The sequence below is a fragment of the Undibacterium parvum genome (assembly GCF_003955735.1).
Lineage (GTDB): Bacteria > Pseudomonadota > Gammaproteobacteria > Burkholderiales > Burkholderiaceae_D > Undibacterium > Undibacterium parvum.
Genome location: NZ_CP034464.1, coordinates 57,672 through 173,014, shown reverse-complemented (window position 1 = coordinate 173,014; position 115,343 = coordinate 57,672). Strand labels below are relative to the sequence as shown.

Sequence of the window (115,343 nt, the reverse complement as noted above, 5' to 3'; positions counted from 1 at the left end):
GTAATAGCCGCAACAATAGCCAGAACAAAAACCATTTTATGGCGGAGTTTTTAAGCAGCTGGCGTTTGACTTGGCGTTATTTGCGGCGCGACAGTGGTGCCTTGTTGTTGCTGGTCGCGGCTGGCGCTTTCTATGCGTTTTTCTATCCTTTGCCGTATTCCACCGAGCAGATCAGACGGGTGCCCGTGGCGGTGGTGGATGGTGACCAGAGTAGTTTGTCACGCCAGTTAGTGCGCTTTGCACAAGTCTCACCGGGGCTAGATGTGAAGCTCGTTGCGGCTAGCCAGATGCAGGCGCAGCAAGCCTTGTGGAGGCGCGAAGTGGAGGGCGTGCTGATCATACCCCCAGGTTTGGCGCGCCATGCCACGCAAGGGCAGGCCATGACTTTACCGGTGTTGGGCAATGGCAGTTATTTGCTCCTGAATAAAATGGTGTTGGAAGGCTTTGCCAAAAGCGTAGGGACACTCTCGGCTGGCATAGAGATCGCCAAACGGCAGGCGCGTGGTGCCAGCCCGCAGCAGGCCGCTGAGCAGCGCGCTCCCGTGCATTTAAAAATTGACGCGCTATTTAATGAGAGCGAAGGTTACGCCAGCTATATCGTGCCAGCGGTAGCGGTGATTATTGTGCAGCAAACCCTGTTGATCGGTGCCTCGATTATGGCCGGTAGCTGGTGTCAGCGTGGCCGCGCCCGGGCGCGCTGGTTGTTGCGACGACCATCGCGCGCACTCGCCGTTTGGCTGTTGTTGGCGCTGATAGGCATGCTTAATGGTCTGTTTTTCTTTGGTTTTGTGTTTTGGTTTTGGGATTACCCACGAGGTGGCGATTTCGTTTTGGCGGCACTGGTGTTGTTGCCGTTCGTGCTGACCAGTTCGGCACTTGGTATCGCCCTGGGGGCGTGGGCGCGTCAGCGCGAAGCGGTGTTTATGCTGGCGGTGGCAACTTCGATACCCTTACTGTTTTTAAGCGGCATCTCATGGCCTTTAGAAGCCGTGCCTCTGCCGCTACAATGGCTGGCTTCAACCCTGCCTACCAGTGCTGGGATACAAGCGCTGGTAGCAGTGAATCAAATGGGGGCTAGCTTAGCAGAGGTGTTGCCTCAGTTATCGCATCTATGGCTGCTCAGTTTTATCTGGATGGGCGTGGCAGTGTGGATGCTCAAGCGCGCAGCACAGAAGAGCTGATAAAGTCAAAAACAGATGCCGCCACAGCGCAATCAACATGCGCCTGCTGGCGGTATCTGGCCTGCAGGCCGCATGCCTATTGCGTGTTGGCAGGGCAGCTATTTAATAAAGTTCAGCACTAAATTCAGCACTAAATTCAGCACTAAACTCAGCCCTAAAAATCATATTTGATACCCATCGCCAAAGCTTGTCTGGCTTGCCCCGGATTGCCGGTGCCGCCCGCTTTGCCGAAACCGCCCAATACATAATCGGCACGGCTGCCGTTGCGCAAGTATAAAGCTTGCACCCATAGATCGGTTTGCTTAGAGAGTGCATGACGGGCACCCAGGCTAGTTAAACCCGAGGCACTGCCATCACCAATAAAGACGCCGGAAAATACCGGAGTCTGATCGCCCGAGCCGGCTCCCGCATGGTAGTAGCCCAGTTCAAAGCTGGTGGCGCCCTGGTACAGTTTTCCTATGATGCCGTAGCCCTGTTGGCTCAGCGCCCGCTTGCCTGGGTTAGCGTAGTGCAGATCCTGAAAGTAGGCACCAAGATAGGCGCGGCTGCCCAGCTTATAGCCGGCCGAGAATAAACTTAGATGATCGTGTAGATCCGGGCCGCGCGCATTGTGATGGTAGTTGTACGCCACGCCAGCTATAAAATCCTGATCAGCATATTGGAATTTACTCGATGAGGCGTAAGCGTTGCGACAGCCAGCTGCACTGCTTTCGGCTAATGAAATATGGCTGGCAAAACTAAGACCGTTGAAAACCGGGCTATCGTAGCGCAGCGAATTTCCGTAGCGATTATCGAAGGAAAAATTGTTGCCGCTATCGGTGCCAGCGACGCTGCCATTGCAGACTTTGCCTTCGCCATTATTGATGTTGCTATAGCCATTGCCCCAAAAACCATTCTGATTATCATTACTGACATTGGTGACCCAGCCGGGTCCGGCGACCGAGTGAAAATCATCTAAGGGAGTGAGCATATAACCTAGCCTAAGTTTGCCGAAATTACCCTGTAGACCCAGGCTGGTTTCCCGGCCGCCTATCGTGCCGCTGCCGGTGTCTGGGCTCAGCGAACTTTCGATGACAAAGGACGCGGTCAGGCCGTTACCGAGTTCTTCCATCCCTTTAAAGCCGATACGGCTAGCCAGATTGTTTTGTGATGTGAGAGTAGGGCTGGCTAAGCCATAGCCGCTGTAGTGAACCAGGCCAAGATTAAGCCGCCCATACACGCTTACTTTAGATTGTGCTTGCGCGGTGCTAGCTATGATTAAGCTCGCGAACAGCAGGGTTTGAATGGCAATTTTTGACATGGCGTTCTCGCTGAAATGCAATGCAGGAAATCGGAGGCTACTCTTGACATTCAGACTTGCGTGGGCACTAGCACCTACCAAATGCCGAGATTAACAATATACCTATTGTTATCGAATATCGATGTTAATTAAACCAATCTTGCTGCGAACGCTGAAACCCATCAGTTTTTCTTCATTACGCACATTTGGAACGCCAAATTTTAGAAGGAAGCTTCTATCCTGCTTTTGGTGGTTTTTTTCAGCCGATACCAGCCAGGTATTCGAAGCGTTCAGTTTCAAAGTCCGGTATTTTTTTCGCGGCGTCAGAGTGAAACAAGCTTGCAACTAAAGCCGCACACAAGCCGCAAACTAGCTTTAAACCAAATGCAAAACGCTAGTGTTTTATTGTTGTTAAATAACATTGCCATTCGGAAATGTAAATTTATGTTACAGATAATGTGGTAACTTAATAAGTACATCGCTGTACGTGGTGAAAAATATTTTTTCGATAATTGTCTGCAGATACAGGGAATTCGGCGTGAGAAATGCGATGTTACAGCGGTCCAAGGAAGAGACTATCCTTTTCATGCTCGGTGGTTCGACCATCGTGAGTGTGCTGCCCTTTGGTGTCGTCAGAATTTTGCAGGGCAATTGGGTGTTGGCGGCGGTCGATTTGTCTATCGTCTTTATGATCAGCGCCATCATCGTGTTTGTCTGGTTTACTCAGAAAATACGCGCCGCCAGCATACTGGCAACCATCTTTTATTCTATCGGCATGTTGGCCTCGGTGTATGTCAAAGGGCAGGTCATTGTGTATTGGGTGTATCCGACCATGATTGCGGCTTTCTTTATGCTCAATGCGCGCGAAGCTCTGCTGATCAATACGGTTTCTCTGAGCGTGCTGATGGAGATTTTGTTTGGGCGCATGAGTTTTCTCGACCTCTCTAGTGTTGCCATTACTCTGGTGCTGATTAATCTCTTTTCCTACATTTTTTCTTACCGTACCAATCTGCAGCATCTGGAACTCAATCATCAAGCGGAGTTGGATTTTTTGACCGGGGTCGGTAATCGACGTGCCTTTAATCGCAAAATGACCGAGTTGTTTCGGCCGCATAATGCGCGTATCGATGCCTGTTTATTTGTGCTTGATCTGGATCACTTTAAATACGTCAATGATCAGTTCGGGCATGCGGTTGGCGATCAGGTTTTGGTGAAATTTTGCGAGTTGATGCGCTCGCGCATCCGTGCCATCGATAGTATGTTTCGCTTTGGTGGCGAAGAATTTGTAATCGTCACCATGCGCACCGATCAAGAATCGGCCAAGACTCTTGCCGAGGAATTGCGCAGTTTGGTAGAGACTACCGTGCTGATCCCAAACTACCAGGTCACGGTGTCGATAGGTGTTGCCAAACGCTGCGAAGCTGAGTGTAGTGATGCCTGGTTTCAGCGTGCCGATGGCATGCTGTATGAGGCCAAACAATCTGGTCGCAATCAGGTCAGCATGGCAGACTGATTTGCTCCCCCCCACAAAAAAAATCACCCGCTAATTTGCTGATACAGGTTGGTGACTTTATCCATGATTTCCAGCAGGCGCTCGCTGGTGGTGGCGACGTTAGTTGCTGCCATATTGCGGCCTTTGCTGTCTTCGGTTTGTTTGATCGCGTTATCGAAAAATAGCCATTGTTGCTGCGCCATTTCTAATTCTTCCTTAATCCTGGTGTTATTGATGGGCGCCTTGCTGAGGGTGTTCATACTGGCGATAAATTCTTTGCGGGCCGCCTCTAACTTGGCGCTGCCATCGGCCGGCATCAGGCCCCACTGCGCGGCTTGATAATACTTGGCCATACGTTGCGACAGCATGCGCTGGCGACCGGCTAAGTTGACTAATTGACCGTTACTGGTGCCCGCATGTTTCTCTAGTTGAGTGGTAATGCTGTCGTTCATACGCAGCATCTCTTCACTCAGGGAGAGTATGGCTTTGGCATCTTGTTTATTCGCGACCTTACCGACCAGAAGTTCTTTATAACTACTCCAGGTTTTTTCCATTTCCAGCAGTGCTGATTTTATTTCCGGGGTAGGCGCAAATGCGCGTAACTCTACCGCCTGTCGATCAAAGTTAGACAAGGAAAGATCGAGAATTTTTTTCGATTTTTCAAGATCGACTTCCAGTCCGATTTGTAGATAGGCCTTGGCCATGCGTTGCGAGAGCATGCGTTGGCGACCTGATTTATTGATGGCCTCACCCATGCTGCTGACCTGCGCCTGTGCGCTAGTGATTGCAGAGAAGTTGCTCGCCAAGAGCAGGCCGACAGCCAGAAAATTTCTACGCTTCATAAGGGTCTCGTTAGATCATGGGGAAGCTTGCAGTCTAGGTAAGGTGTTGCAATGCCGCAATAGTTCTGACGAGCTAGGTCGTATGGGAGGTCTCAAGCTTAATTTATATACTCCACCCTAGTATTATTTTTTGCCCAATGTTTATGTGCGCAAGCGGCATGTTTTTATAAATTGATAGGGGAGTATGTGTTTTAAGCGAAATACTATGAGCGATTAGTCAGGCGTGCATTGCCAAACTGCTAGCAATTGCTTTAGCATGGTATTGATGCAGATCATGAAAAATGACACGGACATCTAAAATAATTGACACAGGAGACCAGTATGTCGCAGCAAAGTAGCGGTAGGGCAGGTGATAGCGCCGCGCCGGATATTAAAACCGTCATCGATGAAGAGTCGCCTTTTCCACCGATCCGCAGGGTAGGGATGTTTCGTGCGTTAGTTTGGTTGCAGTTGGGATGGAAAGATTTTCTGGCTGCGCCTAAGGTCAGTCTATTTTACGGCCTCTGTTTTGCCGCCATGGGCTGGCTATTAAACACGGTGCTGGCACATGCACCACAATATTTGTCTGCCATGTCGTGTGGCTTTCTATTGCTAGGACCTTTACTCTCACTCGGTTTGTACGATATCAGCCGCCGACTGGAACGCGAAAAAAGCGGCATGCTGGTAACGCTATTCTCGATGCGCGGGCGCTGGAGCAATATCGGTATCCTGGCGCTGGTGCTGGCGGTGATCATGCTGGTCTGGGCGCGTGCTTCTTTGGTGGTGTTTGCGCTGTTCTATAACAAGGGCATGCCGACCATGCACGGTTTTTTATCCCAGTTATTTTCGCTGGCTAATCTGGAGTTTATTGCCGTGTATTGCTGCATAGGCTTTGTGTTTGCCAGTCTGGTATTTGCCATCAGTTGGGTCTCGATACCTTTGATGTTGGATAGAGATACCGACGCAATTACTGCCATGATCATCAGTACGGTGTCGCTGTTTATCAACGTGCCTGCCACTCTAGTCTGGGCGGTGATGATCGTCGCTCTGGTGGTGTTGGGATTCTTTAGCTGGAACCTGGGATTAATCATCGCCATGCCTGTGGTTGGTCACGCTACCTGGCATGCCTACCGGGAAGTGGTGGGGCGACACGGCGAGACGCCTTAAACGTAATTGAGCCTGAAAAAAAAAGGGTGTTGATGCCGTGCGCATCAGCGCCCTTTTTTGAATTTACAGCCCTTGCTTCAGTTTTACTTTTCAGTTTTACTTCAGTACGGGTATTGCTTGCGGCAGCAAGGATTTTATCGCTTGCTCACTAATTTTTTTCTGCAGCATACTTAAGGCCACTTCCAATTGCCTATCTTCTCCCTTGAAGGTGGCGTTGGGCAGATTGTCGACTTCCACATCCGGTGTTACGCCTGTGCCTTCTACCAGCCAGCGGCCATCGCTGACGGCAAACTGGCCGTTTTCCGCGACCCGCGCCATGCCATTGTCGGCCAGGGTGTTTTGGTCATCCAGCCAAACCCCGGCACCGGCGGTGCGTTTGCCGACCAGTGGCGCCAGTTTGAGCTCCTTAATGCCGGCGGCAAAGGTTTCTCCATCCGAGTAAGTGAGCTCATCAATCAAGACCACCAGATGGCCGCGGAAGGTTTGCTGCATATTGGTGCCGATCACGCCTTTGGGTGAAGTCCAAAACGCCCAGGCCTTGCGCAAGAGTTTTTCTATGATAAAGCTATCGATATTGCCGCCATTATTGCGACGCACGTCGATGATGAGACCATCACGATTGATATTGGCATAAAACTCGCGGGCAAAATTGGCGATGTCATTCTTGCCCATGGCGCGCAGATGCAGATAGCCGATCTGACCTAGCGAGGCGCTATGTACGCGGCTGCTGCGGCCTTGTTCCCAGTCGCTATAGCGCAGGCTTGCGTGTTTTTCCATACTGACCGGGGTGACGATGAAGTTATTGGCCGCGGCCTTGCCACGCTTAACTTGCAATAGCACTTGCTGGTCGACCTGGTTAAGTAAGAGGTCAGAAATGTCGCGCGCTTCTAATACTGGGCGACCGTTGATGGCGGTGATCACATCGCCGTCCTGAATATCCAGATCGGGCTGCGCCAGAGGCGAAGTTTGTGATGGCAGTTCGGCCTCGCTGCGATAGATGTGCTCTATTCGATAGCCTTCAGCAGTGCGCGTCAAGACCGCACCCAGGCTGGCATTTTTCCCATCGGGTTCTGCTTTACGGATATCGCCGGGACGAAATTGCGAATGCAATGTGCTTACTTCACTGATCATCTGCGCCAACACATCATTGAGCTCGGCTCTATCGCTCACGCGCTCTACCAGTGGCGCATATTTGCTGCGCATTTGCTCCCAGTTGACACCGCGCATTTTATCATCAAACAGAAAATCTCTGTGCATGCGCCAGGCATCGAGAAATATTTGCTGCCATTCTAGTCGCGGAGTGGAACGGAAACTCCAGTCATCCATCTTCACTTTGGCTTTGCTGATGTCAGCTGGCTGTTTGGCACCCGCTTCGACGATCACAAATTCGCCGGTACCGGTCGTGCTGGCAGTTCTATAGGAGAGATGTTTCTTGGCGCTGGATAGTTGATAGCTTTGGATACCGCCGACAAATAAGTCCGGCTGGGGCGCTGCAGCGCTAATCGCCAAAGTTTTCAAGTTGAACTTGCGTTCTTCGTTACCCTCTCGCTCCATAAAATACAGACGTTTGTCATCGACCGCCAGATCCTGGTAATTGCCGGCCGCCAGCGGTACTTGGTATAGCCTTTGGCTTAGATCTGTGTAGTTGATAGACGGCGCAGATTTCTTTGTTTCGTCGCCAGATTTTTTGTCTTCCGGTTTTTTCTCGTCCGGGGTTTCTGGCTTGCTGGCTTTACTTAATTCATCTTCAGGCTTGAAGGGGAAACGCTGACCTGCTTGTAGCGCCAAGGCATACACGCCTCCGCGCTTGTCGAAATACGGGCCCATATTCCGATCGCCCCAAGGCGCCGGGTTGCTGGCCTGAAAATTGCGGTTGGAGATGAAATACAACCAGTGACCATCGGCAGAAAAAGCGGGTGAAAAACTATCGTAACGGTCGCTGGTGGCGAAGCTCAGTTGTTTGCTGTCTATGCTATAGAGACCAATTTGACGGCGGTCCAGATCTTTCAACGGGCGCGCGATGGCGATGGTTTTACTATCGGCCGACCAGCTTACTTCTTCATGTTTTTCTATGCCGAATTTACCGCCATCATCAATCAGGATATTTGCCTTGCTGAGCAGATCGAGTAGATACAGGCGGCCGCGCTTGTCGGTGTGTGCCAGCCATTTACCGTCTGGAGAAGGGTAGATGTTCCAGCGATGTACAGTGCCGTCGCTGGTGAGGGCATGCCCCTTGCCTGTGCCATCGGCGGCGAATTGCCAGATTTCGTTTTCGCCGCTGGCATCCAGCAAGGCGTACACCGATTTGTCATCATGCGAAAACACCGCCTCGCGCGCCCTAGAGCCCTCAGGGATGGCGATCTCTACCCGTCTTTGCGAATTATTCCCAGCAATTGCAAGATGGCCGCGTGCGGTGAATAGCAGGCGTTGCTGTTTGCCTGCCAGTTCCACATGGGTCAGATGCTCCAGCGGCGATTTGATTTGACGTTGGCGTTGCTGGTCGAAATCGGATAGCAGGGCAATTTCCAGCGTCTTATCAGCTAATGTAGCAAGGTCTAAGACATGCAAATCGGCGCCAAGCTGGTAGACGATTTTGCCATCGCCCAGGGAAGGATTACGCACTTCCCAGTCTTTGTGATGTGTAAGTTGGCGGCGTTCGCTGCCATCCGGATTGGCTGAGTAGAGGTTGTAGGCACCGTCTTCATCATTTAAGAAGTACAGACGATTATTCCACCACATAGGGCGTTTGTGATTGATGCTGCCGGTATCTGCAAATACTGGGGTGGCTTCGCCCTTGCCTTGTAATTCATAGCGCCATAGTTGGGCATAAGTACCGCCTCTATACTTCCTCGCGTTGTCGTTAGTCATCTGCAGACCATAGCGCGTGAAGTACAGATATTTGCCGCTGTCATCGAGGACCGCTTCGTTGGCGTCGGCCACTGCAAACACCTGGCTAAGCATGTTTTGTGGATTGATGCTCGACACGACTCTATGCCCGGAGGGGCCGCTACTGCGCTGCATGCTCACCAGCACTTGGCCCGTCGCAGTCCAGCCCAAGACGTTGACTGCGCTGTTTTCAAAGCTCAGACGCTTAGGTACGCCGCCGGCCGCTGGCATCACATAGGCTTCCAGTGCGCCTTCATACGAAGCCGAAAAAGCGATCCATTTGCCATCGTGCGAAATCGCTGGATTAATCTCGGCCGCCGGATGTGAGGTCAGTCTTTGTGCCTGGCCGCCAGTGGCGGCAACTTTCCACAGGTCGCCTTCAGATGTGAATACCACGCTGTCGCCCCGTATCGCCGGGAAGCGGCTGTAAGCTAAGGATGATGAAGATGAGGCGGCGGCAAAGGCGCTCGTACAAGAGATGGCGAGTAAGCCGCTCAGGCTGAGCGTCACGACTAAAGGGGATAGTTTGCTTATTTTCATATCGATGAGAGTCTCATTAGGAAATTTTTAGTTTTTAATTTTTATGGTAGGCACTTTTAGGCGAAGATTCTTACATAGTTTTTCGCTTAAAACTTACAGGAATGCGCTGGACTAGACACAAACATAGCTAATACCAGGATGAGCAAATTGAGCAGCATAAAATTTTGCTTAGTGCCAGGATAGATCTATGAAATTAGCCGGCTTGTGCTTTATTGCGTGGCAGTTTGTTGATTGAAATTGCATACCGCTTCAGTTAAGCTGCCAGCATGAATCCAGCACACACTCATCAAGACCAGCCGCAGACTAGGGCTAGGCCGCAGTCTTCAGACTTAGGTACCGAACAATTGCTCGATAAGCCCCTGGCTGGTTGGCGTTTGTCGCTCTACACGATCATCTTCGAGGCCGATACCCGGGCCGGACGTTACTTCGATATAGGATTGATCATCGCCATCCTGGTCAGTGTTTTGGTGGTGATGCTCGATAGTATGGCCAGCTTTAATGCCAGTCATGGCACTTTATTGACCTGGGTCGAGTATGGCTTGACCGCGATTTTTACACTCGAATATCTGGCGCGTCTGGTCTGTGTGCGCCGCCCCTGGCGTTACGCCCGCAGTTTTTTTGGTATCGTCGATTTACTGACCGTGCTGCCTAGTTACCTCACCCTATTTTTTCCAGAGTTGTATGTTTTGGTCGATGTGCGGGTGCTGCGCCTGTTGCGGGTGTTTCGAGTGTTTAAAATGACCGCCTATCTGGAAGAATTCAGCAGTTTGGGGCGCGCCTTACGTGCCAGTTCGCGCAAGATACTGGTGTTTCTGTGCGTGGTCTTGATGGTGGTGCTGATTATGGGTACCGTGATGTATTTGGTGGAAGGGCCAGAGCATGGCTATACCAGTATACCTATCAGTGTGTATTGGGCGATCACGACCATGACTACGGTGGGCTTTGGTGACATCACGCCTAAAACCGATTTAGGTCGTTTGATTGCCTCGATGATGATGCTGTTAGGCTGGGGCGTATTGGCGGTGCCGACCGGGATCGTGACGGCGGAGATGGGCGCGCAAAGGCGCGAGACTAAACCAGTTCAACCTACCACGCGCAGCTGCCACGAATGCCTGACCGAGGGGCATGTTAGCGAGGCCCTGTATTGCCTGCATTGCGGAGCCAGCTTGCCGCCGTATCAGCGCGAAGCTAATGAAAGCAGCTAAAGAGCAGCGATCAGTGTAGCGCTAAGCGCATCAGGAGTGCTCCCAGCATTCCCGGCACTTAAGATATTCATTCAAGTAAAGCATGATTAAATTATAATTGCTTTCATTTTTTAATTTTCCTTAGCGAAATCCTCCATGAGCCAACACAGTCAGTTTGCACTTCTCAAGCAACGTCGCTTCGCGCCTTTTTTCTGGACTCAGTTCCTAGGCGCTTTTAATGACAATGTGTTCAAGACCGCTTTGCTCACCATCCTCACTTACGATGCCCTGCATTGGACCAACATGGATGTGGGTTTATTAAATAATCTGATCCCCGGTCTCTTCATTTTGCCTTTCGTGCTGTTTTCTGCCACTTCTGGGCAGCTTGCCGATAAGTTTGAAAAAGCCGGTATGGCGCGCAAGGTAAAACTTTTAGAAATCATCATCATGTGTATCGCCGCTGGCGGTTGGATGACCCATCAATTATGGTTGCTGGTCGCTGCAGTGGCCGGTATGGGCATCCATTCAACCTTGTTTGGCCCGGTTAAATACGCGTATCTGCCGCAACATCTGAAGACCGATGAGCTCGTAGGCGGTAATGGCGTAATAGAAACCGGCACCTTCGTTGGCATCTTGATGGGCGAGATACTAGGTGCAGTCTTGGTCGTGCAAGAAGGCTGGGGCATACAATTGGTGGCCGGTGGGACCATCGCGATTGCTATTGTCGGTTGGTTAGCCAGCCTGCGGATACCGCATTCGCCAGCGCCTGAGCCTGAATTAAAAATTAACTGGAATCCGGTTACTGAAACTATCCGCAATATCAGTTTCAGCAAGCAAAATAAGCCGGTATTTTTGTCGCTGCTGGGTAATTCCTGGTTTTGGTTTTATGGCGCCATCATCCTGGCGCAATTCCCGCTGTTCGCCAAAGACTATCTGCATGGCGATCATTATGTGTTTGTCTTACTGTTGACCATATTCTCTTTTGGTATCGGTGCCGGTTCTTTATTATGCGAACGCCTCTCCGGCCATAAGGTAGAGATAGGTTTGGTGCCGTTTGGTTCTATAGGTTTGTCGGTATTCGGGGTAGATCTGTATCTGTCTAGTCTCACTTACACCAATACCGCTGCGGTCGATATGCTGGGTTTTATTCATCAGACCGGTAGCTGGCGCATCCTGTTTGATATCGCCATGATAGGTGTCTTTGGCGGTCTGTATATCGTGCCATTGTTTGCCCTGATACAGACGCGTTGCGATCCTAAACATCTGTCGCGCACCATTGCTGGCATGAATATCCTCAACGCCGTGTTTATGGTGGTAGCTGCCTTGGCAGCGATGCTGATGCTTAACGCTGGTTTCACTATTCCGCAATTATTCTTAGCTACGGCTATTTTGAACGCGATCGTCGCTATCTATATTTTTAGTCTGGTGCCAGAGTTCCTGATGCGCTTTCTTGCATGGTTGCTGCTGCATACCGTGCACAGAGTCAAAGGCGTGAATGTCGATCGTTTGCCGGAAGAGGGCGCTGCGGTGCTGGTTTGTAATCATGTTAGCTACATGGATGCAATCGTCATCGGTGCGTATAGCCCGCGTCCTATCCGTTTCGTGATGGATCACCGCATTTTCCAGATCCCGTTTTTATCCTGGATATTTAAGACAGCTAAGGCGATCCCGATAGCCTCAGCTAAGGAAGATCCGTGGCTGATGGAAAAAGCCTATATCGATATTGCCAAAGCACTGCATGAAGGCGAATTGGTGTGTATTTTCCCTGAAGGTAAGCTTACTACCACCGGTGATATGAATGAATTTAGGGGCGGCGTCATGAAGATCTTAGAGCGTAGCCCAGTACCGGTGTTTCCTATGGCCTTGCGGGGTCTGTGGGGCAGCTTTTTAACGCGTGGCAAGGGCAATGCTTTTGAGCGCGCCTTCCGCCGTGGACCCTTTTCTAAGCTGGAACTGGTGGTCGGTGAATCCTTATTGCCCACCGCTGTGAACCCCATCATGCTGCAAGAAAAAGTCAAACAATTACGTGGTGACTGGAAATAATCATGAAGAATTTATCCTTGGCCTCTGTGAGTAAGCTTAACAGTAAGCTTAAAGGCGTTGCGGCAGGTATTTCTGCTTTTGTGTTGCTAGCGCTGGCTGGCGCATCACATGCGCTGGCCGCGAATGTCGTCAAATTTTCACCGCAAGGAGAGGTTGCCCAGATCCGTCAGGTCAGAGCGACTTTTTCAGAATCAGCGGTGGCATTTGGTGACCCGAAAGCGGGCGCACCATTTGATGTTAAGTGCAGCGAAGCCGGTAGTTCACGCTGGGCCGATGATAAAAACTGGATTTTTGATTTTAACCGCGACCTGCCACCTGGTACTCAGTGTAGCTTCACGCTCAAGCCCGGCTTTAAGACGGTGGGCGGCAATCTCCTGACCGGCAAGGCAGCATTTCAATTCTCTACCGGCGGCCCGGCCGTGCTGCGTGTGCAGCCGTATGAGGGCGGCAGCATAGAAGAAGAGCAGGCGTTTATATTGACGCAAAACGGAGCGGCTACCGAGGCCAGCATACGCCAGCATCTGTATTGCGAAATTGAAGGCGTACACGAAAGAGTGCCGGTTAAGTTTGTCGAAAAAGACGCGCGCGCCGCCTTGTTAAAACATTTTGCACCAAATGAAGATGGCGCTCGTGTCACGATAGTCCAGTGCCAGCAACGCTTTCCGAATGAGGCGGCAGTCAAGCTGGTGTGGGATAAGGGCATCGCCACCGCCAGCGGTCTGGCCACGTCTAAGCCGCAAACCTTCAGCTTTAATACCCGTAAGGCTTTTAGCGCCAGTATGAGTTGCCAGCGCGAAAACGCGAATGCCGCTTGCACCCCGATCTCGCCAGTGACTCTGTATTTCAGCTCGCCCATCAGCCGCAAACTGGCGGAAGATATTCTCATCAAAGGCAGTAAGGGCAGCGTTAAACCTGAGTTTCAGCGTGACGACAAAGAAGCCATGGTGCAATCGATTAGCTTTAAACCACCATTTGCCGAAAAGACCGAATATGCGATCGTGCTGCCGTCCAAACTGGTCGATGAGAGTGGCCGCACTTTATCCAATGCAGCACAGTTTCCTCTGAAATTTGCGACTGCAGATTTCCCGCCGCTGGCGAAATTCCCTGCCGCGCCCTTCGGCATCATAGAACTTAATGCCGATGCCACTTTGCCGGTGACGCTTAGAAACGTAGAAAAAAGTTTACTAGTACGTAGTGTCGATGGTAAAAATTCACCGGGTAAAGTGAGTAATCTGAAAGTCAGTGATGATGCCGCCATCATCAACTGGATCGCCAAACTTAATGCCTACCACGAGAGCCGCGTCACGATAGGTCGCGAGTCGGTTGAGACCCGCAGCATAGGCTTGTTAGCCAAGGAAGCGGGCGTGCGTAAGCTCGATCTGCCAGCGATGCCAGATAATGCTGATCCGTCTTCACGGCCGTTCGAGGTGATCGGCTTGCCGCTCAAAGATCCGGGTTTTTATGTGGTCGAACTGGAGTCGAAAAAACTCGGTAGCGCCTTATTGGGCAAGGACGCACCGATGTTTGTGCGCACCAGCGCCCTGGTGACGAATATGGCGGTGCATATTAAACTTGGACGTGGAAATGGCGCAGTCTGGGTCACCACTTTAGATCAAGCCAAGCCAGTTGCCGCAGCCGATATTCGTATCTCTGATTGCTGGGGTAAGGAAGTCTGGCGCGGTACTAGCGATGTCAAAGGCGTCGCGATGCTGCCAAATTCTCTGGGGAGCTCCTGCAATAATTACGGCTATGACACTAACAACCCTGTCAAGCTTAACGGTTATTTTGTCAGCGCCCGTAAAACCGATGAAAAGGGCCGCGCCGATATGGCCTTTGCGCTCAGCTCATGGAATAACGGCATAGAGTCGTATCGCTTTAACCTGCCTACTAATACCGATAAAGCGGCAACCGTCAGGGCCCACACTGTGCTTGATCGTAGTTTGTTCCGCGCTGGTGAAACGGTGTCTATGAAGCACGTGATACGCATAGAAAATCTGCGTGGTTTCGGCTTGCAAAAGGCCGAGTTATTGCCGGATAGGGCCAGAATTATCCATCAGGGCAGTAATCAGGAATTCCAGTTTCCGCTGGTGTGGCGCGGCAGAAGTGCGGCCGAAACGGTGTTCAAGTTGCCAGCGCAAGCCAAGCTCGGTACTTATGAGATCGTTTTGGATAAAGGGAAAATAGAGAACAAAGCAGAGCTGAGTAATGAAGAAAGCCAGAATGATGGCTACGACGAATCGCGTTACGGTCAGGGCACTTATACCACAGGCAGTTTTAGGGTAGAAGAGTTCCGTCTGCCTTTGCTACAAGGTCGCATTACTCCACCAAAAGAAGTGCAGGTGGCACCGAAAGAAATACCGCTGGGAGTGCAGCTTAACTACCTCAATGGCGGCGGGGCCTCTGGCCTGGCGGTGCAAGTGACCAGTTTGCTGCGGAGTAAAGCGCTTAGTTTTCCTGCCTATGAAGAATATTCTTTTTATGCCGCAGCAAACGCTGATGAGTCGGCCGACGAACAAAAAATTGTCGCCAACAAATTGCCGGTCACGCTAGATAAGAACGGCGCTGGCAAGACCGTGATTAAGAATCTGCCTGCCATCGTCAAGCCGCAAGAATTGCTCTCCGAGATGAGCTATGCCGATCCGAATGGCGAGATTCAGACCATCAGCGCGGTAACACCCTTATGGTCGTCGGCAGTGCTGGTCGGTGTCAAAGCTGGTCAGTGGGTTTCGGTTAAACAGAAAATTACTTTAAGCGCGATCGCGCTCGACACCAATGGTAAACCTAAGGCTGGTGTGGCGCTAGAACTGACAGGGATTGCCAAACAAAACAACTCTCACCGCAAGCGCATGGTCGGCGGTTTTTATGCCTATGAAAACGCGTCCAGCAGCAAGGATCTGGGCACCCTGTGTTCGGGTAAGAGCGATGAGCGCGGCCTGTTTATCTGCGAGGCCAGCCTGAGCGAGCCTGGCAATATAGAGATTTTGGCCAAAGCCAAAGACGAGAACGGTAAGCCAGCCACGGCTAAAACCTCAGCCTGGGTGACTGGCCGTGGCGAAATCTGGTTCGATGGTGAAAATCAGGATCGCATGGATGTGCTGCCCGAGCGTAAGCACTATGAAGCCGGTGAGACCGCCAGCTTCCAGGTGCGTATGCCTTTCCGCTATGCCACAGCGCTGGTGGCGATAGAGCGCGAAGGCGTGATCGAGACCATGCTGGTGCAACTCAATGGCCGCGACCCTAGTATTCAAGTGCCGATTAAGGCCGAATATGGTCCTAACGTGTTTGTCTCGGTCTTGGCAGTGCGTGGCCGCATGCGCGAAGTGCCCTGGTATTCTTTCTTCACCTGGGGCTGGAAAGAACCGCTGAATTGGTGGAGTGAATTCCGCGAATATCAAGACCCGAGCGCCACGGTGGATCTGGCTAAGCCCGCTTATAAATACGGTATCGCAGAAATTACAGTAGGCACTGCTGCGCATAAACTAGCTGTTACGGTCACTACCGACAAGACGACTTACGCTATTCGCACCAGTGCCAAAGCCACGGTACAAGTATTGCTGCCCAATGGCAAACCAGCCGCCGGTGCCGAAGTCGCCATCGCGGCGGTGGATGAAGCCCTGCTCGAGTTGCAACCGAATGGTAGTTGGGATCTATTGAGCGCCATGCTGCAAAGACGCAGTTACGGAGTCGAGACCGCCACCGCGCAGATGCAGGTAATTGGCAAACGCCATTATGGCCGCAAGGCGGTAGCGGCAGGTGGTGGCGGTGGTAAATCCTCAACCCGCGAGCTGTTCGATACGCTCTTGTTGTGGAAACCAGTGCTGATCCTCGACGCCAATGGTCGCGCCCAGATCGACGTGCCGCTGAACGATGCTTTGACCAGCTTTAAGATCGTGGCGATCGCCTTGAATGGTGAGGGCCTGTTCGGTACTGGCAGTGCCAGTATCCGCGCCACTCAGGATTTGCAAATCATCTCTGGTCTGCCGCCGCTGGTGCGTGAGGGCGATGTGTTTACTGCCATGCTGACACTCAGAAACACCACCACCCGCGCGATGCAGGTGCAAGTAGCGGCCACGGTGACGGGCTTGGCCGCCGAGCTGCCTAAACAAAACATCGCGATACCAGCGGGCGAAGCGCGCGAAGTTAACTGGAACGTGACAGTGCCAGTATCGGCGCTGCCAGAGGATAAGCAACAACTGGTGTGGGAACTCAAAGCGCAAGAGCAGGGTGGCGCTGGCGTCAAAGACGCCTTGAAATTTACCCAGCGTGTGGTGCCTGCGGTGCCAGTCACGGTGCAGCAAGCGAGCTTGATGCAGCTTGATAAGGCGCTCAGTATGCCAATTATCCAGCCGGCCGATGGCTTGCCGGGGCGCGGTGGGGTGGCGATTTCTCTGATGCCTAGTCTGGCCGGATCGCAAGAGGGGATACGCAAGTATTTCAACGATTATCCTTACTCTTGTCTGGAGCAAAAGACCTCGCGTGCGATAGGCATGCGTGATGCTGCGCAATGGCAAAAAGTGGCGAGTGACTTGCCTAGTTATCTCGATGGCGATGGTCTGGCATATTACTACCCGCCGGGTGAAAGCAGCGCTAACCGTGGTAGCGATAGCTTAACCGCTTACCTGATCTCGGCCACGCACGAAGCCAATTATGCCGTGCCCGATGCCAGCCGCAACAAGATGCTGCAAGGTCTGGCAGCCTTTGTTGAAGGCAAGATCACGCGCGACTTCTGGTCACCGAAAAAAGATCTGGAAGTGCGCAAACTGGCGGCGCTAGAAGCGCTGTCACGTTACGGTCAGGTGCAGGAGCGCATGTTGGGCTCGATACAGATCAACCCGAATCTGTGGCCGACTTCGGCCGTGATCGACTGGCTGGCAATCTTGCAAAACACGCCTGCTATAGCTAAGCGCGCAGCTTACTTAAAAGAAGCCGAGCAAATTTTGCGTGCGCGCCTGAACTACCAGGGCACTCGCATGGGCTTCTCGAATGAGCAAGACGATTACTGGTGGTGGCTGATGGGCAATAGCGACAACAGCGCCAATCGCCTGATTCTGGTGACGCTGAATAATCCAGCCTGGGCCGACGATATGTCGAAACTGGTGACCGGTTCTATCCAAAGGCAGGTACGCGGTCACTGGATGTCGACCACCGCCAATGTCTGGGGCAGCCTGGCGATGGAGAAATTTGCGCTTAAGTTTGAGACCGAAAAAGTCGCCGGTAGCAGCAAGGCTAATCTGCAAATGGCCGCCGTCAGCGGCCCTGTGCAGACCTACAACTGGGGCCCGACTAGTGGCGGCAAACTAATGCTGCCATGGCCGGCAGCAGGCAGCGCCACCGACAGCATCAAGCTCAGTCACGAAGGCAAGGGCAAGCCCTGGGTGACGCTGCAGTCGCTGGCGGCAGTCACGCTCAAAGCGCCGTTCAGTAGCGGTTACCGCATCACTAAAACCGTGCAGGCGATCGAGCAAAAAGAGAAAGGCAAATACAGCCGTGGCGACATCCTGCGCGTCAATATCGATGTCGATGCCCAGACCGACATGACCTGGGTGGTGCTGACTGACCCGATACCCGGTGGTGCCAGTCTCTTGGGTTCTGGTCTGGGGCGCGATTCAGCGATTGCCGCCAACGCTACTGGCGTCGTCAGCAGCGAGCCCGATTACAGCGCAGCCTGGATGGCCTATGAAGAGCGCAGCTTTGAATCGTATCGCGCCTATTACCAGTTCGTACCTAAGGGCAAATTCAGCATCTCTTACACCATGCGTTTAAACAACGTCGGCGAATTCAAACTGCCGCAAACCAGGGTAGAAGCCATGTACGCACCAGAGATGTTTGGCGAGTCACCGAATGCGGGGATGAGTGTGAAGTAGGCCAGGTGTAGCATCGTAGGCTGGGCTGGAAAGCCCGGCTAATTATTCTGTGAAGATTCAGAGCTCAGTCAGTTTTTAGACCACTCTGTTTCCTTCATTGTTTGAAAATTTGAATAACTTTAGCTGCTTTCATATGACGATTTGGCAAACAATAGATGAACTCATAGAACTTGTGATGAGAAACGATATAGTTTTTAAGGACGATAAATTTTTGTCTTTGTTAGATCAACTTGCTTGGCAAATAACAGAAATAAAACCTAGCGATCCGCCCGTTGGCAAGGAAATTCCAGAGAACGATTATCCAGCTATTCGGCGAGCAGCACAGCGAGCATTTCCCCGCTGGGGTTATTACAACGTTGCTGAGAACGTCACAATAAACATTGGGCAAAGTAAGGTAAATGTTGGTGATGCAATAGATGACGTAACCGACATAATCGATGATTTGAAAAAAATCTATTGGTCGTATCAAAATGAATCTGAGGATATGGCAAGCTGGCATTTGTTGGAAAGTTTCAATATGCATTGGAGAGCGCATATGCGCAGCCTTCAGTTCTATGTTCATTGCCTTGAAGTTGAACAGTGATCGTGGGTAGGCTGGGCTTTAAAACCCAGCATATCAACCATTATTTAAAGGGTTGTTGGCTTGCTGCGGCGCTAGCCCAATCTACAAAACCACAAAACGATCACGCAGTATCCATGCGCCTCACCAGCCTAAAACACCCTGTAAGCCGCATGGATACTGCGCAAACGGTTTTGGTATTTCAACACCCGCGCTGGGGACGACCCCGGCGCTCTTCTTCATCGCGGGGACGGCCCCGACATTTTGGAGTTTTTTATGAATTGGCTAATCTTAATCATCGCGGGGCTATTTGAAATTGTCTGGGCCATAGGGCTTAAATACACCGAGGGCTTTACGCGTCTGTGGCCTAGTGTCATCACTTTGGTGGCGATGCAAATTAGCATCGTGTTGCTGAGCATCGCCATGAAGTCGCTGCCGGTAGGCACTGCCTACGCGGTGTGGGTGGGTGTCGGCGCGGTCGGCACTGCACTACTCGGCATAGCCTTGTTCGGCGAGGCCGCCAATCTCGGTCGAATGCTGAGTCTGGGTCTGATCGTGATCGGCATCATAGGCTTGAAAATGACGACCGCAGCCTAGGAATAATCTGTATGACGCAGCCCATCTCTGATCTGAATCAACTCCTCAAAAGCATGCAGCCTGTGCTTAATCCCGGCGTGTTTGTGTTTGCCTCGATAGCGCGGGATCAAGTATACCAAGTGCTAGATCCCGCTCTGATCGTGGCGTCTATCCATGAGCCGGAAGGCCTGTCCGTCATCATGGCAGAGCAGGATGCGCAACGTTACGGGCTGCAGCCACTTTTTTTCTGTGCCTGGATTACCTTGACGGTGCACTCAGATCTGCAGGCCGTCGGTTTAACTGCCGCCTTCGCCACCGCTTTGGGGGATGCTGGTATCAGTTGTAATGTGGTGGCTGGTGCTTACCACGATCATCTCTTCGTGCCGCTAGAAAGTGCGCAACAAGCGATGAATGAACTCCTCGCTTTGCAAAATAGGGCGCGCAGATGTTGAACCGTTTTTGTCAATGTAAGGACTCATCCATATCGCGAACATAGTACGAACGATGTTGTGAACGATGTTACCTATCATTACTCAGATTTAGAAGTTCCCAAATGCCTCGCGCAGTATCCATGCGCCTTCCAAGCCAGAAATGTCTTGAAACCCGCATGGATACTGCGTGATCGATTTGAAAGTTTTCATCAATGCACAAACTATGTACTTGAATTTTTTACTGACGTTACCGCGTAGATTGGCCGTCGCTGTTTTCGTATTGGCTAGCTGGCATAGCAGCGCGCTGGCGATCCCTAGCTTTAAAGAGGTGCAGCTAGCCTACCAGTCTTCCGATGCGGTTTTGCTTGACCGCAATGGAGTCGTGATTCATCAGCAGCGCATCAATCCCAAAGAGCGCAAGCTGGCCTGGGTCAGGCTGGAGGATGTCTCGCCGGCCTTGCGCATGGCTTTGATCGCTTCGGAAGACAAACGCTTTTACCAGCATGGCGGGGTCGACTGGAACGCGGTAGCGGGCGCGGCCTGGGGTAACCTGTGGAATAAAAAAACCCGTGGCGCTTCTACCATTACCATGCAGTTGGCCGGTTTGCTGGAGGAAGATTTACGGCGTAAAGCCACGGCGCGCACTGCCAGCCAAAAGATCACGCAGGCGCTGGTGGCGCAGTGGCTGGAGCAAAGCTGGCGCAAGGATCAAATTCTGGAAGCCTATCTGAATCTGGTGGCGTTTAAGGGCGAGCTGGTGGGCGTACACGCCTTGTCGCGCGTGATGTTTGATAAACACCCTAGCGGGCTCGATAAGATAGAGGCGGCGATTGCGGTGGCCCTGATACGCGGGCCCAATGCCAGCGTCGCCAAGGTGGCGGAGCGCGCCTGTGCCAGTTTGAAAGAGCAAGGTTTGCCGCAATTTTGCGCGAATTTAGAAGGGCAGAGTACCCAGTATTTTGCCCGCCTGACGGCTAAATCAGATGTGGCGCGCACTATCAGCGGGCCGCAATTAGCCCCGCATCTGGCGCGCAAATTGTTTGCTGCGTATCCTTCTGTAACGGTAATTCGATCCACCCTAGACGGTGCTAGCCAAGCCTTTGCGCGCGATGCCCTGGTGCGTCACTTGTCGGCGCTGGTGGATAGAAATGTGGAAGACGGTGCGGTGCTGGTGATCGATAATCAGAGCGGCGATGTGCTCACTTGGGTAGGCTCTAGCGGGGCCTTGTCGGATGCCGGGCAAGTCGATGGGGTGCAGGCTTTGCGTCAGGCTGGTTCGACCTTAAAACCTTTTCTGTATGAACTGGCGCTAGAGAAAAAATTCCTGACCGCCGCTTCTATCCTCGATGATGCAGCGGTGAATTTGCCGACCGCATCGGGTCTGTATATTCCGCAAAACTATGACAAGCATTTTAAGGGCTTGGTTAGTGTGCGTACTGCGCTCGCCTCATCCTTAAATATTCCGGCGGTGCGCACTCTGGTCACGGTCACGCCAGAATTGTTTTTCCGGCGCTTGCAGCAACTCGGTTTTGGCCTGCGCGAATCGGGCGATTATTACGGCTACAGCCTGGCGCTAGGCAGCGCCGATGTCAGCCTGCTGGCCTTGACCAATGCTTACCGCACTTTAGCTAATCAAGGGCGTTACACTAGCCCACGCATTAGCGATAAAGATCCGTTAGCAGTCAAGCCTATCGTGGTGATGGATGCTGGCGCTGCCTTTATTATCAGCGATATTTTGTCCGATAGAGCAGCGCGCGCCACCACCTTCGGACTGGAGAGTGCCTTGGCCACCCGCATCTGGGCTGCGGTAAAAACTGGCACCTCAAAAGACATGCGCGACAACTGGTGTGTCGGCTATTCTGAGCGTTATACCGTCGGGGTCTGGGTCGGCAATGCCTCGGGCGCACCGATGTGGGATGTCTCTGGCGTCACCGGTGCGGCACCGATCTGGCAAGAAGTCATGCACTACCTGCATCAACATAAGCTGGCAAATTCGGTGGCCAATAAGCTAGACAATAAGCTCGCTGCCAAATCTAATCCCGCCGCCACTAGCCCCATGCAGCTTCCCGCAGGCGTGCTGGCTCAAGCGATCGTCTACGAGGGCGCTTTGGAAGCGGCGCGTACTGAATACTTTTTAGCCGGTACCGAGCAAAGCCTGATTGGCATCGCGCATCCCGATCAAATCCGGCCGCTGATTGCGTATCCCACCGCAGGCATGCTGGTGGCGCTAGATCCGGATATCCCGCCCGAGCGTCAGCGCATACGTTTTGCTGCGCAAGGCGTCAAGCAGGCTGCGTGGCTGCTCGATGGCAAAGCGCCAGCCAAGGCCAGTACAGCAAACCAGGCTAGCCAGACTGCGCTGAGCATAGATTGGATGCCGTGGCCAGGTAAGCATGTGCTACAGCTAGTTGATAGCCAGGGCAAGCTGCTAGATCAGGTGAAGTTTGAAGTGCGCGGGGCGGTATTGAGTACGACAGTGAGTACGACAGTGAGTGCCGCAGCGCCGAAGACTAAGCGTAAGTGAATCTACGAGAAGTGCTCAATTGCGGACTGGCGCTGGGCTGATTAATTGAAATAGGCCTTGATGATCTTGTCGATCTCGCCCTTGCTCTTCATGTCGGTGAGGGTCGCATCCATTTTTTTGATAAAGTCTTGTTTGTACGGCGCCTGGTAGTGGCGGCTGTAACCGAGGTAGGTATTTTCGCCAGATAAGATTGCCGCTTCTTGTAATTCCAGAGTGAAATTGCCATCCTTGCTGCGTAATTGTTTGGCCGAGTAGAGCGCGGCGCCGCGGTCGCTGACATAACAATCTATGCGTTTGATTGCCAGCTTCTTGAGATTGGAGTCATTATTTGGGGCCGGATCTATTTCAATTTGGCCAGCCTTGGCGGCCTGTGTGAGTCGCTCCGATAAGAGAAAGCCGGCGTTGACGCCCATGATACGACCGATAAAATCCTCGGGGAAGCGCTTGGGGTGCGACTGCATCACTTCCTCGTTGCAAAACACCACTACGGTTTCGCGAAACAAGGGCACAGAATAGGGCGCAATATAATCGCGTTCCTTTTTTAAACCCGGCGGGAACAGCGCCAAGCCGCGCCCGCTTTCCATATAGGCGAGACCGCGCTTCCAGGGCACGGGGATCAGCTCTATCGCATAGTCTGCAAGCAGTCGTTTGGCGGCTGCCTGCAGTATGTCTATGTACAGACCTTTGAATTGACCATCTTCGACAAAGCTATACGGTGGATAGGCGCTATCGCCGTATAGCTCGACTTTCTCAACCGCATAGGCCTGGCTGGCTAAACAAAATAAAATCGCAACACAGCTAGCTGAGCCTAAGTTTTTCGCAAAATTGATCAATTAAAATTCTTCCCAGTCACCATCACTTTTCGCTTTGCTGCTCGAACTGGCTGCAGAATTGGCGGCAGCATTGGCACTGCTATTGTTGAGTTTTCTCGGTGCATTATTGAACTTGGCTGGCGCAGGTTTTGTCGCGGGTTTTGCGGGGGCTGTGGTGGCAGCACGCGGCTTACTGGCCATCGCAGCATCAGCATGATCGAGTTTGAAGGTGGCGACCGTGGCCGATAAGGCTTCCGCCTGTTCTTGCAAGCTCTCGGCAGCCGCTGCAGCTTGTTCTACCAAGGCTGCGTTTTGCTGGGTCATTTCATCCATATGGGTGATAGCGGTATTGATCTCTTCTATGCCCGAACTTTGCTCCTGGCTGGCGGCGGTGATTTCGCTCATGATGTCGGCTACTTGCTTGATCGAGTTGACGATTTCGCCCATGGTGTGGCCGGCATCATCGACCAGCTTGCCACCCAGATCGACTTTTTCTACCGAATCGACGATCAGGGTCTTGATCTCTTTCGCGGCACCAGCTGAGCGTTGCGCCAGATTGCGCACTTCAGAGGCCACCACGGCAAAACCGCGCCCCTGTTCACCGGCGCGTGCCGCTTCTACCGCCGCATTTAAGGCCAGGATATTGGTCTGAAATGCGATGCCATCAATGACACTAATAATATCGAACATCTTGCTAGAGCTGCCCTTGATCGAGCCCATGGTTTCGACTACTTGCGCCACCACGTCGCCGCCTTTGACAGCGACCGACGAGGCCGATAAAGAGAGTTGATTCGCCTGGCGCGCATTGTCGGCGTTTTGCTTGACGGTAGAGGTCAGCTCTTCCATAGAGCTGGCGGTTTCTTCCAGCGAGCCGGCTTGTGCTTCGGTGCGTGACGAGAGGTCGGCATTGCCCGCTGCGATTTCCGAGGTGGCGACCTTGACCGATTCGCTGGCGCCGCGTATCTCCATCAGGACCTTGGCGATCTTATCGACAAAGAGGTTAAACGCTGAGGCTATCTGCGCTAGCTCGTCGACGCCTTCGGCATCGAGTCTGCGGGTTAAGTCGCCGTCGCCAGTGGCAATTTCTTGCATTGCGTCACGCACGGTAGCAAGTCTTTGCAAGGCACGCGCAATCAGAGCTGCCAGCAGCAGGGCGGCTAAACCGCTCACGATCAGCGCAGTCACGGCCGAGACCGTCAACATGGTGCTGAGAGCCTGCGTCGCTTCGGCTTTATCTAAAACGATGGCCAGTAACCAATCGGTACCTTCAATTTTGCTGACAAACAGCAAGCCATCGCGCCCAGCTAATTGCACTGCGGCGCTGAGTTTGGATTTTTCGGTGGAGGTCAACAATTCTATCGACACGTTGGGGCTTAAGTCTGAGACCGGTTTTAAGGTGAGTTTTTGGTCTGGGTGGGCAATGATGATGCCCTTGCTATCGAGCAGAAACGCAAAGCTACTTGGACTAGGTTTGATCTCCACCACGGTTTTTACCAGAGTGTCTATCAGTACATCGCCACCTGCCACTGCGGTGGTGCTACCGGTGGCACCGGCCGCTTCTGCTACCGTCACTTGTAGTTTGCCATTGCTGGCACCGATGTAGGGCGAGGTCACAATTGCACCGCTGGTTTGCGAGGCCTTCACGTACCAGGGGCGTACAGTCGGGTCGTAATCGGGTTTGCGTACCCGCACTTGAGAAAATACCGCGCGTTTATCTGGGTAACCGAGATAGGTTTGATCAAAGCCGCCTGCTTGTTCGGCGGCCTTGAGTGCTGGCAAAGGATCGGCCGCATCTGCGGCTTGTCTGATCGAGCCTACCACTAGCTTTTTAGCCTGTATCCAGACCGCGATTTCTGCAGAATAGCTCTGCGACAACTGCGCCATCTGCGCATTGAGTGATTCTAAAGTGTGGCTGCGGGTGGTGATGAAATTAGCCCCGACCACGGCAATCATCGCCAAAACCACGATACTGACGCAAATGGCGATCAAGCGCCGGCGTAGTGTGGATAACATAATCTGAATCTCCTGTTGCACTTCGAATTTAAACTCGCGAGAAATTAAATGGCTCTATGCGCACGACAGGCTAATAAATACAGGGCGCAGTCTAAGTATTGCCGAATAAAGACATTATCACAAGTGCCATTGCAATTGCGCGCAGTTTATAGCTCACCACTTTAGCGCCAACTTATGAGCAAAAATAGGCACTCTCTCTGAAAATTTTTAATGCCTGGCCGCACACGCATATTCTATGCGGCTTACAGGCCATTCTGGCTTGAAACCTGCATGGAATATGCGCGCTGGGCTAGGGGGAACTTCTAAAAAACCCATACTCGGGCGCATCGCTGCGTTGCAAATCCTCGCAATACCGACGTATTGCTCCGGTTTGCGCCTTGCGCTGCATCCCGATTAAAGTGTTTTTAGAAGTTCCCAAGGTCTACTTTGGGATTGCTGGCGTCAAAATACCAACACAGAGATTATGGGATAATGCGCGGCTGGCGATTTATTCATCGCTGCAGGCGTTGCAAACAGCCAACTGTGCCGCAGGCTTTACTTATTTACATTGGATAGACTATGAGTTTTTACGGCGTTACCGATCTTTGGACCTATGTCCTGGGTGCCTTGGGCATTATTCTTTTACCTGGGCCAAATTCTTTGTATGTGCTGGCGGTCGCCACTGCACGTGGTGTGCGGGCTGGTTATCAGGGCGCTTTGGGTGTGTTTGTTGGCGATACAGTCTTGCTGATGTTGACCGCCTTAGGTGCGGCGAGTTTGCTGCGCACTTACCCAGCCTTGTTTATGGTGGTGAAGTACGCAGGGGCTGGCTATCTGGCCTGGTTGGGTGTTAACCTGATCTGGGCTGCCATACAAAAATGGCGCAGCGGCGCCGAGACTGTGCCCGAGACCACGGCAGTTGCTGAAAATATGCAAAATCCTTTTAAACGCGCGCTTTTCATTAGCCTGCTCAATCCCAAGGCGATCTTGTTCCTATTGTCGTTTTTTGTGCAGTTTATCGATCCACTTTATCCGACTCCGGCAGTGCCTTTTTTGATCTTAAGCGCCGTGGTGTTGGTGTTTAGCTTTACTTATCTGTCGGCTTTGATTTTTCTAGGGGCGCGTCTGGCTCAGGGTTTCAGCAAGCGTAAGCGCCTTTCTGCCAGTCTTTCCAGCGGGGTAGGTGGCTTGTTTATCTGGTTCGGTGCCAAGTTGGCAGCGGCCAGCCTGCATTGAAAACCGGGTATTCCCACATTATCCCTATTGGCGGCAAGTTTAGTACGCGGGGTTTGCCGAGTCGCCTGTCTGAGTAATTTTACTGCCTGCCCGCACGCGCATATCCGGCGCGGCTTGTAGCCTGGTCTGGCTGGAAACCCGCACCGGATATGCGCGTTGGGCCATGCCGATTTAAATATCTAATTGCGAGTATAGCTCTGAAGTTGGCTACGCGAATCGGGCGTGCGCCTGTTGTTTGCTGGTTGTTTATAAGTAAATCATGCGCACTCCAGCATGATCCATCTATACTGCTAGATAGCGCGCGTCATCGCTGGCGTCCTTACCTGACCGCCTTAGTGAGCTTGGCGCTCTTGCTGCGTGGCAAGTCCTTTACCGAGAGAGAGCTGGGTCAATGAGAAATACGGAATCGTCCCTGTATGCGCGCGAAGTGTGGCGGGCCGGCTTGGTGTTCATTCTCGTGGCCATTGTTTTCGGCATCTATGTGTACGTCGAAAAGAAGATAGACCACGCCAACGAGTTGCGCCATCGGTCTTTTTTGCTGGCTGATGAGTTGCGCCAAAGCTCTGATGACCTCACTGGTATGGCGCGCTCATATGTGATTACTGGCGAGCACGCTTACAAAGACTATTATCAAAAAATATTGTCTATCCGTGACGGACAGTTAGCCCGCCCTTTGGGCTACGAAAACGTGTATTGGGATCTGGTGCTGGCTGGTCAAACGCCTGAGAACGGAAGTGGTGCAGCGGTTGCGCTGTTAGACTTAATGCGCGAACTTGGTCTGTCCGAGCAAGAAACGCAACTACTGGCAAACGCCAAGGCCAATTCCGACAGTTTGGCGCTGACTGAGTTAAAGGCGATGCGCCTGATCGAGTCCGGTGGCGCTGTATCTGATGCCCCTCATCAGGAAGCTAGGGCTATGCTTTTCGATCTTGAGTACATACGCGCCAAGGCTAGCATCATGCAGCCGATTAATCGCTTTTATACCCTGATGGACCAGCGCACTTTAGCTGCGGTACAGACGGCCGAAGCCTTTGCAAATGCGATCCGCATTATATTTTGCGCCCTGGCTATTTTATTTTTGCTGATGCTCAGACGCGTAGGCGTCGCCTTGCACGTAACTTTAGGCGGTAGTTTGGATGCCTTGCACGAGCATCTCAAGCGGCTGGGTCATGGCGATTTTTCTAAACCGATACTACTCGCCAATGGCATGGAGGGGAGTGTGCTCGGGCTGGTGGCGACGACCCAAAATGAACTGCGAAAAATTGAAGAAGAGAGCAAGCAGGCGAAAGATTTTGAACATTTCCGTAGTCGGGTCTTGGAAGTGATGAGTAGCAGTGTCGCATTACCAGAAATGCTGGAAGCGGTGGTGCTTGGCATGCAAGAATTCAATCCCGAAATGCTATGCAGTATTCTGCTGCTAGACAAGGATGGTCTACATCTAGGTAAGGGCGTGGCACCGAGTTTGCCTGACTTTTACAACCGGGCGCTCGATGGCGTGGCAATCGGCCTAGGTGTCGGTTCGTGCGGAACTGCCGCTTTCATCGGCGAGCGCGTGGTGGTCGAGGACATACAAAGCCATCCTTATTGGACCGAATTTAAAGAACTTGCCGCCAGCGCCGGTTTGGCTGCTTGTTGGTCACAACCTATACGCGCTTCACAAGGGCAAGTGCTAGGAACTTTTGCGATTTATCAGCGGGTCGCGCATAGCCCATCGACGCGGGATATTTTCCTGATCGAACAGGCCGCTCATTTGGTCAGCATCGCGATCGAACGTAGTCAGGCAGCGGAAAATTTGCGCGAGAGCGAGGCACATTTTCGTTTGCTGGCGGAGGATGCCTCGGACGTGGTGTGGCGGCAAGACATCAACAATCTATTTACCTATATCAGTCCGGCCGATGAAAGAATGCGTGGCTATCATGCCAGTGAGGTGGTGGGGCATCATTTTTCGGAAATGCTGACAGACGAAGGCGTGGCCATCGTCGCCAGAAAATTAAAGGAAAAACGCAGCCCTGATCAGCGCGATAAGCCAACTACTTCCACTACCTTTGAAGTGCAGCAGCGGTGTAAAGATGGGCGTTTGATCTGGACCGAAATTTTGACGCGCCCTGATCGCAATGCGCAAGGGAAGTTGACTGGCTTTCACGGAATTACCCGTGACATTACCGAACGTAAGTCGAACGAAATGAACTTGCGGCTCTCTGAGCAAAGGTTTGCCACTGCCTTTACCTCGGCGCCTATGGCCGCTTCGATCGCCAGCGCAGACGAGGGCCGCTTCATCGAGGTCAATGCCAACTATGAACGCGATTTTGGCTGGAGCTCGGCTGATTTGATCGGTAAAACTTCGGTGGAGGTCGGTTTGTGGGCGAGTGAGGCGGTACGTCAGCCTTGGATCACAGGTCTGGATGCCCGCGGTCGCTTGATGAACTACGAGACAGTTTGGAATTGCAAAAGTGGTGAGCAACGGCAAGTCAGTATCTCCGGCGAAATCATGACTTTAGATGGCAAGCGATGCATCCTTGCCTTTGCCACCGATATTACGGAGAGAAAAAAGTCGGAAGAAAAAATTAATGAACTGGCTTTTTATGATCAACTGACCGGATTGCCGAATCGTACACTCTTGAACGATAGACTCAAACAAGCGCTCTCATCGAGTAGTCGTAGTGAGCAATATGGCGCCATCCTCTTCATTGATTTGGATAATTTTAAGTCGCTCAACGACAATATGGGACATGACATTGGCGATGCCCTACTCAAGCAAGTGGCGCCGCGCCTGACGCAATGTGTACGCGAGGGTGACACAGTAGCGCGCTTGGGCGGTGACGAATTTGTGGTGGTACTGGCCAATCTGAACAAGAATGAGCTTGAGGCCATCGCTGGGGCTGAGGCGGTCGCTGAAAAAATCATTACCACGGTGGGCAGTAGTTACACGCTGGGAAGTGTGGCGCATCACAGTACTGCCAGCGTGGGGATTACCCTTTTCAAGGGAAATCTAAGCAGCACCGATAATTTACTCAAACAAGCCGATATGTCTATGTACCGCGCCAAGGCGGCCGGGCGGAATACCTTTAGGTTCTTCGATCCTAGTATGGAAGCAAGCGTAAAAAAACGTGCTGAACTCGATGCCGATCTGCGTCTGGCGGTGCAGAATCAGCAATTTCTTTTGCATTATCAGGCGCAGATCGCCGAAGCAGGGCGGATTACTGGCGCTGAAGTTTTGCTGCGCTGGCAGCATCCCGATAGGGGCATGATTTCGCCCGCCGAATTTATTCCGGCAGCCGAAGAAACTGGCTTGATCATTCCTATCGGCCTATGGGTACTGGAGAGCGCATGCCGGCAATTAGCGCTGTGGGCTAAACAGCCTGCAATGGCGCATCTGAGTGTTGCCGTCAATGTGAGCGCGCATCAGTTCCGTAAATCTGATTTTGTCGCACAAGTGCTTGCCGTGATTCGCAATAGCGGCGCCAATCCAGAACGTCTTAAGTTGGAATTAACCGAAAGTCTGCTGGTCGAGAATGTCGGTGAGGTGATAGAGAAAATGTTTGCACTCAAATCCAAAGGACTGTGTTTCTCTTTGGATGACTTTGGTACCGGTTACTCATCTTTGGCCTACCTGAAACGCTTACCCTTGGATCAGCTAAAGATAGATCAATCCTTCGTGCGTGATGTGTTGATCGATCCGAATGATGCCGCAATCGCGCGTACTATCATTGCCTTGGGCCAAAGCCTGGGGCTGGCGGTCATCGCCGAAGGGGTAGAAACGGCAGAGCAGAGAGATTTTTTGAGTAGCCATGGTTGTCATGCCTATCAAGGTTTTTTGTTTAGCCGACCTGTGCCGCTGCGCGACTTCGAACACTTGGTGCAGTCGATTTGAATTCGTTTTGAATTAGCTTTGAGATAGTTGGAAGACAGCATTTAGCTTGGCAAGCTGCTCGCATCTGGTTTATTTGGGCTTATTTGGGGCATATTTTGGGATCTAGGCATAGCGCGGCGAAGTGATCGTGAGTTTAAAAGCCTAAAAGTTTTATATCGAAGGCGCGTTCGATCAACCAGATCATGGCTAGTAGGGCAATCGAGATCGAGCCGCCTAGTAAAATAAAGCGTCGATAAAACCATGTATGGCGCAGGCTAAAAGCGCTAGGCAGAAAAATCCCGACTATCGCCAGTTGGCCGAGTTCCACACCAAGATTAAAACCCAGTAGTGCCAAGCCCAGCGTGCTCTGCGGCAAGCCTAAATCGCTCAATACGCTGGCAAAACCAAAGCCATGAATCAGACCAAAAACGAAAGCCATGAGCCAGCGTCGCTCTCGAAAGAGCGGATAAATATTATTCAAGGCCGCCACTACCACGGAAGCAGCGATGATCGCTTCTACCCAGCGTGAAGGCAGGCTAATCAAGCCCAGCGTTGCCAATGTCAAGGTGATAGAGTGGGCTAGGGTAAATGCCGTAACAATTTTGAGTACCGACCAGAAAGCCGGTTGGAAAGCACTTACCGCCAGCCATTTCTTTTCTTGGCGGACCACCACGGCAGGCAATAAGAGGGCGAGTAAAAATAAGATGTGATCAAAGCCTATCCAGATATGCCAAACCCCTTCACGCGCGTAATCGAGAAATTGCGTGAACTTGCTCACTTGCTTTAAATTGAAATCTTGCCGAGCTTTTTCGGGACTGAAAATGGCGGTATTGACTTGCTCTTGACAATTTAAGCGCAGTAGACCTTTGTGCTGAGGATCAAGATCGAAAAATAATTGGTAGTGCAGTTGCAGTGTATCCAGTGGTGCGCTACATACCGCCTTAAAGCGCAGTACGGCATAGGCACCATCGGTATGATCATCCACCAAATGTTGTATCACTTGGGTAGAACAGATTTTTCCTTGTGTGGATAATTGCAAACGCGCCAAGGCATAGGCGCTGATTTCGGCATGTTTTGCGCGCAATTCTCCCCAGGTGATTTCGGCGTCCGCGTTGGCATCAAGACCTAGCGCAAAATCCAAGTCGCGCAAGGCGATATCCCAGCGCCCATCAATCTGTTGATCCTTGATGCTGAGGCTTAGATAGCTGTCGCTGGGTTTGTGAGCGGCGGCGCTGAATGCGAAAAACATACCTAAGAAAAAAATGAATAGGCGCCTCATTTTTGCGCGACCTTCACTTGGCGTTCTAAACTACGCAAATAAGGATCTTCAATGTGACTACTTTCCAGCCAGTCTAATACTGCAATTGCCGCGTTTGAATTTTTTGATGCCAGCGCTGCTTCTAGGAAGATGCGAGCGTCGCGCGGTTCTCGTTGCACTTTCCAGTTTTCTTTGGCGAGTGCTAAGGCCTTAACTGGATCGGCTTGAACTCGCAAGGCAAACCTGGCTTCTTCTTGTTGATGTACGGTATCGCCACGCAATTGGGCTGCCAGATAACGCGCAGCGAGCGTCGCTTCTCGTTCTGTAGCGTTGCTTAGCTGCAAGTCGCGCTCAGCAAATGCCAGTCGCAATAGCAAGGTATCGGAGCGGGTCTTGTCTTTTAATAGCGTCACGACTTCGGCTGGACGTTTTTGATCTAACAAAAAATCAGCGTAGGCCGCGAGTAAAAAGGTATCAGCCACACCAAGTGTTAGCGCTTGCTGGAAGTGGCGCTCGCTAGTTTCAATTTTTCCTAGCCGTAGGCTCAATTCGGCTAATCGGGTCAGTACCCATAGTTTGTGCTCGCTGCTGAGTATTTTTGTGTGTATCAAGGCTAATTGTAGAGTCGCATACGCTGGCCCCGCTTTTCCTGTTAAACCATCGACCATCGCTAGACAGCCTATGCCTATCAGATCTTTGCTGTCAGTTTTTAAAAACTGACAATCGTCTCTGGCTAAATCGTAGCGAGCCTGTACGATTTGTATGATGGCGCGCAAGATGCGTGCTTGCTGGTGCTGCGGGTCACGTTCTAAAACCTTGCCTAGATAAGTAATCGCTGCAGGGAAGTCGTGGCGAAACTGCGCCAGACCAGCGCGTAACACTTGAACTTCGATTGGCGCGTCTGGCATATTCCACCAAGGCGTGAGCGCAGCCTGTGCATATCCCAAATAACGTGGGTCGCCTTGTTCTCCAACCATTTCATAATAGCGGCGCGCTAATTCAACGGCTACGATCAGATTGTCTGGCTGCTTTCTTAAGGCTGTTCGTAAAGTCGATAATTCGCGCGCAAGCGGGTCATTCGGTTTGAAAGGCAGTCGTTCTAAGACGCTTAAATCTGATGCCGGGGTGTATGCGGTGGCGCAAACTGGTGGCGCCCAGCAAAGTATCAGACTCAGGGCAATCAAGCCGCTTGAGTACAGTTTGATGAAAGGATGATCAGCTTGAGGGGGGAATGATCTCATGGAAGTCTAAATGGACGAAAAGTCGAGTGCACGTCATCAATAGTTGAACATGGAAAATAATAGTCAAGGTAACACGTTAATTGTCTAAAAGTGTAGTAATTGAACAGCATTAAAAAAAGGAACATTGCTTGTTCAAAGAAAATTTCCTACTCTTAGCTGGGATCTGGTCAACCATCCTTAGTCTGCCTCCGTTAAGGATACAGATTCATGTGAATCAAAATCGTTTTGTTTAACAGTTCAAATAAGTTCAAATCAGTTCAAATTACAGGGGTACGAAAATGAAAAAAATAATTACTGCTTTAGTTGCCAGCTTGTTCGCGATTTCCGCATTCGCAGCTTCCCATTCGCCTGCACCAGCAGCCTCGGCCAAGGCATCCGCTGCTTCTATGGCGTCCGCATCCGAGCCTGCCGCTGCCTCTATGGCGGCATCAACACCCGAGAAGAAAAAATCAAAACATAAGAAAGAGGCATCTGCATCCGCTGCGGAAGCTTCCAAGTAAGTTCTTATGCGCAATTGAAAAAAGCAGGTATTCCTGCTTTTTTTTCGTCTGTCGTTTGTGCTTTTTGAAGCCCAGCCGTTTTATTGGCTGCGTTACTTAGTTGTGATGACGTAACTCTATGCAAGGACTGCTTGGAAAATGTCAGTGCCGTCTAATGCGAAACCCTCGTCTATCCATCCTGTAATTCCGCCCGGCATGGTTTTTACCGGTCGCCCTTGGCGCGCCAATACGATGGCGGCACGCGCTGCGCCATTGCAATGCGGACCGGCGCAATAGGTCACGAAGAGAGTATCTGCGGAGTACTTCGCCAATTTTGATGCGATCATTTTTCCGCGCGGCAGGTGCACTGCACCGGGCACATGGCCTTGCGCAAATTTCTCGGCGCTTCTGACGTCAAATAAAACGAAATCTTGTGTACCTGAGCTGATGGCGTCGTTGACGTCCCAGCAATCGGTTTCAAATTCCAGCATGGCTTCAAAATGGGCGAGGGCGCGAGGGCTGGCGGCTGCAGCAATTTCTGTAATAAGTGACATGGGTATTTCCTTGGCATGATTAAATTGACTTGTTACTGTGGGCTGAGGTTTTTCTCCGGCTTGTAGAGATTATCTGCTCAGCCTACGTTTGAAGTAAGTGGCGGCTACGTCAATCTACGGTAAGATCACGCCATGGAGAACGATAAAGATCAACACCTGGTAGTTGCTTTGGCTTACGACCAACTCTGCACCTTTGAATTTGGCTGTACGGTGGAGTTGTTTGCGTTGGATAGACCGGAGTTAGGTGTGAACTGGTATAGGTTTGCAGTTTGTGCAGCAGAGTCTGGAGTGATTCGGGCCGCCGGTGGTATCACCGTGTCTGCGCCATATTCGCTAGAGTTGTTAGAGCAGGCTGATACCATTGTTATCCCCGGATGGCGCGATGCCGACGAGTTGCCGCCGGCCGCGCTGCTAGAACAAATACGCGCTGCCTACTTGCGTGGGGCACGCCTGTGCAGCATTTGTTCCGGTGTGTTTGTGCTAGCCGCCGCCGGGGTGCTCGACGGAAAGCGTGTGACCACACATTGGCGTTATGCTGCACGTCTGGCGCAGCGTTATCCTAAAATTATTGTGGAAGCAGAAAATTTATACGTAGACGCTGGTCAGATCATTACTTCTGCCGGTTCGGCCGCTGGTCTGGATATGTTGCTGCATCTGGTACGTAGGGATTATGGTGCCAAGGTAGGCAATCAGGTGGCGCAGCGACTGGTGGCGGCGCCGCATCGGGAAGGTGGTCAGGCACAGTTTTTGCCGCGCCCTATGGCTCATGATGAACGTGGGCGTTTGAGTATGCTGATTGATAGTGTGCGTGCGCAACCAGCTTTGCGGTACAGCATTAAGAGCATGGCGCAGCAGGCGAATATGAGTGTCAGAACTATGCAAAGACAGTTTCAAGAGGCCACCGGCATGGGCCCAATCGAGTGGTTGATACGAGAGCGTATCGCGATCGCCAAGGATTTATTGGAGTCAGCAGAGCCAGCACTCTCTAAAGTGGCCGAGTTGGCAGGTTTTGGCTCTGAGGAGTCGTTCAGGCGACATTTTCGTCGGCATGTTGCTAGTAGCCCAGCGGCATACCGCCGTCGTTTTGCGGGAGCATTCTGAATTGCAAGTAGTCGCGATTTTCAGGCAGTATTGGAACAGGCCAATGAACGGGACTTGTCGGGATTTTTTGAACGATGGGTTTAGCTTCAATTATTAAGGTAAAAATTTGGATGGGGAGTGTTAGTAAGCTCAGCTAATCCGAGGTTTTTGAGGGCTGTATGAAGAATAAAAAACTCCACACCAACGAACATGCCAGCAGTCAATTTGCACCGCATGGCAGTATCTCGATAAGGCGTGAAGACTCCATCATTTACTATGAAATTGCCGGTCCATTTAATCTCGAAGTGATCAAGGCTTTCGCGCGCACCGTAGCCGCATTATTGAGCCATTGGACACCGGACACACCTTTCGTAACTGTATCTAACTGGAGTCTGAGCATGATGACTTCGCCCGATGCGCTTGCCGCCTACGGACAAGTGCTGCAAAAGGGGCGGGCACATTTTCCGAAAGAAGTAATGAATATCTGGTATCTACCCGAGGAGATCGAGGGTTACCGTATCATGCTACCAAAATGGCAGGCTTTGTATGAGGTGCACGGCTATCCTCTGGAAATTGTGAATACTTCAGAGCAAGCGCAGCAGCGCGCGGCTTGGCATCTGGAGTATGCAACTCGCAATTTACCAACGCCGGAAAAAAACTAAAGTGACACCTGCTTATTTGCTCTTGATTTCGGGCAATTGTGTTTTCAGTTGTGGGCTCAAGATCTGCGTAACTTGGTCGATACCTGATCTACCTAGCTACTTTGGTGGATCATCATGAACACACTTTCTTCGCTCGCGAGCAGCCATTTTTTGCCGCAAAATTTGCCGCAAAAAATGACCGATGGGTTAGCTGCGGCTAAGCCGTCTGCACAAAACCGTCCAGCCAAGTTGGCATCGCAAGCACCCGCATCTAACAATGATATGGTCAATTTGTCAGATACGGGAGTCGAACTTGCCAGGCGTGCCAATGATCTTGGGATAGCCACCATCGATATGGCGCAAAGTCTGGTCAACAACTTTGCCAAGCAATTGTTTGGGGATGCGGCTAAAGGTATGAAGATTTCGTTCGATAGCGCCAGCATTTCGACCATGGCTGGTTTCTCCGCCAGCGTCCAACATAGTGGTGGCCCTGGCGGTAGTCGTGATGCAACCGCTATGAGCGTACAAGAAGCCTCCGATTTTATCGGTAAGGGGCAGATCACGACGGCCGATGGGCATGTTTATAATTTTGAGGTAGAGGTACATTATCAGGCAATGGCGGGGCTGAGTACCTCAAGTTCGAGCAATAATGGCGATAATCCTAGGCTTAACCATGATGCGGGCACGCCTGCAAATGAACACGCACAAGCTCATCAACACCATCATACCGATGGCAGTCAGGCTCTGGTCGCGACTCCGCCAACTGCTGCCGACTTAACATCGCAAGCACCGCAAAATTTGAGGGCGCATTTCCCCGGAAGTATTCAAGATCTGTTTAGTTTACTCGATGATGGTAAGCTGCAGGTGGCGTTCCAGTTACCTGCAACGGGAGCAAGTAATCAGACACCACGCAGTGGCAATTTAACACTACGTTTGCTGGATTTGTTGAAAGCCCCGAGCCTGCAAGCTAAAAAAATCAACGATGCCTATATCGACGATGCCAAGCAAAACAACGCGAAGCTCGAGACCAAACCTGCTGCGCCTGATATTGTGGCAAACACGGCGGCAACGCCATCATGAGCTTTTGAGATATTAATCATGAAATAAAAAATGCCAGATTTCTCTGGCATTTTTTATTTCGATACTCGTGTGAATGTAATCTTAGGCTTCTGCAATGCGCTTGGCAATATGTGCCAGCGCTTCTTCTACTTGATCAATCAGTATCAGGCATAAATCCCCTTCAGACAAGCTTGCCAATGCAGTGTCTATGGCGATAAATTCCCCATTGATTTCTTTGATCTCTTTGGTGCGGCTGGCATTGGCCAACCCGGTTCTGAGTAAGGCAACCACTTCACCGTCTGCGCGACCTCTTTGGCATTGATCCTGGTACAGTATTACTTCGTCAAAGGCCGCGCCGAGTATCTCAGTTTGTTGGCGGATGTCCTGATCTCGTCTATCCCCCGCACCACTGATAACCACTGAGCGACGATTGGCAGGCATACTTTCAACCGCTTGCACCAAAGCTAAAATGGCATCCGGATTGTGCCCGTAATCAGCGATGAGAGTTGCGCCACGATAGTCAAATACATTAAAACGGCCAGGTGCGTTGTCGCTTTCATTGGCAAAGGTTTTGAGTCCTGTGCGTATCGCATCCCATGTGATGCCTACACCCCAGGCAGCTGCCACTGAGGCCATGACATTTTCAACCTGGAAGCCGATGGCACCATTGCGGGTAATCGGTATCCCTGATAGAGCGATTTTTTGCATTTCAGCGCCTTCATAGGCAATCAAACTGGAGCCGTCAACATACACAACGCGATTGCCTTGTGCCTTGTGGCGTGCCAATACGGGATTTTGGCTATCTGCTGCAAAGAAGGTGACAGTGCCGGTGCAGTTGTGGGCCATTTTTGCGATGATAGGATCGGCCGCATTTAAAACTGCGACGCCACTGTCGGCGACGTTTTGTACTATCACACGTTTTAGCACAGCCAGATCTTCTACCGTGGTGATGTAGTTTAGACCGAGGTGATCGCCTGAGCCTATGTTCGTGATGACAGCCACCTGGCAGCGATCAAACGCCAGACCTTCGCGCAAGATACCACCACGTGCTGTTTCAAATACTGCGGCGTCTACATCGGGATGAAGTAAGACGTTGCGGGCGCTACGCGGTCCGCTGCAGTCTCCAGTATCGATGCGTCGGCCTTCTATGTAGACGCCGTCGGTATTAGTCATGCCGGTGCGTAGACCGCTAGTCGTTAATAGATGGGCGATCAGGCGTACCGTGGTGGTCTTGCCGTTGGTGCCAGTGACTGCCACTACTGGGATGCGACCATCATCGCCGTCGGCAAACATGGCAGCGACGATTGCTTCACCGACTGGTCGTCCTTTGCCAAATGAAGGAGATAAATGCATACGCAGGCCAGGTGCCGCGTTAACCTCAACGATGCCACCATTTTGGTCTTCTATAGGTTTGAGTACGCTATCGCAAACCAAGTCGACCCCGCAAATGTCCAGTCCTATCATCTGGGCGGCAGCGACTGCACTGGCGGCGATGTCTGGATGTACATCGTCAGTGACATCGGTGGCGGAGCCTCCAGTCGATAAGTTGGCGTTATTGCGTAAAATAACGCGCTTACCTTTAGGCGGAACTGTATCTGCCAGATAGCCTTGTTTTGCCAGGCTGGCCAGGGCGATATCGTCAAATCGAATTTTGGTCAAAGAAGTCGCGTGACCAGTTCCGCGGCGGGGATCTTTATTTACTTGTTCGACTAATTCGCGTACTGAATGCGTGCCGTCGCCGACCACCTGCGGTGGATCTCTGCGCGCTGCCGCAATCAATTTGTTACCGATTACCAGTAGGCGGAAATCGTTGCCGGGCAGGTAGCGCTCCACCAAAATATCATCGCGAAATTCAGATGCAGCGATATAGCCTGCATCGAGTTGCTCGCGCGTCGTGACGTTGACGGTGACGCCTTTGCCCTGATTGCCATCCTTGGGTTTGACCACTACTGGCAGGCCGATTTCACAGGCGATCGCCCATGCATCGTCCATATCAACGGCGGTACGACCTAGTGGCACCGGTACGCCTGCAGCATCAAGCAGGCGTTTAGTGAGTTCTTTGTCTTGTGCTATGGCCTCGGCGATGGCGCTGGTGCCATCCATTTCTGCCGCCTGAATTTTTCGCTGACGGCTGCCCCATCCAAATAAAACCAGAGACCCATTTGTGAGACGGCGATACGGGATATTGCGCGCTACTGCCGCTTGTACTATGGAGCCAGTCGAAGGACCCAAGCGCACATCTTCGTCCAGATCGCGTAACTGAGTGAGCGCTTCGCCTAAATCAAAAGGCGTGTCATTTAAGGCTGAAAGGCAGAGAGCTTCAGCGAATTCCAAGGCCAGACGACCGACTGCCTCTTCTGAATATTCAGCGACGACCTGGAATACGCCAGTCTCTAATGTTTGAGTAGTCCGACTAAACGTCACCGGGCAACCGGCTTGGGCTTGCAGGCCCAGTGCCGCTAATTCGAGTACATGGGCCATCGCGACGGGTTCATCATGGCCAGTCGTTTGCAAAGGACCAATTTCCGGAAAACGGGCACGTAGGCGAGTTTCAAGATCGGGCAAGTCGGCGATAGAGCATTCCGCAGGAGTGCAACTGACTATCGTTTCGATTGCAGTGTGATGACTCCAGAGATTTGGGCCACGCAGAGCCCGTATACGTGATACTTCCATAAACCTTTATCCTATCAGCTGGCGTTGTTGCCAAAAAAGTGTACAAGAAATGATGTAAATTGAACCCAGTCGTACTTATTTTTTTCGGGGGGCTTTAAAGCCACAATTTACATCTTCCTTCGTGAATTAATAGTTAGCTGTTTTTTGTTGCGGAATCGAAAGTTCTCAATCCTGCACCTATTAATTCTGGTGAAATCTCTAAGGCCCAAGCAGCGGCAACGGCAGCCATAATGCTTTCAGGCTGCTGCGCTTTGCTTGGCTTGAGTGAGGACAATGACATCAAAACTAGTTCTTCGTTGCCGCTAGCTAAGATAATGTTGCTATCTTTTAGAAACACCGCCCGCTTACCCTTGCTGCGATGGCTGACGATCGGCGCTAATGCTGCGTCTAGCCCGTAAAAAATCACAGATCCATCGCATAGCTCTGCCATTTCAGCTACTTGCGGGATTCCCGCATTCAGTACGGCGACGCCATCTGGTAATACCACGTCGATTTGGGTGCGCAAAATCTTAAACATTTGTTCGGTATCGGTGACGTAAAATTCAGCCAGTTCTGTACTGCTACTGATGTCGGTGACCACTCCGACCTTACATTTATCGTACGCCAAGCCGTCGCTCAGTATCATGCGCGGATTGGTTTCAAATACTGCCGCCTGCACGGAGCGATTCAGTAACAGACGTTGGCTGGCATCCCAATTGGCGCAATTCGTTTTCACTACATGGCGACTATCCAAAAACAGACCCTGGCTAGAGGCGACGCCAGTGTGCTTGCCGCTGACGCTGAGTATGCAGGCGATCAGACGCGCAATCAGACTTGTGCCTTGACTGCCAGCGACCCCGACAATAGGAATGCGACCACTTTCATTGGCGGCAAACAGATTGGCTATGATGGCGGTACCGATAGGGCGTGGCATGCCTTCTGCAGGTTTTAAATGCGCCAGTAAACCAGGACTGGCATTGACTTCAATGATGGCGCCACGTTGTTCTTCCAGTGGGCGGGAAATGTCGTCCGCTACCAGATCGACGCCGGCTATATCGAGGCCAACAATGCGGGCAGCTAATGCGGCGGCACGCGCCACTTCTGGATGCACTTCATCTGTGACGTCAAAAGCGACATTGCCATTTGGCTGGATTAATACCTTTTGACCATCTAAGGGTATGGAGTACGCGGTTAAGCCTTGACGTTCCAGTTCCAGTATGTGTTCAGCTCCGTGTTGCGGTGCGATTGCGTTTAATGGCGAATCTTCATTGGTGCCGCGTCGCGGATCTGTATTGATTTGCTCATCGACCAATTCGATAATATTCGAGGTGCCATTTCCTATCACCCACAGTGCTTCGCCTTTGGCAGCCGCAACGACATGCTTGCCTACGACTAAAAGCCGATGTTCGTTACCGGTGACAAAACGTTCAACGATAACGCTTTTGCTGTCGCCTTTACGGGCTGCAAGATGATATGCCGCGACTACGTCGGCTTCTGTCATCAGATTGAGTGAAACCCCGCGACCATGATTGCCATCATAAGGTTTTACCACCACTGGCAGACCGATGTCTTGAGCTTCTTCCCATGCTTCTTCCGCACTTTTAACTAGGCTACCTTCTGGCACAGGTACGCCGCAAGACTGCAATAAAGTTTTGGTCAAATCCTTGTCACTAGCAATGCTTTCGGCGATCGCACTGGTACTATCGGTCTCGGCAGTCCAGATCCTTCTTTGGGCTGCGCCATGGCCTAGTTGTACCAGGTTTCCTTCAGTCAAACGAATGAAGGGGATTTTACGTTCGGTAGCCGCATCAACGATGTGCGCGGTGCTGGGGCCTAGACAAAGATCATCGACTAATTCATGAAGTTCTGTGACTTTCGCCTCTAGATCGTAGGGTTGATCATTGATCAAGGCCATCAATAGATCGCGGCCTGCCAGCAAGGCGGCGCGTCCAACCTGTTCCTGACGAGTGCGAAAGGCCATTTTGTACACACCAACGGTGTTGGTCGAGCGCGTCTGCCCAAAACCGGTACGCATGCCAGCCAGGTTTTGCAACTCTAGGACCACATGTTCGAGTATGTGACCAGCCCAAGTACCTTCGCGCACTCGCTCTAGAAAACCGCCACGCTCACCGACGCCGCAGCGATGTTCAATCAAGCCTGGCAGCGCAGCAAGCATGCGATCATAAAATCCTGGCAGAGTATTTGAGGGCGCATCTTCTAGCTCCCCTATATCTAACCATGCTTCAATTACAGGGCGGTAGGTCCAGATATTCGGTCCGCGTAAATGTGTTACACGGAGAAATTCTATGTTTTTCTTCTTCGTTGTCATGTATTTAGTTTTTCATGTCAGGGTGTCGTTAATGCGAAACCCGTTCAATCTTTTAGAAGCGTTGAATAATTATTTCTTAATACTATTTGTGATCGCATTGCTGTTTTCTTGGCAATGTAGGTGTCAATATCTCAAATAGATCCCCAGTTGATCTCTAGGCAAAATTAAGAATAGACCCTTAACTCTTGCTGGTATACTCACGTTTGCTTGAAAAAAACATCGCTTCCCTACGTGCAGATTTTGATCTGATTTTTTTCTTTCGATAGAATACCGTAAATTTCTACTCTCGTGACACACTACGATGCCTTGGTGCATTGATTTACTGAAGTTTTTAACTTGAGTAATTTGAATTATTAAATATGTCTTTCATTTACCTTATTTCTAGACCTTGCCTGTGATTGGGCAAGGGGATGAACTGGAGTTCGTTTTACAATGACAACTAAACAATTAAGTGCGAATAACTCATTTGTGTCGCTCCCCGAAATATGGCGGGACGACGTCAAAAAACAATTGTCTGCTGATGAGAACGTTTTATGCTCAGTCGAGGTTGACTTGGATCAGCGACTTCATTTTGTCAAAGGTCTTATTGTCGTAACTGAAAAACGTTTGCTGGCCAAGACACATGGCGATGCCGGATGGCAGGACTGGCCATTCGCGCAGGACCTACAACTGAAACATCATGATCACGCCGGTGTAGGCCATTTGGAGTTATTGAATGCACAAGGCCGTTTGGCTAGTTGGCGCTTTACTTTAGGCCAGAATTTATTGGCGATTCGCCTGATCGATCAATTCAAAGAACAGTGTGAAAGTCATGTCAGCGGTTTGCCCGTGGTGCATACGGAGCAAAATGTCTGCCCTAGTTGCAAGGCAATTTTGGAGCCTGAGCAGGAAGAATGTCCGGTGTGTACCAAAGTTATTTACACCCCACCGTCGACTTGGACTTTGTTTCGGTTATGGCGTTTTGCTCAGCCTTACCGTTGGCAGTTGCTGCTAGGTTTTAGTTTGATGTTGCTTGGCACGGCGGCTCACATGATACCGCGCTACCTCACCAAGCCATTGACGGATGAGGTGCTGATTCCTTATCAGAACGGGCAGCATGTTGATCCGAATTTAGTGAGTTTGTATATCGGCGGCTTATTTGGGTCAGCCGTCATTGCCTGGTTGCTGAGCTGGGGTAAGACTTATATATTGGCGCTGGTGTCTGAGCGTATAGGTGCGGATTTACGTACCACCACCTATCAACATCTTATGAAATTATCCTTAGAGTATTTTGGCGGTAAGCGTACCGGCGACTTGATGTCGCGTGTCGGTAGCGAGAGCGATAGGATATGCGTGTACTTATCTTTGCATTTGCTTGATTTCGCGACTGATGTATTGATGTTCTTGATGACGGTAGTCGCTCTGATGCAAATTAACACTAAGCTCGCTCTAGTGACGCTACTGCCCTTGCCAATAATTGCTTGGATGATACATATGGTGCGCGATAAATTGCGCACTGGTTTTGAAAAAATCGATAGGGTGTGGGGTGAAGTGACCAATGTCTTGGCCGATACCATTCCAGGTATTCGAGTGGTTAAGGCCTTTGCCCAGGAAAATCGCGAGGCGACGCGCTTCCGCGAAGCTAATAAACATAATCTGGCCGCTAACGATAAGCTGAATAAAGTCTGGTCCTTATTCTCGCCAACCGTGTCGTTTTTGACTGATCTGGGTATTTTAGTGGTGTGGGCCTTTGGTATCTGGCAGGTGTCACATGATGAAATCACGGTGGGTTCATTGGTGGCGGCGGTTGCGTTTATTGGTAATTTTTATGGTCGTATCGATTCCATGAGTCGTATCGTTTCGGTAACTCAAAAATCGGCCTCGGCAGCCAAACGCATCTTCGATATTCTGGATCACGTTTCTAGTGTGCCCGAACCAACTCAACCGGTAAAAGTCGCCGAAGTGAAAGGCAATATCGAATTACGTGAAGTAGGATTTCGATATGGCAATCGCTCGGTCAATCGCGGTATTAATCTGAGTATTCAACCCGGAGAATTTATCGGTTTGGTAGGACATAGTGGCTCAGGGAAGAGCACTTTGGTGAATCTGATTTGCCGTTTCTATGATGTCAGTGAAGGTGCTATTTTGCTTGATGGTGTGGATATACGCTCCTTCCCTGTGGCCGATTATCGTAGCAATATAGGACTGGTTTTACAGGAACCATTTTTGTTTTTCGGCACCATCGCCGAAAATATTGCCTATGGTAAGCCGCATGCCAGCCGTGAAGAAATCATTGCCTCGGCAAGAGCGGCGCATGCGCATGAATTTATTTTGCGGCTACCGCAAGGTTATGACTCTATGGTGGGAGAGCGTGGTCAGGGCTTGTCTGGCGGCGAACGTCAAAGGATTTCGATCGCGCGTGCCTTGTTGATCGATCCGCGTATCTTAATTATGGATGAGGCTACTTCTTCAGTCGATTCTGAGACCGAAAAAGAGATCCAGAAAGCCTTGGATAATCTGGTCAAGGGACGCACCACGATCGCAATTGCTCACAGATTATCGACCTTGCATAAGGCGGATCGCCTCGTTGTGCTAGATCGAGGGCAGGTGGTTGAAGTCGGCAGTCATGATGAATTGATGGCGCGTGAATCGGCGTATTTCCGTCTGTACGAGGCGCAGGCCCGCAATGCGAATGTAGGAGGAGAATAAAATGACCAGTGATTTTCAGCTGACGCGAAATTCGTTTGAGCACTTAGTGTTAATTAGCAGTGACGGCACGGTGCACGAGAATGTGAGCCCGGTACGCGCGTTTCCGATTCAGTCACCGGATGAAGGCATCTCCCTGGTGCTGGAAGATGGGCAAGAAGTGGCTTGGATAGACCGCTTGAGCGATTTGCCCGAGGCGATTCGTGCCTTGGTGGATGCTGAATTGGCGGGGCGTGAGTTTATGCCAGTGATACAGAAAATTGAAAGCATTAGCAGTTACGCTACTCCCTGCACCTGGCATGTTAAAACGGATAGGGGGAGTACTGCTTTCATTTTGAAAGGTGACGAGGATATTCGTCGCTTGGGACTTGCGTCTATACTCATTTCTGATAACCATGGCATACAATTTTTAATTCGTGATATGCATGCGATCGATAGGCATAGTCGTAAAATCCTCGATCGGTTTTTGTAGGCACATTTTTTCTGTGGGTTTCGTTGCGTGGGCGGCAATTTTGCCGCTCGTTGCCTTAGTCATCATGTTTGTCATAGCTAAGAGCGGATCAGATGGCAGGCCTATCGTCGTTGTTAATTCGATGGTTTTGCTTGTTGTTTTGGTGCGCATATCTATTTCTGACGCAAGTGTTAAACGGTAGTAAGATTGACTTTCTTGTTCTAATTCCTTTTCTTTTCGATTACTTATCCATCATTTCCGTTTGAAGGAGTCGTCATGAATTCGTTGAAAACCAGACTGATCGCAGTAATCGCTCTGTTGGTGACCGTTTGCACTGTGCTTTTGACTGTTGGTAGTTATGCAAAGATGAAGTCGCAGATAGAGAGCGACCTGAACAATGAAATGCGGGGCGTCGCGGCCGGTTATAACGCGATGTTCAGTAATTGGATACAAGGCAATCTTGCCATCATGGAAAGTTTGGCGCAGGGCTTAGGCAACGGCGCTGACTTAACTACCAGTTTGACCATGATACGCGCAGGCGGAAATTTTCTTAGTGTCTATCAAGGGCAGCCTGATAAAGCCTTCACCAATATTCCATCCGACCCACCTCCGGCCGGTTATGATCCTACAGTGAGGCCTTGGTATAAGGGCGCGCTGGAAGCAAAAAAGCCTATCGTAACTTTGCCTTATATGGGGGTTGCGCCTCCAGGCTTGATGATTTCTTTTGCGGCTCCGGTAAAGGGCGGTGAGGGTGGTGTGGTTGGTGCCGACGTTTTTCTGACTAAAATTGCTGAGCAAATTCTAAACATTAAACTCGCTGGTGGCGGTTACGCCTTTCTGCTGGATAAAACTGGCCAGGTGCTGGCGCATTCAGATGCATCGAAAGTATTAAAACCGGCCAAGGAAATTTCCAGCGAGCTGGCCTTGGAGAATTTGACTAAGCTCACCGAGCTAAAAGATCCTGTCGTCACCGATGTCGGTGGCAAGCCGCATTTTTTATTGCTGCAAAAAATAACGGGTTCTGAAATTTATTTGGCCTTGGTGATTGATAAGAAAAAAGCCTTGGAGGCACTCGATCAATTACTCATCATGTCTATCATCGTGTTAATCGCGATGCTGGCGGTGTTGCTGCCTTTGTCGACTTGGTTGGTTGGGCATATGCTGAGTGGCTTGCGGCGCGTGCGCGATGCCATGTCCGAAATTGCTGAGGGTGGCGGAGACCTGAGTCGGCAAATCGAAATAGATGGTCAAGATGAGGTGGCGCAAACGGCACATGCCTTTAATAAATTTCTCGAACAATTGCGCGTGATGGTGGTTGATGTTCGTAGGGCAACCGACTCTATCGCAATTGGTTCTTCCGAAATCGCGACCGGAAATATGGATTTATCTGGACGTACCGAGCAGCAGGCTTCTTCATTGGAAGAAACCTCGGCCAGTATGGAAGAATTAACCGCTGCGGTAAAAAACAATGCGGACAATGCCCGGCAAGCCAATAAGATGGCCTTGAATGCCTCCGGTGTGGCAACCCAAGGGGGCGAAGTCGTCGGGCGCGTCGTCGACACCATGCAGGGAATTACGGATAGCTCTCGAAAAATAGTCGATATTATTAGCGTGATTGAGGGGATCGCTTTTCAGACTAATATTTTGGCCTTGAATGCCGCGGTAGAGGCGGCTAGGGCTGGCGAGCAGGGCCGTGGTTTTGCTGTGGTTGCCAGTGAAGTGCGCACCTTGGCGCAACGTAGTGCTGCTGCGGCGCAAGAAATTAAAACGCTGATTGAGGATTCAGTCAGCAAGGTCAGCGAGGGCTCGGCCTTGGTGGATAAGGCCGGTGAATCGATGTCTAGTATTGTGCAGGCGGTCAAGCAGGTGGCTGAAATTATCAATGAAATTACCAATGCTTCTGCTGAGCAAAGCGATGGTATTCAACAAGTGAATTTGGCTTTGGCGCATATGGATGAAGCGACCCAGCAAAATTCTGCCTTGGTCGAAGAGGCCGCGGCGGCGGCTGGCTCTTTGGAAGAGCAGGTGAATTTGTTGAAAACAGCCATGTCTGCTTTCAGGGTTGAGGCGCAGAGCGGGCCTAGGGTGAGACCGGCAGCAGCGGCTAAGCGCGCCAATGAACCAGTTTTATCCTACGAGGAAGAGTGATATCAATCTAGCGCTAGTTGCCAAGCATGAGGCAGCGCTGATTTAAGATGCAATATATAAAAAAGCGGCACCTCTCGAAAAGGTGTGCGCTTTTTTTATTTAAAATTTTTAAGGCATGGGCCGCTTGCGCATATTCCATGCGGCTGTCCAGCCATGTGCCTCGCCAGGCCGCATGGAATATGCGTCTCCAGCCTATGCTCGGAATTTTTTGATCGATTTAACCAGGCATCTTCATAGTAGGGTGCATACACGAAAGAAATACACTATGAAACTTGCGACACTCAAAGACGGATCGCGCGATGGTCAATTGTTGGTCGTATCCCGTGATCTGAAGACCGCCGCAATTGCCGATGGCATCGCCGCCAGCATGCAGCGCGCATTGGATGATTGGGCTTTTATCGCGCCACAATTGCAGCTACTGTACGAGCGTCTTAATGCCGGCAAGGCAAGTGCCGCATTCGAGTTTGATACTCAAAAATGTATGGCGCCGTTGCCTAGGGCGTATCAATGGGCGGATGGTTCTGCCTACGTGAATCATGTCGAACTGGTGCGCAAAGCGCGCAACGCCGACATGCCAGATAGTTTCTGGCACGACCCTTTAATGTACCAAGGTGGTAGTGATGATTTCATTGGACCTAACGATGATATCGAGTTGCAATCGGAGGAGTGGGGTTTGGATTTTGAAAGTGAGATCGCGGTGATCACGGGCGATGTGCCCATGGGCTGCAAGGTGCAACATGCGGCGCAACATATACGCTTGTTGATGCTGGTAAATGATGTTTCGCTTAGAAATTTGATTCCCGCTGAATTAGCCAAAGGTTTTGGCTTCTTTCAGTCTAAACCGGCCACCAGTTTTTCTCCTGTGGCAGTTACGCCTGATGAATTGGGTGACTCGTGGAAGGACGGTAAAGTGCATTTAGCTGTGCGCTCCAGTTGGAATGCGGTACTGGTCGGGCAGCCGAATGCCGGCGTCGATATGGTGTTTTCTTTTCCGCAATTAATTACCCATTTATGCAAAACACGCAATGCGCGTGCTGGCACTATTATTGGCTCAGGCACGGTTTCGAATAAGGATGCGAGTAAAGGTTTTAGTTGTATCGCAGAAAAGCGTGCGCTTGAGATGATTGCTGATGGTGCAGCGAGTACTGCATTTATGCAATTTGGCGACAAAATCCGTATAGAAATGCTGGACAAGAATGGCAAGTCTATTTTTGGTGCGATTGAACAAAGCGTTGTGGAATATCATCAAAAATAGCGAGCTGAGTAACCGGACTTTAACGAGGCTCGCGCTGGTAAGCGTGGAATTCTTTTCCTAGGCTCTATATACTAGCGTGAGTATATTAAATGAAACTTGTCATCACTCAATGACATAAGACAATCAGCAAATAGGCCTAGTCGGCGGCCGTAAGAGTTAATCAATGAACCTACACCAGTTGCGCTTTGTGCGCGAAGCAGTCAGACAAAATTTCAACTTGACCGAAGCTGCCAAGGCCTTATTCACGTCACAACCCGGTGTCTCTAAGGCGATTATCGAGCTCGAAGAGGAGCTTGGTGTCGATATCTTTGCACGGCACGGCAAGCGTATTCGTGGTTTGACTGAGCCTGGTCGGGCGGTCCTTGTTTCGGTTGAATTGATCATGCAAGAAATCGATGGCTTGAAAAGAATAGGCAAAGAGTATGCCGCCCAGGATAGTGGTAGTTTTACTATCGCTACGACGCACACTCAGGCGCGTTATATCCTGCCTAAAGTTGTGCAGGCGTTTATGCAAAAATACCCGAAAGTGCGGCTCTCTTTGTTGCAAGGCAATCCCAAACAAATTGCCGAAATGGTCATGCGCGATCAAGCCGATATTGCGATCGCGACTGAGGCGATCGCTGGGATTGATGGCTTGGTGTCCTTGCCTTGTTATCAGTGGGAGCATGTCGTCGTCGTGCCACCCGAGCATCCTTTGCTGAAGTTAAAGCAAATTACTTTAGAGGAGATTGCGCATTACCCCTTGATTACGTATGATGCGGCCTTTGCTGGGCGCAGCAAAATTGATCACGCTTTTGAAATCCGTGATTTAAAGCCAGATGTGCTGCTCGAGGCGATTGATGCTGACGTCATCAAGACCTATGTTGAGTTGGGTATGGGAGTGGGTATTATCGCAGGCATGGCCTTTGATGCTGAGCGAGATACGCATTTGAAAGCGATACCAGTGGGGCATTTATTTGGTATGAATGTGTCACGTGTGGCAATCCGTCGTGGCGCTTATCTGCGCAGTTATATCTATACTTTTATAGAGTTGTTAACGCCGACCATCAATCGCAAACTGATCGATCAAGTCATGCAGGGCAATAAAGATACCTATGATTTATAAGAGCGATGGTTCGCTAGCGATCTCGCGGTCCGCTTGAGTACTTTGACTTGCTATTTGCAGGATGTTATTAAATAAAGATAGGCCTTGGGATTTTAAAGTTCGGGCTGTATTTTTTAGAAGAGAGAGAATTATGCGTGAAGTAATGAGTAAATATTACGCACAGCGTGCTGATACCTACGAGAGTATTTATCAAAGACCAGAGCGTCAAAAGGATTTATTGGAAATTGAACAACGCGTCAATCATGCTTTAGAACAGCATAAAGTATTAGAAGTCGCATGTGGCACTGGATATTGGACTGAGCGTTTCGCTCCTGCGGCGCAGTCTGTGGTAGCCACAGATATTAATCAATCCATGCTTGATATCGCTGCGACTAAAAAATACCCATCTGATCGGGTGCAGTTTGGATTGGCTGACGTTTTTGCCTTGCCTGCCTCAACGCAAGGGCAATATTCTGCGTGTTTCGCTGGATTTTTTTGGTCGCATGTGAAACGTGAAGAGCAGGCAGATGTACTTGCTCAATTTAGTCGTGCCGCTGGAAAAGGAAGTTTTCTAGTGATGATCGATAATAATTACGTTGAAGGCAGTAGTACTGTGATTGCTAGAACTGATTTGGAGGGTAATACCCATCAGTTTAGGATGCAGGAAGATGGTGCTCGGGTTGAGGTGGTTAAGAATTTCCCGACGGATAGTTTTTTGCGCAAGAGAATCGGCCTTGCGGCGAGGGATATTCGGATTTTTAGAAATCAATATTTTTGGATGCTTACCTGCGTTCTAAAATAGGTTTTTGCACCGAATTAAAGCCCTATGTTTTTAGCGTTAGTTAATAAATTTCAGACTAGATAAACAAAAAAAGGAGTAATCGCATGGATTTGCAAGCATGTACAGAGGCAATTCGCACTAAAGTTGGGGTTCAAAGTAATCTCAATGCAACTTTGAAATTTGATTGTGGTAGCGATGGCGTCGTGTATGTAGACGCTCTCGCCACACCTAATACTGTAAGCAATGAAAATTTGGAGGCTGGCTGTACAGTCAATATGTTATTAGAGGACTTAAGTGCAATGCTTACTGGTGAGCTAAATCCAGTCAATGGATTCATGGCGGGAAAACTCAAAGTGTCTGGTGATATGAGCGTTGCAATGCGCTTGCAGAATGTTGTTTAGGTTTAATGTTTGAGGTTTAGTGCTGACGCGGGAATATCACCGGGTTGGCACAAAAAAATCAAGCATCCGTTTCATAGCTGACTGCTGGATGCTTGGATTTAATATTTGGCCTGTATTATTGTTTAGGGTAAGGATGCAGCCCCTAAGGCGAGTGCAGACGTGCCGTCTGGGTAGAGTGCGTCAAAGCAGCGAGTGCAATTTTCGCAAAAAAGATGAGCGCGTTTGACGTGCTTATAGCGCAAAATTAGGTCTAAAGGGACGTTGTTGCAATAGGGGCAAATCTCTCGCATTTTTCCGGATGGCTGGGCGTCCTCTGATGCGTAGCCTTGATCTAGCATTTCTCCATCGACAACTTCCCAAGGTGCCAGCTGTATCAAAGTAAAGAGCGTAACACTGCGCTTTCTTCTTTCTGAGTATTCTTGATATTTGGATTGTTGTTTAAATAATTCGGCCGCAACCATTTGTGACTCCTATTAGTTCACCTCGGTCTTTCAATTTAGTCAAAATAAGCAAAAAATACAAGGTAATCTATTGTCGGAAAAATATTCCATGTAATCGAGATTTTTTGATATAAATTATCTTATTTTTAGTTAAGGCGATTCGAATGCAAGAAGTTTATTCGTTGATTTGCAATATTTTTCTTGAGGTGTAAATTAACGGATGAGTGAAATCATGCCAAATAAGGAATTCACCGCAAAATTGAACTATCAGGGATGGTGTTTTCCGCTCTTGAGTGGGTTTACTGTTCTGGAGTCCGCGTTGCGTGCGGGGGTATCTTTGCCAAGTTCGTGTCGCAATGGCAGTTGTCGAACGTGTATGTGTCAGTTGCTTGGCGGTGCCGTGCAGCATCGAATTGATTGGCCCAGTTTGAGCTCAGATGAAAAAGCCGATGCTTGGATACTACCGTGCGTCGCTGTGCCCTTAGATGATCTGATATTGGATGTGCCGTATGCAAAAAAAGGGGTGTGTGTAGGCGCATGGTTTTTTTTGTAAATTCAGTCTGGCTTGAATTTTTACTGATTGTGATTGCAATGGACGTAAAAATGAATCTCTTTGGCAATTGTGTTTCTGGACAACATGCATTGCTATAGATGTTTTATGGTAAAATCGAAGGTTGAATGAATTCTTAAAATTTTTTCTTAACCCTTTCATTTTATTGGAGTTTTTAGATGGCTATCGAACGCACATTGTCTATTATTAAACCGGATGCAGTTGCAAAAAACGTAATCGGTCAAATTTACAGCCGTTTTGAAGGCGCAGGCTTGAAAATCGTCGCAGCGCGTATGATGCATTTGTCACGCGCTGAAGCTGAGGGTTTTTATGCTGTTCACGCTGCACGTCCTTTCTTTAAGGATTTGGTTGATTTTATGATTTCAGGTCCTGTTATGGTTCAGGCTTTGGAAGGTGAAAACGCAGTTTTGGCGCACCGTGATTTGATGGGTGCAACTGATCCTAAGAAGGCTGAAAAAGGTACTATTCGTGCTGATTTCGCAGATTCTATCGATGCGAATGCAGTTCATGGTTCTGATGCTGTTGAGGCTGCAGCGGTCGAGATCGCTTATTACTTCCCAGCTTTGAACGTGTACTCACGTTAATTGTTTTTTTGTTGAATAAACTTTGGGCTTTGTTTATTGGGCCTAAAGTGTGAAAGAAGATGCATATGACGGTTCTCACCAATTTGTTGGATTTGGATCCTGCTCAGCTCATTGCTTATTGTGATGAGTTGGGTGAGAAGCCGTTTCGCGCAAAGCAATTGCAGCGCTGGATACATCAGTTTGGCGCCAGTAATTTTGAAGATATGACGGATCTTGCTAAGTCTTTGCGGGAGAAGCTTGCTGGTCGCGCCTATGTTGCTGCGCCAGTTGTTATTAGTGATCATATTTCTACTGATGGAACTCGTAAGTGGTTGCTTGATGTCGGGCAGGGAAATGCTGTTGAGACAGTTTTTATTCCGGAGGAGAAGCGAGGTACTTTGTGTATTTCGACTCAGGCTGGATGTGCTGTAAATTGCCGGTTTTGCTCTACCGGTAAGCAAGGATTTAATCGTAATTTGAGTGTGGGCGAGATTATTGGTCAGTTGTGGATGGCTGAATTTGAATTGCGTAAGAGTAAAGGTGTTGAGCCAGGTCCTAAAGGTGAGCGTCAGATTACCAATGTCGTCATGATGGGGATGGGTGAGCCATTGTTGAATTTTGAGCCTACTGTCACGGCATTACGTTTGATGCTCGATGATAATGCGTATGGGCTATCGCGTCGGCGCGTGACATTGTCAACTAGTGGCGTTGTGCCTATGATTGATAAGTTGTCACAAGAGTGTCCGGTGGCATTGGCTGTGTCCTTGCATGCATCGAATGACGCATTGCGTGATAGCTTGATTCCGCTCAATAAGAAACATCCTCTTAACGAATTGATGGCTGCTTGTCAGCGCTATCTGGAATTCGCGCCGCGTGATTTTGTGACGTTTGAGTATTGCATGCTTGATGGGGTCAATGATACGGATCAGCATGCTAGAGAGTTAGTGCAGTTGGTGAAGAGTGTACCGTGTAAGTTTAATTTAATTCCTTTTAACCCGTTTCCTGAATCTGGTTTGACGCGCTCAGCCAATCCGCGTATTAAGGCTTTTGCACAGATATTGATGGATGCCGGCGTTGTGACCACCATACGCAAGACTCGCGGTGATGATATTGATGCTGCATGTGGGCAATTAGCGGGTGAGGTGCAGGATAGAACCAAGGTTCAAGAGCGTATGAAGAAGATGGATGAGTACAAGCGAAAATTCGGCGAAAACTTTGGGAAAATCGTGGAGGTTACTCAGTGAATATTGGGGCATTTCAAAATTTTAAGATGTTTGGGGTTTTGTTTGCTCTGATGCTGTCAGCCTGCGTAAGCCAAAAGCTTGACGGCGGTCGGACTGATGCAAATCCGTCTACCGAGAAGGTCGATACACAAAATCGTTCATCCATACGTATGCAGTTGGCGGTCGGTTACTATCAACAAGGGCTGCATAAAGTTGCGCTTGATGAGATTAAACATGCCTTGCAATCGTCCCCAGATTTGGTTGATGCCTATAGTTTGCGTGCCTTGATTTATATGGATACTGGTGAGACCCAGTTGGCAGAAGATAATTTTTTGCATGCGCTTAAGTTGGCCCCAAATAACTCGGAGTTGGCAAATAATTATGGATGGTTTTTGTGTCAAAACGGACGTGAAAAGCAGTCGTTACAATACTTTGAAAAAGTAATTAAGGATCTGAGTTATCCAACTCCAGCCAAGGTTTTAAATAATGCAGGTGTATGCAGCCTAAAATTGAAGGATGTTGCTGGTGCCGAGCGTTACTTTATGCAGGGATTTCGTGAGCAGCCGGATAATCCCTCTTTAAATGTTAATTTGGCTAAGGTCTTTTACGACCAGGCTAGTTATGAAAAAGCAAAATTTTATATTGATAGGGTCATTAAGGCTGAGATTATGGCGGCGGATGTATTGTGGCTAGCAATTAAAATTGAAAATAAGCTTTCCGATCAATTGGCTGTCACTGGGCTTTCCACTCAATTGAGGCGGCGTCACCCTAACTCGAAAGAGTACGCGATGTTGCAACGGGGAGCTTTCAATGAGTGATAATGGTGCAAGTAAATCATTGGATTCTTCTATGTTGGAGTCTGAGGTGCTTTTGAAGCCTACTTTTGCAGTTGTTGAAACGGTTGGAATTTTGCTTTCCGCTGCTAGGCGGCAAAAAGATTTATCTGTTCAGCAAGTTGCAGATCAATTGAAGTTGGCGCCAAGACAGATATCTGCAATCGAGTCCAATCAATTCGATGCGCTGCCGCAAATGGTGATCGTCAGAGGTTTTATCCGATCCTATGCAAAGCTATTGAAGCTTGATGCAGACGCAGTCGTCGCTTTATTGCCTATGCCTGCCGATAATTCGCAACTAGAGTCGGCCTTAAAGCCGGCGCTTTCGACGCCTTTTCTTGAATCTCGTCTTTCCTTGATGGGGCGCCAGGATAATAATCATAAATACTTGTTTGGGGCTGCTTTTTTAGCAGTGTTGGCGTCGGGTTTTTTTTTGCTGCAAAAATTTGAACATGCTGAGATTGTTAATCGATTATTTTCGTCGGCACCAGTCCAGTCGGAGCTTGTTGCTCCTGTCAGTTTGAACCAATCGACCGTTTCAGCGTCAATAGTTGCTGTGGATGCCGTCACTGTCCCGGCAAGTGCGAATGCTACACCAGTGTCAGTGATGCCTCTCGACGTCCCAGCGGTTCCAGCAGTCTCTGATGTGGTGGCTCGGGTTGCCGTATCTGGCGTTGTGGAAAGTGTCGTTGCTAAGCAAGTTGCAGATGTCCCTGCTGCTGTTATTGATAAATCGGTGTCTGCTTCCGTACTTGGCGCGGCGGATGCCGGTAACGATGTTTTGAAGATTAAATTTCGTCAAGATGCGTGGATACAGCTTAAAAAGGAAAACGGTACTGTCATCACTTCTCATTTGGGTAGGGCAGGCAGTGAAGAAGTGCTGAGCATTAAAGAGCCTTCATTGTTGAGGATAGGGAATGCGGCCGGGGTTGAAGTTGTTTTGCGCGGACGTCCTTTGGAAATTCTTCCAGTTAATGGTAGTAATGTAGTTAATTTGAATTTGAAGTAAGCACAACTTAAATTATGATGAACTCTGGCGCTCTTGCTCGACGTGTTAGTCGTGGCGTGAAAATAACTTATGGCAGTCGTGAAGTTCAAGTTGGCGGAGGTGCGCCTATCGTCATTCAGTCTATGACGAATACGGATACGGCTGACGTCATTGGAACGGCAATTCAGATTAAAGAATTAGCGCGTGCCGGCTCTGAAATAGTCAGAATTACTGTCAATAACGCTGAATCTGCCGCTGCTGTCCCAGCTATCCGCGAGCAACTCGATAAGATGGGTGTGGATGTGCCGTTGGTCGGTGATTTTCATTATAACGGACACATTTTACTCAAAGACTATCCAGGTTGTGCTGAGGCGCTATCTAAGTATCGGATAAATCCAGGTAATGTTGGGCAAGGCTCAAAACGCGATAGTCAGTTTGCGCAGATGATAGATATCGCATGTCGATATAATAAGCCTGTACGAATTGGTGTAAATTGGGGGAGTCTGGATCAAGCTTTGTTAGCGCGCATCATGGATGAAAATGCGCAACGTGTTAATCCTTGGTCGGCCCAATCTGTGATGTATGAGGCGCTAATTACCTCGGCAATTGAAAATGCAGTTCGAGCAGAAGAATTAGGTTTGGCAGCGGATAAAATAATTTTGTCTTGTAAGGTTTCCGGCGTTCAGGATTTAATTGCTGTTTATCGTTCGTTGGCTCAGCGTTGCGAATATCCGTTGCACTTGGGTTTGACCGAAGCGGGAATGGGAAGTAAAGGGATTGTCGCCTCGACCGCTGCTTTAGCTGTGCTGTTGCAAGAAGGTTTGGGTGACACAATACGAATTTCCTTGACGCCCGAGCCGGGTGGTGATCGCTGCAAAGAAGTCATCGTTGGGCAGGAAATATTGCAAACGATGGGTTTGCGCAAATTCACACCGATGGTGATCGCGTGTCCAGGTTGCGGTCGAACGACGTCAACAGTTTTTCAAGAGTTGGCGGATGACATACAAACGTATTTGCGTGATCAAATGCCTGTTTGGAAGTTACAGTACCCTGGTGTCGAATCGATGAATGTTGCGGTGATGGGATGCATCGTTAATGGTCCGGGTGAATCCAAGCATGCAAATATAGGTATTAGCCTGCCTGGGACTGGCGAGTCGCCCGCGGCTCCGGTTTTTATCGATGGTGAAAAGGCGATGACCTTGCGCGGTGAGTCGATAGCAAAAGAATTTCAAGCAATAGTTTTAGAGTACGTGCGGAGTCATTATTCATCTTCTGCATCTGCAAAATAGAAAATTAAATCAGGTAATCACGAATGTCAGAAAATAAAAAAATAGAAAAAATAACCGGCGTGAAAGGGATGAACGATATCCTGCCCGATGATGCTCCTCTGTGGGAACTCTTTGAAAATACCGTCCAGTCTGTGCTGAAAAGTTACGGCTTCCAACAAATCCGAACTCCTATCGTTGAGTCTACGCATTTATTCGCGCGTGGTTTGGGAGAAGTGACCGATATCGTAGAGAAGGAAATGTACTCCTTCGAAGATGCGCTTAACGGGGATAAATTGACGCTTAGGCCTGAGAATACTGCTGGAATTGTGAGGGCTGCTGTTGAGCATAATCTTACATATGAAGGTCCCAAGCGCGTTTGGTACACAGGCCCTATGTTTCGTCACGAGAAGCCGCAGCGTGGTCGTTATCGACAATTTCATCAGGTAGGAGCTGAAGCTTTAGGTTTTAGTGGCCCCGATATTGACGCTGAATTAATCGTGATGTGTCAGCGCCTTTGGGATGATTTGGGTTTGCAAAATATTCGTTTGGAACTCAATTCGATAGGCGATGCACCTGAAAGAAATCAGCATCGTGCAGATTTGATTGCGTATTTTGAGTCGCACAAAGAACTGCTTGATGCTGAGGCTTCGCGTCGTTTATACAGTAATCCTTTACGCATTTTGGATACTAAAAATCCAGCAATGCAAGCGATGGTAAATTCCGCTCCTAAATTATTTGATTACCTTGGAGAGGAGTCTAAGGCTCATTTTGAGGGGATTCAAAAAATTCTTCGCGATAATAGTATTCCATTCACGATTAATACACGCTTGGTGCGTGGTATGGACTATTACAATCGTACCGTATTTGAATGGGTGACCGATGAGTTGGGTTCGCAGGGCACGGTTTGTGGCGGCGGACGTTATGACACTTTGTTCTCCATTTTTGGCGGTAAAGCAACGCCAGCCTGTGGCTTTGCAATGGGGGTCGAGCGCTTATTGGAATTAATGAAGGCGTCGGGCGAAGCGCATAATCCTGCTCAATGTGACGTCTATTTGGTTCACCAAGGTGAGCAGGGCAGGGCGCAGTCTTTCGTCTTGGGCGAGCGTTTGCGGGATGCTGGACTCGATGTTGTGTTACATTGCGCATCGGCTGCAGGTGCCGGCAGCTTTAAGTCTCAAATGAAAAAAGCCGACGCCAGTGGGGCCGCATACGCCGCAATAATTGGCGATGATGAGGCGAACGGCGACACGGTAACGATTAAGTCGATGCGCGACCTAGATATAAATAATAATCAGGTTAATGTTCCATTTTCCTCTGCGGTTGATTATCTGGTCGATCAGATGACAGGTGCTAGCGAAACGGATGCCTGTTGCGACGATCCTAATCACATTCATATTCATCACTAAAATTAAAAATTATGGCATACGATCTCGAAGAGCAAGAACAATTAGATACGCTTAAAGCATGGTGGAAGCAGTATGGTAATTTGGTAACTTGGATATTGATAGTCGCTCTATCTTCTTACGCTGCCTGGACAGCTTGGAATACTTACCAAGGCAATCAATCGACTCAGGCATCACAGTTGTACGATGAGTTGCAAAAGTCAATAGTTGCAAAAGATAATGTGAAAGTCCAGCGCACTGCCGGTGATTTATTGGAAAAATTTCCCCGCACTGCATATGCACCTATGGCTGCCTTGAGTGCTGCGAAGGGTGCCTTTGATGCAAATGATTTGAAGGGGGCTAAGATTCAATTGCATTGGGTTTTGGATCATAGTAGCGTGAATGAATATAAATTTTTGGCTAGACTTCGCTTGGCTGGAATCGCTCTGGACGAAAAATCCTATGATGAGGGTTTATCCTTATTGTCGGCGGAGTTTCCCTCTGAGTTTGCTGCCGCGGTAGCAGATGTCAAGGCGGATATACTTCTTTCGCAAGGGAAAATTGCAGACGCGCGTGCGGCCTATCAGCTAGCTTTATCTAAGCAAAATGAAAAAAACCCTGGTCGGCAATTAACGCAAATTAAATTAGACTCCATAGGCGGCGCAGTTGACGGCGCTGTTGCAAGTCAAGTTGTAGTCCAATAATTCGGAGTCCTGCATGCAAATATTTAGTAAATTGGTGGCCTTTGCTTTGTTGCTTAATTTGGCTGCGTGCTCCTCTCTGTCTTCACTTAATCCGTTTTCAAAAACGGATGTGAAAAACGCGCCGGCTGCCTTGCTTGAGTTTAAATCCTCTATGTCGATTAAGCCGATATGGAGCGCGTCCATTGGCGCAAGTGGATCTTTTGCATTTTCTCCAGTGCAGATAGGAGCAAATATTATTGTCATGGCGGCTGATGGCAGCATCATGAAGCTTGATACTGCTAGCGGAAAAACAGCCTGGCGCATTAATGCCGGCATGCCCTTGACGGCGGGAGTTGGCGCCAATTCCACGACGATTGCTGTGGCAGGTGAAAAAGGATTTTTGCTGGCATTCGATCTCGACGGGAAATTGCGCTGGAAGGTGCAAGCGTCTAGTGAAATATTAACCGCTCCTGTAATTGGGCAGGGCTTAGTTCTGGTGCGGAGTATTGATAATCGCGTGGCCGCATACGATATAGAAACAGGTGTTAGAAAATGGGCGGTAAATCGTCCTTTGCCTGCACTTACTTTACGTGCAGTTTCTGGTATCGCAATGACGAGTGAATTAGCGATTGTCGCTTTGCCGGGTGGAAAATTAGTTGCTTTATCCTTGAATAATGGTGGCTTGCGATGGGAGGCTTCGGTCGCCGATCCAAAAGGCGCGACAGAATTAGAGCGAATTGCGGATGTACTTGGTACTCCAGTGATTGTCGAGCAAGTAGTTTGTTCGGCTGCGTATCAAGGACGCGTGAGTTGTTTTGATTTGGGATCTGGCGCAATACGCTGGACTAAAAATATTTCAAGTGAAGTCGGTGTTAGCGTGGATGAGCGCTTTGTTTTCGCGGTTGATAATGGCGGTGCTGTTTCTGCTTATTCTAGAACTGCTGGCTCTAGCGTTTGGCGCAATGATAAATTGGCAAACAGGAAAATTTCCGCGCCAGCGTCATTTGGTCGGGCGGTTGCAGTTGGTGACGCGTTCGGTTTTCTCCATTTTCTGTCTAGAGAAGATGGCTCTTTCATCGGTAGGGTAAGCACCGATGGTAGTCAAATTCTTGCGACCCCTTTGGTGGTTGATTCGAGTTTGATCGTACAAACTAAATCAGGGACAGTGGTCGCTTTTGCGACCGAGTAATGAAATGAAGCCGGTAATAGCACTTATAGGTCGACCTAACGTCGGCAAATCCACATTGTTTAATCGGCTTACGCGCTCTCGCGACGCACTAGTTGCTGATCTTCCTGGCTTAACCAGAGATAGACACTATGGCGAAGGTCGGGTTGGTGAGCGTCCCTTTTTGGTCATCGATACTGGTGGTTTTGAGCCAGTTGCCAAAGATGGAATTATGTATGAAATGGCAAAGCAAACCAAGCAAGCCGTGGCAGAGGCTGATGTTGTTATTTTCTTGGTGGATGGCCGTCAAGGTTTAACTCCTCACGATAAAACAATTACAGATTTCCTGCGCAAGTCAGGGCGTTCTGTGATGTTGGTGGTGAATAAGGCTGAAGGCATGCGTTACACCTCGGTCACTGCGGATTTTTATGAATTAGGCTTGGGCGACCCTTACGTTATTTCGTCGGCGCATGGTGATGGCGTGACCGATCTGGTCGAAGAGTCGCTCAACATTGCATTTGCACAGCGTCCACCTGAGGTGGAGGAGCCTATCGATGCTGTTAGAGGCATTAAAATAGCAATTGTTGGTCGTCCTAACGTCGGTAAGTCAACCCTGGTAAATACTTTGCTAGGCGAAGAACGAGTTATCGCGTTTGATATGCCTGGTACGACAAGGGATTCGATTGAGATTCCTTTTGAACGAGATGGCAAGCATTACACCTTGATAGATACTGCAGGTATTCGTCGCCGTGGAAAGGTGTTCGAAGCAATCGAAAAATTTTCTGTTGTGAAGACTTTGCAATCAGTGTCCGAGGCCAATGTGGTTTTGTTGCTTTTGGATGCGCAGCAAGACATCTCTGAACAGGATGCGCATATAGCTGGCTTTATTCTGGAGTCGGGGCGTGCTCTGGTTGTTGGTGTGAATAAATGGGATGGCCTGCAAAGCGATCGTCGTGATGAAATCAAAGTAGATATCGAGCGCAAGTTGAATTTTTTAACTTTCGCTAAATTTCATTTTGTTTCTGCATTAAAGTCATCGGGTATTGACCCTATGATGAAGTCTATTGACGCTGCTTATGCCGCTGCAATGGCGAATCTGTCGACTCCAAAATTGACTCGTGCTTTGATAGAGGCGGTTGAGCATCAGCAGCCTAAACGCAAGGGCTCGATTCGTCCGAAACTTCGGTACGCGCATCAGGGCGGGCAAAATCCACCTATCATCGTTATTCATGGCAATGCTCTTGACTCTATTGGCGACGTGTATAAGCGTTATCTCGAAAAACATTTTCGCGAAACATTTTCACTTGTGGGTACCCCTTTGCGCATAGAAATGCGGTCCGGGAAGAACCCTTTCGCCAAGGTAGAAAAATAATTATTTGTTGATGCATAGTTCGATGTATTTAACTGGCAAGTAAAAATAGATTACTTTGTATGGTAGTCATCTTTCGGGGCACTTGAGTTTCATAAAAGTGCCCCAATCTCCTGATCACAACAACACAATGGAGCTGTTATGAGTAATAAAGGGCAACTGTTACAAGACCCGTTCTTAAATGCTTTGCGCAAAGAACACATCCCCGTATCGATTTACCTTGTGAACGGTATTAAACTGCAAGGTCATATTGAATCCTTTGATCAGTATGTTGTGCTATTGCGCAATACCGTTACTCAAATGGTCTATAAACACGCCATTTCTACTGTGGTGCCAGCACGTGCAGTGAGTATCAACGCCGAATCAGAACCTGAGTAGTATTTACTGGAATAATTCTTTGAGTAAAAGTATTTCAACTCGGGCGATTTTGGTTGGTGTCGATTTCGGTAAAGGGGACTTCGAAGCGAGTTTAGATGAGCTTTCTTTGCTCTCTCAATCCGCCGGTGCTGAGCCAATCCTTACCATTACTTGCAAGCGTTCCAGTCCTGATGCAGCTCTATTTGTGGGTTCTGGAAAAGCTGATGAGATAGCGCATGCGGTTGCCGATGTTGAATCTGATATTGTGATCTTTAATCACGCTTTATCACCAGCGCAGCAACGAAATCTAGAGCGACATCTTAAAGTGCGTGTGGTCGATAGAACGAGTCTGATTTTGGATATCTTCGCGCAACGTGCTCGCAGCCATGAAGGTAAAGTACAGATTGAGTTGGCGCAGTTGCAGCATCTCGCCACCCGCCTGATACGAGGTTGGACTCATTTGGAGCGACAAAAAGGCGGTATAGGCTTGCGCGGTCCTGGTGAAACGCAACTTGAAACGGATCGACGTTTGTTGGGTGAGCGTGTAAAAGCGCTGAAAGCGAAGATGGAGAAGTTGCATAAACAGCGAGAGACTCAGCGTCGCTCTAGAGGTCGCAGTCAAACTTTTTCTGTCTCACTGGTTGGCTACACTAATGCTGGTAAATCTACGCTGTTTAATTCGCTTACCAAGGCCGATGCATACGCAGCAGATCAATTATTTGCCACCTTAGATACGACCTCTCGTCGTTTGTATCTGGGGGATGCGGGAGGTGTTGTTATTTCTGATACGGTTGGTTTTATTCGTGAATTGCCGCATCAGTTGGTCGCTGCATTTCGAGCAACCTTGGAAGAAACGATTCATGCCGATTTATTGATACACGTTGTTGATGCGAGTAGTCCAGTTCGTTCGGATCAGATTTTGCAGGTGAATCACGTCTTAAAAGAGATTGGTGCCGATCATATTCCGCAATTATTGGTTTGGAATAAAATTGATCTTGCGTCAATGGAGCCAAGATTTGAGATCGGCGAGTATGATAAAATCGAAAGAGTCTTTCTAAGCGCCCGTACCGGTGCCGGGATGGAGTACTTACGCCATGCAGTTGCCGATTACGCGAAACTTGATGCAATCAAACGCGGCACACCAGCAGTTGAAGTTGAATTGAATGACGCCCGTTTTAATTGAGCTTGCTTGTAGTTCAGCCCACTATTTAATTGGATAACGACAGAATGCTTGTTTCACTTTTAAAAAGAATTGGTTTGACGTTGTCACTAAACGACCCGCAATGGGGACGTGGCTCGCAAAACAATAATCAGGATGGAAAAAAACCCTCCGACGGCCCACCAGATCTGGATCAGCTTTGGCGTGATTTTAATCAGCGCATTAGTCAATTGCTGGGTGGTAAGGGAAGTGGTGACGGTGGTGGCAGTGGTGGGTTCTCTCCAGATGCTGCCGGTGCAAAAATTGGTATTGCCGTTATCTTGGCGGTCGTTGTTTTCATCTGGACTGTTAGCGGCTTTTTTATTGTTCAGGAAGGTCAAACAGCGGTTATCACTACGTTTGGCAAGTATAGTCACTCGACGTCAGCAGGGTTTAACTGGCGTTGGCCAGCACCCATCCAAGGGCATGAGATTGTTAACGTGTCACAAGTAAGAACTGTGGAAGTGGGCTATCGTTCAAATGTTAAGAACAAGCAGCCCAAAGAAGCTCTGATGTTGACTGACGATGAGAATATTATCGACATTCAATTCGCAGTGCAGTACAAGCTGAAGGATGCAGCGCAATGGCTTTACAATAATCGTGATCAAGAAGAAATGATAAGACAAGTCGCTGAGACTGCGATTCGTGAAATCGTTGGACGCAGCAAGATGGATTTTGTTCTTTATGAAGGGCGCGAAAAAGTGGCCTTGGATGTGAACAGTCTTATGCAGCAGGTTTTGGATCGGTATAAGGCGGGTGTGCAAATCACAAATGTGACGATGCAAGGGGTTCAGCCTCCGGAGCAAGTACAGGCTGCATTCGACGATGCCGTAAAGGCTGGGCAGGACAAAGAACGTCAAAAAAATGAAGGTCAGGCCTATGCAAATGACGTGATTCCTAAGGCTAGGGGTGAAGCTTCGCGACTGCTGCAAGAGTCCGAGGCATATAAAGCAAAAGTTGTCGCGAACTCTGAGGGTAATGCCGGACGCTTTAGGCAAGTATTGACCGAGTATCAAAAGGCGCCGTTAGTCACACGAGACCGCATGTATTTAGAGACCATGCAACAAATTTTCTCGAATACCACCAAGTTGATGCTTGATACAAAGAATAATAACAATATGATTTATTTGCCTTTAGATAAATTGATTGCCCAATCAGACGCCTCGGCGGTAGCGAAGCCAGCGGTGGCTACGCCAGCAGTTGCCGCAACAGAGCAAGTGCCGACGGTGGAAATGCGTTTTAGTAAAGACGGTCGAGCTCGCGATGTTAGAGATTCCCGTGATAGAGAGGTACGATAGTGAATAAATTTTCTTCCTCTATGATTGCGCTGGCCTTGGCTTTATTGGTCTTGTCGTCAACAATATTTGTCGTTGATCAACGCTCCCATGCGATTGTGTTTGCTTTGGGTGAAGTTAAGTCGGTAATTAGCGAGCCAGGACTTCATTTTAAGCTGCCTCCGCCTTTTCAAAATGTTCTGTTCTTAGATAAGCGTATTCTGACAATTGAGTCTCCTGAGGCCGATCGATTTATCACCGCCGAGAAGAAAAATATCTTGGTTGATACTTATGTGAAGTGGCATATAGTTGCGCCAAAATTGTATTACGTTAGCTTTGGTGGAGATGAGGGCAGAGCTAGAGATAGGATGTCTCAAATCGTTAAAGCAGCCTTGAATGATGAGATTACCAAGCGTACTGTGCGTGACGTCATTTCTGGTGAGCGTGATAAGGTAATGACTGCAATTCGTACCAAAGTTACCGAAGAGGCGAAGCAGATAGGCGTTGAAATTGTGGATGTAAGATTGAAGCGCGTCGATTATGTTGAGCAAATTAATAATTCAGTTTACGATCGAATGAAGTCGGAGCGTATGCGGGTTGCGAATGAGTTGCGCTCTACAGGTTTTGCTGATTCCGAAAAAATTCGAGCAGATGCTGACAAGCAACGCGTCGTTATTCTAGCTGAGGCATATAAAGAGGCGGAGCAGACTAGGGGTGCGGGTGACGCTCAAGCTTCACAGATTTATGCTCAGGCATTTGGTCAAAATCCTGAGTTCTATAAGTTTTATCGCAGCCTCGAAGCCTATAGATCAAGTTTTAAGACGAAAAATGATGTTTTAGTTGTGGATCCCAACTCTGAATTTTTTAAGTATTTCAAAAGTCCAGGTGCGACAGGCTCAATATCTGCTCCTAGCAAAACGAAATAGTATTTAGGCATTTAAGTGGTGAAAACGTAGGCAGACTGCAAACCCTAGGCTTGCAGTCTGCCTACGTTTGTCCGGTTCGCCAGGATGATTTTGCCGGCTTTTATTTTCCAACAGTTTTTTTGAATTTATTCTCATGCCAAACTGGCTTTTACCCGAAAACATAGCAGATGTCTTGCCTTCCGAGGCACGCAAAATTGAGGAATTACGGCGCGTAATCCTCGATAACTTTAGACTTTATGGTTACGAGTTGGTAATGCCGCCGCTACTAGAGTACATAGAATCCCTATTAACGGGCGCCGGACAAGATCTTGATTTGCGTACATTCAAATTGGTTGATCAATTGTCTGGTCGTACCATGGGGATACGTGCCGATATGACGACGCAGGTAGCCAGAATTGACGCGCATCTACTCAATAGATCGTCGGTGACACGCCTTTGTTACGCTGGCAGTGTTTTGCAGACGCGTCCCTCCGGTTTGCATGCAACTCGTGAACCTATACAAATTGGCGCTGAAATTTATGGGCACGCTGGTTTGGAGGCTGATGCCGAAATTCAAGAATTGGTTCTGGCTACACTCGCGATAGCGAATATCTCTGAAGTAAGTCTGGATTTATGTCACGTAGGTGTATTGCGGGCGCTTTTGGAGAGTGATGATTTAGCGAAGAAACATGAGGCTCAATTATTTTCTTTGCTCGAATCTAAGGATTTGCCTGCACTGGATTTGCTTACGCGAGATTTTTCACCTATCGTGAGACAGGCTCTTCTGGATCTACCCAATCTGTATGGTGATGCCACCGTGATTCAGAGGGCGCGCGAATTACTGCCGAAATTGAGTGGGATTAGCACTGCACTTGATGAGTTAGAGTCTTTGGTGAAACTGGCGCTTAATGCGCAAGTGTCTATAGATCTTGCAGATTTACGCGGGTATCATTACCACAGCGGAGTGATGTTTAGCGTTTTTGTACCAGGCTTACCAAATGCGGTGGCACGTGGCGGTCGTTATGACCATGTTGGTGAGGCTTTTGGACGTGCTCGTCCCGCCACCGGATTCTCTTTAGATTTACGGGAGTTGGCGCGACTAATGCCTTCTGCTGAGCGAAAAAATGCTATTTTCGCCCCTTGGAGTCAAGATGCCAAGCTTAGGCAGAAAATTTGCGAATTGCGGCAGGCGGGTGAGGTAGTTATTCAAAGTTTGCCGGGTCACGAGAGCGAACAGGACGAATTTGATTGCAATAGGGCAGTCGTATTCGAAGATGGACAGTGGGTTCTTAATAATGTAGGTTAAGTGATGTTACAAAATAAAATAGCAAAAAATGTCGTTGTTATCGGTACCCAATGGGGCGATGAGGGTAAGGGTAAGATCGTCGATTGGCTGACCGATCATGCGCAAGCTGTGGTGCGTTTTCAAGGCGGCCATAATGCGGGACACACGCTAGTCATAGGTGGTCAGAAAACTGCCTTGCAATTGATTCCTTCTGGAATTATGCGCGCGGGTACGGCATGCTATATCGGAAACGGCGTGGTGCTGTCTGTGCCTGACTTATTGCGTGAAATCGATAAATTGCAAGCCAATGGGGTGGAAGTTGCCTCGCGCTTGAAAATTTCTGAGGCTTGTCCGATTATTCTTCCTTACCATACAGCGCTCGATGCTGCGCGTGAGGCTGCGAAGGGTGCTGCAAAAATTGGCACCACCGGCAAGGGTATCGGCCCGGCCTACGAAGACAAGGTTGCGCGCCGTGCGATACGCGTTGCCGATCTCTTGAATCCCGTGCGTTTTGCTGAAAAGCTCAAAGAAAACCTCGATTTTCATAATTTTGTTCTGACGAATTATTTCAATGCACCGGCTGTCGATTATCAGAAAACTCTAGATGACGCGTTGGCAAACGTAGAGCGTATTCGTCCTATGGTTGCCGATGTATCGAGCGCTTTGTATGCTGCACACAAGAATGGCGCGAGCCTCTTGTTTGAGGGGGCGCAAGGCAGTCTGTTGGATGTGGATCATGGTACCTATCCTTTCGTTACATCGAGTAATTGCGTGGCCGGCAATGCCGCCGCTGGCACCGGTGTTGGTCCGAATATGTTGCATTACATCTTGGGTATTACCAAAGCCTACACGACACGCGTAGGATCTGGTCCATTCCCTTCCGAATTGACGACTGATGAAGGTGTGGGTAAGCATTTGTCCAGTATCGGTCATGAGTTCGGTACTGTTACTGGGCGTGCTCGCCGTTGCGGTTGGTTTGATGCAGCGCTGTTGAAGCGCTCGGTGCAGATCAATGGCGTTTCTGGTATGTGCCTGACTAAGTTGGATGTCTTGGATGGCCTGGAGACTTTGAAGCTCTGCACTGGCTACACAATAGATGGGAAATCTGTTGATATCTTCCCTGTCGGCGCGGAAGATGCTGCTCGCTGCATCCCTGTCTATGAGGAAATGCCAGGTTGGAGCGAAAGCACGGTCGGCGCACAGAGTTTGGATGCTTTGCCACTCAATGCGCGCAACTACATTAAGCGTATTGAAGAAATGGTTGGAGTACCCGTCGATATGGTTTCAACTGGTCCTGATCGCAAGGAAACGATCGTTTTACGTCACCCATTCATGTAAGTAAGTTTGAGAAGAAATAGAAATGAATACACCAACATCTACAGAAAAAGACCTTTGGGTTTCTTGGGATGCCTATCATCGCTCGGTGGAGCAACTCGCGTTAAAAGTACACGAGTCGGGCTGGAAGTTTGATCAGGTATTGTGTCTGGCTCGTGGCGGCTTGCGCCCAGGCGATATTTTTTCACGTATTTTTGATGTACCTTTGGCGATTTTGTCGACCAGTTCATATCGTGAAGAATCGGGCACATTACAGGGCGCGCTGGATATTGGTAAATATATTTCCATGACCAAAGGCAGTTTGCAGGGGCGGGTGTTGGTGGTTGATGATTTGGTCGATTCTGGAATTACCTTGGAAAAGGTGTTGCACCATCTACGAGAAAATTTTCCTTCCGTGACGGATGTGAAGTCGGCGGTAATCTGGTGCAAGGCTTGTTCGTCGATACGCCCAGATTACTATCTCGATTATCTGGAAAGTAATCCATGGATACATCAGCCTTTTGAAGAGTACGACAGTCTAAGGCCGCATCAACTCAGCGCCTGGTTGAAAAAAGGCGAGAGTTAATATTTGAAGAATGGAAGCAATTTATTTTGCTTCCATTTTTTTTTGAGGTTTCAATCTTAAGCCGGAGGAGGGGGGGGGCTATTTCGGAAATGAAAAAGCCCGTTGACGTATCAACGGGCTTTTAAAATTGCTGGTGCCCACGGAGGGACTCGAACCCCCACACCCGAAGGCACATGGACCTGAACCATGCGCGTCTACCAATTCCGCCACGTGGGCAGCGAAGGCAAAATTATATAGTATTGGCTGTGGCTGTGGCAATTAAATGAAGTGGTATTTTAATACTTGAGCGTGCGCGGAAGGCAAGCACTGTCTGAAAATGAAAAAGCCCGTTGACGTATCAACGGGCTTTCAAAACTGCTGGTGCCCACGGAGGGACTCGAACCCCCACACCCGAAGGCACATGGACCTGAACCATGCGCGTCTACCAATTCCGCCACGTGGGCAACGAAGACCATGATTATAGAGTATCTAAGGTTTATGTCAATGGCTTAGGTGGGATTTACTTATTTAATACTTGCCTGATACAGGGCAAAGGAAAATAATAAGTAGTGTAAAGTTAGGTAATTTGGGAGCTCTCCGGTAAACTAGGGGGAGTTGGTGCGAAGGTACTGATAAACGTTATTTACAACAGAAAAGACGCTAGCCTCTTGAATAAACATTCCTACCCCATCCCTAGCCGCGAGGAAATTCTCGGCATCCTGCGCACCACGAAAAGTCAGCAAAAAATTGATACGATCGCAGGCGCTTTAGGTGTCAAGCCTGAAGAGCTTGATGGCATGGTGAGGCGCCTCAATGCGATGGAGAGAGACGGCCAGCTCAAGTTGGATAAATTGGGAAATTACACGCTGGCGAACCACGAGAATTTTATTTCCGGTCGAGTGAGCAGTCATCGGGATGGTTATGGTTTTCTGACGCCGGATGACGGTAGTGAAGATCTGTATTTGCCCGAGCGCGAGATGCAGCGTGTCTTGCACGGCGATAGAGTCAGCGCGCGCGTGGTCGGCACCGATAGGCGCGGTCGCCTGGAAGGCGGAATCGTAGAAATTTTGGAGCGCGCCAACACCCACGTGATAGGGCGACTCTTGAATGAAAATGGTGCCTGGATAGTCGCACCCGAAGATAAACGTTTCAGTCAAGATATTTTAATTTCAGGTTCGCCTGGCAAAGCAAAATCAGGTCAGGTAGTGAGTGTGGCCTTGATTGAGCAGCCGACTAAATACGCGCAGGCCGTGGGTAAAATAGTTGAGATCCTGGGCGATGTCGACGATCCAGGCATGGAAATTGAAATTGCCGTCAGAAAGTTTGGCGTGCCGCACGAATTTTCTGAGCCGGCAAAAAAAGCTGCCAGCAAGCTACCTAGCGAGGTTAAACCTGGCGATCTGCTCGAAAGAGTTGATCTGCGCGATATTCCTATGGTCACGATAGATGGCGAAGATGCGCGTGATTTTGATGATGCGGTGTATTGCGAACCGGTAAAAATCGGTAGGGTGAAAGGCCATAGGTTGATCGTTGCGATTGCTGACGTCAGTCATTACGTCAAGCCTAACGACGCCTTGGATAGTGATGCTTTATTGCGCAGCACCTCGGTGTATTTTCCGCGTCGGGTTATTCCTATGCTGCCGGAAAAATTATCCAATGGCTTGTGCTCGCTCAATCCCGATGTCGATAGATTGACCTTGGTGTGCGACATGGTGATTACGGCACAGGGCGAAGTCACGGCGTATCAATTTTATCCAGCGGTTATCCACTCTGCAGCGCGTTTCACTTACACCGAAGTCGCCGCCATTTTGGGTAATACCAAAGGCCCAGAGGCGAACAAGCGCATGACTTTGGTGCCGCATCTCCTGCATTTGTACGATTGCTTTCAGTCCTTATTGAAGGCGCGTCATTTGCGCGGTGCGATTGATTTCGAAACGACAGAAACCTATATCGTTTGCAATGCGGTCGGCAAGATAGAGAAAATTCTGCCGCGCACCCGTAATGATGCGCACAAGCTGATCGAGGAATGCATGTTGGCGGCCAATGTCTGTGCTGCAGATTTATTGGCGCAACACAAGCACCCTGGTACTTACCGTATTCATGCTAGTCCAACCAAAGAAAAATTAACTCAGGTCAGAAATTTCCTGAAACAGGTTAGTTTGCATTTGGGCGGCGGTGATTCACCGACAGCTTCCGATTATGCTGAGCTAATGCAAAAAGTTAAGGGACGTCCGGACGCACCCTTATTGCAAACCATGTTGTTAAGGTCGATGCAGCAAGCCGTGTACAGCCCCGACAATATCGGCCATTTTGGCTTGTCTTACGATGCTTACGCCCACTTTACTAGCCCGATACGGCGTTACCCAGATTTACTGACGCATAGAGCCATCAAAGCGATCTTGCTCGGAAAAAAATACGAGCCCAAAGGCATAGATGCCAGTTTGCTCAACACCACGATTTCGAACGCGGCGCGCAAACAGCAAGTTGCGGATAAGGCTGCGGGTAAGAAAAAGCCAGAAAAAGATCTGACTATCTGGGATGCGCTTGGCACCCATTGTTCCGCCAATGAACGGCGGGCAGATGAGGCTTCGCGTGATGTCGAGGCCTGGTTGAAGTGTTACTTCATTAAAAATAAACTCGGTGAAGAATTTACCGGCACGATTTCGGCAGTGACACAGTTCGGTATTTTTGTGCAGCTCGATGATATTTATATCGAAGGCTTGGTACACATTACCGAACTAGGTGCGGATTACTTCCAGTTCGATGATGCAAGGCATGAGTTACGCGGCGAGCGTACTGGCAAGCGCTATCAGTTGACCGATAGAGTGCGGGTGCAGGTGAGTCGGGTTGATTTGGATGCGCGTAAGATCGATTTGTCTATCGTGCAAGCGCCATCGGCGCGCGCTGCAATGCCGGGCGATCGTATGGCGGGCGGCGCTCGTGCCAAGAGTCATATAGCCGAAGGCAGTAAGCAAGGATCGAAATCGGCTAAGGCGACAGGCAAATCCTCAGTAAAGCGGACTACGACCGAGCCTGTAGCGCTCGCTGCTCAGGGTTCTGGGCGCGCCAAACCAACTCCAGCACGCGCCGGGAATGCCTCTAGAAATACCAGATCGACTAAGAAAAAACGCTAGTAGTTGGACCCCGATAGTCCAAGGCTAGCGTTTGCAATGTGTGTTAAGAAGAGTGAGAAGTAAATATGAAAAGTAAAATGATTTTTGGTTTCCACGCAGTCACCTCGCGCATCCGTCACGAGGCTTCGACTGTGGAGGAAATTTATGTTGATAGCGGGCGTTCTGATCGACGTATGCAAGATCTAATTCATGCTGCAAAGTCGGCTGGAGTCAGGGTGATTCCTACCGATGATCAGCGTTTGTCAAATATAGTCGGCACTCGCCGTCATCAAGGCGTGGTGGCCAAGGCTGGTGAATTATCCTTGGCTCGCAATCTCGATGAATTATTAGATGCAATAGAAGGTCCGCCTTTGTTATTGATTTTGGATGGGATTACTGATCCGCATAATCTGGGCGCTTGTTTGCGGGTCGCTGATGGTGTTGGTGCTCATGCGGTGATTGCACCTAAAGACCGTGCTGTTGGCCTCAATGCGACAGCTGCCAAGGTTGCCAGTGGCGCGGCTGAAACAGTGCCCTACATCACGGTAACCAATCTGGCGCGCACTCTGCGTGAATTAAAAGAGCGCGACATCATGCTGGTCGGCACTTCTGATGACGTAGAAAAAGACATTTACGATGTCGATTTTACTGGCGGTATCGCCATCGTGATGGGCTCAGAAGGCGAGGGCATGCGCCGCTTGACCAGAGAAACCTGTGATGTGCTGGTGCAGATTCCTATGTTCGGCACGGTCGAGAGTCTTAACGTCTCGGTGGCTTCTGGGGTTTGTCTGTATGAGGCGCGTAGGCAGCGCTTAGCGCGCGGCTAGTTTTTGGCCTGAATAAAAAAAGGGAAAGCTTGGCTTTCCCTTTTTTTTGATCTTGCTCAAGCTTTAAAAGCGCACCTGCTCAGCAAAATTTTTCTGCGCAGGCTAAGATAGCCAAGTTGCGCTCTTTTCTTCCCTCTTTTTTTGCTCTCGTTTTTCTCCTTTACTCTCTTTTACTTTTATTCATTCCATGTTTACTCACTTACGTGAAGATATTGCCAGTATTATCCAACGCGATCCTGCCGCCCGCACTGCCTGGGAGGTGATTACCTGCTACCCTGGCTTTCAAGCCATCGTGATGCATGGTTGGGCCAAATGGTGTTGGTTGCGTGGCTGGAAGTGGCTGGGGCGTTTCATCTCTTATCTGGCGCGCATACTGACAGGTATAGAGATACACCCCGGTGCGACTATTGGCCGCCGGGTGTTTATCGATCATGGCTTTGGGGTGGTGGTGGGCGAGACCGCCGAAGTAGGGGACGATTGCACGATTTACCAGGGCGTTACTTTGGGCGGAACTTCGCTTTCTGCCGGCGCGAAGCGGCATCCTACTTTGGGGGCCGGTGTCATCGTAGGTGCTGGTGCCAAGGTGCTGGGTGGTTTTACGATAGGCGCTGGTGCCAAGATAGGCTCAAACTCGGTGGTGGTAAAGCCGGTGCCGGCAGGTGCCACGGCGGTGGGTAATCCCGCGCATGTGATACAAAAAGATGTGCAGCTACAGGCCGAGGCGAAAGCCGCTCAAATTTTTAGTGCGTATGGGGTGACCGGCAATGGCGATGATCCTATCTCTAAGGCGCTGCATAAACTGATAGATCAGGCCGTTTCGCAGCAAGCGCAAATCGATAAATTGACCGCAGCAGTCTGTGCTGCCGGGATCGCCTGTGAAAAACAGTTGGAAGCCGATAAGCTAGACCCACAGCAGATTAACTGCCTGGTGGATTAAGCCGCAAGCTCATTTAGCAATATACTCCCCCAAAAACTGATTAGTATCTAGTCAATCGCGCATATACTATATGGGCGTCTGAAAATTACTCGGGGGGAGTATCTTTTATTCCTGTAAATAAGAGATCGTCGCTGCCATCCACAAGGTGCGCTAGAAAATGACCGTCTTGGTCGATTGCTAGCCAGCCGCCGCGCAGATTTTGCGCTGTGGCGTCACACTCCCAATCGGGCAAGACATAACGCAGGCCTTCGCTGTGCTGATGCCGCGCCGGTCTATGCGTATGGCCATGAATCATGATCGCTACCTGCTGCTGCTTAAACAGCGCGCTAATCGCATCTGGATGCGCATCCATGATCTCGGCGCTCTTCGACTTTTGTTCGCTCTTGCTGTTGATGCGCATGCCTTCAATGATGGCTTTTCTTTGCGCCAAGGGTTGCTGCAAAAATGTCTCTTGCCACTGGCTTTGCCTCACCATTTTCCGGAATTGCATATAGCCCACATCGTCGGTACACAAGGCATCGCCATGCGTGATGCCAATGGTGTGGCCAGCCAAATGAATCAGGCTTGGGTCTGGTAATAGCTGACAGCCAGTGGCGTCAGCAAACGCATTACCGACTAAAAAATCACGATTGCCAGCGATCCAAAAAATCGCGGTTCCGGCATCGCTGAGATCGCGTAAAGCTTGAATGATCATCTGATGATAGGGCGCATCCATATCATCATCGCCGGCCCAATATTCAAATAAATCCCCCAGCAAATACAGACGCTCGGCCAGTGGCGCTTGCTGTTTTAGGAAATTAAGAAAATAGTTGGTGGTGCGTGGCAGCGCGGGATCGAGATGGATGTCGGAAGCAAACAGCGCAAGCAATTTTGCTGGCGCCTGCGGGGCGGTGGTGGTCTTCACTGTAGTTCAGCTGCGCAAAAAAATCAGACTATCGTCGCAGTTTCTATCACGATATTCTCGACCGGGACATCTTGAAACATGCCGGTACGGGTGGTTTTCGCGCCCTTAATTTTGTCTACCACTTCAGTGCCAGCAGTGACTTTGCCAAACACGCAGTAGCCCCAACCATCTTGACCTGGGTAATCAAGGAAGCTGTTGTCGGTCATATTAATAAAAAATTGCGCTGAAGCCGAATGTGGGTCGCTGGTGCGTGCCATGGCGACTGAATACAGGGTGTTTTTTAAACCGTTGTTGGCTTCATTGGGTATCGGTGCATTGTGGGCTTTCTGTTTCATGCCAGGCTCAAAACCGCCGCCTTGTATCATGAAGCCATCAATGACGCGATGGAAAATCGTGCCATTGTAATGACCCGAGTCTACGTAAGAAATGAAATTAGCAACGGTCTGCGGTGCTTTCTCTGCATCGAGTTCTATCGTGATATTGCCCATGCTCGTGGATAAAATGACGGCCATGATGATCCTTGCGTGAAGTTTAGTTGGCTAATAGTTAAAGCTGCATAATATTGCGGAATATTGCGAACGATTACGTACGATTACTTACGATCGCGCACGAATAAATTACTTAATGACTTTGATCGACTCTATCGTGACGGTTTCCAGAGGCACGTTCGGCATCATGCCGCTGTTGCCGTTGGTGCGCACCACCTTGATTTTCTCGACTACGTCCATGCCTTTGATGACTTTACCAAATGGCGTGTAACCAGCGGTTGCGTTCAGCGCTTGTGCGCGGCTAGACTTGATCATTTCACCGCGTCTGGAGTATTCCACCGGGTCGCCTTCGGGCAGAATTTGATGATTCAAAAAGTCATTATCGTTGACGTTAATGAAGAATTGCGCGGTCGCAGAATTTGGATCATTGGTACGCGCCATCGCTATCGTACCTGGCTCATTTTTTAAGTCGTGATCCAAGGCATAGCGCGCTTCCAGTGCGATTGGTTTGCCAGTCGATTTTTCCTGCATTTTTTTATCAAAGCCACCGCCCTGTATCATGAAATTATCGATGACACGGTGGAAGATAGTATTGCTGTAATGTCCTGCCTTGACGTAACGCAGAAAGTTTTCTACCGTCTTCGGTGCGCGCTCTGGGTACAGCTCAAGTACGATTTCGCCCATAGAAGTTTTGATCGCCACATTGGTCAAAGCCTCGCTCATGGCGAGCTGAGTATTCAAAGCTAAAATTGAAGCTGCAAACAGTTTAGTAAAGCGACGACGTTTGAAAGAAAACATAATTGACCTCATTAATTAAACCAGAGCTTCATAAATAATGCGCCATTTAGACGCTTCCTTGATCCAGTATTGGCGTTTGCGAAAACTGGTTTTAGTCTTGCCGATTAGCGTGTCTTGAGTAAAGGTACTGACAATAATTTCTTCTTTTGCCGGATAGCGAAACTGGGTAACATCGCGCAATTTTATCGAAATTTCGCGGGCACCATCCCAAGCTTGTTGTTGCTTGGGGAACCATGTGTTGAGATTTTCGCCTTGCAGGTTTTTGAAGTTACGCGAGTAGTTAGCCAGCAAACGATTCGCACTCAAACTTTCAAGGTCGATACGCCAATCTTCGAGCAGTTTGCTGGCAATTTGCTTGTCTGCATTCCACTTAGTCCGGTTGACGAATTCTACCTGTTCACTAATGATGACCGGGGTTTTACCTATGTCGATGCTAGCCGCCACTTTCAGAAAATCCGGGTTGGTTAGTACGACACAACCATCCGAGGCCAATGGGGCACGGCTAAAATTATCGGATGGTACGCCATGCAACCAAATTCCTGAACCGCTGCGACCATTGAGTTTATCCCATTCATTAGGATAGTTAAGCGGCAGCGCACCAGGCCCGTAAAAATCGGGCAGTTTGGCACCAGCGAGTCGACTGGTAATGTAGTACACGCCAGTCGGGGTTCTTTGATCACCCTCTTTAAACTTATTCATGCCAAGCTTGCCCTGGCTAATGTAATAGTCGCTGACCAGTTTTAGTTGGCCAGCCGTATGCTCATACACATAGATGCGTGAACGTTTGGCATCGACCACCAGTGCTTGCTTCTGATCATCTCTGAGCTGCAGAATACTGCGTGGTATCAGGTCAGGATCAGGTTTTTCGCGTATCGCTCTCAGTCTGGCACTGGCTTCGTCGCGAAAATCTTTCAGCTTGTCTGGCGTGGCATTTTGGGCCGCCCCAAAACTACTCACGGGGCGCGTATGCATCAGCAGTAAGTCGCCGCGAATTAAATGCGCCAGCTGAAAATGCGGATAGGCTAAGATTAATTCATCAATCTTTTGCTGCGCTTTGTGCAGATTGCTAGCCCCCAGACTCTGATAGACCTCAATCAGCAGGGCTTCGGGATTTGGCAGTGGTTGGCTAAGCTCGGAGGGTGTTTCCCTGTCAGTCACTTTTTTTGCGTACACAGCTAGCGGCAATGCAAGCATTGCTGTCGCCGTTAAAAAAATACTGTAATAAAAAAAAGTTTTTCCAGCCGACCAAAGTGTAGGCGGTAAATTTAATGCGAAACGAAACATCAGCTACCCGTGCGCTCTGCCTTGATGAGCCACTTGCCATCTTGCTTAACCATCTCTAAAGATTTTCGGCTGTTGGCGGTGAGTTGGTCCGAGCTATAAATCTGGCGAAATTTAACGCTGGCCGTATGCCCATCAACGGTCACTTTTGGCGTCTCTATTTTGACATTGATGCGACCCTTGCCTTCAATGCGGGCGCGGCGCTCTTCTGCCCACGCTTTGCGGGATTCATTTTTAGGCGTTTGGAAGTCTTTCGCGTAATGCGCTAGATAAGCGTTGGTATCTTTGCTGCTCCAGGCTTTTGCCCAGTCTTCGGTGGCCTTTAGTATGTCGCTTTGATCGGTGTTTGTAGCAGCGGCCACTTTTGCAACTGGTTTAGTTTCCACTTTAGGCGCAGCTGGCTCTACCTTGAGTGCGGCAATTTTAGCTGGCGCAGGTTCAGCTTTGGCCACCGTGGCGGGCAACGCTGTTGGTTTGCTCACAGAGTTTTGATTGACCACTTGAGGTGCGACTGTGGCCGCAGGCATCGCTGTTTTTGGATTGCTGCCGCCAGTGGTGTTACCAATTAAACTTTTCACTAAAGTAAGTTTCAATTTGGCGCCAGAGTTTGCAGAATCTAATTGCAGTGCTTTGTCGTAGGCTTGGCTGGCAAGCTTGGCGTAGATGTCGCCCAAATTTTCATGTGCAGTGCCGTAGGTGGGATTAGTTCTTATCGCCATTTCTAAAGCGGTGCGCGCTTTATCGTATTGACCACTAGATGCATACAGTACCGCCAAATTATTATATGGCTCTGGCAGCTCAGGGTAGTCATCAGTTAGTTTAGTAAAGATAGTAATGGCCTCGGCATTTTTATTCTGCTCAGCCAGTATCAAGCCTTTGAGAAAGCGCATTTGTGCATCTTTGGGACGCTGAGCCAATACAGCGTCGACTTTCTGCATCGCTTCAGGCAATTGGCCAGCCCTTAATAGTTTACCCGCATCACTGGCATCATCGGCAAAGCTAGGGGTTGGAAGAAGGGCGAAGGACACTACTGAAAGTGCAAAAACACTTTTTAAGAGATGGCGCATAGTAAATTGACTTGGTTTCATTTGAGAACAGAAGAACACTAGGCAGCGATGTTATACTGAATATAGTGCGACATCTTAACAAATATGTGTGAATTTTGGGTTTTTGATATGCTTTAGTTCTTTTACTTATGAACAATAAGAAAAGAGTTGACTAAAACCAATTTCACAAGGCTTGATGGAGATGCATTTTTTTGCTTGCGCTAGTGAAGTCTAAGCCTGAAAATCTAGCTCCAAATGAAATTAATTTTTTTGCAGTGATATTGCAATTGCGATGATGACTTCTCTTATTAATTCGATCAGAATGTGAAACTTCTTGTTGGATTGTGTAGATGCAACACAAATAGACGCTAAAATTCAGCTTAGATCGGAAGCAAAGAAGATAATATTTGCAAAATCTCATCAAATTCAAAATACGTAGCTATCGGAAGCGCGCTTCTTGAGGATGAAACTGGCGGCGTAACCGAATGGCGTAGGGTATTACTAGAATGGAAAATGTTTTGAGATTACCAGCAGATAAGCCACATCTTCCAGAATATTGGGAAAATGCTAAAAGTGAATTAATGAAGCGTGACCGTATCATGCGCAAACTTATCCCTCAGTTTGGCGATTTGTATTTGGTTGCGCACGATGATCCGTTTACCACATTAACGCGATCTATCGTAGCGCAGCAACTTTCTGCAGAGTCCGCCAACCTGCTTTGGCAGAAATTTTTAGAGGTTTGCCCAAAGTCGACTCCCTTGCAAGTAAATAAAGCTGGCGCGGAGAAACTCGCAGCTTGTGGACTTTCCAAGAGAAAAATAGAGTATATTCTCGATCTTGCAGAACATTTCAAAGAAAAAAGACTGCACGTGGACAAGTGGGCGGAGATGACAGATGAAAATGTGATCGCTGAATTGATGCAAATTAGAGGTATAGGCCGCTGGACTGCCGAAATGTTTTTAATCTTTAATTTGCTAAGGCCGAATATTTTACCTCTGGATGATCCTAGTTTGCTGAAGGGAATTAGTCTTAACTATTTCTCCGGTGAACCAGTATCACGCAGTGACATAAGAGAAGTCGCCGCAAACTGGGAGCCGTGGCGCACCGTCGCTACCTGGTATTTATGGCGCAGTCTTGATCCAGTTGCAACTTAGTTGGTAATTAGTTAACCATTTTTTTAACTCGTGTTGAATTTGAAGGAGGCACGATGTCTAAAACGACATTCCTAGGATTTGAGCAATCAATCTCAGAACTAGAAACAAAAATTGAAGAACTTCGCTTTGTGCAAGATGACTCAGCAGTCGATATCTCTGAGGAGATTGATAGGCTTTCCCAGAAAAGCCAAATGCTGACCAAGGATATTTACGCAAAATTAACGCCTTGGCAAGTTTCGCAGATTTCACGTCATCCCCAGCGCCCATATACACTGGACTATGTGAATCAGATCTTTACTGATTTTCATGAATTGCATGGCGATCGTAGTTTTGCCGATGATTTAGCAATCGTGGGTGGACTGGCGCGCTTTAATGGTCAAGCCTGCATGGTTATCGGGCACCAAAAAGGACGTGACACCAAAGAGCGCGCATTGCGCAATTTTGGCATGCCTAAGCCTGAAGGTTATCGTAAGGCAATGCGCCTGATGAAGCTGGCGGAAAAATTTAACATCCCTGTGTTTACTTTTGTCGACACTACTGGTGCTTGGCCAGGTATCGATGCAGAAGAGCGTGGCCAGTCTGAGGCGATTGGACATAATCTTTATGTGATGGCTGAACTTAAAGTGCCTTTAATTGCGACCATTATTGGAGAGGGTGGTTCCGGTGGTGCGTTGGCACTCGCAGTTGGTGACGCTGTATTGATGCTGCAGTATGCAACTTACTCAGTTATTTCCCCAGAGGGTTGCGCATCGATCTTATGGAAAACCTCTGATCGCGCATCGGATGCGGCGGAGGCTTTAGGCTTAACTGCGCATCGATTGAAAGCAATGGGTTTAATCGATAAGATTATTAACGAGCCTTTGGGTGGCGCACATCGCGACCCTAAGCAAATGTGCGCATTGGTGAAGCGTGCTTTGGCTGACACCTTGCGTCAATTTCAAGGTGTGAAGACTAAGGATTTGCTGAATGCTCGCCATGAAAAGTTAATGACTTACGGTAAATTCAAGGAAACAAAATCGTCTGAATGAAGTCCGTGAACCCCAGTGATAAGGCGCTCAAGCAGCGCTTTGAAGAAGTAATATCGTCGATCATCTCAGAACAAGCCCCAGATGCTGTGCAGCGCGGAATCGCAATTGCATATAGTGGCGGGCTTGATTCTGCAGTTCTACTCTCGCTCGCAGCTAGTTTTTGCAGAGAAAAACAGATTCCAATTTTTGCTTTTCATGTACATCATGGCTTGAGTCAAAATGCGGATGAATGGCTTGCGCATTGTCAATCTACTTGTGAAAAAATTGGAGTTGTCTTTTCTTCGGTAAAAGTTCACATTGATCTTAATAGTCCCGAAGGAATTGAGGCTACGGCCAGAGCCGAACGTTATCGTGCATTAGGCGGCTTGTGTGCGCAATTTAAGACTTCGTTATTGCTGACTGCCCATCATCAAGATGATCAGGCTGAGACGCTTCTGCTACAACTATTGCGTGGCTCCGGTGTTTCTGGGCTGTCCGGCATGGATTTGTTTAATTATGCACCGGCACTGCTTTTGAATAAAGATCTGCTCATTGCCAGACCACTTCTGGGTCTGAGCAAAGAGATGTTATTAGACTTTGCTACATCGTATGAAATTAGTTACGTTGTGGATGAATCGAATTTTGATTGTCGATACGCTAGAAATGCATTACGACAACAGGTCATGCCTGTTCTGTCAAAAATTTCGCTAGGTTATACGACTAGGTTAGCCAGAAGTGCCAGGCATGTGCAAACGGCCGGCCGCTTGTTGAATGAACTTGCGCAGATCGATATGGCAGCATGCCTGATAGATGATGCTTTGCAAATCGAAAAAATGCGACTGCTTAGTATCGACAGGATAGAGAATTTAATGAGGTATTGGTTTTCTACCTTGGGTGTGCGTATGCCATCGACCGCACGATTAGCTGAAATGCGCCATCAACTTTTTGACGCTAGGCATGATGCAAAGATTACTATCCATCATGATAAATTGGGTGTTCATCGTTATAAAGATAGAATTTATGCGTCAGCCTTGCCCACAGGTGATGAGTTAGTCGCACCCAAAGAATTCATATGGAATGGTGAAGCAGCGATTTATTTCGCGGATTTTTCAGGAACTATGCATTTTGAAGAGGCAAGATACGGCGTTGATAAAGACTGGTTGATGCAGCAAAAGCTTTGTTTGCGCGGACGCGAAGGCGGAGAGCGCTTAAAGCTTGCCGCAAACCGATCCACACGCGATATTAAGAGCCATTTTCAAACACTAAAAATACCATTTTGGCAAAGGCAGCGATTACCATTTTTGTATGTCAATGGTAAATTGTTACATGCGGCCAAGGTCGGCACGCATTCGGAACTTTTCCAATTGGATAGTGAAAATTTGATAAATTTCAGATGGCAAGCGGATTAATGTTAAGGCAATAACGCTGTCTTAGTTGGTAGATAAGGATATCTGTAATGAAAAGACAAATTGTTTTAGACACGGAAACCACGGGATTGAACGCCAGAGGTGGTGATAGAGTAATAGAAATTGGTTGCGTCGAATTAATTGACCGTAAATTAACCGGCAATAATTTTCATTGTTACATTAATCCTGAGCGTGATTCTGAAGAGGGCGCATTGGCTGTTCATGGATTAACGACAGAGTTTTTGCGTGATAAACCAAAATTTGCTGAAATCTCAAAGGAATTTTTGGAGTATGTTCAAGGCGCGGAAATTGTTATTCATAACGCACCGTTTGACGTCGGCTTTCTAAATGCTGAATTAACACTTTTGGGAATGCCTTTATTCCCTGAGTTTGTTGAACAAATCACAGACACCTTGGTTCAGGCAAAAGAACTGCACCCAGGTAAGCGCAATTCTTTAGATTCATTGTGTGATAGATATGAAATTTCCAATTCTCACCGGAAATTACACGGTGCATTATTGGATGCCGAATTATTGGCCGATGTGTTTTTGGCGATGTCCCGTGGGCAAAATAGCTTTTCTATCGAAATACAAGAAGAGGAGGTTGCACCAGTACTTACTGATGTGCTGATAGATCTTCCTATGCATGATGTATTGCTTTGTTTGGCTGAAGAGTCTGAGATGACTGAGCATGAGCTGCTGCTAACCGGCTTGGATAAGGATGTTCGTGGCAAAAGCATATGGAATCAAATCTAAGTAATTGAGAGGTTGGGGCGCATTTCATTCTCCTTAACCTTTGTGTAGAGCAGTAATCCAGGCGTTATGGCGCTCACTATTTCGGTGAGTCTTTTTGCCGTAGATCTTTTTTGCCTTCCCAAATCCTTCTTTTAAATACACAAAAAAGCGATCAGATATTCGAACTGCATCGCTGATTTTGCTATTTCTCAAAAAAACATCACTTTTGCCTAAAGTTTTTCGATTTTCGACCGTTAAATAAACTAAGAAAAATTAAATTAAATATTTTTTCGATTTACCCTAAAGTTTTCACTTTTGCTGTCGTTAATGTTTGTGTAGCTTGAGATGATTGAATACTTTTTAATTTTAAGTCCATGATTTTAAAGTAACTTTAAAATTTTTTCTTGTTTTGTAAATGCATCAAATTTCTACGAATTTAATTTTTGTAGATGTTAATATTTGCTTGTAGGAATAATTCCTACGGGCGATTTCCGTTTTTTGAAAACATTCTTAGAGTTTCACCTATACACCGGTATTTTCCTTAGTCTCACAATGTATCTCACTGGCAATGAAGTTTGGCCAGGTTAAACACGATGGGGGTAGGACATGACACCGAACGATATAATGGCTGAAATTCGCGACGCTAACTTAAGCTATCTAATGTTGGCCCAGCAGATGATTCGTGCCGATAAGCCTACCGCCATATTCCGCCTTGGTATTGGTAAGGAAATTGCTGATCTGATAGAGGGTTTAAATAACTCTCAGATTCTAAAATTGGCTGGCTCGAATATGATGCTTGCAAGGTTCCGCTTCGAAGATAGCGCAATTTTATGCATGTTGACCAATTACAATAAAGAACGTTCACTGGCTCACTCTCATGCTGCGATCTTAATGGCTGGGCAGGCAGTTGAAGAGATTAATTAAGTAAATCTCTTTTGTTTTTAAAATTGAAAATGGGTGGCAGCATGGCAACCAAAAGTGTAGTAAGTGAAGCACATGACATTCAACTGGCGATAGATTTGGTTAATTTGGGCGCTCGTCTACAGTTGCTTGAGTCCGAGACTTCGCTGTCGCGTGAGCGGCTTTTGAAAATATATAAAGAGCTTAAAGGGGTGTCTCCGCCCAAGGGAATGTTGCCATTTTCAACTGACTGGTTTGTTACTTGGCAACCAAATATACATTCGTCTTTATTTATGAATATTCACAAATACTTGCAGGAGCACGCTGGTATTGTTGGTATCGAGGCTGTGGTTAAGGCGTATCGTTTGTATTTAGAGCAATTCCCGGTCGCTGCTGGCGATGAGCCAATATTGTCAATGACACGCGCATGGACTCTGGTTCGATTTTTTGATGGGAAAATGCTTTCGTTTGTAAAATGCAGTAAGTGTGGCGGGCAATTTGTTGCGCACTCTATGGATTTGCATGACCATTATGCTTGTGGGCTTTGCAATGTTCCTTCTCGCGCAGGCAAGACGAAAAAACTTAGGGATGTAGAACCCTTATTGGATATGGTAGCATGAAGGGAATATTTTTCTGGAATGCTTTTGAAGATAGGATTGACTATTCAGCGCATAAATAGTGCTCTTAAATTGGGTCTTGACTCGCTTTCGCCTTCAATTCTGGCGATACTGATTCAGTCGACCTCAATGCTCCTTTGTTTTTTGATGTCCATAGTTCTTCGTTTCACTCTAGATAGTCCCCCATCGATTGTTTTTTATGTTGTATTTCAGGCTGCGTTCGCGGCCTTTTTAACATTTTTGTGGGAATTGGATTGGTGGTGGATCGTAATTCAATTTTTGTTTCCTCTTCTTGTCCCCATTTTATTAATCGCTGAAATTTCGCCGACTTATTATTTGTGTGGATTTGTTTTTTTGACTTTAATCTATTGGTCTATTTTTCGAACCCAAGTCCCTTATTTTCCTTCGACTTCGGCTTTGCTTCCAGCCGTGCTTAATTTACTACCCCCGGATAGTAAATTCCGATTTGTTGATGTAGGAAGCGGATTAGGTGGCTTGTTATTCAAATTGTCGGCCGTCCGCAAAGAATCTTCATTTGTCGGCATTGAGATCGCACCTTTGCCATGGGCTATTAGCTATTTCCGAGCTTGGTTTGCTAGCTCACCGGTTCGATTTATTTTTGGCAATTACGAGCGTGCGAATTTTGGTGAGTACGACGTCGTGTTTGCATATTTATCACCGGTGGCAATGAGTAACTTATGGGTAAAGGCGATCGCAGAAATGAAGCCAGGCACCTTGTTATTGAGCTATGAATTCATAATTCCCGATGTCGAGCCAGATTTGTGTATTAATATAGCCGAGAAAGAACCTTTTCTCTACGTATGGCGCATATAATGGAATATGTAAGTGTATGCCTTGGGCAATATTAGAGGCAACATTCAGTCTTTATGCAGTCGATTATCTCGTTCATTAATTGACGCCCATGCTCAAAAAATAGCTCGCAATCGAAATTCATTAAGGAGTATTAGGCATGTTAGTCATCGTTGGCTATATTGTTGTTATGGGATCTGTTTTCGGCGGATTCGTAATGTCCGGCGGACATCTTGCTGTTTTGTTCCAGCCACTCGAATTATTAATGATAGGGGGAGCGGCGGTCGGCGCATCTTTAGTTGGTAATACTGGTAAGACCTTAAAAGCCTCGCTCAAAGCTTTGCCTGGAGTGCTAAAAGGCTCTAAGTATACAAAGGCCCTTTATATGGAGCTGATGACTATGTTATTCGACGTGTTAACCAAAATACGTAAAGAAGGCTTAATGTCTATTGAGGGGGACATAGAAAAGCCCGAAGAGAGTCCATTGTTTAGCAAATATCCTTTAATCGTCACAGACCATCACATGATGGAGTTTATTAGTGATTATTTGCGACTGATGGTTTCTGGAAATATGGACGCATTTCAAATAGAAAATTTGATGGATAACGAGTTGGAAACTCATCATCATGAGGCTGCAGGGCCTTCACATTTTATTGCTAAATTAGGGGACGGCCTTCCAGCCTTTGGCATCGTCGCAGCAGTAATGGGGGTTGTGCATACTATGGAGTCTGTGGGTATTCCACCAGCTGAATTGGGTATATTAATTGCGCATGCCTTGGTGGGAACGTTTTTAGGTATTTTGTTGGCATATGGTTTTGTCGGTCCGCTAGCTGGATTAATGGAGCAGCAGTTAGATGAGTCATCAAAAACTTTTCAGTGTGTAAAAGTAACCTTACTTGCTAGTTTGAATGGGTATGCCCCAGCCTTAGCGGTTGAGTTTGGGCGTAAAGTTCTCTATTCGACCGAAAGGCCTAGTTTTAGTGAGTTAGAAGAGCATATTAAACAATCTAAATCAAAATAAAGTTTTGACGTAAACACTCATATGGCGAATGAAGAACTCAGACCTATTATCGTCAAGCGTATAAAGAAGGTTGCTGGCGGTCATCACGGGGGCGCTTGGAAAATTGCTTACGCAGATTTTGTGACGGCGATGATGGCGTTCTTTTTATTAATGTGGCTTCTTGGTTCTGATGCAAAGGGTAATTTGCAAGGAATTGCAGAGTATTTTAAGACCCCATTGAAAGTTGCAATGGCTGGTGGTGACGGGAGTGGAGATAGCTCGAGCATTATCAAAGGCGGCGGTAAAGATTTGAGTTTGCGAGAAGGACAAAATAGAAAAGGCGAAGTAGAGTCTCCTAAGAAAAGCTACAATTTGCAGGCTGCGGAAGCCGCGTTAGCAAAAGTTGATGCTGAAAGATTAAAGGTTTTAAAGGAAAAAATTGAAGCGGCGATTGATTCAAGTCCTAGTTTGAAACAATATAGAAAACAGCTGCTGTTGGATATTACGACTGAAGGTCTGCGAATACAAATGGTTGATGAGCAAAATCGTCCGATGTTTGCGTCTGCAAAAGCGGATCTGCAACCTTACACTAGAGAAATTTTGCATGAGATAGGTCGTACACTTAACGATGTACCGAATCGAATAAGTTTGTCTGGGCATACCGATGCAGCGCCGTACGGCAGTGGTGAAAAAGGATATAGTAATTGGGAGTTGTCGGCGGACCGTGCGAATGCATCTCGCCGAGAGTTGATATACGGCGGCATGGATGAGACAAAAGTATTGCGGGTAGTTGGCCTGTCTTCTTCTGTTTTATTTGATAAAAATGATCCATTAAACCCCATAAATAGACGTATTAGCATTATTGTTATGAATAAGAAAGCAGATCTATCTGCATCGCAAGATGGTGGTTCTATTGATGTGGGGAATTCGGGCGATGTTGCAATAAACGCTAAAGATAAGGCTGGCGATTGAGTGTTTGGTATCAAGCTGCAACATCAAACTGAAAATTGGGATGCTTAAGATGTCAAAAAAGAAAATGTTAGGTTCTCAAGTTAAACAGTTACTTGCTGGGGTTTCGGACCACGGAAATGAGCATTTGATCGAATTAGAGACGGACCTTGTTCAAACAACTATTCTTTTGGCTGAGGCGATTGAGAAGCTTGGAGCAAGTTTTTTGGCTTTGCATACCGCGGTATCTAGCCAGCAAGATGAGATCAACGTTCTCATTTCTTCCGGTGGTGCATCCGATCAGAGTATTGATCGATTAAAAATAATTCAAAGCGAAATAGCCTCCCATATCAATGCAGCAGTCACAAGCTTGCAGTTCCAGGATTTGACCAGTCAATTAATATCTAGAACCCTGCAGAGAAGTGTCGGTCTCCGTGAAGTCCTAAGTTCCTTGGGGGTAGTCGGCGATGGAATTCCGCATGATGGTGATGTCGATGAAATTGCTGTTTTACTAAAGAACATGTCCGTCACGCTGGAGAGTCAAAGTGTCGAATTGAAAAGTATTTTGCGTAAAGCGGTAAGTCAAAAGCATTTAGATAGTGGTGATATTGAGCTGTTTTAAAGTTGATATTTGAGGGCGTATTGCCTTAATTTGCATAATGGAGTGATGATGTCCAAGACAATTTTAGCGGTGGATGATTCTGGCTCGTTGAGACAGATGGTAGCCTTTAGTTTAAAAGCAGCAGGTTATCAGGTGGTCGAAGCAGTAGACGGACAGGACGGTTTGGAAAAAGCAAAAAATCAAGTGTTTGATCTTGTTTTGACAGATCAAAACATGCCCCGTATGGATGGCCTTACTTTGATTAAGTCATTGCGTGCATTAGCTACCTATCAAAAAGTTCCTATTTTGATGTTAACCACAGAATCGAGTGATGACATGAAAAATAAGGGGCGTGCTGCAGGGGCAAATGGGTGGTTGGTAAAACCATTTGATCCACAAAAATTGACGGAAGTCGTAAAAAAAGTAATTGGCTGATGAAAAGTAGATAATCCAAGCACTGACGACTATATGATGGAGCGCGATGATGGCAATTGACATGAGTCAATTTTTCCAGGTATTTTTTGACGAGGCAGAAGAACTTCTCGCCGAGAAAGAAAAGTTGCTGCTGGCTGTAGATATTTCCTCGCCAGACCCAGAGGATTTGAACGCAATTTTCCGTGCTGCGCACTCCATCAAGGGAGGTGCGTCTACGTTCGGCATTGTAGATATGGCCGAAGTGACACATGTTTTGGAGTCCCTTTTAGATAAAATTCGAAAAGGCGAAATGACTTTAACCTCCGAGCATGTCGAAGCTTTTTTGGCTGCTAAGGACGTACTAAAAATGCAGTTGGATGGACATCGTTTAGGAACCTCGGTGGATCAAGATGCGGTGGCTGATGTAAGAATGTTATTGCAGTCGTTGTCTCAAGAAGATATCTCGCCTGCAATGCCGACTGAAAATTTTATTCAGGCAGAGAAAAAAATCTTGGCGCCAGCAAACTACACTCATCTTTTTGTCATTGAGCTGCCTAAGTTATCTTCAAATGAAACTGAAGCAATTGTGTCTGAATTGGGTTTGCTAGGATCAATTAGCAAACAGGTAAACGGTAGCGGTGTTAGTGTTTTGAACTTGGAAAGCAGTGGGACGGAAGATGATATTGTTGCAATTTGCTCATTCATTTTAGATCCAAATGATTTAAAAATAAGCATTACGCCATTAACTCCAAGTGCAGGAACTGAAAGTCTTTCAGAGGATGAGTTGGGTTATGGCTTTTTTGAGCCAATGGACCCTATGTTTTCACCGAATGTGGTTCATGCGACTAAATTCGACAGTGATATTGAAATTTCTCAGTCATTATTGAATCATCACGGGGCCTCTTCAGATCAAAAACAACAGCCCAAGAAAGAGACTGAAAAACATCCAGCTTCTCATGAGTCGTCCACAATTCGGGTCGGAATCGAAAAAGTAGACCAAATAGTAAATTTAATTGGCGAACTAGTTATCACTCAAGCGATGTTAGAGCAAAGAACGCAAGATTTAGACCCACTTTTAAATGAGAGATTGTTAAGTACTATTGCACACTTAACTAGAAATACTAGGGATTTACAAGAAGCCGTGATGTCCATTCGTATGATGCCTATGGATTATGTATTTTCACGCTTTCCTAGAATGGTAAGAGACCTGGCCACCAAGCTAGGTAAGCGAGTTGAGTTTATTACCTACGGAGCCTCAACCGAGCTTGATAAAGGTTTAATCGAGCGAATTGTGGATCCATTAACACATTTGGTGCGAAATAGTATTGATCATGGGATAGAGGTTCCCGAGATACGGACTGCCTCAGGAAAAAATGCCTCTGGGAAATTATCGCTTTCGGCGGTTCACCAAGGTGGAAACATTGTTATCGAAGTAAGTGACGATGGCGGTGGATTGCATAGAGATAAAATTCTCACTAAAGCCAGACAAAGTGGTTTGCCAGTTTATGATGCAATGCCCGATAGTGATGTTTGGCAATTGATTTTCGCACCGGGTTTTTCTACTGCAGATGAAGTTACAGATGTTTCTGGACGTGGCGTTGGCATGGATGTTGTCAAGCGAAATATAAGTGCGATGGGCGGGACTGTGGATATCCGCTCGGCAAAAGGGTTTGGAACGACGATTACTATATCTCTTCCATTAACGCTTGCGATTCTCGATGGTATGTCTATAAGAGTTGGCGATGAAATTTACATTTTACCTCTGGGATTCGTCATGGAATCCTTGCAACCGGCCGCGGTGGATGTTAAAGAAATCAATGGAAAGGGACGTGTTATCAAGGTTAGGGAGGAATATTTACCGTTGATTGCTTTATTTGAGAGTTTTAATATTATCCCAAAATTCTCAAATCCATCTGAAGGGATTGCTGTTATTGTCGAGGTTGATGGCAAGAAAGCCGCATTGTTAGTTGATGACCTAGTCGGACAGCAACAAGTTGTCGTGAAAAACATTGAATCAAACTATCGCAAGGTGCCTGGGATTTCTGGCGCAACGATTTTGGGCGATGGTGGTGTTTCGTTAATTTTGGATGTGGCAGCATTACTGCGATCCGCTCGATAAATTGTGTTCGGATAGTTAAATAATAGGAGAAAAAAATGGCACAAACTATGGAAGTTTCTAGTAATTCATCACAGACTGAGAGAGAGCGAACTGATCTAGCGCTCCAAGAATTTTTGGCTTTTACCTTAGGGCAAGAAGAATATGGGATAGATATTCTGAAGGTTCAGGAAATTAGAGGTTATGAAGCTGTAACTAGAATCGCAAATGCGCCAGATTTTTTAAAAGGTGTGATTAACTTACGAGGGATTATCGTTCCAATTGTTGATATGCGAATCAAATTCAACCTCGGTAACCCCACGTATGATCAGTTTACTGTAGTGATTATTTTAAACATCGAGGGGCGCATCGTTGGTATGGTTGTGGATAGTGTTTCTGATGTGATGACGCTTTTGCCTGAGCAAGTAAGGCCAGCACCAGAAATGGGAACAACTTTTAGCGGTGATTTTTTGATCGGACTCGGAACGCTAGAAGAGCGAATGTTGATCTTGGTTGACATCGTTAAATTAATGTCTAGTGCTGAGATGGGTTTAGTGGATCAGGTAGTTTAAGTGGGTTTTTGCATACGGCCATTCACATGGCAACAAAATAGTTTTTTTTGTTCGAAATTAAAGAGGCAAGCAAAGTGAATTTACGTCATTTTCGTATCGGCGCTCGTTTAGGTGTTGGCTTTGGTGTGATACTTGCTGGGCTTATCCTTACTGTTGTCTTAGTAAATATATTCGCATCCAATAGCAGAAATGCCATGATTGAGGGATTGAATACAGCGAGTCAGAAACAAGCATTGGCGAATGCCATGAAAAGTGCGTTATTCGAAGGCGGTATTGCAATGAGAAATATTGGTTTGCAAACCGATGTTGCTGAAATGCAAAAAGAAGATGGGCGAGTTAAAGCGCAGCGCAAGTTATACGATGATGCGAAAAATAAAATTTCTGAGCTAGGACTTGTTGATGATGAAAAGAAAATTCTAGCTGAGGTTTCAAGAATCGATAAGGAAATAGAAAAGCCATTAAAAGATGCGATTGGTCAGGCATTGGCCTTTAATGGCGAAGGTGCTGTGAAAATTATCTCCAGCGTAATTGACCCTTTGAGTTCAAAATCAATTCAAGAAATAAATAAACTAGTGAGTTTTCAAGAGAGTATGTCAAAACAAGTTTTTGACGACTCAAGCGCATCTAGCGCGAGGGTGAATTATTTGTTGTTTAGCGTACTGTTTATAGCATCGCTTATTGGTGTTTTTTTTGCATGGATTATAACTCGAAGTATTACCATTCCTTTGCATGGCGCACTTGAAGTTGCTGAAAAAGTTGCAAGCGGTGATTTATCCGCAGAAGTGATTGTTACTGGACGAGATGAGGTGTCGTTGTTGTTAAATGCACTAAAGGAAATGAATGGGAGTTTGGCTGATACAGTAGGTAAAGTTCGAACAGGGACTGACGCAATTGCTGTTGCATCAAAAGAAATCGCATCTGGTAATTCTGATCTTTCTAGTAGAACAGAGTCACAAGCCAGTTCTTTGGAGGAAACGGCTAGCTCGATGGAAGAGTTGACGTCAACCGTGAAGCAAAATGCCGATAATGCGAGACAAGCTAATCAGTTAGTCGTTTCGGCAACCAGTGTTGCAGTCAAAGGCGGTGCTGTAGTTGGGCAGGTTGTGGATACTATGGCTTCGATTAAAGAAAGCTCACGCAAGATTGTTGATATTATTAGTGTCATTGATGGTATCGCTTTTCAGACTAATATATTAGCTCTAAATGCTGCCGTTGAGGCTGCGCGTGCGGGAGAGCAGGGGCGAGGATTCGCGGTAGTTGCTGCAGAGGTCCGTAATCTTGCTCAGCGCAGTGCTGGCGCGGCTAAAGAGATAAAAATCCTTATTGGAGATTCCGTAGATAAGGTCGATCAAGGTAGTCGATTGGTAGATGATGCTGGTAAAACAATGGATGAGATTGTCACAAGCGTTCAGCATGTTGCTGACATCATGAGTGAAATTTCTGCCGCAAGCCAAGAGCAAAGTGCTGGTATTGAACAAGTCAATTTAGCGATTACACAAATGGACGAGATGACCCAGCAAAATGCCGCATTAGTGGAACAGGCTGCTGCTGCTGCCGAAAGTATGGAGGAGCAAGCATACGAATTGGCAACCGCTGTCAGCGTATTTAAACTTTCAAATGTGCTCAGGCATAGCGGAAACGGCAAGTCTCAAAGACGAGAGCCAGCTATTTCGGCTGTACAACGCAAAATAGCCTTGAAGGCGCCAACGACAGAAAATTTCAAGGTCGGCATGAGAAAAAATAAAACGGCCTCAAGCGAGGCCGCGACTAATTGGGAGGAGTTCTGATTTTAGGCCTCGCTAGCAACCTTGAATATGCGTTTACATTCATTGTTGAGGAGTAGATTTTCTTTGTATTAAGTGGAATTTACTTCTCTAAAAAATAGTGTTTTAGACTGATTTTAAAAAAGTAGCATTGGTCGTAAATTGACATCGATAAGAACATTATTTCAAGGAAATTTTGATGGCCAATTACGCCGAAAAGAGCAAAACTGAGACTACGAAAGAATTCGTCTTTACTGGTAGAGACTTTGATCGTGTCCGAGATTTGATATATAAAAAAGCAGGTATCTCACTTGCAGATAGCAAGCAAGAAATGGTTTATAGTCGTCTGGCTAGACGTCTACGCGCTACCGGCATGAATTCTTTTTCGGTTTATTTGGATACTCTAGAGCGAGAATTGTCCGCAACTGAATGGGAGGCATTCACAAATGCGCTGACCACCAACTTAACGTCTTTTTTCCGTGAAGAACATCATTTCCCTATTCTCGGCGAACATGCGAAGAGTCGCAAAGATTCTGTTAATGTTTGGTGTTCAGCTAGCTCTACAGGTGAGGAGCCTTATTCTATTGCGATGACGCTCTGCGAGGCATTTGGAACTTTAACTCCTCCAGTCCATATAGTTGCTACTGATATTGATACAAATGTATTGGCCACTGCCGCTCAAGGCGTTTATAACATCGACCGATTGGAGAAAATGTCTTCTGAACGAGTTCGGAAATTTTTTTTGAAAGGTAAAGGCGCTCAAGAAGGTATGGCCAGAATTCGTCCGGAACTTCGAAATTTAATCTCATTTAAGCAGCTTAATTTACTTGCGGATAGTTGGCCGGTGAGTGGCGAGTTTGATGCAATATTTTGTCGAAATGTGATGATCTATTTTGATAAACCCACACAGGGCAAAATATTGAAGAAATTTGTTCCTTTGCTGAAGTCAGACGGTTTGCTTTTTGCCGGACACTCTGAGAATTTTTTATACGTCTCTGACGATTTTAAGCTTCGTGGAAAAACTGTTTATGAACTAGCTAGTCTGCATGACATTCGTAGCAAAGCTACGTCGCGCCATTTGAGTAAAGGTTGACCCATGAGCCAATTAAGTGAAGAACATTTCGCGACAAATGTCTACTATGATCGGACATTTGATTGTGATGCCGCTAAAATTTTGCCTGGAGAATTTTACTTTACAGGAAAAGACATGCTCATTGTTACCGTGCTCGGGTCATGTGTTTCCGCATGCATTCGTGATCGAGTTTCTGGCGTCGGGGGCATGAATCATTTTATGCTTCCAGATGGCGGTGCAGATTCGGAAAACCCTGTGTCGGCTTCGATGCGCTACGGAACGTATGCAATGGAAGTGTTGATAAACGAATTGCTGAAGGCTGGTGCAAAACGCGAAAACATGGAGGCAAAGGTTTTTGGTGGTGGTAATGTGTTGCGTGGATTTACGGCAATTAATGTCGGCCAAAGAAATGCACAGTTTGTTCTAGACTATTTGCGAACAGAAAGAATGCGCGTAATTGCCGAGGATTTAAATGATATTTATCCCCGAAAAGTATATTTCTTTCCAAAGACAGGTAAGGTTCTTGTCAAAAAACTCAAAGTCGAACATAACGATACATTGAAAAAACGAGAACTGGATTATGCGAGTCGTCTTAAAACGGCTCCTGTTGGAGGTGACGTTGATTTGTTTTAGACCAGAGTTCCACGATTAAAATTTAGTGCGAGGGTATTTATGAAAATTAAAGTGCTAATCGTTGATGATTCGGCCTTAATTCGCAGTGTTTTGAGTGAAATTATAGGAAGTCAGTCCGATATGGAGGTGGTTGGTGTTGCCCCGGATCCATTGGTCGCACGAGAGTTAATTAAGCAAACAAACCCGGATGTTTTGACGCTTGATGTTGAAATGCCAAAAATGGACGGGTTGGATTTTCTGGAAAAACTTATGCGACTCAGGCCCATGCCCGTTATTATGGTGTCGTCGCTCACGGAGCGTGGCTCGGAAATTACGATGAGGGCATTAGAGCTTGGGGCTGTTGATTTCGTTACTAAGCCGAAACTTTCAATACAAAGTGGAATGCTTGAATATACCGAGTTAATTTGTGAAAAAATTCGTGCAGCATCCAAAGCAAGAATAAAACCTCGCTCGACTTTATCTGCGGATGGGCACTCAGCTCCACTCGGGGCCTTGCCCATGGTGCGAAACCCCTTAACTAGCAGTGAAAAATTAATTATTATTGGCGCATCCACTGGCGGGACGGAAGCAATTAAGAATTTTTTGGTTCAGATGCCATCGGATTGTCCTGGCATTTTGATTACTCAACATATGCCCGAGGGATTCACTCGCTCATTTGCCAAGCGTCTAGATGGACTTTGTAAAATTTCTGTTTGCGAGGCCGCGGGTGGTGAGCGTGTGCTTCCGGGGCATGCCTATATTGCACCTGGACATTCTCATTTATTATTGAGTCGCAGTGGTGCTAACTATATGACGCAACTTGATACCGGCCCACCAGTGAATCGTCATAGACCATCCGTTGATGTTTTGTTCCGTTCCGCAGCGACATGTGCGGGAAAAAATGCCGTTGGGGTAATACTCACCGGTATGGGGAAGGATGGTGCCGTCGGCATGTTGGAAATGAAGAACATGGGCGCATACAATTTTGCCCAAGATGAGGCAACATGTGTAGTATTTGGGATGCCTAGAGAAGCAATTGCAATTGGTGCTACACATGAGGTTGCGCCATTAAACGAACTGCCAGCTAAGGTCTTACAATACCTTGCGCAACACGGTAGTCGTGCTTTACGTGTTTGATATAAACAATTGTATTTTGTTATATGATTTTGGTATCGCTTTGTAATAATATGGCCGATAATGTTCATAACTGTCTTTAAAGAAATAATGGAGTAATTCATGGCTGATCAGAATCTTAAATTTTTAGTGGTAGACGATTTTTCAACGATGCGTCGTATCGTTCGAAATTTACTTAAAGAACTTGGATACTCCAACGTCGACGAAGCTGAAGATGGTGCTTTAGGACTTGCAAAGTTAAAGAGCGGAGATTTCGATTTCGTCATTTCGGATTGGAATATGCCGAATATGGATGGTCTCACCATGCTTCAACATATTCGTGCTGATCCAGCACTCGCGAAACTACCTGTGCTGATGGTGACGGCAGAGGCTAAGAAGGAAAACATTATCGCCGCCGCCCAAGCTGGTGCCAACGGCTATGTGGTTAAGCCATTTACTGCGGCAACTCTGGATGAAAAATTGACGAAAATTTTCGAAAAATTGGGTAAGCCTGCATAACTAATTAGTCAATAGCACAGCGAGTCGAAGAAGAGCGTCAATGTAATATAAATGATTCACATGCCGTTCTTCTGGTGTGTTGGACGTCTCACCCGACTCTTGTACTTTTTCTTACGTAGAGCTAGTAGTTAGTGTCAAAGTTTGAACTGCAACTGAGGCGTCTTTGGTATCAATAATCCCAAGGGAAAGAGGGATAGCTCTCAACCTATTGGCAAAGCTCAAATCTCTCCTGATAAACAAAGAATATTGTCTTTGGTTAAGAGATTGGAATGATTTGATCGATAATCTGGGCTTTTCGGCGCACTACTTGCGATATTTTTCAATTTTCCTATACCTATTCTTAGACTCAATATGAATGAAGTTAATTTCATTGTTAGAGAACCCTTACTTGACCCCAAGCAGCGTGTCATAGGTTTTCAGTTGTCGTGGCAACACCCCGAGCAAGTAACCGAGCTAAGCACGGCAGATTTAAGCTCTTTGATGGAGTTTGTAGCTGAGCAATTGGTCGATGATGATACCGGCTTTCTTTTGGGGGAAAGTGTCTTGTTTCTCGATGCTGTACCAGAATTGTTGGCCGCCGACGGTTTGAAGTTGTTGCCGCCGAAAAATACAGTGCTGCTCTTGTCTAAGCGAGACTTCACTAGCCCCGCAACGCTGGACGCGATTAAAGAATTACGTCAACTTGGGTACGGCATTTGCATGAAAGGCGCCGATTTAAGCACCTTGGAGCGATCTTTTTTCTCGCAAATTTCCCATATAGAAGTGCGATTAGATGCAGGCAATTTTGCCTCGCAGGCGAAAGTTTACGCGGCATTAAAACAGTCAAGTGTCAAAATGGTGTCGCGAAATGCGGCGAGCTGGCAAGATTTTGATGCTTGTGCAGCCTTGGGCTTGGATAGTTTCGTTGGTAAATTGCATTTGATGCCGCGCCCCAATCCAGCGCAAAAAGGTTTGAATTCTGCCCAGACGACCATCTTGCAGTTAATGGAGATGATTAGAAAAAATGCAGATATTCAGCAACTTGAAACGGTGGTAAAGCGCGATGCTGCCTTGGCGTATAAGTTGTTGAGATATATTAATTCGGCTGGTTTTGGTCTTCGGACCGAAGTACAGTCTCTAAAGCATGCGGTAACCATACTTGGCTATAGCCCATTGTATCGCTGGTTGTCTTTGTTGTTGGCAACGGCAAGTACCAGTGGTAATTCTCCAGTATTACTGGAGACTGCCATAGTGCGCGGACGTTTTGCTGAGTTGCTCGGGCAGCCGTTCATGTCGAAAACGGAGGCTGAAAACTTATTTATTGCCGGTATGTTCTCTTTATTGGATAGGTTACTTGGTATACCCATGTCAGAGGTTTTATCTTCTATTCAGTTACCTGAAGCGGTGACGGAAGCCTTAGTGTCTCGTAGTGGGCCATATGGACCTTATCTGGCGCTTGCTGAGGCTTGTGAGCTAAATAGTATGCTGGTCGGTTCATTGGCCGAGTCTCTGCGCATCAGCCCTATTGATGTGAATAAAGCGCATTTGTCGGCACTAGTTTGGGCAAAAAATATCGCAAATCTTTAATAAAAAAACCTAGCCTGAAGCTAGGTTTTTTTTGGGCCGAATTTTTCTGTTTGCCAATAAATGCTTTGTACAGCATAAAACAACGAAATAAATTCAAAAAATGAACGTAAAAAAGCCGGCTCGAAAGCCGGCTTTTTTATAAGTAAAAAATTACTTAGGAGCTACAGCTGCGCCAACGGAAGCGGCTGCTGCTTCAACTGCAGATGCTGCTGCACCAACAGATGCTGCTGCATCAACTGGAGCTGCAACTGGAGCTGCAACTGCTGCTGGAGCAGATGCAGCTGCTTCAACTGCTGCAGGAGCTGCAACAACTGCTGCCTCTTCTTTTTTGCTGCAAGCAGCTAAAGCGATTGCCAACAGGGATACAAGCAGGATTGATTTTTTCATGTTAATGCTTTCAATAAGTAGATCAAAAATAGGATCAAAATTTCAAGATGAATAATTACCGGTAATTATCGCTCTATAGGTCAATTCGATGGCTTAATATCTAATAGATATGACTGCACATACGAAAGTTTCCTAACCCGGAATTATAATGAGTTTTGCAGCAATAGAATAGCACTAGATGCAAATTTCAAGCGCTATCTTTACTTTTAGTTCCCCAAATTATATTTTATTTGGTTTTTTTTAAAAATCTCAATAAAAAAGGTATTTTCAGGAACCCAAAATTTCAATTGATGTCCCTGGTATTAATTCGACTTTATTTCCAGCCAGCCATCTTCATACCACATGCAGAAAGCTTCCAGTACATCATCCGATGCGGCGCTCATATCGCTCGCTTCTAGGTATCTTTGATTGGCAAGTTTGCATAAGCTTAATTTATCTTCCTTGCCGGCAGCAAAAGACTCTCCATTGATGAAGACATGCTTTCCTTTGTAGAGCATTTGTGTTTTGAGTGAAAGAGCTACGCCATTTTTTAATGCGGAGGTCGCAAAGCGTTTCGGCGTCAATGGCTTAGCTGGCGAGTTAAAAAATACACTGGCTTTGGGATCGGTGAGGTATTCGCCTAAAAAAATCGCCATGTCTTCTTCGCTAAAGGTAATTTTCTTGAGTTGCTCTTGTATCGTGCTCAGCATCTCAGCACTGATTTCAGCTGGATGCGTGCTGGCTTTTAGGCTTGGGTCGGCAAAGCGCCCAGGGAGTTCTATCGTGTCCACCATGAAGCCTAAAAAGGCTTCGCCTAACTCTTGGTAAGCGGGGGCCTTAAAACCGATGGAGTAAGTCATGCAATCGCCGATTGCCACGCCGTCATGTGCGTAATGCGGTGGTAAATACAGCATATCGCCAGGCTCAAGTACGAACTCTTGTTCCGCTTGGAAGTTGCGCAGAATTTTTAAAGGCATACCCTCTATGATGGAGAGGTCTTTTTGCGCACTGATCTTCCAGCGCCTTTGGCCATGCGCTTGCAGCAAGAACACATCGTAAGAATCAAAATGAGGACCGACACCGCCGCCATCCTTGGCAAAACTGATCATTAGATCATCTAATCTGGCGTCGGGGATAAATCGAAATTGTCGCAATAATGCGTCGGCCGCACGATCATGCAAATTCACGCCTTGCACCAGTAAGGTCCAATCTTTTTTTTCTTTTACCGGTAGCGCAGCATGTGGGCCATTCTTCATTTCCCAATGTTGTTTGAAGAAGGTGATGAGACGTGATTCAACCTCATCGCGTCCGGCCAGTTCGAACAATTGTTCTGGGCTTAAGATTGGCGAGAAATTGGGAATTGCCTGACGTATCAACAGCGGCTTTTTGTGCCAGTATTCGCTAAAAAACTGCTCGGGTGTCAGGCCGCCTAAAAGCGGCAATGTGGCTGTGGATTTTTTCATATTTGCAATGTAGGGCTTCTAGTAGGGGCGCAAACTGTATAATTCGTCTGCGAACTAATTTTTAAGGACTTAGCATGAAAATCGTTAAAAACACGGTAGTTTCCGTGCATTATAAACTGTCAGATGCCCAAGACAATCTGATCGAAGATGGCCAGGACCCTATGGTCTATCTGCATGGTGGTTACGAAAACACTTTGCCGAAAATCGAAGAAGCGCTGGAGGGTAAAGAGGCTGGCTACAAAGTGACAATACAGGTAGAACCGGAAGACGCTTTTGGCGAATATGATGCTGAGTTAGTCAAAGTCGAGCCGCGTAATCGTCTGCCTACACCTCTAGAGGTTGGTATGCAGTTTGAAGGTATGCCCGATGGCGACGATGACGACGAAGGCATCTTGTTTACGGTCACTGATATCGCCGACGATAAGGTTGTGCTCGATGGCAACCATCCACTGGCGGGTATTTCATTGCGCTTTACTTTGGATGTGTTTGATGTCCGTGCAGCCACTGAAGAAGAAATGGCGCACGGCCATGTGCATGGTGCGCACGGGCATGCGCACGATGATGACGAAGATGAGGACGATACAGGTAGCGAGTATCGTAGTCACCCTTTGCACTAATCTGCACTAATCAGTAAGCCATAAAAAAACCGCAAGCATTGCGGTTTTTTTATATCGATCAAAGTCTGGGGCTAATCCCAGATCCTGAAAACGCCCTATGCTGCGGCGCATATTCCATGCGGGCTGCAGGCCGGCATGGCTGCAAACCCGCACCGGATATGCGCGTTGAGCCTATGCCTAAAAAATATTTCAGCTTGCTTAGCTTAGTTGGTTTTTACAGAGTTTTTGCCAGGCTCTTCAATTGATACAAAGCCTCTAAGGCTTCTCGCGGCGACAGTGAGTCCGGATCAATCGCATCGATCGCTAGCAGTAATGGCGACTCTGCCGGGGTAATCGGGAGATCCTCGATTTCTGGCACCACGTTATTACCGGAGAAAAGATCAAATTGTGGTGTGCTCTGCAAAGAGTGCGCTTCCAGATCGGCCAAATGCTTGCGCGCCGAACGGATTACGGGTTGCGGTATGCCTGCCAGTTGCGCCACTTGCAAACCATAGCTTTGCGATGCTGGCCCAGCCTGTACCGCATGCAAAAAGACGATATTCTCTTTATGCTCAATCGCGGATAAATGCACATTCTCGGCGCTGGGGTGCAGGTCCGGCAATTGCGTCAATTCAAAATAATGGGTGGCAAACAGGGTGTAGCTCTTCGACGTCATGATGAGGTGTCTGGCAATCGCCCACGCCAGCGCCAGGCCATCAAAGGTTGAGGTGCCACGTCCTACTTCATCCATCAATACCAAAGACTGCTCGGTGGCGCCATTAAGAATCGCGGCCGACTCGGTCATTTCCACCATAAAGGTAGAGCGGCCACCGGCCAAATCATCGGCTGCACCGATGCGGGTAAAAATTCTATCAATCGGGCCTATTTTTGCCTGCGCCGCTGGGACGTAACTGCCGACATAGGCGAGCAGGGTGATCAAGGCGACCTGACGCATAAAGGTCGATTTACCACCCATGTTGGGGCCAGTAATTAAGAGTAGGCGACGCTCGTTCGAGAGCAGGCAATCGTTAGCGATAAAGCGCTCAATCTGATTTTCTACGACCGGATGACGGCCTTGCTCAATTTGTAGCATGGGTTCGGCCACTAGTTGCGGCGCGCACCAATTGTTTTTGGTCGCGTGTTCAGCCAGGTTCACCAGCGTATCGATCTGTGCGATGGCATGCGCGATTGCTTGTAAACTACTGATGTGCGCAAGCAAGGCGAGCAAGACTTGTTCGTACAAGACCTTCTCACGCACCAGGGCGCGCTCCTGGGCTGACAAGGCCTTATCTTCAAAAGCCTTGAGCTCCGGTGTGATATAGCGTTCGGCGTTCTTCAGTGTCTGGCGGCGCCGGTAATTGTCTGGCACCTTATCGGTTTGACCGTTGGTCACTTCAATATAAAAACCGTGCACTTTATTGTATTCAACCCGCAGATTGCTAATGCCGGTGCGGGCGCGCTCCGAGGTTTCCAGATCAATCAAAAATTGTCCGGCATTTTCAGATAGGGCGCGTAACTCATCCAACTCGGCATCGAAACCGCTCGCAATCACGCCACCGTCGCGCACCATGGTGGCCGGTTGTAGCATCAGACTGCGTTCGAGTAAATCCAAGCACTCGGTTGGCGTGGCTAAGTTCGCCAATATCTGGGTCAGTACCGTGGTGTGGCTGTCCTGCACGCACATGGCCACGTACGAGCGTATGCTGGGCAGGTGCTGCAGACCCTCACGTAAGCCTGCCAGATCGCGTGGGCGAGCCGATTGCAGCGCGATGCGAGTGGTAATGCGTTCTATGTCTGGCACAGCACTTAAAGTCGTTGAGAGACCCGCGCTAGAGTCACCCTGTATCAATGCCGCTATCGCATCATGCCGTGCACGCGCAATGCTTTGGTCGCGCCGGGCGTGATGCAGCCAATGGCGCAGCAGGCGCGAGCCCATCGCGGTGCGGCAATGATCCAGCAATGAAAACAGGGTGGGGGACTCTTGCCCGCGCAGGGTTTCAGTCAGCTCGAGATTACGGCGGGTGGCGCTGTCTAAACCAATGAAATCATGCTCGGCCTCGACCGTCAAGGTATTCACGTGCTTTAAACCACGGCCCTGGGTCGATTCTGCATAACGCAACAAGGCACCTGCAGCACCTAAGGCTGAACTTAAGTTTTCTACGCCAAAACCAGTTAACGAGGCGGTGGCCATTTGTTCTTGCAAGGTTTTTTGCCCCTGTTTGACATCAAAATGCCAGTCGGGTACTTCAGAAAATTTCCCCGGTAAGAGAGCCTGATGCTGCTCTAATAAAAGCGTGCCAGCCGAGAGTAAAATTTCGGCCGGAGAAATTCTCTCTAGTTCCTGCAACAGACGCTGAGGTAATGCTTTTTCGTCGGTAATAAATTCCATCAACTTGAGCGCGCCACTGGCAAGAGAGAGCCAGGCCAGGCCCACCGTGACTGTTTTGCGTTGCTGCATCATGCAGAGTGAAAGCAGCGGGCGCTCGGACTTGGCTGGCAACAGATCGGTATCGGTTAGCGTGCCGGGTGTAATCACGCGCATGACTTTACGCTCGACCGGTCCTTTGCTGGTGGCAGGATCACCAATCTGCTCACAAATAGCCGCCGATTCGCCTATCTTCACCAACTTGGCCAGATACGGTTCCAGCGAATGGAAGGGGATGCCCGCCATTTTAATCGGCTCGCCATTGGAGGTGCCGCGCTGGGTCAGTGTGATACCCAGCAAACGTGAGACTTTCTCGGCATCGCCAAAAAACAATTCATAAAAATCGCCCATGCGATAGAACACCAGAGTGTCGGGATGATCGGCCTTAATACGTAAATATTGCTGCATCATCGGCGTGTGATTTGCTTGCTTGGAATTGTCGGACATGGAGTAGTGTGAAGTAAGTGCAGGGAGGGTTCTGATCATCGACGAGTTACGCACGCAGTGCGCCTGAAAAGCCAGATAAAACGTCGAATTTTTTCAGATTGCCATAGTGGCGCGAGTTTACCAGATTGTGAGGCGAGCGCAGTAAGAAAGATCGTCTGGCGGTTGCGGCTAGGCGTTTGACACTTAGTTATAGCTGCCTTGTGATCGCCCTGTGTAGACGTGGAAAAGATCGGCGCACAGAAAAATTTTATCTAATATGTTATCCAATATGCCTAGGGCGCGTGCGTTGGCGCTGCTTGTCGGTTGAAATTGAGAGCGTGACTGTATTTCGCAATTCAAAAACGCTCAAAAAAATAACCTGGCCCAGCCGTGCATATTCTGTTCGCGCATATTCCATGCGCCTTTCCAAGCACATGGCGCCAGCAGGCGCGTAAACACTGGGTGTTGGCGGGGGAGGTATTTCTATTTCGAGATAAGCGTTACTGTTCAGCCAGCGATGAAAACTCCCTCGCCCGCTGGAGGGAGAGGGCCGGGGGCGGAACAGGAAATTTGGATGGCATGCCATCCACCTGCGTAGCAATATTCGCTCATAAGCGAATATGCGCCCTGCAAGGGAGGGTGATTGAGCAAGGCTTGCGTTCAAATAACTGATGCGCTTAGCACTATGAAGTATCAAACATTGTGCAAATTTGAACTACCCTCATCCCAACCCTTCTCCCGCGAGCGGGAGAAGGGCTTGTATAGCAGGCTGAACAGTTACCGATAAGCATGGCTTTATTCGTGAAATCCTTACGCTTATTTTTTGTTTTTTCGCGTTTTATAACCGAATTTCCGCGCTTGGTCAAAATTGGCTTAACAGTGCGGGCGTGAAAAGCTATGCTGTGCGTATGAAAAATATCTTCGCATCCCAAACAAAAATTTTCCGCCTCTTGGCAGGTCTCAGCTGGAGGAAGTTCGGGTTTTCTCTAGTCTTAGTGAGTATTGCCGCGCTGATTGTTAACCCCTATTTTTCTGATGACTTTAGCTTTGTCGATATTTGGATGCGACTGGCGGTTCCTGGTTGTTTTATGTTTGTCACCTATATCGTCACAGGTAATATTCAGTTTACGCGTTGGAAATTGTATGACGTGCGTATTGTGGCTTTGGTGATCAGTGCTTTTCTGGGGACTATCTTTGGCGGACTCTTGCTGGGGCGCTCTTTGCAGCAGTTATTCACCACCGGGTCCATGTTGGCCGGTATTTTTGTGGTCACTACCGGTGGGATCTTAGTGGGTGTGATCGCGACTATGTTTCTGCATCTGCGTGAGCGCGAGGTGCGCTCTCAACTTGATCTGGCCGAGTCTGAAACCCGTCGTTTGCAGTTAGAAAAAAATGCTCTGAGTTCACATTTGCAGATCTTGAAGGCGCAGATAGAGCCGCATTTTTTGTTTAATACACTGGCCAACGTTCAGTATTTAGTGGAGTACGATGCCGCTGCGGCATCGACTATGTTGGCCAACTTAATCCGTTATCTGCGCGCCGCCTTACCGGAAATGCGGGCAGAACAAACCACGCTGGCCAAAGAAGTTGATATGAGCATGGCCTACCTTGCGATTTTGCAGGTGCGCATGGGCAAGCGCCTATCGTATCAGATCGATATTCCTAAAGATTTAGAGAGCATGGCTTTTCCACCTTTGATGCTAATGACGCTGGTCGAGAATGCGATTAAACATGGAGTTGATCCAGGTTGCCAGGAGGGTTGGATCTGGATCACTGCGCAACATAGTGACCTAGGTGTAGCGATCACGGTGCGCGACAATGGCCCAGGCATGACGCTCAGTAGTGGCGGTGGCGTTGGACTCAAAAATATTCGTGAGCGTTTGCAGGCGATGTACGGTGGCAGCGCATCACTGATACTTTCTGAGCCTGAAACTGGCGGTTTTATGGCGACACTGCAGTTGCCGCGTTTAGCAGAAACACCGGGAGAATAATATGCCTACTGCCATGATTGCAGATGATGAAGCTTTATTGCGGCATCATTTAAAGGCCAAGCTGGCGCTGTTGTGGCCCGAACTAGAGATTATCATGGAGGCCGAGCATGGCCTGCATGCACAAGAATTGATTTCTGCCGCTGGCGACAATTTGCCCGATGTGGTGTTCCTTGATATTCATATGCCGGGCATGACAGGCTTGGAAGTGGCAAGACTGATCGGTAAACGTGCCCATATCGCGTTTATTACCGCCTTTAATCAATATGCGATCGAAGCTTTTGAGCGTGGTGCGATCGACTATCTGCTCAAACCATTTGAAAATGCGCGTTTAAGCGAAACGATACTGCGCTTAAAAGAGCGCATGCAAAGCCCGGTAACCGTGCCTGCGACTGTCGGGCTCGAGTCTATGTTAAGCGATTTGAGTAAGGTCTTGAAGCTCAATGCACCTAGTTATTTGCAATGGATTAAAGCCAGTGTCGGCAATACGGTAAGGCTGATACCTATCGACGAAGTGCTGTATTTTCATTCGGACGAAAAATATACCTGCGTGACCATGGCTGATGGCGAAGCTTTGGTGCGCAAACCTATCAAAGAATTACTTTTGGAGTTGGATCCCGCCCATTTTTGGCAAATTCATCGTTCCACTATCGTCAATGCGCGTGCCGTGCTTGGGGTGGTGCGTGGTGAACGGGATCAGGCTGATCTCTTACTCAAAGGTCGCAGTGAGACCCTGACCGTGAGCCGCAACTACATCCATCTGTTCCGGCAAATGTAGCTAACTACCAATAAAAAATGGGCGCTTCGAAGATCGAAAGCGCCCATTTCTATTGATGCTGATGTTAACTTATGCGCCGCCGCGTCCACCGGAACGACGTGGTGTACTTTGCTTGACCACTGGTTTGGCTGAAGTGCGTGCTGGACCGCCTTCGCGTGATGCGCCTACCGGGCGTGCCTGGCGATTGCCGGCACGATTGCCGCCACCACCACCGCCACCACCACCACTGCGGCCTTGACCTTGTCCCTGACCTTGGAAACTACGCAATTGTATAGGTTGCGCTTTGGCGTGAGGATCAGGAATGAAACCATCGATGATTTCTTGTGGTAGCTGACGCTTGATCAGTTTCTCGATGTCGGCAAGTAGCTTGAATTCATCCACGCAGACCAGAGAAACCGCCTCGCCAGTTGCACCAGCGCGACCAGTACGGCCGATACGGTGTACATAATCTTCCGGAACGTTGGGCAAATCGTAGTTCACGACGTGCGGCAATTGATCAATATCGATACCGCGCGCAGCGATGTCGGTGGCAACCAGGACCGTCAGGCTGCCGTCTTTGAATTCGGCCAGCGCCTTGGTGCGTGCCGACTGGCTCTTGTTGCCGTGGATCGCCATACTGTTAATGCCACCGGCGATCAATTGCTCTACGAGCTTATTGGCACCGTGTTTGGTACGGGTAAATACCAAAACTTGAACCCAGTTGTAGGTCTTGATCAGATGCGCCAATAAAGGGTGCTTCTTGTCACGGTCTACCGGATGTATTTTTTGAGCAATGACTTCGACGGTGGAGTTGCGACGCGCCACTTCTATCATTGCCGGATTATCCAGCAGTCGATCGGCGAGAGTCTTGATCTCATCTGAAAAAGTCGCAGAGAACAGCAGGTTCTGGCGCTTAGGCGGCAAGATTGCCAGGACTTTTTTTATGTCGTGGATGAAGCCCATGTCTAACATGCGATCGGCTTCGTCCAGGATTAAAATTTCGACGTGGCTAAGATCTATCGTGCCTTGCTGCTTGTGATCCAATAAACGACCCGGCGTTGCGACCAAAATATCGACGCCAGTCTTGAGTAATTTAATTTGTGGATTGATACCGACACCGCCGAAAATAACACCGGAATTAAGGTTGGTGTATTTACCGTAAGTGCTGACGCTTTCTTCTACCTGTGCCGCCAGTTCGCGTGTCGGTGTCAGGACCAAGGCACGGATAGGGCGGCGATCGGTTTTGTTTTTTGGTGCGTTCGGACCTTTGTGCAAGCGCTCTAGGATAGGCAGCGTGAAGCCTGCGGTTTTTCCGGTGCCGGTCTGCGCGCCAGCCAGTAAATCCCCGCCTTTAATCACTGCAGGAATCGCCTGCATTTGTATCGGCGTAGGGGTGGTGTAACCATGATCGCTGACTGCGCGAACGATGCACTCGGATAAGCCAAGTTCTGAAAATGTGGTCATGCTAATTTCTTGAAAAAACAAACAGTCGGAGCGGATGCCCGATATGTAAGAGTAAAACAATATATGAACTGCTGAGCTGCTGTTCTGGCCAAGAGGCTGGCACAGAAACAGAGGTTAGCTCATTAAAATCACTGTTGATCGCGGCGTGTTACTTGGCGCTAGCACTAGTGATAGGCTGAAAAGTATTCAACATTTGCGAGAAAATCTTTGGTGTGCCAGCCAGCACGTCACCTTTGTGCAGGTAATCAGATTCACCCGAGAAGTTGGTGATGATGCCACCGGCTTCGGTAATCAATAAGGAGCCTGCAGCTATATCCCAAGGTGCCAGACCTTTTTCAAAGAAACCATCCAGACGGCCCATGGCGACATAGGCTAAATCTAAAGCCGCAGCGCCTGCTCTTCTGAGTCCCTGAGTTTTTACTGTCATGGCTTTGAACATTTCCATGTATTCGTTCAAGCCAGATAAATCGCGCGATGGGAAGCCTGTGCCTATCAAGGCATCAGCCAGTTTGTCGCAACGGGTCACGCGGATACGTTTGTCATTGAGGAAGGCGCCGGCACCTTTGCTAGCAGTAAACATTTCATTGCGGGTAGGGTCGTAAATCACTGCTTGTGTGATAATGCCACGCTGTTGCAAGGCAATGGAAACGCAATACTGGGGGAAACCGTGGATGAAGTTGGTGGTGCCGTCTAGAGGATCAATGATCCAGACGTTGTCGTTGTCATCATGTAAATTGGCGGAAGCCCCAGATTCTTCTGCCAAGATCGCGTGATCAGGATAGGCAGTCTTCAATACTTCTATGATGGCCGCTTCAGCCAAGCGATCAACGTCAGTGACGAAATCGTTATATTGCTTTTCAGTGACTTGAACGCGATCGAGATCGAAAGAGGCACGACTGATGACAGTTGCGCCACGGCGAGCGGCTTTAATAGCCGTATTGAGCATAGGATGCATAGGGGTTTCCGTTAAAATGGCGAAATCCCAAGCCCTCACATCGGCTAAGATGATGAGAAATCGGGGTTCGCACAAAAATTGAATTAAAGAGCACCGCGTAAATAACTCAAAAACTAACAAGGAATCACGCGTAATTGCGCTATTTTAAATGAACTTGCCCCAAACTGACACATCTCTTTTTAAACGCCTGCGTTTCGTACTTGTAGGAACTAGTCATCCCGGCAACATAGGCGCTGTCGCCAGAGCAATAAAAACCATGGGTTTTTCGGAATTAGTCTTGCTCAATCCGCGTTTTCCAGATGCCTTAACCAACGCGGAGGCGATTGCCTTCGCCAGCGGCGCGCAGGATATTTTGGCATCGGCAAAAATCGTGAACACGATAGAGGAGGCTTTGCAGGGTTGTCATTATGTGGCTGCGGTCAGTGCTAGACTGCGTGAATTCTCCCCACCGATACTCGATCCAAGGGCGTTTGCGCAGCATGTATCAAGCAATCTTCATGAACCGGTTGCCTTAGTGTTTGGCAATGAACGTTATGGCTTGCCCAATGAGATCGTGGTCAATTGCAATGCCCTGATCAATATTCCCGCCAATCCAGAATATTCATCCTTGAATCTGGCGCAAGCCGTGCAGTTACTCGCCTATGAATCTCGGCTTGCCGGCTTGAGTGACAGTGCAAGCGCAGTCAGCGAGATCGGCTTCCAGGGAAGTCCCGCTTCTGCGGTCGAGATTGATGGAATGTATACACATTTAGAACAGGCACTGGTGGCAATAGATTTTTTAAATCCAGCTAGCCCGAAAAAGCTAATGCCACGCTTAAAACGTTTATTTTCGCGTACCCAGTTAGAAACCGAAGAGGTGAATATACTCAGAGGTATCGCAAAAAAAATTCTTGATGTAAAAAAATAAAGCTGACAATTGCTTTCGCATTAAATTATTGCTGCAATTAAATTAGACTAAAATATCAAAACTGCCCTTGATGGCAACATCAAGTGTTGCCAAATTTGTTAAATTGTTTCAAATTTTCATGCATTCAGCCCTTTTTAAGGGCTTTTTCTTTTGCCTTTGTTATAAAGTAAGTATCATTGCGATAGCTGTAAGCTTTCATTGTGACAGCGTTTTTGGTTGGTAATTATTGAGGTCGCTATCATATTTTTTAAATTTTTAAAGCCTTGCCTGTCTTGTCTTGTAACGGGATTTATAGCCTTAGGCTCAGTTTTTTCAGCCCATGCGCTGGGCTTGGGGGAATTGCGCGTGCAATCTGGCCTGGGCCAGCCGTTTAAAGGCCAAATTGGTCTGATAGGCTCTGACAATGGCGATCTAACTCAGCACTGTATCAAAGTTAAATTCGAGACCACTGAGGGCAGCATGATCGCCCCGGCGCAAGTGTCGGTACTGCAATCGGGGCAGGCAAGATCTATTTTATTACTTTCCAGACAGGCTATACCTGAGCCTGTGGTTAAAGTGGTAGTCGATATCGTCTGCGAGACGCAATTGCATAGAGAGTTCTTGATACTTTTGGATCCTCCTCAATTTCTCTCAAATCAAGAAAATACTTCCCCAGTTTTATTGCCGCAAGTAGGTGCGCGAATCGCTGCGCCGGGATTGCCGGATGCGACTTCTTCCCAATTGGACGGCAGCAAGAAAGTAAAGCGCAGTAAAAACACTGCTGGTAATTTGCCAGGTAAAGATCCGATTTCGATTCAAACTCCACCGCAAAAAAATCTGGCTGAGGCGCTACCACCGCTTAAATCAAAGTCAAAAAAGCCGGCTAGTGCTCCCGTCGATCTATTAAAACTGTCGGATGATAGTTTTCAGCCACAACAAGGACTTAAGCTCAGTAATACGCTTTCGTCTTCGGTAGAGCTAAAGTTAGTTGAAAATATGGTGGAGCTGCGGGCTGCTCAGGTACGTATGGCGGCCATTTTACGAGATGAAGAGCCTACCCAAAAAGACTATCTAGAGCGCTCAGCAGCTAGAGATAAATTGCAAGCGTTACAAATTGAAACTGCTCAATTAAAACAGCAAAGTCTTAAGAATAAACGCGAGCTCGACGAAATCCGGGAGAGTAGTTACTCCAGAAACTGGATCGTTGGTCTGCTTGCCTTCGCACTGCTCGCTCTGATGGCGGCAGTGATGCTCTGGGTCTATCTAAGACGGATACAAAAAGCCAAGGATGTTTCCTGGTGGGAGTTGGCGCGTGAGGGTAAGGACATGGATAGGCGTAAGAACCTGGAGGAGATTGTTGACCATATCCAGGCATCCTATGAACCGGATCCAAATAATCCGCAGGCCTCGTTTGAGAATTATCATTTTGAGGACGATAAAAGCCCGCAGTCCAGCGATACAGGCGCAAGTGCAAGCGCAAGCGCTGCTGCGAGCGGCAGCAATGAGACTGAGGCGTTTTTTCATTCCGAGCAAAAACCGCCACGTCCATTGACGCTGGAAGAAACCAATAGCAGCGTATTTAATTTTTTCGCGCCGATTGGTAACTCGGTCAATGTCGAGGAAATTTCAGATGTCACCCAAGAGGCCGAGTTTTGGATGTCGGTCAACGATCCGCAAAGGGCGATAGAGATACTTGAGCCACAATCGAACACGGATCATCCGGATTCGCCGGTGCCTTGGCTGTATTTGCTCGATCTGTATGGCATCGTCAAGGACCAGAATAAATACGATCTTTTAAGAGCGCGTTTTGTTGCAAACTTCAATGCAAATATTCCTGAGTTCTCAACTGAAGTTGATAGCGAAAGTATTTCTTTACTTGAGAATTTTCCTCACTTAATAGCGCGCATTTGCAGTCTTTGGAATAGCAGTGAGATTATCCCGTTCTTGCAGTCTTTGCTGATCGACGACCGGGATGGGAAACGCGCTGGCTTCGAGTTGCCGGTGTATCGAGATATACTTTTGTTGATCTCGATTGCGCATGAATTGGAGCGCGTGAATGCGATTGAAGGGATGGCCGCAGGCGCAAAAAATCCGTTTGCGCATCATCCTGGAGCAGATGCTAGCATTGAGCAGCCTGCTAAAGAGGATTTGGGGATGATCGATTTTGAAGTCATCGATTTTCCTAAAGATAGTACGCCAAAAAAATAAGCCCCCTAAAAAATAGTAAGCCTTAAACTTTACCCGGTTAGCGAGAATAATTATGATCAAACTCTGTGGTTTTGCGGTAAGTAATTATTACAATAAAGTTAAACTAGCGCTCATAGAGAAAGAAATTGCATTTGAAGAGGTTTTAGTTTGGACAGGCAATTCACCCGAGCTATTAGCCCATTCTCCACTAGGGAAAATTCCCTATATTCAAACCGAGCACGGTAGTCTGTGCGAATCGCAAGTTATTCTTGATTATCTCGAAGAACAGTTTCCAGCGCGCTCTCTTTTGCCGAAAGACGCCTATGCAGCGGCTAAAAACCGTGAGTTACTGGTGTTTTTAGAATTGCACTTAGAGTTGGTCGCCAGGGACTTATATGCCGAGGCATTTTTCGGTGGAACTGTGAGCGACGATGTGAAGCAAAAAGTTGAGAAGCGCTTGAGCAAAAATATCTCGGCGTTTAGCCAATTGGCAAAATTTTCACCGTATGTGGCAGGCGAGGTTTTTAGTATGGCTGATTGCGCTGCCGCTGTGCATTTGCCTTTGATTTCTATGGCGACTAAGGCGATTTACGGGCGTGATTTTCTGGCCGATTTACCGCTGAAAGACTATGTGGCGTTGATGGCGGAAAGACCTTCCATGCAGCGGGTTAACGCGGATAAAAAAGAAAATTTTGCCTTGATGATGCAGCATTTAAAGCCAGCTTAAATCTGATAACCACATAAAAAAATCCCAGATGCGTTCTGGGATTTTTTTATGACTCTTTGAGTTTGCTTACACCGCGCGGCGCATTTTTTCGACTTTATAAGTTTTTTGTTCGACTGGCGGTTTGACCAGTTTGACGACCGCGAAAGTGCAGTTGTCGCCATGGCCGTGGGCCCGTTCTCTGGCTTTGCGGATTAATAGTTCTGAGGCTTGACGTGGACTATTCGCGGCGACCGCGGCGGACAACTCGGCATCGGTAAAATAATGCCACAAACCATCCGAGCACAATAGAAACGAATCGCCAACTTTTAATCCGCTGTGAGAGCCAAAGCTGATGTAAGGCGCTGTCGTGGTGGAGCCGAGCACATTGACAAGGATATTCGACATGCGGTGGGTCTTGGCTTCTTCCTGGGTGATTTTTCCTTCGTCCACTAGTCTTTCAACGTAGGAGTGGTCTTTGGTGTGTTCGATAAAATTTGGTCCGCTGAACCGGTACAAGCGCGAGTCGCCAGCGTAAGCCCAGATGGCTTCTTGGTTGGGCGTGATGATCAGTGCGACGAAGGTGCTATGCGGTTCTTTTTCTGCCGATACGCCGGCCAGTTTGATGATGGTGTGTGCTTCATTGACGATCGCTTCGAGCAGAGTTTTGACATCCATCTCAGGGAAGAAATCATTGAACAGCGTCTTGGCGGTGCGAACAACTTGTTCGGCGGCCAAGGCACCGCCGCTTTTGCCGCCCATACCATCCGCCACCACCGCCATCATATAACCGGGGGCGTTGGGGGCTGCAAAAAGTGCAACTCTATCTTGTTGTTCAGTGCGATCGCCAAGGTGTTGTGCGGTGCCTGCTTCGATCTTATATTGGCTCATACGTCTTGGTAGATTAAACTAGCGGTGTATTCCAACTAATTACATTATTAAAAATTAATTCATTTTACCTCCAACCGGGCCACTATGACTCATCCAGAAGAAATACAACAGCGTATCATTGAGCTGGAAGTCGAGCATCGCGACCTCGATGTGGTGATTGCAAGCTTAATCGACGATCTAAATCACGACGAATTACAGTTGCGCCGCCTGAAAAAGCGGAAATTACAGCTAAAAGACCATATAACATTATTAAAAATGCAAATGATGCCCGATGTGCCAGCATAAATAGTGCATTTTCGCGAATTATCCATATTTACATTTTTTACGCCTATTACATCTAGTTGCATTTGATTGCCTGCCTATTTTGACTGAACTTGACCAAAAACCGAATGCCAACACCGTTCCAGCCACGCCTGGAGTGCATGATGAAGAAGTCGAACGCATATTTGGATTGAGCGGTGCCCTGAGCGCCTCCATCAAAGGCTACCGGCCACGCGAGGCGCAAACCGAGATGGCTAAGGCGATTGCCGCTGCGATTGCAGGGCAGAGCACTTTGCTAGCGGAAGCTGGTACCGGCACCGGCAAGACCTATGCCTATCTGACTCCGGCCTTGTTGTGGGGCGGTAAAGTGATCATCTCTACCGGTACCAAGAACTTGCAAGACCAATTGTTTTTGCATGATATTCCTACCATCAAAAAAGTCTTGAAAGCACCGGTCTCGGTGGCCTTGTTGAAAGGGCGCGCCAATTATTTATGCCATTTTCATTTAGAGCGCACTTTGCAAAACGGGCGCTTAACGTCGCGTGAAGACGTCGGTTACCTGCGTGATATTTCGCGCTTCATGAAAACCACCAGTACCGGCGACAAGGCCGAGCTGGCAAGAGTGCCTGAGACGGCCCCGGTGTGGAATCTGGTGACCTCCACCAAAGACACTTGCATGGGATCCGAGTGCCAGTATTATCAGGATTGTTTTGTCATGAAGGCGCGCAAAGAGGCCCAGCAAGCCGATGTGGTGGTGGTCAATCACCATTTGTTTTTTGCTGACCTAGCACTCAAAGACACCGGCATCGCCGAATTACTGCCGTCCGCCAACACCGTGATCTTTGATGAGGCGCATCAATTGCCGGACACCGCCACTTTGTTTTTTGGTGAAACCGTTTCTACTTCGCAGATCCTCGAACTCAGTCGCGATGTTTTGGCTGAGGGTTTGTCGCATGCACGCGATGGCGCCGAGTGGGCTAATTTGGTGGCGCCAGTAGAGCGCGCGGCACGTGATTTACGCCTGACGTTTCCGCAAGATAGTATCCGTTTGTCGATACTGCAAATCGCGCCATCCAGCCCATTTTTTCCGGCGCTGGAAACCCTCAAAGACACGATGGATGCGATGATCGCAGTGCTTGAGAAGCAAGCTGAACGCGCTGAGACGCTAGAGCTATGCCGGGTCAGGGCGATTGCGCTGGCGACCCAGTTACATGACTGGCGCGAGCTCGACGTATCCAAGAAAGACTCGGCAGGCAAGCCTGAATGTGTATTGTGGGTGGAAGCTTATTCGACCTCGCTGCAATTGCATAAAACACCCTTGTCGATTGCGCCTATTTTTAATAAGCAGCGCGAAGGCGTGCCGCGCACCTGGATTTTTACTTCTGCCACGATGGCGGTTAAAAATGATTTTACCCATTACGTGTCGCAAATGGGTTTGTGGGATGAGCCAGCTAAGACCTGGCCGAGTCCGTTTAATTATCAAGAGCAGGGCTTGCTGTATGTGCCTAGCGGCATGCCCTTACCGAATTCGCGTGAATACATGGATGCGGTAGTGGACGCTGCCTTACCTGTGATAGAGGCCGCTGGTGGTCGCACATTTTTATTGTGCACCACGATTAAGGCGGTCAAACATAGTGCCGAACGTCTGCGTGAAGAATTTCAAAAACGTGATTTAGCTTTTCCTCTGTTCGTGCAAGGCGATGCTGGGCGTACCGAATTACTCGAGCGCTTTCGGGCTGCCGGCAATGGCGTGCTGATCGGTAGTCAAAGTTTTTGGGAGGGGGTCGATGTGCGTGGTGATGCGCTGTCTCTGGTGATCATTGATAAATTGCCGTTTGCACCGCCCGACGATCCGGTACTGGCGGCGCGTATCGAGGCGATGGAAAAGAAGGGGCTAAACGGTTTCGTGCATCATCAGCTCCCCGAGGCCATCATCAATCTCAAGCAGGGTGCAGGGCGCTTGATACGCGACGAGACCGACAAAGGGGTCTTGATGATTTGTGATCCGCGTTTAATTTCTAAGCCGTATGGCAAACGTATCTGGCAAAGTTTGCCAGCATTTACCAGATCCCGTGAGTTAGCGCCGGTGCTGGCATTTTTTGCTGAACTAAAACTTGCACGGTCTGGCCAATTCCCTCTTGAATAGGCATACTGGGGTAGGTATTTTTTATTTACGCACGAATGGTATGCGCAAATGGCTGTATTTTTAAGGAAAATAGGGGAGTATCTGTTTTTGTAGTTCTTACTTCTGGTGCTCGTAATTTTTTATGACGTTCAAACCAAGTGCTCACTATAAAAAAAGCCCACCGATTTCGCGGTGGGCTTTTTTATTTTATGGACTCAAGTTCAGGCAATAAAATTACCAGATTGAGACGCGCTCTTGTGGTGCCAGATACATCTTGTCGCCTTCTTTGACACCGTAGGACTCGTAGAAGCCTGGCATATTTCTGAGGGTGCCATTGGCGCGGATTTCGCCAGGGGAGTGCGGATCAGTTTTCAGACGGACGATCATGGTGGCATCGCGCATCTTGCCGCGCCATACTTGGGCAAAACCCATGAAGAAGCGTTGATCGCCAGTCAGACCGGCGATCACTGGAGCTGGCTTGCCGCCTAAAGACAATTTATACGCCTTGTAAGCAATCGCCAGACCGGAGTTGTCGGCGATGTTCTCACCCAAAGTTAATTCGCCGTTGACGGTGTAGCCAGGTAAAGGACTAAAGGCACCGTATTGCTTGACCAGCGCCGCAGTTTTTACGGCGAATTTTTCGTGATCTTCTTTGGTCCACCAATCGCGCAGATTACCTTTTTCATCGTATTGCGCGCCCTGATCGTCAAAGCCATGGCTGATTTCATGGCCGATGACAGCGCCGATGCCGCCGTAGTTGACCGCATCGTCGGCTTTGGCATCAAAGAACGGTGCTTGCAAAATCGCCGCAGGGAACACGATTTCGTTCATCTCAGGATTGTAATAAGCATTCACCGTCTGTGGCGTCATGCCCCATTCTTCTCTATCAATAGGCTTGCCCAATTTATTCAATTCGACCTGGCTGGCGAATTTGCGCGCATTGCGCAGATTGCCGACGGTGTCGCCCTTGTTGATATTCAGAGCCGAATAGTCTTTCCATTTGTTTGGATAACCTATCTTAGGCATGAAGGTCGACAGTTTAGTCTGTGCTTCTTTTTTGGTCTCTGGGCTCATCCAGTCGAGCGTGTCTATGCTTTGCTTGTAGGCCAGCAAAAGATTGCCAACCAACTTTTCCATCTTCTCTTTGTTTTGCGCCGGGAAATGCTTGGCAACATACATCTTGCCCAGGCTCTCGCCTAAGCTAGAGTCTGCCAGGCGCACGCCGCGCTTCCAGCGTGGTTCTTGGACTGGAGTGCCTTGCAAAGTCGTGTTGAAGAAAGCGAAGTGCTCATCGCTATACGCTTTTGGTAACTGGCTGGCGCTCGCACTGAGCAAATTCCATTTGAAATAGGCTTTCCAGGTATCGAGCGAAGTCTCTTGCAAGACTTTATTGAAGCCAGTCAGGTAACTAGGCTGGCTCACTATCAAAGATTCGATTTTATTTTGTACGCCCAAGGTGCTCAAATAGGCATTCCAGTCAAAGCCTGGGGTTAAGGCATCGAGTTTAGTCAATTCAATCTTGTTGTAAGCCTTGATAGGGTCGCGCAATTCGACCTTGCTCCATTGTACTTTGGCCAGTTCTGTTTCCAATGCCAGGATGGCGGCAGCGGTTTGGGCGGCATTTTTGTCGCCCGC

General features: G+C 48.3%; 93 protein-coding genes and 2 tRNA genes (2 of these 95 cut by a window edge). 69 read left to right on the top strand and 26 right to left on the bottom strand.

The features are described from left to right. A protein-coding gene (locus tag EJN92_RS00770) for an ABC transporter permease (protein ID WP_126126090.1) crosses the window boundary here: on the top strand, window positions 1-1,181 show its 3' portion. 16 nt of this gene lie to the left of the window's left edge; only the last 1,181 of its 1,197 coding nucleotides appear in the window; the start codon falls outside the window, past its left edge; its stop codon occupies window positions 1,179-1,181. A 154-nt stretch (window positions 1,182-1,335) separates the two neighbouring features. Here the strand turns inward: EJN92_RS00770 and EJN92_RS00765 are convergent, their stop codons facing one another. Further along, the gene (locus EJN92_RS00765; RefSeq protein WP_126126089.1) at window positions 1,336-2,481 is read right to left on the bottom strand and encodes a porin; all 1,146 of its coding nucleotides are present in this window, start codon (window positions 2,479-2,481) and stop codon (window positions 1,336-1,338) included. Window positions 2,482-3,010: 529 nt separating this feature from the next. Between EJN92_RS00765 and EJN92_RS00760 the strand changes: the two genes are divergently transcribed. Next, window positions 3,011-3,973 carry a GGDEF domain-containing protein gene (locus EJN92_RS00760; protein WP_126126088.1) on the top strand — a complete coding sequence of 321 codons (963 nt, stop codon included), beginning with the start codon at window positions 3,011-3,013 and terminating at the stop codon, window positions 3,971-3,973. Between the two features lie 23 nt (window positions 3,974-3,996). Here EJN92_RS00760 and EJN92_RS00755 read toward each other — a convergent pair whose 3' ends face one another. Continuing rightward, window positions 3,997-4,794, bottom strand: coding sequence for a type IV pili methyl-accepting chemotaxis transducer N-terminal domain-containing protein (locus EJN92_RS00755; protein ID WP_126126087.1), 798 nt, complete (start codon window positions 4,792-4,794; stop codon window positions 3,997-3,999). Window positions 4,795-5,115: 321 nt separating this feature from the next. On the opposite strand from EJN92_RS00755, the gene EJN92_RS00750 reads away from it, so the two are divergent. Further along, the gene (locus EJN92_RS00750) at window positions 5,116-5,940 is read left to right on the top strand and encodes a DUF2189 domain-containing protein (RefSeq protein WP_126126086.1); all 825 of its coding nucleotides are present in this window, start codon (window positions 5,116-5,118) and stop codon (window positions 5,938-5,940) included. A gap of 96 nt (window positions 5,941-6,036) precedes the next feature. Here EJN92_RS00750 and EJN92_RS00745 read toward each other — a convergent pair whose 3' ends face one another. After that, window positions 6,037-9,366, bottom strand: a complete 3,330-nt coding sequence (locus EJN92_RS00745) for a S41 family peptidase (RefSeq protein WP_126126085.1) — start codon at window positions 9,364-9,366, stop codon at window positions 6,037-6,039. 266 nt (window positions 9,367-9,632) lie between these two features. Here EJN92_RS00745 and EJN92_RS00740 point away from each other — a divergent pair, with 266 nt between their 5' ends. From EJN92_RS00740 to pbpC, 7 genes are all read left to right on the top strand, one after another. Beyond that, window positions 9,633-10,571, top strand: a complete 939-nt coding sequence (locus tag EJN92_RS00740; RefSeq protein WP_126126084.1) for an ion transporter — start codon at window positions 9,633-9,635, stop codon at window positions 10,569-10,571. Between the two features lie 135 nt (window positions 10,572-10,706). Then, window positions 10,707-12,593, top strand: a complete 1,887-nt coding sequence (locus tag EJN92_RS00735) for an MFS transporter (RefSeq protein ID WP_126126083.1) — start codon at window positions 10,707-10,709, stop codon at window positions 12,591-12,593. Between the two features lie 2 nt (window positions 12,594-12,595). Beyond that, window positions 12,596-18,457 carry an Ig-like domain-containing alpha-2-macroglobulin family protein gene (locus tag EJN92_RS00730; protein WP_126126082.1) on the top strand — a complete coding sequence of 1,954 codons (5,862 nt, stop codon included), beginning with the start codon at window positions 12,596-12,598 and terminating at the stop codon, window positions 18,455-18,457. Between the two features lie 133 nt (window positions 18,458-18,590). Continuing rightward, window positions 18,591-19,040 carry a DUF5063 domain-containing protein gene (locus EJN92_RS00725; protein ID WP_126126081.1) on the top strand — a complete coding sequence of 150 codons (450 nt, stop codon included), beginning with the start codon at window positions 18,591-18,593 and terminating at the stop codon, window positions 19,038-19,040. Window positions 19,041-19,292: 252 nt separating this feature from the next. After that, on the top strand, window positions 19,293-19,613 hold the full coding sequence (gene sugE / locus EJN92_RS00720) for a quaternary ammonium compound efflux SMR transporter SugE (protein ID WP_126126080.1): 321 nt from the start codon (window positions 19,293-19,295) through the stop codon (window positions 19,611-19,613). An 11-nt stretch (window positions 19,614-19,624) separates the two neighbouring features. After that, the gene (locus EJN92_RS00715) at window positions 19,625-20,044 is read left to right on the top strand and encodes an ACT domain-containing protein (RefSeq protein ID WP_126126079.1); all 420 of its coding nucleotides are present in this window, start codon (window positions 19,625-19,627) and stop codon (window positions 20,042-20,044) included. A 202-nt stretch (window positions 20,045-20,246) separates the two neighbouring features. Further along, window positions 20,247-22,547, top strand: coding sequence for a penicillin-binding protein 1C (gene pbpC, locus EJN92_RS00710; RefSeq protein WP_126129689.1), 2,301 nt, complete (start codon window positions 20,247-20,249; stop codon window positions 22,545-22,547). A gap of 41 nt (window positions 22,548-22,588) precedes the next feature. Here pbpC and EJN92_RS00705 read toward each other — a convergent pair whose 3' ends face one another. Both EJN92_RS00705 and EJN92_RS00700 read right to left on the bottom strand, forming a co-directional pair. After that, complete coding sequence (locus EJN92_RS00705; protein WP_126126078.1) at window positions 22,589-23,380, bottom strand: substrate-binding periplasmic protein; 792 nt, start codon at window positions 23,378-23,380, stop codon at window positions 22,589-22,591. Continuing rightward, the gene (locus EJN92_RS00700) at window positions 23,381-25,372 is read right to left on the bottom strand and encodes a methyl-accepting chemotaxis protein (RefSeq protein WP_170174841.1); all 1,992 of its coding nucleotides are present in this window, start codon (window positions 25,370-25,372) and stop codon (window positions 23,381-23,383) included. 558 nt (window positions 25,373-25,930) lie between these two features. Here EJN92_RS00700 and leuE point away from each other — a divergent pair. Together leuE and EJN92_RS22050 are read left to right on the top strand one after the other, a co-directional pair. After that, window positions 25,931-26,587 carry a leucine efflux protein LeuE gene (leuE, locus tag EJN92_RS00695; protein WP_126126077.1) on the top strand — a complete coding sequence of 219 codons (657 nt, stop codon included), beginning with the start codon at window positions 25,931-25,933 and terminating at the stop codon, window positions 26,585-26,587. A gap of 391 nt (window positions 26,588-26,978) precedes the next feature. Continuing rightward, on the top strand, window positions 26,979-30,458 hold the full coding sequence (locus EJN92_RS22050; RefSeq protein WP_126126076.1) for a bifunctional diguanylate cyclase/phosphodiesterase: 3,480 nt from the start codon (window positions 26,979-26,981) through the stop codon (window positions 30,456-30,458). Between the two features lie 133 nt (window positions 30,459-30,591). Here EJN92_RS22050 and EJN92_RS00685 read toward each other — a convergent pair whose 3' ends face one another. The 4 genes from EJN92_RS00685 to EJN92_RS00670 form a co-directional block, all read right to left on the bottom strand. Next, a complete protein-coding gene (locus tag EJN92_RS00685; protein ID WP_227869638.1) occupies window positions 30,592-31,686 on the bottom strand; it encodes a HupE/UreJ family protein in 1,095 nt (364 codons plus the stop codon). 26 nt (window positions 31,687-31,712) lie between these two features. After that, window positions 31,713-32,936 (bottom strand): tetratricopeptide repeat protein, encoded by a 1,224-nt coding sequence (locus tag EJN92_RS00680; RefSeq protein ID WP_126126074.1) that lies wholly within the window; start codon window positions 32,934-32,936, stop codon window positions 31,713-31,715. Between the two features lie 262 nt (window positions 32,937-33,198). Continuing rightward, on the bottom strand, window positions 33,199-33,432 hold the full coding sequence (locus tag EJN92_RS21365; protein WP_157984283.1) for a hypothetical protein: 234 nt from the start codon (window positions 33,430-33,432) through the stop codon (window positions 33,199-33,201). Window positions 33,433-33,552: 120 nt separating this feature from the next. Next, entirely contained in the window at window positions 33,553-33,969 is a 417-nt protein-coding gene (locus EJN92_RS00670) for a rhodanese-like domain-containing protein (RefSeq protein ID WP_126126072.1), read from the bottom strand. 132 nt (window positions 33,970-34,101) lie between these two features. Between EJN92_RS00670 and ftrA the strand changes: the two genes are divergently transcribed. From ftrA to EJN92_RS00655, 3 genes are all read left to right on the top strand, one after another. Then, a complete protein-coding gene (ftrA, locus tag EJN92_RS00665) occupies window positions 34,102-35,070 on the top strand; it encodes a transcriptional regulator FtrA (RefSeq protein WP_126126071.1) in 969 nt (322 codons plus the stop codon). A gap of 158 nt (window positions 35,071-35,228) precedes the next feature. Beyond that, window positions 35,229-35,711, top strand: a complete 483-nt coding sequence (locus EJN92_RS00660) for a hypothetical protein (RefSeq protein WP_126126070.1) — start codon at window positions 35,229-35,231, stop codon at window positions 35,709-35,711. 114 nt (window positions 35,712-35,825) lie between these two features. Next, complete coding sequence (locus EJN92_RS00655) at window positions 35,826-36,770, top strand: hypothetical protein (RefSeq protein WP_126126069.1); 945 nt, start codon at window positions 35,826-35,828, stop codon at window positions 36,768-36,770. An 81-nt stretch (window positions 36,771-36,851) separates the two neighbouring features. Here EJN92_RS00655 and cphA read toward each other — a convergent pair whose 3' ends face one another. Together cphA and EJN92_RS00645 are read right to left on the bottom strand one after the other, a co-directional pair. Further along, window positions 36,852-39,422 (bottom strand): cyanophycin synthetase, encoded by a 2,571-nt coding sequence (cphA, locus tag EJN92_RS00650; RefSeq protein ID WP_126126068.1) that lies wholly within the window; start codon window positions 39,420-39,422, stop codon window positions 36,852-36,854. A gap of 133 nt (window positions 39,423-39,555) precedes the next feature. Next, a complete protein-coding gene (locus EJN92_RS00645; RefSeq protein WP_126126067.1) occupies window positions 39,556-41,730 on the bottom strand; it encodes a cyanophycin synthetase in 2,175 nt (724 codons plus the stop codon). Between the two features lie 432 nt (window positions 41,731-42,162). Here EJN92_RS00645 and EJN92_RS00640 point away from each other — a divergent pair, with 432 nt between their 5' ends. From EJN92_RS00640 to EJN92_RS00610, 7 genes are all read left to right on the top strand, one after another. Then, the gene (locus EJN92_RS00640) at window positions 42,163-44,418 is read left to right on the top strand and encodes a cyanophycin metabolism-associated ABC transporter (protein WP_126126066.1); all 2,256 of its coding nucleotides are present in this window, start codon (window positions 42,163-42,165) and stop codon (window positions 44,416-44,418) included. Between the two features lies 1 nt (window position 44,419). Next, a complete protein-coding gene (locus EJN92_RS00635) occupies window positions 44,420-44,887 on the top strand; it encodes a cyanophycin metabolism-associated DUF1854 family protein (RefSeq protein ID WP_126126065.1) in 468 nt (155 codons plus the stop codon). Window positions 44,888-45,142: 255 nt separating this feature from the next. Continuing rightward, window positions 45,143-47,014: a methyl-accepting chemotaxis protein gene (locus tag EJN92_RS22045; RefSeq protein WP_126126064.1), complete on the top strand. Its 1,872-nt coding sequence runs from the start codon at window positions 45,143-45,145 to the stop codon at window positions 47,012-47,014. Window positions 47,015-47,279: 265 nt separating this feature from the next. Further along, entirely contained in the window at window positions 47,280-48,269 is a 990-nt protein-coding gene (locus EJN92_RS00625; protein WP_126126063.1) for a fumarylacetoacetate hydrolase family protein, read from the top strand. Window positions 48,270-48,432: 163 nt separating this feature from the next. After that, window positions 48,433-49,374, top strand: coding sequence for a CysB family HTH-type transcriptional regulator (locus EJN92_RS00620; protein ID WP_126126062.1), 942 nt, complete (start codon window positions 48,433-48,435; stop codon window positions 49,372-49,374). Window positions 49,375-49,504: 130 nt separating this feature from the next. Further along, the gene (locus tag EJN92_RS00615; protein ID WP_126126061.1) at window positions 49,505-50,155 is read left to right on the top strand and encodes a class I SAM-dependent methyltransferase; all 651 of its coding nucleotides are present in this window, start codon (window positions 49,505-49,507) and stop codon (window positions 50,153-50,155) included. 83 nt (window positions 50,156-50,238) lie between these two features. Further along, a complete protein-coding gene (locus EJN92_RS00610) occupies window positions 50,239-50,535 on the top strand; it encodes an SCP2 sterol-binding domain-containing protein (RefSeq protein ID WP_126126060.1) in 297 nt (98 codons plus the stop codon). 122 nt (window positions 50,536-50,657) lie between these two features. Here the strand turns inward: EJN92_RS00610 and EJN92_RS00605 are convergent, their stop codons facing one another. Beyond that, window positions 50,658-50,996, bottom strand: a complete 339-nt coding sequence (locus EJN92_RS00605; protein WP_126126059.1) for a hypothetical protein — start codon at window positions 50,994-50,996, stop codon at window positions 50,658-50,660. Between the two features lie 211 nt (window positions 50,997-51,207). Between EJN92_RS00605 and EJN92_RS00600 the strand changes: the two genes are divergently transcribed. The 17 genes from EJN92_RS00600 (at window position 51,208) to EJN92_RS00520 (ending at window position 67,939) form a co-directional block, all read left to right on the top strand. After that, window positions 51,208-51,528, top strand: coding sequence for a 2Fe-2S iron-sulfur cluster-binding protein (locus tag EJN92_RS00600; protein WP_126126058.1), 321 nt, complete (start codon window positions 51,208-51,210; stop codon window positions 51,526-51,528). A gap of 176 nt (window positions 51,529-51,704) precedes the next feature. After that, window positions 51,705-52,130 carry a nucleoside-diphosphate kinase gene (ndk, locus tag EJN92_RS00595; RefSeq protein WP_126126057.1) on the top strand — a complete coding sequence of 142 codons (426 nt, stop codon included), beginning with the start codon at window positions 51,705-51,707 and terminating at the stop codon, window positions 52,128-52,130. Window positions 52,131-52,195: 65 nt separating this feature from the next. Further along, window positions 52,196-53,353, top strand: coding sequence for a dual-specificity RNA methyltransferase RlmN (rlmN, locus tag EJN92_RS00590; RefSeq protein ID WP_126126056.1), 1,158 nt, complete (start codon window positions 52,196-52,198; stop codon window positions 53,351-53,353). After that, window positions 53,350-54,150: a type IV pilus biogenesis/stability protein PilW gene (pilW, locus tag EJN92_RS00585; protein ID WP_227869637.1), complete on the top strand. Its 801-nt coding sequence runs from the start codon at window positions 53,350-53,352 to the stop codon at window positions 54,148-54,150. Before rlmN ends, pilW begins: the two co-directional genes overlap by 4 nt. Next, window positions 54,143-55,174, top strand: a complete 1,032-nt coding sequence (locus tag EJN92_RS00580) for a RodZ domain-containing protein (RefSeq protein ID WP_126126055.1) — start codon at window positions 54,143-54,145, stop codon at window positions 55,172-55,174. The genes pilW and EJN92_RS00580 overlap by 8 nt, the downstream gene beginning before the upstream one ends. Window positions 55,175-55,188: 14 nt before the next feature. Further along, entirely contained in the window at window positions 55,189-56,442 is a 1,254-nt protein-coding gene (gene ispG, locus EJN92_RS00575) for a flavodoxin-dependent (E)-4-hydroxy-3-methylbut-2-enyl-diphosphate synthase (RefSeq protein ID WP_126126054.1), read from the top strand. A 23-nt stretch (window positions 56,443-56,465) separates the two neighbouring features. Continuing rightward, on the top strand, window positions 56,466-57,827 hold the full coding sequence (gene hisS, locus EJN92_RS00570; protein WP_126126053.1) for a histidine--tRNA ligase: 1,362 nt from the start codon (window positions 56,466-56,468) through the stop codon (window positions 57,825-57,827). Between the two features lie 11 nt (window positions 57,828-57,838). Continuing rightward, a complete protein-coding gene (locus tag EJN92_RS00565) occupies window positions 57,839-58,507 on the top strand; it encodes a YfgM family protein (RefSeq protein WP_126126052.1) in 669 nt (222 codons plus the stop codon). 13 nt (window positions 58,508-58,520) lie between these two features. Further along, a complete protein-coding gene (bamB, locus tag EJN92_RS00560) occupies window positions 58,521-59,675 on the top strand; it encodes an outer membrane protein assembly factor BamB (RefSeq protein WP_126126051.1) in 1,155 nt (384 codons plus the stop codon). 4 nt (window positions 59,676-59,679) lie between these two features. Beyond that, window positions 59,680-61,023 (top strand): ribosome biogenesis GTPase Der, encoded by a 1,344-nt coding sequence (gene der, locus EJN92_RS00555; protein ID WP_126126050.1) that lies wholly within the window; start codon window positions 59,680-59,682, stop codon window positions 61,021-61,023. A 138-nt stretch (window positions 61,024-61,161) separates the two neighbouring features. Then, window positions 61,162-61,398, top strand: a complete 237-nt coding sequence (gene hfq, locus EJN92_RS00550; protein ID WP_126126049.1) for an RNA chaperone Hfq — start codon at window positions 61,162-61,164, stop codon at window positions 61,396-61,398. 19 nt (window positions 61,399-61,417) lie between these two features. Continuing rightward, window positions 61,418-62,560, top strand: coding sequence for a GTPase HflX (gene hflX / locus EJN92_RS00545; protein WP_227869636.1), 1,143 nt, complete (start codon window positions 61,418-61,420; stop codon window positions 62,558-62,560). 44 nt (window positions 62,561-62,604) lie between these two features. Beyond that, window positions 62,605-63,873, top strand: coding sequence for an FtsH protease activity modulator HflK (hflK, locus tag EJN92_RS00540; protein WP_126126048.1), 1,269 nt, complete (start codon window positions 62,605-62,607; stop codon window positions 63,871-63,873). Window positions 63,874-63,893: 20 nt separating this feature from the next. Further along, on the top strand, window positions 63,894-64,775 hold the full coding sequence (gene hflC / locus EJN92_RS00535) for a protease modulator HflC (protein ID WP_407701566.1): 882 nt from the start codon (window positions 63,894-63,896) through the stop codon (window positions 64,773-64,775). Between the two features lie 133 nt (window positions 64,776-64,908). Continuing rightward, complete coding sequence (locus EJN92_RS00530; protein ID WP_126126046.1) at window positions 64,909-66,060, top strand: ATP phosphoribosyltransferase regulatory subunit; 1,152 nt, start codon at window positions 64,909-64,911, stop codon at window positions 66,058-66,060. 3 nt (window positions 66,061-66,063) lie between these two features. Then, window positions 66,064-67,377 (top strand): adenylosuccinate synthase, encoded by a 1,314-nt coding sequence (locus EJN92_RS00525; RefSeq protein WP_126126045.1) that lies wholly within the window; start codon window positions 66,064-66,066, stop codon window positions 67,375-67,377. 22 nt (window positions 67,378-67,399) lie between these two features. Beyond that, complete coding sequence (locus EJN92_RS00520; protein WP_126126044.1) at window positions 67,400-67,939, top strand: phosphoribosyltransferase; 540 nt, start codon at window positions 67,400-67,402, stop codon at window positions 67,937-67,939. Between the two features lie 131 nt (window positions 67,940-68,070). Here the strand turns inward: EJN92_RS00520 and EJN92_RS00515 are convergent. Then, window positions 68,071-68,155: transfer RNA gene (locus EJN92_RS00515), tRNA-Leu, on the bottom strand. Window positions 68,156-68,297: 142 nt separating this feature from the next. Then, window positions 68,298-68,382: transfer RNA gene (locus EJN92_RS00510), tRNA-Leu, on the bottom strand. A 204-nt stretch (window positions 68,383-68,586) separates the two neighbouring features. Here EJN92_RS00510 and rnr point away from each other — a divergent pair. The 3 genes from rnr (at window position 68,587) to cysE (ending at window position 72,795) form a co-directional block, all read left to right on the top strand. Next, a complete protein-coding gene (gene rnr / locus EJN92_RS00505) occupies window positions 68,587-71,052 on the top strand; it encodes a ribonuclease R (RefSeq protein ID WP_126126043.1) in 2,466 nt (821 codons plus the stop codon). A 65-nt stretch (window positions 71,053-71,117) separates the two neighbouring features. Then, the gene (gene rlmB, locus EJN92_RS00500; RefSeq protein WP_126126042.1) at window positions 71,118-71,858 is read left to right on the top strand and encodes a 23S rRNA (guanosine(2251)-2'-O)-methyltransferase RlmB; all 741 of its coding nucleotides are present in this window, start codon (window positions 71,118-71,120) and stop codon (window positions 71,856-71,858) included. A gap of 187 nt (window positions 71,859-72,045) precedes the next feature. After that, window positions 72,046-72,795, top strand: a complete 750-nt coding sequence (gene cysE, locus EJN92_RS00495) for a serine O-acetyltransferase (RefSeq protein ID WP_126126041.1) — start codon at window positions 72,046-72,048, stop codon at window positions 72,793-72,795. A gap of 85 nt (window positions 72,796-72,880) precedes the next feature. On the opposite strand, the gene EJN92_RS00490 is transcribed toward cysE, so the two are convergent. From EJN92_RS00490 to EJN92_RS00470, 5 genes are all read right to left on the bottom strand, one after another. Continuing rightward, window positions 72,881-73,699: a UDP-2,3-diacylglucosamine diphosphatase gene (locus EJN92_RS00490; protein WP_126126040.1), complete on the bottom strand. Its 819-nt coding sequence runs from the start codon at window positions 73,697-73,699 to the stop codon at window positions 72,881-72,883. A 23-nt stretch (window positions 73,700-73,722) separates the two neighbouring features. Beyond that, entirely contained in the window at window positions 73,723-74,211 is a 489-nt protein-coding gene (locus EJN92_RS00485; RefSeq protein WP_126126039.1) for a peptidylprolyl isomerase, read from the bottom strand. Between the two features lie 105 nt (window positions 74,212-74,316). Next, complete coding sequence (locus EJN92_RS00480; RefSeq protein WP_227869859.1) at window positions 74,317-74,910, bottom strand: peptidylprolyl isomerase; 594 nt, start codon at window positions 74,908-74,910, stop codon at window positions 74,317-74,319. A gap of 90 nt (window positions 74,911-75,000) precedes the next feature. Then, window positions 75,001-76,179 (bottom strand): L,D-transpeptidase family protein, encoded by a 1,179-nt coding sequence (locus EJN92_RS00475; RefSeq protein ID WP_126126037.1) that lies wholly within the window; start codon window positions 76,177-76,179, stop codon window positions 75,001-75,003. Window positions 76,180-76,268: 89 nt separating this feature from the next. Next, window positions 76,269-77,333 (bottom strand): L,D-transpeptidase Cds6 family protein, encoded by a 1,065-nt coding sequence (locus tag EJN92_RS00470; protein ID WP_227869635.1) that lies wholly within the window; start codon window positions 77,331-77,333, stop codon window positions 76,269-76,271. 485 nt (window positions 77,334-77,818) lie between these two features. Between EJN92_RS00470 and EJN92_RS00465 the strand changes: the two genes are divergently transcribed. From EJN92_RS00465 to EJN92_RS00375, 19 genes are all read left to right on the top strand, one after another. Continuing rightward, window positions 77,819-78,466: a DNA-3-methyladenine glycosylase family protein gene (locus EJN92_RS00465; protein ID WP_126126035.1), complete on the top strand. Its 648-nt coding sequence runs from the start codon at window positions 77,819-77,821 to the stop codon at window positions 78,464-78,466. A gap of 53 nt (window positions 78,467-78,519) precedes the next feature. Continuing rightward, complete coding sequence (locus EJN92_RS00460; protein WP_126126034.1) at window positions 78,520-79,494, top strand: acetyl-CoA carboxylase carboxyltransferase subunit alpha; 975 nt, start codon at window positions 78,520-78,522, stop codon at window positions 79,492-79,494. A gap of 5 nt (window positions 79,495-79,499) precedes the next feature. Beyond that, window positions 79,500-80,882 carry a tRNA lysidine(34) synthetase TilS gene (tilS, locus tag EJN92_RS00455; protein ID WP_170174840.1) on the top strand — a complete coding sequence of 461 codons (1,383 nt, stop codon included), beginning with the start codon at window positions 79,500-79,502 and terminating at the stop codon, window positions 80,880-80,882. 47 nt (window positions 80,883-80,929) lie between these two features. Beyond that, entirely contained in the window at window positions 80,930-81,634 is a 705-nt protein-coding gene (dnaQ, locus tag EJN92_RS00450; RefSeq protein WP_126126032.1) for a DNA polymerase III subunit epsilon, read from the top strand. Window positions 81,635-82,219: 585 nt separating this feature from the next. Continuing rightward, window positions 82,220-82,537: a flagellar transcriptional regulator FlhD gene (gene flhD / locus EJN92_RS00445; protein ID WP_126126031.1), complete on the top strand. Its 318-nt coding sequence runs from the start codon at window positions 82,220-82,222 to the stop codon at window positions 82,535-82,537. A 41-nt stretch (window positions 82,538-82,578) separates the two neighbouring features. Further along, window positions 82,579-83,133: a flagellar transcriptional regulator FlhC gene (gene flhC / locus EJN92_RS00440; RefSeq protein WP_126126030.1), complete on the top strand. Its 555-nt coding sequence runs from the start codon at window positions 82,579-82,581 to the stop codon at window positions 83,131-83,133. 36 nt (window positions 83,134-83,169) lie between these two features. After that, window positions 83,170-83,964: a class I SAM-dependent methyltransferase gene (locus EJN92_RS00435; protein ID WP_157984282.1), complete on the top strand. Its 795-nt coding sequence runs from the start codon at window positions 83,170-83,172 to the stop codon at window positions 83,962-83,964. A gap of 136 nt (window positions 83,965-84,100) precedes the next feature. After that, window positions 84,101-84,961 (top strand): flagellar motor stator protein MotA, encoded by an 861-nt coding sequence (motA, locus tag EJN92_RS00430; RefSeq protein ID WP_126126028.1) that lies wholly within the window; start codon window positions 84,101-84,103, stop codon window positions 84,959-84,961. Between the two features lie 21 nt (window positions 84,962-84,982). Then, window positions 84,983-85,912, top strand: coding sequence for a flagellar motor protein MotB (motB, locus tag EJN92_RS00425; RefSeq protein WP_126126027.1), 930 nt, complete (start codon window positions 84,983-84,985; stop codon window positions 85,910-85,912). Window positions 85,913-85,961: 49 nt separating this feature from the next. Further along, the gene (locus EJN92_RS00420; RefSeq protein WP_126126026.1) at window positions 85,962-86,510 is read left to right on the top strand and encodes a chemotaxis protein; all 549 of its coding nucleotides are present in this window, start codon (window positions 85,962-85,964) and stop codon (window positions 86,508-86,510) included. A gap of 48 nt (window positions 86,511-86,558) precedes the next feature. Next, entirely contained in the window at window positions 86,559-86,924 is a 366-nt protein-coding gene (locus tag EJN92_RS00415) for a response regulator (RefSeq protein WP_126126025.1), read from the top strand. Between the two features lie 49 nt (window positions 86,925-86,973). Beyond that, window positions 86,974-89,022, top strand: coding sequence for a chemotaxis protein CheA (cheA, locus tag EJN92_RS00410; protein WP_126129685.1), 2,049 nt, complete (start codon window positions 86,974-86,976; stop codon window positions 89,020-89,022). A gap of 47 nt (window positions 89,023-89,069) precedes the next feature. Beyond that, on the top strand, window positions 89,070-89,570 hold the full coding sequence (locus EJN92_RS00405) for a chemotaxis protein CheW (RefSeq protein ID WP_126129684.1): 501 nt from the start codon (window positions 89,070-89,072) through the stop codon (window positions 89,568-89,570). A gap of 74 nt (window positions 89,571-89,644) precedes the next feature. After that, window positions 89,645-91,357, top strand: a complete 1,713-nt coding sequence (locus EJN92_RS00400) for a methyl-accepting chemotaxis protein (RefSeq protein ID WP_126129683.1) — start codon at window positions 89,645-89,647, stop codon at window positions 91,355-91,357. A gap of 175 nt (window positions 91,358-91,532) precedes the next feature. Then, the gene (locus EJN92_RS00395; protein ID WP_126126024.1) at window positions 91,533-92,426 is read left to right on the top strand and encodes a CheR family methyltransferase; all 894 of its coding nucleotides are present in this window, start codon (window positions 91,533-91,535) and stop codon (window positions 92,424-92,426) included. A gap of 3 nt (window positions 92,427-92,429) precedes the next feature. Further along, window positions 92,430-93,038: a chemoreceptor glutamine deamidase CheD gene (cheD, locus tag EJN92_RS00390; protein ID WP_126126023.1), complete on the top strand. Its 609-nt coding sequence runs from the start codon at window positions 92,430-92,432 to the stop codon at window positions 93,036-93,038. Window positions 93,039-93,077: 39 nt separating this feature from the next. After that, window positions 93,078-94,154, top strand: coding sequence for a protein-glutamate methylesterase/protein-glutamine glutaminase (locus tag EJN92_RS00385; RefSeq protein WP_126126022.1), 1,077 nt, complete (start codon window positions 93,078-93,080; stop codon window positions 94,152-94,154). Between the two features lie 99 nt (window positions 94,155-94,253). Continuing rightward, window positions 94,254-94,649 carry a chemotaxis response regulator CheY gene (gene cheY, locus EJN92_RS00380; protein WP_126126021.1) on the top strand — a complete coding sequence of 132 codons (396 nt, stop codon included), beginning with the start codon at window positions 94,254-94,256 and terminating at the stop codon, window positions 94,647-94,649. 351 nt (window positions 94,650-95,000) lie between these two features. Continuing rightward, complete coding sequence (locus tag EJN92_RS00375) at window positions 95,001-96,215, top strand: EAL and HDOD domain-containing protein (RefSeq protein WP_126126020.1); 1,215 nt, start codon at window positions 95,001-95,003, stop codon at window positions 96,213-96,215. 150 nt (window positions 96,216-96,365) lie between these two features. On the opposite strand, the gene EJN92_RS00370 is transcribed toward EJN92_RS00375, so the two are convergent. Next, window positions 96,366-96,602, bottom strand: coding sequence for a hypothetical protein (locus EJN92_RS00370; RefSeq protein WP_126126019.1), 237 nt, complete (start codon window positions 96,600-96,602; stop codon window positions 96,366-96,368). A 302-nt stretch (window positions 96,603-96,904) separates the two neighbouring features. Continuing rightward, window positions 96,905-98,044, bottom strand: a complete 1,140-nt coding sequence (locus EJN92_RS00365) for a cupin domain-containing protein (RefSeq protein WP_126126018.1) — start codon at window positions 98,042-98,044, stop codon at window positions 96,905-96,907. 74 nt (window positions 98,045-98,118) lie between these two features. On the opposite strand from EJN92_RS00365, the gene EJN92_RS00360 reads away from it, so the two are divergent. Then, window positions 98,119-98,661, top strand: a complete 543-nt coding sequence (locus EJN92_RS00360) for an FKBP-type peptidyl-prolyl cis-trans isomerase (RefSeq protein WP_126126017.1) — start codon at window positions 98,119-98,121, stop codon at window positions 98,659-98,661. A gap of 214 nt (window positions 98,662-98,875) precedes the next feature. Here EJN92_RS00360 and mutS read toward each other — a convergent pair whose 3' ends face one another. Next, window positions 98,876-101,512: a DNA mismatch repair protein MutS gene (mutS, locus tag EJN92_RS00355; RefSeq protein WP_227869634.1), complete on the bottom strand. Its 2,637-nt coding sequence runs from the start codon at window positions 101,510-101,512 to the stop codon at window positions 98,876-98,878. Between the two features lie 887 nt (window positions 101,513-102,399). Between mutS and EJN92_RS00350 the strand changes: the two genes are divergently transcribed. Both EJN92_RS00350 and EJN92_RS00345 read left to right on the top strand, forming a co-directional pair. Continuing rightward, window positions 102,400-103,482, top strand: coding sequence for a sensor histidine kinase (locus tag EJN92_RS00350; protein WP_126126016.1), 1,083 nt, complete (start codon window positions 102,400-102,402; stop codon window positions 103,480-103,482). Window position 103,483: 1 nt separating this feature from the next. Then, window positions 103,484-104,257: a LytR/AlgR family response regulator transcription factor gene (locus tag EJN92_RS00345; RefSeq protein WP_126126015.1), complete on the top strand. Its 774-nt coding sequence runs from the start codon at window positions 103,484-103,486 to the stop codon at window positions 104,255-104,257. A gap of 69 nt (window positions 104,258-104,326) precedes the next feature. On the opposite strand, the gene EJN92_RS00340 is transcribed toward EJN92_RS00345, so the two are convergent. Together EJN92_RS00340 and EJN92_RS00335 are read right to left on the bottom strand one after the other, a co-directional pair. Beyond that, window positions 104,327-105,700 (bottom strand): DEAD/DEAH box helicase, encoded by a 1,374-nt coding sequence (locus EJN92_RS00340; protein ID WP_126126014.1) that lies wholly within the window; start codon window positions 105,698-105,700, stop codon window positions 104,327-104,329. Window positions 105,701-105,848: 148 nt separating this feature from the next. Further along, entirely contained in the window at window positions 105,849-106,655 is an 807-nt protein-coding gene (locus tag EJN92_RS00335; RefSeq protein ID WP_126126013.1) for an inositol monophosphatase family protein, read from the bottom strand. Window positions 106,656-106,803: 148 nt separating this feature from the next. On the opposite strand from EJN92_RS00335, the gene EJN92_RS00330 reads away from it, so the two are divergent. From EJN92_RS00330 to EJN92_RS00320, 3 genes are all read left to right on the top strand, one after another. Next, window positions 106,804-107,562, top strand: coding sequence for an RNA methyltransferase (locus EJN92_RS00330; protein ID WP_126126012.1), 759 nt, complete (start codon window positions 106,804-106,806; stop codon window positions 107,560-107,562). 216 nt (window positions 107,563-107,778) lie between these two features. Next, window positions 107,779-109,749 carry a type IV pilus assembly protein FimV gene (locus tag EJN92_RS00325; protein WP_456119778.1) on the top strand — a complete coding sequence of 657 codons (1,971 nt, stop codon included), beginning with the start codon at window positions 107,779-107,781 and terminating at the stop codon, window positions 109,747-109,749. Between the two features lie 52 nt (window positions 109,750-109,801). Further along, a complete protein-coding gene (locus EJN92_RS00320) occupies window positions 109,802-110,455 on the top strand; it encodes a glutathione S-transferase (RefSeq protein ID WP_126126010.1) in 654 nt (217 codons plus the stop codon). A 66-nt stretch (window positions 110,456-110,521) separates the two neighbouring features. Here the strand turns inward: EJN92_RS00320 and EJN92_RS00315 are convergent, their stop codons facing one another. Next, window positions 110,522-111,322 (bottom strand): PP2C family protein-serine/threonine phosphatase, encoded by an 801-nt coding sequence (locus EJN92_RS00315; RefSeq protein ID WP_126126009.1) that lies wholly within the window; start codon window positions 111,320-111,322, stop codon window positions 110,522-110,524. Window positions 111,323-111,406: 84 nt separating this feature from the next. On the opposite strand from EJN92_RS00315, the gene EJN92_RS00310 reads away from it, so the two are divergent. Together EJN92_RS00310 and EJN92_RS00305 are read left to right on the top strand one after the other, a co-directional pair. Continuing rightward, on the top strand, window positions 111,407-111,607 hold the full coding sequence (locus EJN92_RS00310; RefSeq protein ID WP_126126008.1) for a YdcH family protein: 201 nt from the start codon (window positions 111,407-111,409) through the stop codon (window positions 111,605-111,607). A 79-nt stretch (window positions 111,608-111,686) separates the two neighbouring features. Then, window positions 111,687-113,729: an ATP-dependent DNA helicase gene (locus tag EJN92_RS00305; RefSeq protein WP_227869633.1), complete on the top strand. Its 2,043-nt coding sequence runs from the start codon at window positions 111,687-111,689 to the stop codon at window positions 113,727-113,729. Between the two features lie 213 nt (window positions 113,730-113,942). On the opposite strand, the gene EJN92_RS00300 is transcribed toward EJN92_RS00305, so the two are convergent. Beyond that, on the bottom strand, window positions 113,943-115,343 hold the 3' portion of the coding sequence (locus EJN92_RS00300) for a M13 family metallopeptidase (protein ID WP_194074977.1). 627 nt of this gene lie beyond the right edge of the window; 1,401 of the gene's 2,028 nt are visible here — the last part of the coding sequence; its start codon lies off the right edge, out of view; the stop codon is at window positions 113,943-113,945.

Coding starts and splice junctions, on each gene's coding strand:
- EJN92_RS00310 (WP_126126008.1), top strand. CDS start 111,407: ATGACTCATCCAGAAGAAATACAACAGCGTATCATTGAGCTGGAAGTC.
- leuE (WP_126126077.1), top strand. CDS start 25,931: ATGAGTTTTTACGGCGTTACCGATCTTTGGACCTATGTCCTGGGTGCC.
- EJN92_RS00385 (WP_126126022.1), top strand. CDS start 93,078: ATGAAAATTAAAGTGCTAATCGTTGATGATTCGGCCTTAATTCGCAGT.
- hfq (WP_126126049.1), top strand. CDS start 61,162: ATGAGTAATAAAGGGCAACTGTTACAAGACCCGTTCTTAAATGCTTTG.
- EJN92_RS00420 (WP_126126026.1), top strand. CDS start 85,962: ATGTCAAAAAAGAAAATGTTAGGTTCTCAAGTTAAACAGTTACTTGCT.
- EJN92_RS00680 (WP_126126074.1), bottom strand. CDS start 32,936: ATGAGATCATTCCCCCCTCAAGCTGATCATCCTTTCATCAAACTGTAC.
- hflC (WP_407701566.1), top strand. CDS start 63,894: ATGATTGCGCTGGCCTTGGCTTTATTGGTCTTGTCGTCAACAATATTT.
- EJN92_RS00615 (WP_126126061.1), top strand. CDS start 49,505: ATGCGTGAAGTAATGAGTAAATATTACGCACAGCGTGCTGATACCTAC.
- der (WP_126126050.1), top strand. CDS start 59,680: ATGAAGCCGGTAATAGCACTTATAGGTCGACCTAACGTCGGCAAATCC.
- motB (WP_126126027.1), top strand. CDS start 84,983: ATGGCGAATGAAGAACTCAGACCTATTATCGTCAAGCGTATAAAGAAG.
- EJN92_RS00640 (WP_126126066.1), top strand. CDS start 42,163: ATGACAACTAAACAATTAAGTGCGAATAACTCATTTGTGTCGCTCCCC.
- EJN92_RS00330 (WP_126126012.1), top strand. CDS start 106,804: ATGAACTTGCCCCAAACTGACACATCTCTTTTTAAACGCCTGCGTTTC.
- cheD (WP_126126023.1), top strand. CDS start 92,430: ATGAGCCAATTAAGTGAAGAACATTTCGCGACAAATGTCTACTATGAT.
- EJN92_RS00750 (WP_126126086.1), top strand. CDS start 5,116: ATGTCGCAGCAAAGTAGCGGTAGGGCAGGTGATAGCGCCGCGCCGGAT.
- ispG (WP_126126054.1), top strand. CDS start 55,189: ATGATGAACTCTGGCGCTCTTGCTCGACGTGTTAGTCGTGGCGTGAAA.
- rlmB (WP_126126042.1), top strand. CDS start 71,118: ATGAAAAGTAAAATGATTTTTGGTTTCCACGCAGTCACCTCGCGCATC.
- EJN92_RS00745 (WP_126126085.1), bottom strand. CDS start 9,366: ATGAAAATAAGCAAACTATCCCCTTTAGTCGTGACGCTCAGCCTGAGC.
- EJN92_RS00620 (WP_126126062.1), top strand. CDS start 48,433: ATGAACCTACACCAGTTGCGCTTTGTGCGCGAAGCAGTCAGACAAAAT.
- EJN92_RS00375 (WP_126126020.1), top strand. CDS start 95,001: ATGAATGAAGTTAATTTCATTGTTAGAGAACCCTTACTTGACCCCAAG.
- ftrA (WP_126126071.1), top strand. CDS start 34,102: ATGGAGAACGATAAAGATCAACACCTGGTAGTTGCTTTGGCTTACGAC.
- EJN92_RS00360 (WP_126126017.1), top strand. CDS start 98,119: ATGAAAATCGTTAAAAACACGGTAGTTTCCGTGCATTATAAACTGTCA.
- EJN92_RS00725 (WP_126126081.1), top strand. CDS start 18,591: ATGACGATTTGGCAAACAATAGATGAACTCATAGAACTTGTGATGAGA.
- motA (WP_126126028.1), top strand. CDS start 84,101: ATGTTAGTCATCGTTGGCTATATTGTTGTTATGGGATCTGTTTTCGGC.
- pbpC (WP_126129689.1), top strand. CDS start 20,247: ATGTACTTGAATTTTTTACTGACGTTACCGCGTAGATTGGCCGTCGCT.
- EJN92_RS00335 (WP_126126013.1), bottom strand. CDS start 106,655: ATGCATCCTATGCTCAATACGGCTATTAAAGCCGCTCGCCGTGGCGCA.
- EJN92_RS00660 (WP_126126070.1), top strand. CDS start 35,229: ATGAAGAATAAAAAACTCCACACCAACGAACATGCCAGCAGTCAATTT.
- EJN92_RS00685 (WP_227869638.1), bottom strand. CDS start 31,686: ATGTTTTTCGCATTCAGCGCCGCCGCTCACAAACCCAGCGACAGCTAT.
- EJN92_RS00700 (WP_170174841.1), bottom strand. CDS start 25,372: ATGTTATCCACACTACGCCGGCGCTTGATCGCCATTTGCGTCAGTATC.
- EJN92_RS00760 (WP_126126088.1), top strand. CDS start 3,011: ATGTTACAGCGGTCCAAGGAAGAGACTATCCTTTTCATGCTCGGTGGT.
- EJN92_RS00715 (WP_126126079.1), top strand. CDS start 19,625: ATGACGCAGCCCATCTCTGATCTGAATCAACTCCTCAAAAGCATGCAG.
- EJN92_RS00315 (WP_126126009.1), bottom strand. CDS start 111,322: ATGAGCCAATATAAGATCGAAGCAGGCACCGCACAACACCTTGGCGAT.
- EJN92_RS00565 (WP_126126052.1), top strand. CDS start 57,839: ATGGCATACGATCTCGAAGAGCAAGAACAATTAGATACGCTTAAAGCA.
- cheA (WP_126129685.1), top strand. CDS start 86,974: ATGGCAATTGACATGAGTCAATTTTTCCAGGTATTTTTTGACGAGGCA.
- EJN92_RS00475 (WP_126126037.1), bottom strand. CDS start 76,179: ATGCTTGCATTGCCGCTAGCTGTGTACGCAAAAAAAGTGACTGACAGG.
- cysE (WP_126126041.1), top strand. CDS start 72,046: ATGTTTACTCACTTACGTGAAGATATTGCCAGTATTATCCAACGCGAT.
- bamB (WP_126126051.1), top strand. CDS start 58,521: ATGCAAATATTTAGTAAATTGGTGGCCTTTGCTTTGTTGCTTAATTTG.
- flhC (WP_126126030.1), top strand. CDS start 82,579: ATGGCAACCAAAAGTGTAGTAAGTGAAGCACATGACATTCAACTGGCG.
- EJN92_RS00610 (WP_126126060.1), top strand. CDS start 50,239: ATGGATTTGCAAGCATGTACAGAGGCAATTCGCACTAAAGTTGGGGTT.
- EJN92_RS00465 (WP_126126035.1), top strand. CDS start 77,819: ATGGAAAATGTTTTGAGATTACCAGCAGATAAGCCACATCTTCCAGAA.
- EJN92_RS22045 (WP_126126064.1), top strand. CDS start 45,143: ATGAATTCGTTGAAAACCAGACTGATCGCAGTAATCGCTCTGTTGGTG.
- EJN92_RS00670 (WP_126126072.1), bottom strand. CDS start 33,969: ATGTCACTTATTACAGAAATTGCTGCAGCCGCCAGCCCTCGCGCCCTC.
- EJN92_RS00730 (WP_126126082.1), top strand. CDS start 12,596: ATGAAGAATTTATCCTTGGCCTCTGTGAGTAAGCTTAACAGTAAGCTT.
- EJN92_RS00735 (WP_126126083.1), top strand. CDS start 10,707: ATGAGCCAACACAGTCAGTTTGCACTTCTCAAGCAACGTCGCTTCGCG.
- cphA (WP_126126068.1), bottom strand. CDS start 39,422: ATGGAAGTATCACGTATACGGGCTCTGCGTGGCCCAAATCTCTGGAGT.
- EJN92_RS00765 (WP_126126089.1), bottom strand. CDS start 2,481: ATGTCAAAAATTGCCATTCAAACCCTGCTGTTCGCGAGCTTAATCATA.
- EJN92_RS00530 (WP_126126046.1), top strand. CDS start 64,909: ATGCCAAACTGGCTTTTACCCGAAAACATAGCAGATGTCTTGCCTTCC.
- EJN92_RS00635 (WP_126126065.1), top strand. CDS start 44,420: ATGACCAGTGATTTTCAGCTGACGCGAAATTCGTTTGAGCACTTAGTG.
- EJN92_RS00655 (WP_126126069.1), top strand. CDS start 35,826: ATGAACACACTTTCTTCGCTCGCGAGCAGCCATTTTTTGCCGCAAAAT.
- EJN92_RS22050 (WP_126126076.1), top strand. CDS start 26,979: ATGAGAAATACGGAATCGTCCCTGTATGCGCGCGAAGTGTGGCGGGCC.
- flhD (WP_126126031.1), top strand. CDS start 82,220: ATGACACCGAACGATATAATGGCTGAAATTCGCGACGCTAACTTAAGC.
- EJN92_RS00470 (WP_227869635.1), bottom strand. CDS start 77,333: ATGCGCCATCTCTTAAAAAGTGTTTTTGCACTTTCAGTAGTGTCCTTC.
- EJN92_RS00480 (WP_227869859.1), bottom strand. CDS start 74,910: ATGAGCGAGGCTTTGACCAATGTGGCGATCAAAACTTCTATGGGCGAA.
- ndk (WP_126126057.1), top strand. CDS start 51,705: ATGGCTATCGAACGCACATTGTCTATTATTAAACCGGATGCAGTTGCA.
- rlmN (WP_126126056.1), top strand. CDS start 52,196: ATGACGGTTCTCACCAATTTGTTGGATTTGGATCCTGCTCAGCTCATT.
- hisS (WP_126126053.1), top strand. CDS start 56,466: ATGTCAGAAAATAAAAAAATAGAAAAAATAACCGGCGTGAAAGGGATG.
- EJN92_RS00740 (WP_126126084.1), top strand. CDS start 9,633: ATGAATCCAGCACACACTCATCAAGACCAGCCGCAGACTAGGGCTAGG.
- EJN92_RS00520 (WP_126126044.1), top strand. CDS start 67,400: ATGAATACACCAACATCTACAGAAAAAGACCTTTGGGTTTCTTGGGAT.
- EJN92_RS00485 (WP_126126039.1), bottom strand. CDS start 74,211: ATGGCCGTCATTTTATCCACGAGCATGGGCAATATCACGATAGAACTC.
- EJN92_RS00320 (WP_126126010.1), top strand. CDS start 109,802: ATGATCAAACTCTGTGGTTTTGCGGTAAGTAATTATTACAATAAAGTT.
- EJN92_RS00525 (WP_126126045.1), top strand. CDS start 66,064: ATGTTACAAAATAAAATAGCAAAAAATGTCGTTGTTATCGGTACCCAA.
- EJN92_RS00415 (WP_126126025.1), top strand. CDS start 86,559: ATGTCCAAGACAATTTTAGCGGTGGATGATTCTGGCTCGTTGAGACAG.
- EJN92_RS00460 (WP_126126034.1), top strand. CDS start 78,520: ATGTCTAAAACGACATTCCTAGGATTTGAGCAATCAATCTCAGAACTA.
- dnaQ (WP_126126032.1), top strand. CDS start 80,930: ATGAAAAGACAAATTGTTTTAGACACGGAAACCACGGGATTGAACGCC.
- EJN92_RS00645 (WP_126126067.1), bottom strand. CDS start 41,730: ATGACAACGAAGAAGAAAAACATAGAATTTCTCCGTGTAACACATTTA.
- mutS (WP_227869634.1), bottom strand. CDS start 101,512: ATGTCCGACAATTCCAAGCAAGCAAATCACACGCCGATGATGCAGCAA.
- EJN92_RS00365 (WP_126126018.1), bottom strand. CDS start 98,044: ATGAAAAAATCCACAGCCACATTGCCGCTTTTAGGCGGCCTGACACCC.
- EJN92_RS00340 (WP_126126014.1), bottom strand. CDS start 105,700: ATGACCACATTTTCAGAACTTGGCTTATCCGAGTGCATCGTTCGCGCA.
- EJN92_RS00395 (WP_126126024.1), top strand. CDS start 91,533: ATGGCCAATTACGCCGAAAAGAGCAAAACTGAGACTACGAAAGAATTC.
- hflK (WP_126126048.1), top strand. CDS start 62,605: ATGCTTGTTTCACTTTTAAAAAGAATTGGTTTGACGTTGTCACTAAAC.
- EJN92_RS00625 (WP_126126063.1), top strand. CDS start 47,280: ATGAAACTTGCGACACTCAAAGACGGATCGCGCGATGGTCAATTGTTG.
- EJN92_RS00600 (WP_126126058.1), top strand. CDS start 51,208: ATGCCAAATAAGGAATTCACCGCAAAATTGAACTATCAGGGATGGTGT.
- EJN92_RS00755 (WP_126126087.1), bottom strand. CDS start 4,794: ATGAAGCGTAGAAATTTTCTGGCTGTCGGCCTGCTCTTGGCGAGCAAC.
- sugE (WP_126126080.1), top strand. CDS start 19,293: ATGAATTGGCTAATCTTAATCATCGCGGGGCTATTTGAAATTGTCTGG.
- EJN92_RS00405 (WP_126129684.1), top strand. CDS start 89,070: ATGGAAGTTTCTAGTAATTCATCACAGACTGAGAGAGAGCGAACTGAT.
- EJN92_RS00350 (WP_126126016.1), top strand. CDS start 102,400: ATGAAAAATATCTTCGCATCCCAAACAAAAATTTTCCGCCTCTTGGCA.
- EJN92_RS00605 (WP_126126059.1), bottom strand. CDS start 50,996: ATGGTTGCGGCCGAATTATTTAAACAACAATCCAAATATCAAGAATAC.
- EJN92_RS00370 (WP_126126019.1), bottom strand. CDS start 96,602: ATGAAAAAATCAATCCTGCTTGTATCCCTGTTGGCAATCGCTTTAGCT.
- EJN92_RS00345 (WP_126126015.1), top strand. CDS start 103,484: ATGCCTACTGCCATGATTGCAGATGATGAAGCTTTATTGCGGCATCAT.
- cheY (WP_126126021.1), top strand. CDS start 94,254: ATGGCTGATCAGAATCTTAAATTTTTAGTGGTAGACGATTTTTCAACG.
- EJN92_RS00580 (WP_126126055.1), top strand. CDS start 54,143: ATGAGTGATAATGGTGCAAGTAAATCATTGGATTCTTCTATGTTGGAG.